112 protein-coding genes (2 of these 112 only partly in view) are annotated in these 112,079 nt (G+C 63.3%); 42 read left to right on the top strand and 70 right to left on the bottom strand.

The window, feature by feature from the left end:
• Positions 1–86, top strand: the 3' end of a protein-coding gene (locus EPJ54_RS12330; protein WP_135212007.1) for a hypothetical protein. Its footprint begins 511 nt before the window's first position; 86 of the gene's 597 nt are visible here — the last part of the coding sequence; its start codon lies off the left edge, out of view; it ends in the stop codon at positions 84–86.
• Positions 87–107: 21 nt separating this feature from the next.
• Here the strand turns inward: EPJ54_RS12330 and EPJ54_RS12325 are convergent, their stop codons facing one another.
• The 5 genes from EPJ54_RS12325 to EPJ54_RS12305 all read right to left on the bottom strand — a co-directional run bounded on the left by EPJ54_RS12325 (position 108) and on the right by EPJ54_RS12305 (position 5,296).
• Positions 108–479 (bottom strand): VOC family protein, encoded by a 372-nt coding sequence (locus EPJ54_RS12325; RefSeq protein ID WP_135212006.1) that lies wholly within the window; start codon positions 477–479, stop codon positions 108–110.
• A 346-nt stretch (positions 480–825) separates the two neighbouring features.
• Entirely contained in the window at positions 826–2,019 is a 1,194-nt protein-coding gene (sucC, locus tag EPJ54_RS12320) for an ADP-forming succinate--CoA ligase subunit beta (RefSeq protein WP_135212005.1), read from the bottom strand.
• Positions 2,020–2,048: 29 nt separating this feature from the next.
• A complete protein-coding gene (gene chrA, locus EPJ54_RS12315) occupies positions 2,049–3,356 on the bottom strand; it encodes a chromate transporter (RefSeq protein WP_135212004.1) in 1,308 nt (435 codons plus the stop codon).
• A 79-nt stretch (positions 3,357–3,435) separates the two neighbouring features.
• Positions 3,436–4,701 carry an MFS transporter gene (locus EPJ54_RS12310; protein ID WP_135212003.1) on the bottom strand — a complete coding sequence of 422 codons (1,266 nt, stop codon included), beginning with the start codon at positions 4,699–4,701 and terminating at the stop codon, positions 3,436–3,438.
• 58 nt (positions 4,702–4,759) lie between these two features.
• Positions 4,760–5,296, bottom strand: a complete 537-nt coding sequence (locus EPJ54_RS12305) for a DUF2306 domain-containing protein (RefSeq protein WP_239590899.1) — start codon at positions 5,294–5,296, stop codon at positions 4,760–4,762.
• Between the two features lie 161 nt (positions 5,297–5,457).
• On the opposite strand from EPJ54_RS12305, the gene EPJ54_RS12300 reads away from it, so the two are divergent.
• On the top strand, positions 5,458–6,180 hold the full coding sequence (locus tag EPJ54_RS12300; RefSeq protein ID WP_239590898.1) for a LytTR family DNA-binding domain-containing protein: 723 nt from the start codon (positions 5,458–5,460) through the stop codon (positions 6,178–6,180).
• Here EPJ54_RS12300 and EPJ54_RS12295 read toward each other — a convergent pair.
• The 3 genes from EPJ54_RS12295 to EPJ54_RS12285 are packed head-to-tail and all read right to left on the bottom strand — an operon-like array spanning position 6,149 to position 8,671.
• Positions 6,149–6,718, bottom strand: coding sequence for a GNAT family N-acetyltransferase (locus tag EPJ54_RS12295; protein ID WP_135212001.1), 570 nt, complete (start codon positions 6,716–6,718; stop codon positions 6,149–6,151). The genes EPJ54_RS12300 and EPJ54_RS12295 overlap by 32 nt on opposite strands.
• Entirely contained in the window at positions 6,715–7,182 is a 468-nt protein-coding gene (locus EPJ54_RS12290; RefSeq protein ID WP_135212000.1) for a DUF6265 family protein, read from the bottom strand. Before EPJ54_RS12290 ends, EPJ54_RS12295 begins: the two co-directional genes overlap by 4 nt.
• A 49-nt stretch (positions 7,183–7,231) precedes the next feature.
• A complete protein-coding gene (locus tag EPJ54_RS12285) occupies positions 7,232–8,671 on the bottom strand; it encodes a M28 family peptidase (RefSeq protein ID WP_135211999.1) in 1,440 nt (479 codons plus the stop codon).
• 82 nt (positions 8,672–8,753) lie between these two features.
• On the opposite strand from EPJ54_RS12285, the gene EPJ54_RS19865 reads away from it, so the two are divergent.
• On the top strand, positions 8,754–9,482 hold the full coding sequence (locus tag EPJ54_RS19865) for a 2OG-Fe(II) oxygenase (protein ID WP_167755703.1): 729 nt from the start codon (positions 8,754–8,756) through the stop codon (positions 9,480–9,482).
• Here EPJ54_RS19865 and EPJ54_RS12275 read toward each other — a convergent pair.
• The 3 genes from EPJ54_RS12275 to EPJ54_RS12265 all read right to left on the bottom strand — a co-directional run bounded on the left by EPJ54_RS12275 (position 9,479) and on the right by EPJ54_RS12265 (position 11,532).
• A complete protein-coding gene (locus EPJ54_RS12275; RefSeq protein WP_135211997.1) occupies positions 9,479–10,033 on the bottom strand; it encodes a GNAT family N-acetyltransferase in 555 nt (184 codons plus the stop codon). The two genes, EPJ54_RS19865 and EPJ54_RS12275, sit on opposite strands and share 4 nt — an antisense overlap.
• Before the next feature lie 74 nt (positions 10,034–10,107).
• The gene (mdh, locus tag EPJ54_RS12270) at positions 10,108–11,070 is read right to left on the bottom strand and encodes a malate dehydrogenase (RefSeq protein WP_135211996.1); all 963 of its coding nucleotides are present in this window, start codon (positions 11,068–11,070) and stop codon (positions 10,108–10,110) included.
• An 84-nt stretch (positions 11,071–11,154) separates the two neighbouring features.
• Positions 11,155–11,532, bottom strand: a complete 378-nt coding sequence (locus EPJ54_RS12265) for a VOC family protein (protein WP_135211995.1) — start codon at positions 11,530–11,532, stop codon at positions 11,155–11,157.
• A 72-nt stretch (positions 11,533–11,604) separates the two neighbouring features.
• Here EPJ54_RS12265 and EPJ54_RS12260 point away from each other — a divergent pair, with 72 nt between their 5' ends.
• Positions 11,605–12,384, top strand: a complete 780-nt coding sequence (locus EPJ54_RS12260; protein ID WP_135211994.1) for an AraC family transcriptional regulator — start codon at positions 11,605–11,607, stop codon at positions 12,382–12,384.
• Here the strand turns inward: EPJ54_RS12260 and EPJ54_RS12255 are convergent.
• The 16 genes from EPJ54_RS12255 to EPJ54_RS12180 form a co-directional block, all read right to left on the bottom strand.
• A complete protein-coding gene (locus EPJ54_RS12255; protein ID WP_135211993.1) occupies positions 12,381–13,052 on the bottom strand; it encodes a class I SAM-dependent methyltransferase in 672 nt (223 codons plus the stop codon). The two genes, EPJ54_RS12260 and EPJ54_RS12255, sit on opposite strands and share 4 nt — an antisense overlap.
• A gap of 129 nt (positions 13,053–13,181) precedes the next feature.
• On the bottom strand, positions 13,182–14,402 hold the full coding sequence (gene metK / locus EPJ54_RS12250) for a methionine adenosyltransferase (protein ID WP_135211992.1): 1,221 nt from the start codon (positions 14,400–14,402) through the stop codon (positions 13,182–13,184).
• Positions 14,403–14,489: 87 nt separating this feature from the next.
• Positions 14,490–14,903 carry a helix-turn-helix domain-containing protein gene (locus tag EPJ54_RS12245; protein WP_135211991.1) on the bottom strand — a complete coding sequence of 138 codons (414 nt, stop codon included), beginning with the start codon at positions 14,901–14,903 and terminating at the stop codon, positions 14,490–14,492.
• Positions 14,900–16,525 (bottom strand): apolipoprotein N-acyltransferase, encoded by a 1,626-nt coding sequence (lnt, locus tag EPJ54_RS12240; RefSeq protein WP_167755702.1) that lies wholly within the window; start codon positions 16,523–16,525, stop codon positions 14,900–14,902. Before lnt ends, EPJ54_RS12245 begins: the two co-directional genes overlap by 4 nt.
• Positions 16,526–16,595: 70 nt before the next feature.
• Positions 16,596–17,543 carry a hemolysin family protein gene (locus EPJ54_RS12235; RefSeq protein WP_135211989.1) on the bottom strand — a complete coding sequence of 316 codons (948 nt, stop codon included), beginning with the start codon at positions 17,541–17,543 and terminating at the stop codon, positions 16,596–16,598.
• A 30-nt stretch (positions 17,544–17,573) separates the two neighbouring features.
• Positions 17,574–18,026 carry an rRNA maturation RNase YbeY gene (gene ybeY, locus EPJ54_RS12230; RefSeq protein WP_135211988.1) on the bottom strand — a complete coding sequence of 151 codons (453 nt, stop codon included), beginning with the start codon at positions 18,024–18,026 and terminating at the stop codon, positions 17,574–17,576.
• Entirely contained in the window at positions 18,019–19,017 is a 999-nt protein-coding gene (locus EPJ54_RS12225; protein WP_135211987.1) for a PhoH family protein, read from the bottom strand. The genes ybeY and EPJ54_RS12225 overlap by 8 nt, the downstream gene beginning before the upstream one ends.
• Entirely contained in the window at positions 19,014–20,366 is a 1,353-nt protein-coding gene (gene miaB / locus EPJ54_RS12220) for a tRNA (N6-isopentenyl adenosine(37)-C2)-methylthiotransferase MiaB (protein ID WP_135211986.1), read from the bottom strand. The genes EPJ54_RS12225 and miaB overlap by 4 nt, the downstream gene beginning before the upstream one ends.
• 9 nt (positions 20,367–20,375) lie before the next feature.
• The gene (locus tag EPJ54_RS12215; RefSeq protein WP_135211985.1) at positions 20,376–20,810 is read right to left on the bottom strand and encodes a Fur family transcriptional regulator; all 435 of its coding nucleotides are present in this window, start codon (positions 20,808–20,810) and stop codon (positions 20,376–20,378) included.
• A gap of 60 nt (positions 20,811–20,870) precedes the next feature.
• Positions 20,871–21,320 (bottom strand): ribosomal protein S18-alanine N-acetyltransferase, encoded by a 450-nt coding sequence (rimI, locus tag EPJ54_RS12210; RefSeq protein WP_135211984.1) that lies wholly within the window; start codon positions 21,318–21,320, stop codon positions 20,871–20,873.
• The gene (gene tsaB, locus EPJ54_RS12205) at positions 21,317–21,907 is read right to left on the bottom strand and encodes a tRNA (adenosine(37)-N6)-threonylcarbamoyltransferase complex dimerization subunit type 1 TsaB (protein WP_167755701.1); all 591 of its coding nucleotides are present in this window, start codon (positions 21,905–21,907) and stop codon (positions 21,317–21,319) included. The genes rimI and tsaB overlap by 4 nt, the downstream gene beginning before the upstream one ends.
• A 19-nt stretch (positions 21,908–21,926) precedes the next feature.
• Positions 21,927–22,505, bottom strand: coding sequence for a NifU N-terminal domain-containing protein (locus EPJ54_RS20315; RefSeq protein ID WP_135211982.1), 579 nt, complete (start codon positions 22,503–22,505; stop codon positions 21,927–21,929).
• Between the two features lie 31 nt (positions 22,506–22,536).
• On the bottom strand, positions 22,537–23,055 hold the full coding sequence (locus tag EPJ54_RS12195; RefSeq protein WP_167755700.1) for a universal stress protein: 519 nt from the start codon (positions 23,053–23,055) through the stop codon (positions 22,537–22,539).
• 31 nt (positions 23,056–23,086) lie between these two features.
• Positions 23,087–24,121, bottom strand: coding sequence for a tryptophan--tRNA ligase (gene trpS, locus EPJ54_RS12190; RefSeq protein WP_135211980.1), 1,035 nt, complete (start codon positions 24,119–24,121; stop codon positions 23,087–23,089).
• Between the two features lie 112 nt (positions 24,122–24,233).
• On the bottom strand, positions 24,234–25,838 hold the full coding sequence (gene murJ, locus EPJ54_RS12185; RefSeq protein WP_135211979.1) for a murein biosynthesis integral membrane protein MurJ: 1,605 nt from the start codon (positions 25,836–25,838) through the stop codon (positions 24,234–24,236).
• Positions 25,839–25,865: 27 nt separating this feature from the next.
• Positions 25,866–28,685 (bottom strand): [protein-PII] uridylyltransferase, encoded by a 2,820-nt coding sequence (locus EPJ54_RS12180; RefSeq protein WP_135211978.1) that lies wholly within the window; start codon positions 28,683–28,685, stop codon positions 25,866–25,868.
• 167 nt (positions 28,686–28,852) lie between these two features.
• Here EPJ54_RS12180 and EPJ54_RS12175 point away from each other — a divergent pair, with 167 nt between their 5' ends.
• Entirely contained in the window at positions 28,853–29,209 is a 357-nt protein-coding gene (locus tag EPJ54_RS12175; RefSeq protein ID WP_135211977.1) for a hypothetical protein, read from the top strand.
• On the opposite strand, the gene mutS is transcribed toward EPJ54_RS12175, so the two are convergent.
• Positions 29,175–31,805, bottom strand: a complete 2,631-nt coding sequence (gene mutS, locus EPJ54_RS12170) for a DNA mismatch repair protein MutS (protein ID WP_135212118.1) — start codon at positions 31,803–31,805, stop codon at positions 29,175–29,177. The genes EPJ54_RS12175 and mutS overlap by 35 nt on opposite strands.
• 137 nt (positions 31,806–31,942) lie before the next feature.
• On the opposite strand from mutS, the gene EPJ54_RS12165 reads away from it, so the two are divergent.
• Positions 31,943–34,228, top strand: a complete 2,286-nt coding sequence (locus tag EPJ54_RS12165; protein ID WP_135211976.1) for an NADP-dependent malic enzyme — start codon at positions 31,943–31,945, stop codon at positions 34,226–34,228.
• Here the strand turns inward: EPJ54_RS12165 and EPJ54_RS12160 are convergent.
• The 6 genes from EPJ54_RS12160 to rsmI all read right to left on the bottom strand — a co-directional run bounded on the left by EPJ54_RS12160 (position 34,225) and on the right by rsmI (position 40,964).
• Positions 34,225–35,994 carry an AmpG family muropeptide MFS transporter gene (locus tag EPJ54_RS12160; protein ID WP_135211975.1) on the bottom strand — a complete coding sequence of 590 codons (1,770 nt, stop codon included), beginning with the start codon at positions 35,992–35,994 and terminating at the stop codon, positions 34,225–34,227. The two genes, EPJ54_RS12165 and EPJ54_RS12160, sit on opposite strands and share 4 nt — an antisense overlap.
• A gap of 18 nt (positions 35,995–36,012) precedes the next feature.
• On the bottom strand, positions 36,013–37,794 hold the full coding sequence (locus EPJ54_RS12155) for a response regulator (protein WP_135211974.1): 1,782 nt from the start codon (positions 37,792–37,794) through the stop codon (positions 36,013–36,015).
• A gap of 73 nt (positions 37,795–37,867) precedes the next feature.
• Positions 37,868–38,836, bottom strand: coding sequence for an ATP-binding protein (locus tag EPJ54_RS12150; RefSeq protein ID WP_420823041.1), 969 nt, complete (start codon positions 38,834–38,836; stop codon positions 37,868–37,870).
• A 168-nt stretch (positions 38,837–39,004) separates the two neighbouring features.
• Positions 39,005–39,670 carry a BON domain-containing protein gene (locus EPJ54_RS12145; RefSeq protein WP_167755699.1) on the bottom strand — a complete coding sequence of 222 codons (666 nt, stop codon included), beginning with the start codon at positions 39,668–39,670 and terminating at the stop codon, positions 39,005–39,007.
• A gap of 192 nt (positions 39,671–39,862) precedes the next feature.
• A complete protein-coding gene (locus EPJ54_RS19860) occupies positions 39,863–40,024 on the bottom strand; it encodes a YraN family protein (RefSeq protein WP_167755698.1) in 162 nt (53 codons plus the stop codon).
• A 37-nt stretch (positions 40,025–40,061) separates the two neighbouring features.
• Positions 40,062–40,964, bottom strand: coding sequence for a 16S rRNA (cytidine(1402)-2'-O)-methyltransferase (gene rsmI / locus EPJ54_RS12135; protein WP_135211971.1), 903 nt, complete (start codon positions 40,962–40,964; stop codon positions 40,062–40,064).
• Here rsmI and EPJ54_RS12130 point away from each other — a divergent pair.
• Positions 40,963–42,198, top strand: a complete 1,236-nt coding sequence (locus tag EPJ54_RS12130; protein ID WP_135211970.1) for a penicillin-binding protein activator — start codon at positions 40,963–40,965, stop codon at positions 42,196–42,198. The two genes, rsmI and EPJ54_RS12130, sit on opposite strands and share 2 nt — an antisense overlap.
• On the opposite strand, the gene hemW is transcribed toward EPJ54_RS12130, so the two are convergent.
• Positions 42,195–43,328, bottom strand: coding sequence for a radical SAM family heme chaperone HemW (gene hemW / locus EPJ54_RS12125; RefSeq protein ID WP_135211969.1), 1,134 nt, complete (start codon positions 43,326–43,328; stop codon positions 42,195–42,197). The genes EPJ54_RS12130 and hemW overlap by 4 nt on opposite strands.
• On the bottom strand, positions 43,325–43,918 hold the full coding sequence (gene rdgB / locus EPJ54_RS12120; protein ID WP_135211968.1) for an RdgB/HAM1 family non-canonical purine NTP pyrophosphatase: 594 nt from the start codon (positions 43,916–43,918) through the stop codon (positions 43,325–43,327). The genes hemW and rdgB overlap by 4 nt, the downstream gene beginning before the upstream one ends.
• Before the next feature lie 93 nt (positions 43,919–44,011).
• On the opposite strand from rdgB, the gene EPJ54_RS12115 reads away from it, so the two are divergent.
• Together EPJ54_RS12115 and EPJ54_RS12110 are read left to right on the top strand one after the other, a co-directional pair.
• The gene (locus EPJ54_RS12115; protein WP_135211967.1) at positions 44,012–44,614 is read left to right on the top strand and encodes a DUF2975 domain-containing protein; all 603 of its coding nucleotides are present in this window, start codon (positions 44,012–44,014) and stop codon (positions 44,612–44,614) included.
• On the top strand, positions 44,614–44,853 hold the full coding sequence (locus EPJ54_RS12110) for a helix-turn-helix domain-containing protein (RefSeq protein WP_135211966.1): 240 nt from the start codon (positions 44,614–44,616) through the stop codon (positions 44,851–44,853). Before EPJ54_RS12115 ends, EPJ54_RS12110 begins: the two co-directional genes overlap by 1 nt.
• On the opposite strand, the gene EPJ54_RS12105 is transcribed toward EPJ54_RS12110, so the two are convergent.
• Together EPJ54_RS12105 and rph are read right to left on the bottom strand one after the other, a co-directional pair.
• Complete coding sequence (locus EPJ54_RS12105; protein WP_135211965.1) at positions 44,850–45,314, bottom strand: hypothetical protein; 465 nt, start codon at positions 45,312–45,314, stop codon at positions 44,850–44,852. The genes EPJ54_RS12110 and EPJ54_RS12105 overlap by 4 nt on opposite strands.
• On the bottom strand, positions 45,311–46,024 hold the full coding sequence (rph, locus tag EPJ54_RS12100) for a ribonuclease PH (RefSeq protein WP_135211964.1): 714 nt from the start codon (positions 46,022–46,024) through the stop codon (positions 45,311–45,313). Before rph ends, EPJ54_RS12105 begins: the two co-directional genes overlap by 4 nt.
• Before the next feature lie 265 nt (positions 46,025–46,289).
• Between rph and EPJ54_RS12095 the strand changes: the two genes are divergently transcribed.
• Positions 46,290–47,480 carry an ATP-binding protein gene (locus tag EPJ54_RS12095; protein WP_135211963.1) on the top strand — a complete coding sequence of 397 codons (1,191 nt, stop codon included), beginning with the start codon at positions 46,290–46,292 and terminating at the stop codon, positions 47,478–47,480.
• On the opposite strand, the gene EPJ54_RS12090 is transcribed toward EPJ54_RS12095, so the two are convergent.
• Entirely contained in the window at positions 47,477–48,346 is an 870-nt protein-coding gene (locus tag EPJ54_RS12090) for a hypothetical protein (RefSeq protein WP_135211962.1), read from the bottom strand. The two genes, EPJ54_RS12095 and EPJ54_RS12090, sit on opposite strands and share 4 nt — an antisense overlap.
• Before the next feature lie 90 nt (positions 48,347–48,436).
• On the opposite strand from EPJ54_RS12090, the gene hrcA reads away from it, so the two are divergent.
• The 3 genes from hrcA (at position 48,437) to EPJ54_RS12075 (ending at position 52,393) form a co-directional block, all read left to right on the top strand.
• Positions 48,437–49,516 (top strand): heat-inducible transcriptional repressor HrcA, encoded by a 1,080-nt coding sequence (hrcA, locus tag EPJ54_RS12085; RefSeq protein WP_135211961.1) that lies wholly within the window; start codon positions 48,437–48,439, stop codon positions 49,514–49,516.
• Positions 49,517–49,528: 12 nt separating this feature from the next.
• Entirely contained in the window at positions 49,529–50,089 is a 561-nt protein-coding gene (gene grpE, locus EPJ54_RS12080) for a nucleotide exchange factor GrpE (protein ID WP_135211960.1), read from the top strand.
• A 129-nt stretch (positions 50,090–50,218) separates the two neighbouring features.
• Entirely contained in the window at positions 50,219–52,393 is a 2,175-nt protein-coding gene (locus EPJ54_RS12075) for a PPC domain-containing protein (protein WP_135211959.1), read from the top strand.
• A 73-nt stretch (positions 52,394–52,466) separates the two neighbouring features.
• Here EPJ54_RS12075 and EPJ54_RS12070 read toward each other — a convergent pair whose 3' ends face one another.
• Both EPJ54_RS12070 and EPJ54_RS12065 read right to left on the bottom strand, forming a co-directional pair.
• Positions 52,467–53,531 (bottom strand): aldo/keto reductase, encoded by a 1,065-nt coding sequence (locus tag EPJ54_RS12070; RefSeq protein ID WP_135211958.1) that lies wholly within the window; start codon positions 53,529–53,531, stop codon positions 52,467–52,469.
• Positions 53,532–53,735: 204 nt separating this feature from the next.
• Positions 53,736–54,611, bottom strand: a complete 876-nt coding sequence (locus EPJ54_RS12065) for a dienelactone hydrolase family protein (protein WP_135211957.1) — start codon at positions 54,609–54,611, stop codon at positions 53,736–53,738.
• Positions 54,612–54,705: 94 nt separating this feature from the next.
• Here EPJ54_RS12065 and EPJ54_RS12060 point away from each other — a divergent pair, with 94 nt between their 5' ends.
• Positions 54,706–56,067, top strand: a complete 1,362-nt coding sequence (locus EPJ54_RS12060) for a M48 family metallopeptidase (RefSeq protein WP_135211956.1) — start codon at positions 54,706–54,708, stop codon at positions 56,065–56,067.
• Here EPJ54_RS12060 and EPJ54_RS12055 read toward each other — a convergent pair.
• Positions 56,024–56,656: an alpha-ketoglutarate-dependent dioxygenase AlkB gene (locus EPJ54_RS12055; protein ID WP_135211955.1), complete on the bottom strand. Its 633-nt coding sequence runs from the start codon at positions 56,654–56,656 to the stop codon at positions 56,024–56,026. The genes EPJ54_RS12060 and EPJ54_RS12055 overlap by 44 nt on opposite strands.
• Before the next feature lie 307 nt (positions 56,657–56,963).
• On the opposite strand from EPJ54_RS12055, the gene dnaK reads away from it, so the two are divergent.
• From dnaK to nth, 5 genes are all read left to right on the top strand, one after another.
• Positions 56,964–58,871, top strand: coding sequence for a molecular chaperone DnaK (dnaK, locus tag EPJ54_RS12050; protein WP_135211954.1), 1,908 nt, complete (start codon positions 56,964–56,966; stop codon positions 58,869–58,871).
• Positions 58,872–58,912: 41 nt separating this feature from the next.
• Positions 58,913–60,076: a molecular chaperone DnaJ gene (gene dnaJ / locus EPJ54_RS12045; RefSeq protein ID WP_135211953.1), complete on the top strand. Its 1,164-nt coding sequence runs from the start codon at positions 58,913–58,915 to the stop codon at positions 60,074–60,076.
• Between the two features lie 800 nt (positions 60,077–60,876).
• Complete coding sequence (gene dapB, locus EPJ54_RS12040) at positions 60,877–61,683, top strand: 4-hydroxy-tetrahydrodipicolinate reductase (RefSeq protein WP_135211952.1); 807 nt, start codon at positions 60,877–60,879, stop codon at positions 61,681–61,683.
• Positions 61,684–61,686: 3 nt separating this feature from the next.
• On the top strand, positions 61,687–62,184 hold the full coding sequence (locus tag EPJ54_RS20055) for a DUF2244 domain-containing protein (protein ID WP_135211951.1): 498 nt from the start codon (positions 61,687–61,689) through the stop codon (positions 62,182–62,184).
• Positions 62,184–62,882 carry an endonuclease III gene (gene nth / locus EPJ54_RS12030; protein ID WP_239590895.1) on the top strand — a complete coding sequence of 233 codons (699 nt, stop codon included), beginning with the start codon at positions 62,184–62,186 and terminating at the stop codon, positions 62,880–62,882. Before EPJ54_RS20055 ends, nth begins: the two co-directional genes overlap by 1 nt.
• On the opposite strand, the gene EPJ54_RS12025 is transcribed toward nth, so the two are convergent.
• Together EPJ54_RS12025 and EPJ54_RS12020 are read right to left on the bottom strand one after the other, a co-directional pair.
• Entirely contained in the window at positions 62,807–63,691 is an 885-nt protein-coding gene (locus EPJ54_RS12025; RefSeq protein ID WP_135211949.1) for an ATP-grasp domain-containing protein, read from the bottom strand. The genes nth and EPJ54_RS12025 overlap by 76 nt on opposite strands.
• Complete coding sequence (locus EPJ54_RS12020; protein ID WP_135211948.1) at positions 63,691–64,086, bottom strand: hypothetical protein; 396 nt, start codon at positions 64,084–64,086, stop codon at positions 63,691–63,693. Before EPJ54_RS12020 ends, EPJ54_RS12025 begins: the two co-directional genes overlap by 1 nt.
• Before the next feature lie 94 nt (positions 64,087–64,180).
• Here EPJ54_RS12020 and EPJ54_RS12015 point away from each other — a divergent pair, with 94 nt between their 5' ends.
• The gene (locus tag EPJ54_RS12015; protein ID WP_135211947.1) at positions 64,181–65,179 is read left to right on the top strand and encodes an adenosine kinase; all 999 of its coding nucleotides are present in this window, start codon (positions 64,181–64,183) and stop codon (positions 65,177–65,179) included.
• On the opposite strand, the gene hslU is transcribed toward EPJ54_RS12015, so the two are convergent.
• The 6 genes from hslU to EPJ54_RS11985 all read right to left on the bottom strand — a co-directional run bounded on the left by hslU (position 65,176) and on the right by EPJ54_RS11985 (position 70,960).
• Positions 65,176–66,480 carry an ATP-dependent protease ATPase subunit HslU gene (gene hslU, locus EPJ54_RS12010; RefSeq protein WP_135211946.1) on the bottom strand — a complete coding sequence of 435 codons (1,305 nt, stop codon included), beginning with the start codon at positions 66,478–66,480 and terminating at the stop codon, positions 65,176–65,178. The two genes, EPJ54_RS12015 and hslU, sit on opposite strands and share 4 nt — an antisense overlap.
• Positions 66,481–66,528: 48 nt before the next feature.
• Positions 66,529–67,017 carry a redoxin family protein gene (locus tag EPJ54_RS12005; RefSeq protein ID WP_135211945.1) on the bottom strand — a complete coding sequence of 163 codons (489 nt, stop codon included), beginning with the start codon at positions 67,015–67,017 and terminating at the stop codon, positions 66,529–66,531.
• A 46-nt stretch (positions 67,018–67,063) separates the two neighbouring features.
• Positions 67,064–67,609, bottom strand: a complete 546-nt coding sequence (gene hslV / locus EPJ54_RS12000) for an ATP-dependent protease subunit HslV (protein ID WP_135211944.1) — start codon at positions 67,607–67,609, stop codon at positions 67,064–67,066.
• 31 nt (positions 67,610–67,640) lie between these two features.
• The gene (locus EPJ54_RS11995) at positions 67,641–69,740 is read right to left on the bottom strand and encodes a putative bifunctional diguanylate cyclase/phosphodiesterase (protein WP_135211943.1); all 2,100 of its coding nucleotides are present in this window, start codon (positions 69,738–69,740) and stop codon (positions 67,641–67,643) included.
• 102 nt (positions 69,741–69,842) lie between these two features.
• Positions 69,843–70,376 (bottom strand): Smr/MutS family protein, encoded by a 534-nt coding sequence (locus EPJ54_RS11990; protein ID WP_167755697.1) that lies wholly within the window; start codon positions 70,374–70,376, stop codon positions 69,843–69,845.
• Positions 70,373–70,960: a Tim44/TimA family putative adaptor protein gene (locus EPJ54_RS11985; RefSeq protein WP_239590894.1), complete on the bottom strand. Its 588-nt coding sequence runs from the start codon at positions 70,958–70,960 to the stop codon at positions 70,373–70,375. Before EPJ54_RS11985 ends, EPJ54_RS11990 begins: the two co-directional genes overlap by 4 nt.
• Before the next feature lie 156 nt (positions 70,961–71,116).
• On the opposite strand from EPJ54_RS11985, the gene secB reads away from it, so the two are divergent.
• Complete coding sequence (secB, locus tag EPJ54_RS11980; protein WP_135211940.1) at positions 71,117–71,647, top strand: protein-export chaperone SecB; 531 nt, start codon at positions 71,117–71,119, stop codon at positions 71,645–71,647.
• On the opposite strand, the gene dnaQ is transcribed toward secB, so the two are convergent.
• The 5 genes from dnaQ to EPJ54_RS11955 are packed head-to-tail and all read right to left on the bottom strand — an operon-like array spanning position 71,644 to position 75,228.
• Complete coding sequence (gene dnaQ, locus EPJ54_RS11975; RefSeq protein ID WP_135211939.1) at positions 71,644–72,387, bottom strand: DNA polymerase III subunit epsilon; 744 nt, start codon at positions 72,385–72,387, stop codon at positions 71,644–71,646. The two genes, secB and dnaQ, sit on opposite strands and share 4 nt — an antisense overlap.
• Positions 72,388–72,396: 9 nt before the next feature.
• Positions 72,397–72,990, bottom strand: coding sequence for a dephospho-CoA kinase (gene coaE, locus EPJ54_RS11970; protein ID WP_135211938.1), 594 nt, complete (start codon positions 72,988–72,990; stop codon positions 72,397–72,399).
• Complete coding sequence (gene aroE / locus EPJ54_RS11965) at positions 72,987–73,811, bottom strand: shikimate dehydrogenase (RefSeq protein WP_135211937.1); 825 nt, start codon at positions 73,809–73,811, stop codon at positions 72,987–72,989. The genes coaE and aroE overlap by 4 nt, the downstream gene beginning before the upstream one ends.
• Positions 73,808–74,398: a Maf family protein gene (locus EPJ54_RS11960; RefSeq protein WP_135211936.1), complete on the bottom strand. Its 591-nt coding sequence runs from the start codon at positions 74,396–74,398 to the stop codon at positions 73,808–73,810. The genes aroE and EPJ54_RS11960 overlap by 4 nt, the downstream gene beginning before the upstream one ends.
• Positions 74,395–75,228 (bottom strand): pyruvate, water dikinase regulatory protein, encoded by an 834-nt coding sequence (locus EPJ54_RS11955; RefSeq protein WP_135211935.1) that lies wholly within the window; start codon positions 75,226–75,228, stop codon positions 74,395–74,397. The genes EPJ54_RS11960 and EPJ54_RS11955 overlap by 4 nt, the downstream gene beginning before the upstream one ends.
• Positions 75,229–75,573: 345 nt before the next feature.
• Here EPJ54_RS11955 and hemE point away from each other — a divergent pair, with 345 nt between their 5' ends.
• The 5 genes from hemE to EPJ54_RS11930 all read left to right on the top strand — a co-directional run bounded on the left by hemE (position 75,574) and on the right by EPJ54_RS11930 (position 80,374).
• The gene (gene hemE, locus EPJ54_RS11950) at positions 75,574–76,611 is read left to right on the top strand and encodes a uroporphyrinogen decarboxylase (protein ID WP_135211934.1); all 1,038 of its coding nucleotides are present in this window, start codon (positions 75,574–75,576) and stop codon (positions 76,609–76,611) included.
• Between the two features lie 56 nt (positions 76,612–76,667).
• Complete coding sequence (gene hemH / locus EPJ54_RS11945) at positions 76,668–77,702, top strand: ferrochelatase (protein WP_135212116.1); 1,035 nt, start codon at positions 76,668–76,670, stop codon at positions 77,700–77,702.
• Entirely contained in the window at positions 77,703–78,173 is a 471-nt protein-coding gene (locus EPJ54_RS11940; RefSeq protein ID WP_239590891.1) for a CopD family protein, read from the top strand.
• Positions 78,174–78,363: 190 nt separating this feature from the next.
• Entirely contained in the window at positions 78,364–79,656 is a 1,293-nt protein-coding gene (gene rho, locus EPJ54_RS11935; protein ID WP_135211933.1) for a transcription termination factor Rho, read from the top strand.
• Positions 79,657–79,768: 112 nt separating this feature from the next.
• A complete protein-coding gene (locus EPJ54_RS11930) occupies positions 79,769–80,374 on the top strand; it encodes a glutathione S-transferase family protein (protein ID WP_135211932.1) in 606 nt (201 codons plus the stop codon).
• A 1-nt stretch (position 80,375) separates the two neighbouring features.
• On the opposite strand, the gene EPJ54_RS11925 is transcribed toward EPJ54_RS11930, so the two are convergent.
• From EPJ54_RS11925 to EPJ54_RS11915, 3 genes are read right to left on the bottom strand one after another with little or no spacing between them, the layout of a single operon-like run.
• On the bottom strand, positions 80,376–81,347 hold the full coding sequence (locus EPJ54_RS11925) for a quinone oxidoreductase family protein (RefSeq protein WP_135211931.1): 972 nt from the start codon (positions 81,345–81,347) through the stop codon (positions 80,376–80,378).
• A gap of 35 nt (positions 81,348–81,382) precedes the next feature.
• Positions 81,383–82,327: a glycerophosphodiester phosphodiesterase family protein gene (locus EPJ54_RS11920; protein ID WP_135211930.1), complete on the bottom strand. Its 945-nt coding sequence runs from the start codon at positions 82,325–82,327 to the stop codon at positions 81,383–81,385.
• Positions 82,324–83,016, bottom strand: a complete 693-nt coding sequence (locus tag EPJ54_RS11915) for a dienelactone hydrolase family protein (protein WP_135211929.1) — start codon at positions 83,014–83,016, stop codon at positions 82,324–82,326. The genes EPJ54_RS11920 and EPJ54_RS11915 overlap by 4 nt, the downstream gene beginning before the upstream one ends.
• Positions 83,017–83,098: 82 nt before the next feature.
• On the opposite strand from EPJ54_RS11915, the gene EPJ54_RS11910 reads away from it, so the two are divergent.
• The 7 genes from EPJ54_RS11910 to EPJ54_RS11880 all read left to right on the top strand — a co-directional run bounded on the left by EPJ54_RS11910 (position 83,099) and on the right by EPJ54_RS11880 (position 89,686).
• Entirely contained in the window at positions 83,099–83,350 is a 252-nt protein-coding gene (locus EPJ54_RS11910; protein WP_135211928.1) for a DUF6489 family protein, read from the top strand.
• Positions 83,351–83,371: 21 nt separating this feature from the next.
• The gene (gene mnmE / locus EPJ54_RS11905) at positions 83,372–84,691 is read left to right on the top strand and encodes a tRNA uridine-5-carboxymethylaminomethyl(34) synthesis GTPase MnmE (protein ID WP_135211927.1); all 1,320 of its coding nucleotides are present in this window, start codon (positions 83,372–83,374) and stop codon (positions 84,689–84,691) included.
• Positions 84,692–84,815: 124 nt separating this feature from the next.
• Complete coding sequence (gene mnmG, locus EPJ54_RS11900) at positions 84,816–86,687, top strand: tRNA uridine-5-carboxymethylaminomethyl(34) synthesis enzyme MnmG (protein WP_135211926.1); 1,872 nt, start codon at positions 84,816–84,818, stop codon at positions 86,685–86,687.
• Positions 86,684–87,034 carry a DUF3088 domain-containing protein gene (locus EPJ54_RS11895; RefSeq protein WP_239590890.1) on the top strand — a complete coding sequence of 117 codons (351 nt, stop codon included), beginning with the start codon at positions 86,684–86,686 and terminating at the stop codon, positions 87,032–87,034. Before mnmG ends, EPJ54_RS11895 begins: the two co-directional genes overlap by 4 nt.
• On the top strand, positions 87,031–87,678 hold the full coding sequence (gene rsmG, locus EPJ54_RS11890) for a 16S rRNA (guanine(527)-N(7))-methyltransferase RsmG (RefSeq protein ID WP_135211925.1): 648 nt from the start codon (positions 87,031–87,033) through the stop codon (positions 87,676–87,678). The genes EPJ54_RS11895 and rsmG overlap by 4 nt, the downstream gene beginning before the upstream one ends.
• A 24-nt stretch (positions 87,679–87,702) precedes the next feature.
• Positions 87,703–88,491 (top strand): ParA family protein, encoded by a 789-nt coding sequence (locus EPJ54_RS11885; RefSeq protein ID WP_135211924.1) that lies wholly within the window; start codon positions 87,703–87,705, stop codon positions 88,489–88,491.
• Positions 88,492–88,576: 85 nt separating this feature from the next.
• Positions 88,577–89,686, top strand: coding sequence for a ParB/RepB/Spo0J family partition protein (locus tag EPJ54_RS11880; RefSeq protein ID WP_135211923.1), 1,110 nt, complete (start codon positions 88,577–88,579; stop codon positions 89,684–89,686).
• A 133-nt stretch (positions 89,687–89,819) separates the two neighbouring features.
• Here EPJ54_RS11880 and EPJ54_RS19855 read toward each other — a convergent pair whose 3' ends face one another.
• Both EPJ54_RS19855 and EPJ54_RS11875 read right to left on the bottom strand, forming a co-directional pair.
• Positions 89,820–89,960: a hypothetical protein gene (locus tag EPJ54_RS19855; RefSeq protein ID WP_167755696.1), complete on the bottom strand. Its 141-nt coding sequence runs from the start codon at positions 89,958–89,960 to the stop codon at positions 89,820–89,822.
• A 223-nt stretch (positions 89,961–90,183) separates the two neighbouring features.
• Entirely contained in the window at positions 90,184–91,479 is a 1,296-nt protein-coding gene (locus EPJ54_RS11875) for a dicarboxylate/amino acid:cation symporter (protein ID WP_135211922.1), read from the bottom strand.
• 133 nt (positions 91,480–91,612) lie between these two features.
• Here EPJ54_RS11875 and EPJ54_RS11870 point away from each other — a divergent pair, with 133 nt between their 5' ends.
• A complete protein-coding gene (locus tag EPJ54_RS11870; RefSeq protein WP_135211921.1) occupies positions 91,613–93,733 on the top strand; it encodes a PQQ-dependent dehydrogenase, methanol/ethanol family in 2,121 nt (706 codons plus the stop codon).
• Positions 93,734–93,751: 18 nt separating this feature from the next.
• On the opposite strand, the gene EPJ54_RS11865 is transcribed toward EPJ54_RS11870, so the two are convergent.
• Both EPJ54_RS11865 and EPJ54_RS11860 read right to left on the bottom strand, forming a co-directional pair.
• Entirely contained in the window at positions 93,752–95,371 is a 1,620-nt protein-coding gene (locus EPJ54_RS11865) for a long-chain fatty acid--CoA ligase (RefSeq protein ID WP_135211920.1), read from the bottom strand.
• Between the two features lie 65 nt (positions 95,372–95,436).
• Entirely contained in the window at positions 95,437–96,768 is a 1,332-nt protein-coding gene (locus EPJ54_RS11860; protein ID WP_135211919.1) for a cytochrome P450, read from the bottom strand.
• A 112-nt stretch (positions 96,769–96,880) separates the two neighbouring features.
• On the opposite strand from EPJ54_RS11860, the gene EPJ54_RS11855 reads away from it, so the two are divergent.
• Complete coding sequence (locus EPJ54_RS11855) at positions 96,881–97,693, top strand: SDR family NAD(P)-dependent oxidoreductase (RefSeq protein WP_135211918.1); 813 nt, start codon at positions 96,881–96,883, stop codon at positions 97,691–97,693.
• 39 nt (positions 97,694–97,732) lie between these two features.
• Positions 97,733–98,527 carry an acyl-CoA thioesterase gene (locus EPJ54_RS11850; protein WP_135211917.1) on the top strand — a complete coding sequence of 265 codons (795 nt, stop codon included), beginning with the start codon at positions 97,733–97,735 and terminating at the stop codon, positions 98,525–98,527.
• Here EPJ54_RS11850 and EPJ54_RS11845 read toward each other — a convergent pair.
• Together EPJ54_RS11845 and EPJ54_RS11840 are read right to left on the bottom strand one after the other, a co-directional pair.
• The gene (locus tag EPJ54_RS11845) at positions 98,524–99,261 is read right to left on the bottom strand and encodes an MBL fold metallo-hydrolase (RefSeq protein WP_135211916.1); all 738 of its coding nucleotides are present in this window, start codon (positions 99,259–99,261) and stop codon (positions 98,524–98,526) included. The genes EPJ54_RS11850 and EPJ54_RS11845 overlap by 4 nt on opposite strands.
• A gap of 58 nt (positions 99,262–99,319) precedes the next feature.
• A complete protein-coding gene (locus EPJ54_RS11840) occupies positions 99,320–100,036 on the bottom strand; it encodes a TorF family putative porin (protein WP_135211915.1) in 717 nt (238 codons plus the stop codon).
• 554 nt (positions 100,037–100,590) lie between these two features.
• Here EPJ54_RS11840 and EPJ54_RS11835 point away from each other — a divergent pair.
• The 3 genes from EPJ54_RS11835 (at position 100,591) to EPJ54_RS11825 (ending at position 104,414) form a co-directional block, all read left to right on the top strand.
• On the top strand, positions 100,591–101,787 hold the full coding sequence (locus EPJ54_RS11835; RefSeq protein WP_167755694.1) for a serine hydrolase domain-containing protein: 1,197 nt from the start codon (positions 100,591–100,593) through the stop codon (positions 101,785–101,787).
• A gap of 122 nt (positions 101,788–101,909) precedes the next feature.
• Complete coding sequence (locus tag EPJ54_RS11830) at positions 101,910–103,505, top strand: ABC-F family ATP-binding cassette domain-containing protein (RefSeq protein ID WP_135211913.1); 1,596 nt, start codon at positions 101,910–101,912, stop codon at positions 103,503–103,505.
• A 132-nt stretch (positions 103,506–103,637) separates the two neighbouring features.
• The gene (locus EPJ54_RS11825; protein WP_135211912.1) at positions 103,638–104,414 is read left to right on the top strand and encodes a hypothetical protein; all 777 of its coding nucleotides are present in this window, start codon (positions 103,638–103,640) and stop codon (positions 104,412–104,414) included.
• Here the strand turns inward: EPJ54_RS11825 and EPJ54_RS11820 are convergent.
• From EPJ54_RS11820 to EPJ54_RS11800, 5 genes are all read right to left on the bottom strand, one after another.
• Entirely contained in the window at positions 104,411–105,145 is a 735-nt protein-coding gene (locus EPJ54_RS11820) for a cytochrome b/b6 domain-containing protein (protein WP_135211911.1), read from the bottom strand. The two genes, EPJ54_RS11825 and EPJ54_RS11820, sit on opposite strands and share 4 nt — an antisense overlap.
• 103 nt (positions 105,146–105,248) lie before the next feature.
• Entirely contained in the window at positions 105,249–106,274 is a 1,026-nt protein-coding gene (gene holA / locus EPJ54_RS11815) for a DNA polymerase III subunit delta (protein ID WP_135211910.1), read from the bottom strand.
• The gene (gene lptE / locus EPJ54_RS11810; RefSeq protein ID WP_135211909.1) at positions 106,271–106,768 is read right to left on the bottom strand and encodes an LPS assembly lipoprotein LptE; all 498 of its coding nucleotides are present in this window, start codon (positions 106,766–106,768) and stop codon (positions 106,271–106,273) included. Before lptE ends, holA begins: the two co-directional genes overlap by 4 nt.
• 19 nt (positions 106,769–106,787) lie before the next feature.
• Positions 106,788–109,424, bottom strand: coding sequence for a leucine--tRNA ligase (gene leuS / locus EPJ54_RS11805; protein ID WP_135211908.1), 2,637 nt, complete (start codon positions 109,422–109,424; stop codon positions 106,788–106,790).
• Positions 109,425–109,475: 51 nt separating this feature from the next.
• On the bottom strand, positions 109,476–109,994 hold the full coding sequence (locus tag EPJ54_RS11800; protein ID WP_239590889.1) for a DUF3576 domain-containing protein: 519 nt from the start codon (positions 109,992–109,994) through the stop codon (positions 109,476–109,478).
• 268 nt (positions 109,995–110,262) lie between these two features.
• Here EPJ54_RS11800 and EPJ54_RS11795 point away from each other — a divergent pair, with 268 nt between their 5' ends.
• Complete coding sequence (locus EPJ54_RS11795; RefSeq protein ID WP_135211907.1) at positions 110,263–110,721, top strand: NtrZ family periplasmic regulatory protein; 459 nt, start codon at positions 110,263–110,265, stop codon at positions 110,719–110,721.
• On the opposite strand, the gene EPJ54_RS11790 is transcribed toward EPJ54_RS11795, so the two are convergent.
• A complete protein-coding gene (locus EPJ54_RS11790) occupies positions 110,718–111,314 on the bottom strand; it encodes a thiamine phosphate synthase (protein WP_167755692.1) in 597 nt (198 codons plus the stop codon). The two genes, EPJ54_RS11795 and EPJ54_RS11790, sit on opposite strands and share 4 nt — an antisense overlap.
• Here EPJ54_RS11790 and EPJ54_RS11785 point away from each other — a divergent pair.
• Both EPJ54_RS11785 and EPJ54_RS11780 read left to right on the top strand, forming a co-directional pair.
• Entirely contained in the window at positions 111,313–111,987 is a 675-nt protein-coding gene (locus tag EPJ54_RS11785) for a YggS family pyridoxal phosphate-dependent enzyme (RefSeq protein WP_135211905.1), read from the top strand. The genes EPJ54_RS11790 and EPJ54_RS11785 overlap by 2 nt on opposite strands.
• 82 nt (positions 111,988–112,069) lie before the next feature.
• Positions 112,070–112,079: the start of a response regulator transcription factor gene (locus EPJ54_RS11780; protein WP_135211904.1), read on the top strand. The gene runs 680 nt beyond the window's last position; 10 of the gene's 690 nt are visible here — the first part of the coding sequence; its start codon is at positions 112,070–112,072; the stop codon falls past the right edge of the window.

Genomic DNA, 112,079 nt, shown 5'->3' with positions numbered 1-112,079 from the left:
TGCTCTATCTGGCCCCGCGCGAGCATTATTACGCACACCTGTTGCCGGACATCGAAGCCGCGTTCGCGAGCGCAACGCTGGCTTAACGCCAGCGCTGCGCACCGCGCTCAGCCCATGATGAAGGCGTTGAGCTTGTTGCCGTCCGGATCGCGGAAATAGGCAGCGTAGAAGCCGCCGTCGCCGCGCGGGCCGGGCTTGCCTTCGCAGGATCCGCCATTGGCGAGCGCGATGTCATAGACGCGCTGGATTTGCTCTTTGTCTTTGCACTCGAGCGCCACCATCACGCCGTTGCCGACGCTCGCGGCGTTGCCGTCGAACGGCTTTGTGAGACCGATGCCCGCGCCGCCGCCCGGCGTGCCCCAGGCAATTGCGCCCGGCCATTCCATCATGCGCCCTGTGCCAAGCTCCTTGGCGATCGCATCATAAAATTTCGCGCCGCGTTCGAGATCATTGGTGCCAAGCGTAACGTAACCGATCATGGCGTTTCTCCTCGTTGTTCGGGAACCATAGCACTCCGCGCGGTGGAACCAATTACGCGTCGATGAATTGACGCGCCATTCAAACGCGCGGCTCTGACCGAGTCAGGCGTACGAAGGCGAACCCGAGCAATGCACTGAGCGTCGGGACAAGAAACGACGCGACCGCGAAGGCGCCTGACGCACCTTGAAAGAAACCGAGGAAGGGCGGCGACAGCATAAAGAAGACACCGCCAATCAAAGGGGCGAAGCTCAATATCGCGCCCCACCCTCTCAGACGCTTGTCGCTGGCAATCAGCGCGCCAAGCGCCCCCGGCAGCAAAGCAGCGAGGGCGAGAAGCAACACAGATTAGCCCTTAACCGCCTTCACGATCTTCCGCGCCGCATCCTCCAGATCATCCGCGCTGATAACGTTCAGGCCGCTTTCGTTGATGATCTTCTTACCGAGTTCGACGTTGGTGCCTTCGAGGCGCACGACGAGCGGCACGGCGAGGCCGACTTCCTTCACCGCGGCAATCACGCCTTCGGCGATGACATCGCACTTCATGATGCCGCCGAAGATGTTGACCAGGATGCCCTTCACCTTCGGGTCTGCGGTGATGATCTTGAACGCCGCCGTCACTTTCTCTTTCGACGCGCCGCCGCCGACATCGAGGAAGTTGGCCGGCTCTGAACCGAACAGCTTGATGATGTCCATCGTCGCCATCGCCAGGCCCGCGCCATTGACCATGCAGCCAATGTCGCCATCGAGCGCGATGTAAGCGAGGTCGTACTTTGAGGCTTCGATTTCTTTTTCGTCCTCTTCGCCGAGGTCGCGCAGTTCAGCCCATTCAGGGTGACGGAAACCAGCGTTCGGATCAAAGCTCACCTTCGCATCGGCGCAAACGAGCTTGTTGTCTTCGGTGACGATGAGCGGGTTGATCTCGAGCATGCTCATGTCGCTCTTCACGAACGCATCGTAGAGCTTCGAGACCAGATCGGCGCATTGCGCGGCGAGATCGCCCGCGAGGCCGAGTGCGCCGGACACCTTGGCGGCATCCGCAGCGCTCGGGCCAGTCGTCGGATCGATCGGCACAGTGGTTATTTTGTCCGGCGTGTCGTGTGCGACTTCTTCGATGTTCATGCCGCCGGCTTCCGACGCGACGAACGCGACGCGGCCGGTTTCACGATCGACCAGCGCGGAGAGATAAAATTCCTTCGCGATCTTCATGCCTTCTTCGATGTAGATGCGCTTCACGACGCGGCCGGCTTCGCCCGTCTGCAGCGTCACCAGCGTGTTGCCGAGCATTTGCTGCGCGAAGAGGCCCACGTCTTCCGGCTTGAAGGCGATACGCACGCCGCCCTTCTCGCCCGCCGCCGCTTCCTTGAACTTGCCCTTACCGCGGCCGCCCGCGTGGATCTGGCTCTTTACCGCCCACACCGAACCGCCGAGCTTCGCGGCGGCGTCCACCGCCTCCTCAGCCGTGAAGGCCGGGAAGCCGCGCGGCACCGGCGCGCCAAAGCTCTTCAGGACGGCTTTGCCTTGGTATTCGTGGATGTTCATCGGGGCCCCTCGAAATGGTCGCCGCGTTCTTACAGGCCTATTTGCGCCGCCGCCAACCCCGCCAATGCGCATGCGGCGATCAATGCCAGCAGATTGGCCTTTAACCGGATCAGGGCCAATGTCGCGACCGCCGCCAGGGCGACCATCCACAGCCGAGCCGAGGCCAAATCGGGCAATTCGACCGGCCCTAGCGTCAGCTGCCGCTCGAAGAGCGCGTGGGCCGCGAAGAAGAGCGCCAGCTTGGCGATGACGCCGAGCACGGCGGCGGTAATCGCTGCGAGCGCGCCCGCAGCGCGGCGATTGTTCTCCAGCCTCTCAGCCGCCGGCGCGCCAGCGAAGATCCAGACAAACGATGGAGCGAAGGTGCACCAAAGCGCCATCGCCGCGCCCGCGAGCGCCAAGCCCCAACCGGCCGCGCTCCATCCCGCCATGAAGCCCACGAATTCGTTGACCAAGATCAGCGGGCCCGGCGTGGTTTCGGCGAGACCCAGGCCGTCAATCATCTGCGCCGTCGTCAGCCAGCCACGCGCCACCGCCTCCGCCGTGAGATACGCCAGCAACGCGTACGCGCCGCCAAAGGTGACGCAGGCGAGGATCGAGAACAGCGTCGCGACTTGGAACAACACATGCTCCGTGCCGAGCGTGAGCGCGACGAGCGCCGGGGGTGTGAGCCAGAGTGCGAACCAGAGCAGCGCGTGCTTCAGCGACTCTCCTCCCCCTTGCCAGGAGGAGTTGGAAGTGGGGGTATCAGCGCTGACGTTTGACGCATTGGCGCTCGCACCCCCTCCCTGCCCTCCCCGCAAGGGGGAGGGTAAGAGTGCGCCAACCAGCGCAGCGACGACGATCACCAAAGGAAACGGCGCGTTGAACAGCAGCGCCACAAACGCCGCGATCGCAATCCACAACGCCAGCGGCGTTTTCAGCGCGCGCTTGCCAACTTTGAACAAAGCCTCCGCCACCAACGCCACAACAGCGCATTTCACGCCATCGAACGCAGCGGCGACAAGCGTCTGCGTGCCGTATACGACGTAAAGCGCGCTCAGTCCCAACACGACGAACGCGCCCGGCAGCACAAACATCCAGCCCGCAATCAGCGCGCCCGCCCAACCTCGCAAGCGCCAGCCGACATAGGTCGCAAGCTGTTGCGCTTCCGGCCCCGGCAACAACATGCAGAACGCCAGCATGCGCTGGAAGCGCACGTCATCGATCCAGGCGTGCTCGTCCACGAACACGCGATGCATCAAAGCGATCTGTCCCGCCGGCCCGCCAAAGCCGAGACAGCCGATCTTCAGAGATTCACGAAACAGCGTCGAAAGGTTTGGCGCAGCGCCGGACATACCTCACCCCATAGAGCATCGCGCGATGCTTGGGCGAGGCGCCTGTCAGCGGGAGATCGCGCGTCCCGCGACGCGTTGCTTAGCTAGGTTTGTTGACACCTGCAATCGCGCCGCCCTCGGCGGGCGCGCTATCCTCGCCATACGCGATCTCACCAGCCGAAACCGAGGTGCCGAGCTGCGGCGCGAACTCTTCCTTGGTAGTGGATTGCTCGCGCGTCGTGCGCCGCCAGAACATCGCCGCGCACACGAAGGTCGCCGCAGCGCCCGCGAACCAGAAAATGCCCGCGACATCGAACCAATCGACCAACGGTCCCATGATCAGCGGCCCAAGCACCGAACCCGCCGCCCACACAAACAACAAACCCGCCGCCGATTGCGCTAAGCGCCCCGGCTCAGCGCGGTCGGCCATGTGCGCCACAGCGATACCGTAGAAGCTCAGCGCACCCGAGCCCCACACGAAGAACAACAACGCCGCCGACCAATGCAGCAATTGTCCACTCCAGATCGCGAGCGCGAATGCAGACGACGCGGCTATCACGGCAAGGCCTGCAATCACGAGCCGTCGATCGACGCGATCGGACAATCTGCCCGCCGGCCATTGCAGCAAGAGCGATCCCACGAACGCCGCCGAGTAAAACTCCGCCGCGGCGTTGTCGCCATAGTGCGCAGCGGCATAGAGCGGCGCGAGCGCCAGCACGCCGCCATTCACCAGCCCTGCCCCAAAGCTGCCGATTACGGCTGCAGGCGCGGTCGCGAATTGTTCGACCAAGGCCAAAGGTTGCGCCTTCGGCGGCGCGGGTTGTTCGGCGGCGGTGAAGCAAATCGGCAGCATCGAGAGTGCTGCAAGCGATGCGGCAATCATCCAAGGCTCAGGCGCATCAGCAGCGTAGTTGAACGCCAAGAACGGCCCGATCGCGAGCGCGCCCTTGGTGAGCACCATGTACACGCTCGTCACTTCGCCGCGCACGCGCGTGTCGATCGAGTGCGCGAGCCAACTTTCGATCACGGCAAACATCAAAGCGACCGAAACGCCTGCCGCCATGCGCGTGACGCCCCAGACCCAAATATCGGTGCTGAAATGCAGCGCCAGCGTCGACACCGCAAACACGGCGGCGCTACCGGCATAGACGCGGATGTGGCCGACGCGCGCGAGCATCTGCGTCGCGATCATCGCGCCCATCATGAAGCCGGCGGAATACGACGCCGCAATCAAGCCAAGCGCGGTGCGCGAATGGCCATCTTCCGCCACAGCGAGCGGAAGACGAACGCCCAGCAATCCCCCCGCCAATTGCAGGATTGTAACGGCGGCGATCAAAGCGGCGACGTTGCGCAGCAGGTTCGTCATTGGAACGCTGGCTACATAGGCCGGTTCGCGCCTGCGCGAAACTCACCAATCCGCGATGCTACCCGAAGAAAAACGCATAGAAGAACCGACCGGGAATAAACGTGAGCGCACCCGCAACAATCAGCCCGCCGACGAACATGCCGGTCATGGCGCGCTGGTGCGATTGCACCTTCCTATTGCGAATGGCGTAGATCGCCATCGGCAGGCCAATGATCGTCCAACCGCTCAGCAAATGAATGAACGACCACGTGTCGCCATTGATGCCGGTGATGAAGAGGCTCGACACAGCCGTCACCGCCATCGCGACCACCCAGGCCCAGCCCAGGGTTTTGTGAAAGCGGCTGCCCTTGGGCTGGAGCAAGATGATGGTTCCGATCGCGAGGGCAGAGAGCGCAGCCACGATGTGGACTTGAACCTTAAGCGGGAGCGCCGCCGCGAGCGCCCATTCCGGCGCGTGGGGTTGGAAGCCGACGTGCTGAAGGTACCTGGCCACATCGTTTCGCATCGGCCACATCGACACCACCACCGCAACGAGCAGCACAAGCCAACCAAGGTGTGGGCGGACGCGCTGGAATAGAGTTTGTTCTTGGGCCAAGGGTCGAAGCTCCGGTTTGGGTCTGCTAGAGCCCTGACCGAATCCTGGAGCCGTCGCACCCGAACATGCGCGAACCGACCGACCCCTTGCGTCAAACGCCGGCTCCCGCCGCTCACGCTTCGCCAAATGCGGCTGAAAATCCTGAGCCTTTGCATCGCACTTTGCGCAATGTCGGCATCGCGGCGGGCGCCGGGGTCTTTCTGGCGATCGTCGGGGCCCTGGGCATGGATCACCTGCCGCTGGCCACTCGCCTGCTCTATTGGGTGCCGCTCATGGTCGGCGGCAGCGGCGTCGCACACTTGATCACCTTGGCGATGGGTCGCTTCCCGCAGCTCTACGCGAACCCCTGGATATTCGGCGGCGTGCTGGTCGTGGTGCTCAGCCTGCCGATCACCCTGATCGTCTGGATCTACACCTCCCTACTTACCGGGCGGGACTTCGACTGGGAATTGATTCCGCAAATCTACGGCAGCGTTCTGGTGATCTGCATCGCCATGACCGCGATTATGATTCTCGTGAACTGGCCTGGGAAGGTCACGCACGCGCCGCCAGCGGGCGCCCCCGCACCAACCATCCGCTTCATGGAGCGCCTGCCCGCGAAGCTGAAGGGCGCCGCAATCTATGCGGTATCCTCAGAGGATCATTATTTGCGCCTGCACACCTCCAAGGGCAGCGATCTCATCCTGATGCGGTTGAGCGACGCGATCGGCGAGCTTGAAGGCCTAGAGGGCGCGCAGACGCATCGCTCTTGGTGGGTGGCGAAGGATGCCGTCGAGAGCAGCCGACGCGACGGCGACAAAATGGTCCTGACGCTCAAAGGTGGCGCCGAGGCGCCTGTCAGCCGCCCAAATATCAAGCCATTGCGCGAGGCTGGCTGGTTTTAGACCAGTCGGCGCGGGTGGTCTCCCAAATGTCATGCGGCATGCCGGCGTGCAACGTGCTGGCGCGAACACGCATGCCGAGCCGCTCGGCGAGTTTCTGCGACGGGGAGTTCGACGCGTGGATCAAACTGACGATGTGGTCCAACGGAAAATTCGCGAACACCCAATCGCCAGCGGCCCGCGCCGCCTCAAACGCGTAGCCCCTGCCCCAAAATTCTCGGCGCAGCCCCCAGCCGAGTTCGAAGCCAACCCAACATTCCGGCTGCCAGGCCCCGACGCGGCCGACGAATGCGCCGGTCGCCTTCTCTTCCACCGCAAACAAGCCGTAACCACGCAGCGCCCAATGCCCGACGAACAGCGCCATGTCGCGCCACGCCTCGGCGCGCGATTTCGCGCGCTGATCGCCGGTGAGAAACCGTGCGACTTCCGTATCCGCCATCATAGCCGCGAAGCCGCCGTCCAAATCCTCCTCGCACCAACCGCGCAGCACGAGACGTTCAGTCTCAAGACGCGGCACGTTGCGAAGATCATCGAATTTCATGTCCGTGCGCGCCTGAACCGCAAGACTTCCTCGCGTGGGCCGTCCGCATAGCGAATACGCAGTCGCATGACCATGTCGTCCGGGCCCTCGCGCTGAATGCTGAGGCTGGAAAAGACAAGTTCGTTTTCCGACGCCGAGACGGGCTCAAATGTCACCCAACGATCTTTCTCTTCCCAGCCCACAAAATCCGGATTGAAGTGCTTCACGCGCATCCGCACGCCGCCTTCGACCACATCGATCAACATGATTTCATAGAAGACCGGCGCGCCATCACGTACGAGCCGGAAATGGCCAACCATCTGCCCGCCGACGGGCGGCGACCAAACCTCTTCCAGCTCGCCGCCCAGTCCTTCGCCAACCCAGCGCCCCGTGAGCCAAGCGGCGTTGTCAATAGTCTGCGCATACGCCGCCGGGCTAGCCGCCAACGCCGCAGCGAACATCACGGTCTTCAAGAGCTTCAGCATTCTCTGCCCTCCTCTTGCCCATGACGCACGACCGCCGCCGATTTCGACATTACTCCTCCGCGCGGAACACCCAATCCGTGTCAGCCGCGAGATACGCAAAGATCGCCCAGGCGGCGACGTTTTGGCGAAGCGCTTCGGGATCGATCTTGTCGAGCGTGTCGTCGGCCGTGTGGTGATAGTCGAAATAGTCCAAACCATCCTGGCTCAAATCGACTACTGGCACACCCGCCGCACGCAACGCGCCCGTGTCGGCGCCGCCCGTCGCGGCATTGTCGCCCATATTGATCCCAAGCGGTGCGAGCTGGCGCTGGATCGCGCGACCATACGGCAACGCCGCATCGGCAAAGCGCGTGCGGAAACGATAGATTCGGCCCGCGCCGAAATCGCTCTCCGCGGCGACGATATGGTTTTCGTTCGCATGCATGCGGCCATACGCAGCGCCGCCATGCACGCCATTCTCTTCGGCGCCCGCCAGCAGAATGCGGATCGTGCGACGTGGACGGCGGGGCAAATCTTGAATCAAGCGCGCGGCGGCGGTGATGATTGCGACGCCGGCGCCGTCATCGATCGCGCCCTGCCCCAAATCCCAAGAATCCAAATGCGCCGCGAGCACAATGATTTCGTCCGGACGCTCACGGCCACGCACTTCGGCGATCACGTTGCCTGACGGCGCGTTGTCGCGAATATCGGCTTCGATGTTGAGATTCACGCGCGTGGGACCGCGCGCGATCAGACGCGCGAGTTGATCGGCGTCCGCCGGCGAGATCGCGGCGGCAGGCAATGACGCGCCTTCCGCTTGACGCGACGAGCCGCCCTGGTGCGCAAAGCGATGCGGATCGGTGCCGACCGAGCGAATAAGGCACGCCACCGCGCCTTTCGCTTGCGCCACTGGCGCGCAGCGCCCGCGCTTCGATACAGCCGCGCCATAGCCCGAGCCATCCTGCGTACGCGTCATGCGTTCATCGATGAACACGATGCGTCCGGCGATGGCGCTATTCGGCGCGGCTTCCAGCGCCGCCATGTCGGCAAAACGCACCACCTCAGCTTCGAGCCCGCCTTGCGGCGTCGATGGCGAACCACCCAATGCGGCCGTCACCATGTACTGACGCGTCGGCGAGACGATGAACGCTTCCTGGCGACGCGCGTGCCAGAACGGAATGGTGAAATCGTCCGTGCGCACGCCGGTGAAGCGGTTCGCGCGCAGCATAGCTTCGGCCCACACACGCGCGCGCGCTTCTTCCGGCGAACCCGCCAAGCGCGGTCCGACTTCGGTGACGAGGTCCTCGACGATCTCCCAAGCCAGATCGCTTTGCAGCGCGCGGTCGCGCAGGCGATCCACGTTGCGCTGCTGCTCAGCGCTGATCGGCGCCACCTCCGGCGACGGCGGCGGGTTTACCGCAACCGTGAATCCCGGCGCCGGCGTCTGCGCATACGCATTTGAGGCGAGCGCCAACACAAGACCCGACATCGCGGCAAGACAAATACGCATGACACCCCCTCTTCGCCCGCGTAGCGGATACTTCCCATTACACTGCCCGCTCTATAGAAAAGCGACAAACAGCACGCCAGGAATGATGCAGCTTAGGCTCAACCCCGCCCTCGATCCCGCGCATTACGCGAGCATCTTCCGCCAAGAGAAATGCGTGCAGGTTCCAAACCTGTTCGAAACGGCGGTGGCGAACGAAATCGAACGCGTGATCGCCAGCGTGCCGTGGCGGCTGATCTGCCAGGACGATTCCGGCCAGAACGTGCTGCTGAAGCCCGAAGAGCTCGCCTCGCTTACGCCGCAGGAAAAGCAATCGCTCGACGCCGGCATTCGCGAGCGCGCCGCGCAATCGATCGGCTACACTTATTTCATGTACCCCATGATCATGGCGCGCCTGCAAGCCTGGGATCCGGGTCACCCGATCCACGCACTGACCGATTTCTTGAACGCGCCTGAATTCCTCAACTTTGCGCGCGCGCTGATTTCCTATCCCAAGCTCACCAAGGTCGATGTGCACGCCTCGCTCTATGGGCCTGGGCATTATCTGACAACGCACAAGGACGACGATTCCGCCGTGCACGGCCGCGCCGCCTATACGATCGGCTTCTCACGCGACTGGCGCGCCGATTGGGGTGGTTTGCTCGTGTTTGTCGATGATGCCGGCGACATCCGCCGCGGCTTCATTCCGCGCTTCAATACGCTCACCGTGTTCGACGGCCAGCAAGCCCACACCGTCACCGCGATCTCGCAATTTACACCGAAGCCACGGCTTTCGATGGCGGGCTGGTTTCGCGACGACGCTGTTGGCGGCTAGCGCTTGCGCGCTTTCCAGGCCGCTTTGCTCTGGCCGTAGAGATCGACCTTGTGCATCTCAAATGGCGGCGCCAGCGCCACGCCTTCGCGTTGCACCGATGAGCCCAAACGCTTCGCCAGCGCGATCGACGGCGCGTTCTGCTTGTCGATGCAATGGATCACATTCTCCCAGCCAAGCTGATCGAACGCCCAATCGATGGCAGCGATCGCGCCCTCTTGCGCGAAGCCCTGCCCTGCCGCACTTCGCTTCACACCCCAACCGACTTCATCGCCCGGCCAGCCGCCTTCCTTGCCGCCCGGACGCCACGGGCCCAAGCGCCCGATCCATTCGCCGGTGTCGCGCCGCAACACCGAGAACATCGAATAGCCCAACAACGCCCACGCACCCGTCAGCGTCGCCATCACCCGCCACGCCCCATCGCGCGGCGTGACGCCGCCGATAAACCGCATCGTGTCCTCTTCGGAAGCCATCTCGGCAAAGCCATCAAAGTCGGCATGGACAGGCGGGCGAAGGATGAGGCGTTCGGTGGTGAGTGTGGGGCCAAGGCTCATGCATCGAGCCTAAACAAAACGCCGCCGCAAGCCAGAGACTTGCGACGGCGTTGGTTCAATCTTGCGATGATGTCTTAGCCGACCGACGGATCAATGCCCTTGCACGCATCGACCAGACCCTTCACGGCGTTCACCGAGTGATCGAACATGGCGCGCTCTTCGGCGCCCAGTTCAATCTCGATCACCTTCTCGACGCCGCCGGCGCCGATGATGCACGGCACGCCGACATACATATCGTTCAGGCCATACTCGCCCTTCAGATTCGCGGCGCACGGCAGCACGCGCTTCTTGTCGCGCAAATAGCTCTTCGCCATCACGATCGCGCTTTCAGCCGGCGCGTAGAAGGCCGAGCCGGTCTTCAACAGGCCGACGATTTCTGCGCCGCCGTCGCGCGTGCGCTGCACGATTTGGTCGAGCTTCTCTTGCGACGTCCAACCCATCTTCACGAGGTCCGGCAGCGGAATGCCGGCGACGGTGGAGTAACGCACCAGCGGCACCATCGTGTCGCCATGACCGCCGAGCACGAAGGCCGTCACGTCTTCGACGGAGACCTTGAACTCTTCGGCGAGGAAGTAACGGAAACGCGCCGAGTCCAACACGCCGGCCATGCCAACAACCTTGTTGTGCGGCAGCTTCGAGAATTGGCGCAGCGCCCACACCATAGCGTCGAGCGGGTTGGTGACGACGATCACGAATGCGTTCGGCGCGTGCTGCGCGATGCCCTCGCCCACGGCCTTCATGACTTTGAGATTGATGCCGAGAAGATCATCGCGGCTCATGCCGGGCTTCCGCGGCACGCCGGCGGTGACGATGCAGACATCGGCGCCGGCGATACCGGCATAATCGTTCACGCCCTTCAGCGCGCTATCCTTGCCGAACACCGGCGAAGCTTCGGCGATGTCCAGGCCCTTGCCCTGCGGCACGCCTTCGACCACGTCGAACAGCACGACATCGCCCAACTCTTCGCGCGCGGCGATGTGGGCCAACGTGCCCCCGATCATGCCTGAACCGATAAGGGCGATCTTTGCGCGAGCCATGTATGCGTCTCCGAGGTGTCGGGGGAGGAAAATCGGGCGTGGTCTAGACCCGGTTTTCCCCTGACGCAACGCGGCCTTTGCGCCTCAGCGCGCCGCCGGGTCGTACTGCATGGCGCCCATGATGTTGCCTTCGGTGTCCTCGAAGAAGAACAGCGTGCCGACACCCGCCAGAATGGTCCGCGGCATCACGATCTTGCCGCCCGCTTTCAGCACAGCCGCCTCGGCCGCCGCGCTGTCTTCCACCGCCAGCGTGCATTCAAGCCCGTGCATCGGCTTGCCGGGCACAATTTCGCGGCGCTGCTGCAAGCTTGCGAACATGCCGGCCGGGCCGCCGGCGCCCTGGATCATGTAGAAGCCCGGCGGCCCGTAGGCTTGGAAACCCCAACCGAAGGCCGCATCGTAAAATGCCTTCGCGCGATCGAGGTCGTCTGCGTTGATCGAGAAGTGGGCGACGTGGGCCACGAGGATCCTCCTGCTGCGGCTTCCACAATGCGAGACGACAGCCTTGGCGGTCTTGCGCTAAGCTGACATCCGATGTCTCGAACACGCCAATCGCCCATCTCGTTGGAACCGGACGGCACCATATGGGTCCGCTCGATGGCCGTGCGCTTCACCACGCCCTACGCGTCCGGCGAATTGAAGCATGATTGGAACAAGCTCTGTTACGCGTCGGCTGGCGTTTTACGTGTCGTCACACCAGATGGCGCCTGGGTCGCGCCACCGCATCGCGCTGTCTGGGTGCCTGCGGGAATCGCCCACCGCGAAGAGACCCGCGGCGGCGCTTCGGTGCGCAGCCTCTATCTGGCGAGCGCAATATGCGACGCCCTACCCTCCGAGTGCGCCGTCTTGAACGTGCCGCCGCTGTTGCGCGAACTCATTCTCGAGGTCGCAGAAACCAGCGTGCTAGACGCAGCGCAGCCAACGCAGAGACGATTGGCGGAAATCATCGTTGATCGTATTGCCTTGCTTGAGCCAAAGGCATCGCAAGTTCTGCCTATGCCGCGCGACCGGCGCGCGCTCCTGATCGTGCAACATCTGCAAAACGAACCAAGCAATGGCGAGTCGCTCTCAATCCTCGCGCGCCGGGCTGGCGCAAGCGTGCGCACAGCACAGCGTTTGTTCCTGAGTGAAACCGGCATGCCATTCGCGCAATGGCGCCAACGACTTCGTCTGCTGGTCGCGATGGAGCGCCTCGGCGCTGGGCTGAATGTGACGCAGACCGCGTTCGAAGTTGGCTATTCCAGCGTGAGCGCGTTCGTCTCCGCATTTCGTTGCGAGTTCGGCGTCACGCCGGGCCAATATTCCGAGAGCTAAAGTTTCACGCAGATCAGCAAACCGTCGCCAATATTGGTCATGGCGGCGTGGACGCGCGGATCGGATTTGGCTTTGACGGCTAGCGCCCGGAGCGCGCTCGTATCAGCGCTGGTGTCAGCCGGATCGGTGACGCGGCCGGACCAGAGCGCGTTGTCGAACAAGAGCGCGCCGCCTGGGCGCAGCAATTCGAGCCCCGCCTCGTAATAGTCCGCGTACCCCGTCTTGTCGGCGTCGATGAAGCCGAAATCATAGGCGCCGGCTTGCCCTTGGGCGATACGCACTTTTAGCGTTTCGGTCGCCGGCGCGATGACAAGCTCGATCACATCATCGACGTTCGCTTCGCGCCAATAATCACGCGCCTTGGTCGTCCATTCTTCGGAGACGTCGCACGCCAGAATGTGCGCCGCGCGGCCGTGCATCTCCTTCAGTGTGAGCGCCGTAGCCAGCGCGGAATAGCCGGTGAACACTCCGATCTCGAATGCGCGCTTCGCACTCATTAAGCGCGCGAGCACTTGCATGAACGCGCCCTGTTCGGCGCTGATCTGCATGCGCGCTTGCGTCATGCGCGCGGTCTCTTCGCGGCATCGTTTCAGCGCGGCGTGTTCTGGCGGATTTGCGCTCGCGAGGTAAGCGACGAGTTCAGGCGTGAGGCCGAGCGATGAGGACATCGCAAAAATCTAGCGAAGCCGCTCTCGTATGTCCCGCTTCTCCATCACGAAGTCGCGGGCGACAATCCATCCAAAGTCGGGCTTTTGTCCCGACTCTAGCGGTATCGGCTTTCCAGCCTTTTATCCGGCTTAAGCGAGGCGCTTCAGCTGATCGACCAGATCGTCACGTTCCCACGTGAAGCCGCCTTCATTGTCGGGCTGACGACCGAAATGGCCGTAGGCCGCCGTGCGCGCGTAGATCGGGCGATTGAGCTTCAAATGCGTGCGGATCGCGCGCGGCGTCGCCCCGCCGATCATTTCCGGCAGCGCTTTTTCAAGCTTGGCTGGATCGATCGTGTCCGCGCCGTGCAGATCGACATAGAAGCTCGTCGGCTGCGCCACGCCGATGGCGTAGCTGATTTGGATCGTACAGCGCTCGGCGAGACCAGCCGCCACCACGTTCTTCGCCAGATAGCGGCACGCGTACGCGGCCGAGCGGTCCACCTTCGTCGGATCCTTGCCCGAGAACGCGCCGCCGCCGTGCGGGCTCGCGCCGCCGTACGTGTCGACAATAATCTTGCGCCCCGTGAGGCCGCTATCGCCGTCCGGACCGCCGATTTCGAACTTGCCGGTCGGATTGATGTGCCACTTGGTCTTCCTGGTGATGAGACCAGCCGGGAAAACCGATTCCGCATAAGGGCGCACGATGTCGGCGAAGCGTTTCTGCGAGTACGTCGCCGCGCCAAGTTTCTTCGCGTGCTGGTGGCTGACAACGATGGCGACGACTTCAACGGGCTTGCCGTTTTCGTAGCGCAGCGTGACTTGGCTCTTCGCGTCCGGCTCAAGCTCTGGGCGCTCGCCCGAGTGACGCACTTCCGCGAGGCGCTTCAGGATGTTGTGCGAGTATTGAAGCGTCGCAGGCATCAGCTCAGGCGTTTCGCTGCAGGCGTAGCCAAACATGATGCCCTGGTCGCCGGCGCCCTCATCCTTCTTCGCCGACGAGTCGACGCCTTGAGCGATATGCGCGGACTGGCCGTGCAAATAGCAGGCGTACTTGGCCTTCTCCCAGTGGAAGCCCTTTTGCGCGTAGCCGATGTCCTTCACCGCGGCGCGGACTTTGGGCTGCAGGCTGGCGATAATCTCTTTGGTGAAGGCCTTGTTCTCGGCCTTGGACTTGCCAGGCTTGCCGGCTCGGACTTCGCCGGCCAAGATGATGCGGTTGGTGGTTACCATCGTCTCGCAGGCGACGCGGGCTTCGGGATCGGCTTCGATGAAGGCGTCCACCACCGTGTCGGAGATGCGGTCCGCGACCTTATCCGGGTGCCCTTCGGACACGCTTTCGCTCGTGAAGACGTAATTGCTGCGCGCCACGCGGTTTCTCCAGGCCCGGCTCAAAATGAGCGGCCCTCATAGGGGGTTGCCCCTTTCAAAGCAATTATTGGACCTTAAACCGCGCCTTTAGCCGCGCTTTCCGGTCTCGGCGGCTTCGTCGGCGAGCGCTTTAACCAATTCCACGACGCGGCGGCGGATCTTGAGGCTCTTGATCGAGGAAAAAAGCGACATGAGCTGCGCGCCTTCCGGCGTGGCCATGACGTCCTCAACGAATTCCTGACGGTCTTCGGCCACTCCGGCGCGGCCGCCGGCGAGGTTTTCGAAAAATCTTGCCGCGGGCATATCGAGCGAGGCGGCAATATCATACAGGCGGCTGGCCGCTATTCGATTGACGCCCTTCTCGTATTTTTGAACCTGCTGAAAGGTCACCCCAAGTAGTTCTGCGAGACGTTCCTGGCTCATGCCGATTTCAAGGCGACGAGTTCTGACGCGCTGACCAATTTTTCTATCGATCGCGTTCGCCGCGCGCTCGTCGTTCATGCCCTGAGCCCTTTGTTTTCTATGCGGCGAGGAAAAAACCTTAGCGCTGCGATGAGCGCAAGGAGCAATCCGAGCAAAATATTTCCCCAGTGCGCTAGTGTAGTTTCAACCAGCGCGGGAGGAATTTGCGCTTCTGCAAATCCACCGCGGCGCATTGTGCCGCTCACCTCGCGCCCATACGAGTCTATAATTGCGGATACGCCGCCGGCCGCGGCGCGGGCCATAGGCAGCCCCTCCTCGATCGCCCGATACCGCGCCATTGCGTAGTGTTGGTACGGTCCGGAGCCGCCGCCGAACCACGCGTCGTTCGTCACGCTGACGATCCAGCCGGGTCGATCCGCCCCGCGCGGCACCATTCCTGGGAAGATCGCCTCGTAGCAAATCAGCACCACCGCTGGTGGCGCCTCCGGCACCACCAGCCGAGTTGGCGGGGCTCCGGGATCGAAACCTGCGCCAATTCGCTGCAGCGGGGCGATGTTAAATCGACTGACCACGGACCAGAGAGGGATGAACTCTCCGAATGGCACTAGCCTGTTCTTGTCATAAGTCTGGCTAAGTCGGGCAACGCCGCTCACGCCGTCAATCACCGCCGCCGAGTTGTAGAACGCAACGCGATCAACCAGGGCTTCGCGGCGTGTTAGGCCGGTAATCAGCACCCGGTCGCCCATGCCGCGCCCGATCGCGTCCATGAAGTCCGGGTTCTCGAGCATGAAGAAGTTCAACGTCGGGATCGCTCCCTCGGGCCAGATAACGATCGAGGCGCGACTTTGTTCTGGGGGGCCACTCGCCTCCAGGTAGCGCTGCAACACGCGCCATTCCTGGTCCGGCCGCGCGACCCATTTCTCGCTCTGCGACAATCCGGAATCGGTTACGCGCACGATCGGCTGCGTTCCGGGCAGTTCAACCAGCGCGTGATCGAGCCGCTGCGCACCCCATCCCCAGCCCATACCGACGAGCAAAGCAGCAACAATGATCGGTGCGAACCGCAGGCCGGCGCTTCGGCCAGCGTCGCCGATCGCCGCCGGTGTCGCCGCAACCAAAAGCGTCAGCAGCGTCAGGCCATAAATGCCGAAGATCGATGCGAGTTGAGAAACCGGCTCGCCGGGCGTCCAGACGTAACCCGGCAACAACCACGGAAAGCCGCCGAACAAATGCCCGCGCAGCCATTCGCTCGCGAAAATGCTGACCGCGAACCATGGGATGCGCCGCGCATCAGACGTCCAGAATATCATCGCGAGCGCACAGCCCGCAGCCCAAAACAACGAGAGCCCCGCCGCCAGGCCGAGCGTCGCGGGAATACCCCAGATTGGACCCCATGCGCCGCTATCGACGTTGAAGGCCGACGCCACCCAGTAGAGACCAGTGGTCAAATGGCCGAGGCCAAAGAAGAAGCCGACGCCAAATGCGGACCACAGCTTGTTCTTGCGTTCAGCCACACCATCCAACAGCCAGACCAAGATTGTGATCGCGGCGACGAAGACGAGCGTTAGCTGAAACGGCGCATGGCCCAGCGTGGCGAGTGCGCCTACGGCTGTCGCGATGCCGCGACGTTGCCATGTGGAGCGGGCCGCCAACCATTCATGTATGCGGGAACTTGGCGCCGGCGTGTTCGAAGCAGTCAAACAATGGCTCCTGCGCGCAACCGAAGCGCGGCGCGCTGTTTGGAGCGCGATGCGTACGCCGCGTCAACTCTCAAGCGTCGTTTGGTATCTCTCCACCAGTGATCGCGCCAAGCTTTGTCACGCTGGCCTCTGGCGACCGCTTTACGCGGATGCGCTTCACGCGACGCGGATCGGAATCGATGATTTCGACGTCGAAGCCGGCTGGATGGTGCAGAATCTCGCCACGCTGCGGCAAACGCCCCGCAAGCACGACGGCTAGGCCGCCAACGGTGTCAAACTCATCTTCGTGATCCGGCATCGCCAGCGAGACGCCAAGTTTGGTTTCGAGCTGATCGATCGGCGCGCGGCCATCCACTTCGAACGCGCCGCCAGGACGCTCCACCACAAGTGCTGCGTCCTCGTCGTGTTCGTCTTCGATGGCCCCGACGATTTGCTCGACCAGATCTTCCATCGAGACGAGGCCGTCCGTGCCGCCATATTCATCGACGACAAGCGCCAAGTGGATACGGCTCGACTGCATCTTTAAGAACAGCGTCGCCAGCGTCATCGATTGCGGCACGTAGAGAATTTCTCGGCGAATGCGCGAGAGTGCGCGATCACTGAATTGCGCCTTCGCCTCCCCCGCCTCGTCCGGCGTCAGCAGCGAGAGCACGTCACGCACATGGATGAAGCCCTGCGGATCATCGAGCGTTTCGCCGTAGAGCGGCAGACGCGAGTGTTGGCTTTCGGAAAACACGCGCGCGGCTTCACCTAGCGTGGCGTTCGCTTCGATCGCGACAATTTCAGCGCGCGGGCGCATCACGTCGGCGACTTTGAGACGATCGAAGCGCGCAGCGCGCAGGATCATGTCCTTTTGCGCAAGCTCGATCTGCTCGCCGTTTTCTTCGCGCACGCGCAGCGCTTCTTCGACGGCCGCTGCGGACCCGAGCGTCTCGCGCGCAAACACGCGCGTTAGTTTCTGAAACAGGCTCGCGCGCCTTCGTGAGGAAGGCTCGGAATCGTCTGCTGTATCAACCATAATAAGTGCGTCGCACTCCTTTGGACCCCCTCACGCGTAGGGATCTTCTATCCCGATACTAGCAAGGATCGCGCGTTCGCGCGCCTCCATCGCCTCGGCGTCTGCATCATTCATATGATCAAAGCCCAGGAGGTGCAAAAAGCCATGCACGACAAGGTGCGCGGCGTGGCTTTCAAACCGTTTGCCCTGAAAATTGGCCTCTTCCACGACGGTTTCGGCCGCGAGCGCGATGTCGCCCAGGAAGCCTGGCTCACTTTGATTGGCCGGCGGAAACGACAAGACGTTGGTCGGGCCATCCTTGTCGCGGAATTGCTTGTTAAGGCTGGCGATCGTCGCATCGTCCCCCAGGAGCAGCGACACAGTCCCGCCGACCTCTTGCGCGGTGGCCGCCGCCGCCAGCGCTTTGGCGAGCGCGTCCTCGTGACCCTTCCACAAGGGTGAGCCGCCAATAATGTCCACTTCAAATGGGATGTCGTTAGCCACGGCTCGCCTCGTCACGGTCGTAGGCCTGCACGATGCGTGCGACGAGCCTGTGACGCACGACGTCCTGCGCGGCGAATTGGATGACTTCGACTGCCTCGATGTCTTTCAAAATCGAGATCGCATGAGCGAGGCCTGATTGATCCGGACGCACCAGATCGATCTGCGACGGATCGCCGGTGACGACCATGCGCGAGCCTTCGCCCAGACGAGTCAGCACCATCTTCATTTGCAGCACTGTCGAGTTCTGCGCTTCATCGACGATGACGAACGCATTTGAAAGCGTACGCCCGCGCATGAACGCAAGCGGCGCCACTTCGATCTGTTTGCGTTCGCGGCGGGCTTTCAGATCAAGTTCGCTCATCTGGCTGCGGAAAGCATCCCAGATTGGCTGCAAATACGGATCGACCTTCTCGGAGAGATCGCCCGGCAAATAGCCCAATTTCTCCCCTGCTTCGACAGCCGGGCGCGTGACGATAATGCGATCCACACGCTCTTGCTTCAGCGCTTCGACCGCAGCAGCGACGGCGAGGAATGTCTTGCCCGTGCCAGCCGGGCCAACACCGAAGATCAGATCGATGTTTTCGTCGCGCAGCGCTTCGACATAATGCACCTGACGCGGTGTGCGCAAAGTGAGGCCGCCGAGTTGCGGCAGCTTCATCGGCGTCGTGTCGGTGCTGGCGCCTTCAGAGAATGAGATCGCCGCAAACACATCGCCTTCGCGGATGCTCGCCTTGCGGCGCGCGAGCTCCGCCAGCGCGTCAATGATCCTCTGCACACGCTCGAGATCCACTTGCGTGCGCGCGCGTACGACCAAGCGATCGCCTTGTGCATCGAGTGTCACCGCATACGCCGGCGTGCCGCGCGGCGCGTTGGGATCGCGGAAGGCTTCTTGAATATGCGCAAGATGGCGGTGCAGCGGCCCGAACACGGCTTGCGCCACGCCCGCTTCACTCAGCGCAATCACGCGCTCCAGCTCGAGCGTACTACTCATGCCGTCGCCATTTCATGCCGCACGCCGCTGAGCGAACCTTGCGTCGCAGCGCTAATCCGCACGGCGACCGTTTCGCCTTTGCTGGCGCGCACATCATCAAAATGCACGCCTTGCAGATAGGGAGAGCGACCTTGCTTTTGTCCCGGCCGGCGGCCGTCGCCCGTCACCAGAATCGGCAGCACCCGGCCAATCTGCGCCTGATTGAATGCAAGCTGCTGCGCTGACAAAAGCTCAAGCAAGCGCGCCAAGCGCTCCGCCTTCGCCTCCTCGCTCACCTGCCCCATCATGCCCGCCGCCGGCGTGCCGGGACGCGGCGAATATTTGAACGAGAACGCCGAAGCGAAAGTCACGTCGCGCACCATTTGCATCGTCGCTTCGAATTCCTTCTCGGTCTCGCCCGGAAAGCCAACGATGAAATCGGTCGACAACGCAATGTCCGGGCGCACCTTGCGTAAGCGCGCAATGATGTCGCGATAGAACGCGCCATCGTGCTTCCGGTTCATGGCCTTCAGGATGCGATCGGAGCCCGACTGCACCGGCAGGTGCAGATACGGCATCAGTTTCTTCTCTTCGCCGTGCAGCGCGATCAGTTCGTCATCCATTTCGATCGGGTGCGAGGTCATGTAGCGTAGCCGTTCCACGCCATCGATCTCCGCCAAACGGCGCAGCAGATCAGAGAAGCCCGCGCCGCCATCGCCATGATAGGCGTTCACATTCTGCCCAAGCAGCGTGATCTCGCGCACGCCGCGATCGGCCAGCGCGCGCGCTTCGTGCAGCACATCGGCCAGCGGACGCGAATATTCCGCGCCGCGCGTGTAAGGCACGACGCAGAACGTACAGAATTTATCGCAGCCCTCTTGGATCGAGAGAAACGCGGTCACGCCATCGGGCGCACGCGCGGGCAACGCGTCGAATTTTTCCTGCGCGGTGAAATCCGCGGCCAAGCGCTCACCGGTTTTGCGGGCAACACGTGCGATCAGTTCCGGCAGCTTGTGATAAGCTTGCGGGCCGACGACGAGATCAACTTCCGGCGCGCGGCGCATGATCTCTTCGCCCTCGGCCTGGGCGACGCAGCCCGCGATCGTGATCGTCATGCCCCTACCCTCGGCCGCGCGGCGTTCCTTGTGCGCGCGCAGCCGGCCGATCTCTGAATAGACCTTATCGGTCGCCTTCTCGCGAATGTGGCACGTGTTGAGGATGACAAGATCGGCGTCGTCGGGACGTTCCGTCGTCGCGTAGCCGAGCGGCGAGAGCACGTCGCGCATGCGCTCGCTGTCGTACACGTTCATTTGGCAGCCATAGGTCTCGATAAAGAGACGCTTCAATTCAGGCCGCTTCTGCTCTGACATTAAACCTTCTCAGCTGGCCTTCTTGCCGGCCTTGCCCTTGTCGTCGAGCGGCACGCCATAAAGTTCGAGGCGATGGTCGACGAGCTTGTAACCCAAACGGCGCGCGATCTCTTGCTGCAGACGCTCGATCTCGGGATCGACGAATTCGATCACCTGGCCCGTCTTCATGTCGATCATGTGATCGTGGTGTTGATCGGGCACTTCCTCGTAGCGCGAGCGGCCATCGCGGAAATCGTGGCGTTCCAGAATGCCGCTCTCTTCGAAGAGGCGCACCGTGCGGTACACCGTGGCGATGGAGATGCCGGAATCGATCGCGGCCGCGCGGCGGTGCAATTCCTCGACATCGGGGTGATCGTGGCTCGACGAAATCACGCGCGCGATCACGCGGCGCTGTTCCGTCATGCGCATGCCCTTCTCGACGCAGAGTTTTTCGATCCGATCCATATTGTCCTCTCCGCGCCCAGGAATACCCCTTTGGGCGGTCTCATGTCCACCGAGGACAAGTCAAACGACGGGCCTTGGCAGCGTGCGGCGCATGACAATGGCGTCCACGGCGCCGCCCTCACCCGCATAATAGGCGGCGCGCCGGCCCGCCTCTTCGTAACCAAGTTTGGCATAGAGCGCGCGTGCGGCGTCGTTATCTTCGGCGACTTCAAGATGCATCGAAGCCGCGCCACGCACGAGCGCCGCCACGCCGGCGGAGGTCACAAGCGACGCGCCAACGCCTCTGCGCCGTGCTTCCGGGACCACCGCCACCGTTAAGATTTCCGCGTCACCGGCCGCCGCCCACGCCAAAACGAAGCCGCGCGGTTCGCTGTCGCGCGAAATAAGCGCAAAGACGGCAGGGTTTTCGAGAAGCTTGCTGATCTCGCTCGCGCTCCACGGCTTGTCGAATGCGCGCGCGTGTAATTCTGCGAGCAATTCGCAACCATCGAGGCCAGCCGCCTCGATCATGATGCGCTCGGCAAGGTCACGTGCGGCGCGCGCAGATAGGTTGGGTCCGACGGATAGCGCGCCGGATCGAGCGTCGACGCGCGCACTGCGAGCGCCGCCGCGTTCGCGGTGACGCCCGGACCTTTCAGCGCGAATGGTCGTCCACGCACAGCTTCGGCCAACAGCGATTCATGCTCACCGCGCTCGACGCCCTGCGGCGCGATCAAGGCTTCGCGGTTTTCATAGAGCGCAAGGTAAGACGCGCCGGGCGTTTCGATCAGCGCCGCGCGCAAACCGTCCTCGCCCTCCTCCAGCGCCAAAGCTTCGAGCGTGGAGACGCCGATGCACGGCTTGTCGATCGAGAGCGCCAAAGCGCGCGCGAAGGAGAGGCCGACGCGAACGCCGGTGAATGAGCCCGGCCCCGTCGTTACCGCCACACGATCGATCTGGTCGAAGGCCACGCCTGCCTGCGCTGCCGCTTCGCGCACCATCGGCGCCAAGCGCTCGGCCTGTCCACGATTCATCTGCTCGGAGACATGCGACAGCACCTCTCCATCGCGCGCGATCGCGACGGAGCACGCATCCAGCGCAGAATCGATGGCCAGCACAATCAAAGCTGGTCTCGCCTCAAACGACCTGTTCCACGGACAGCACTTCGGGCACGTAATGGCGGAGCATGTTCTCGATGCCCTGCTTCAGCGTCAGCGTCGAGGACGGGCAACCGGCGCAGGAGCCGCGCATATTGAGGCGGACGATGCCTTGCTCGTGATCCCACGAATGGAAGGTGATGTCGCCGCCATCGCGCGCCACCGCCGGGCGCACGCGCGCGTCGATGATCTCTTTCAGCTCTTTCACAATGTCGGCGGCTTCGCCTTCATAAATGATGTCGGCTTCGTCAGTCTCATCGACCGGCGCATTGGCGTCGCGCAACACCGCGCGACCGGACGTGAAGTGATCCATGATCGCGGCCAGAACGTGCGGCTTAAGATGCGGCCACTCGATCGCTTCGGCTTTGGTGATGGTGATGAAATCCGAGCCCAGATAGACGCGCTCGACGCCGTCGACATCGAACAACGCGGTCGCGAGCGGCGAGGCCAAAGCCGCGTCGGCATCGCCGAATTCGCGGCTGCCCTGCCCCAGCACATCCCGTCCGGGCAAGAACTTCAGCGTGCGCGGGTTCGGCGTGGATTCCGTCTGAATAAACATAGCGCCCAGGTGGGACTTTCAGGCCAAACGGTCAAGCGCTCGGTGGTTCGGTAGGATGCAAGGAGGCCGCCAAAGGCAGCGCCAGCTTGCGAATTTCTTCCCGCGATAACGCCCCCGGCACCACCAAAACAGGCACCGGTCGCGGGCCGAGCCCCGCCGTCTTGCCCAGCTGCGCCACCAATGGGCCAGGCCCACCCGGCCCTGCTGCCGACGCCAACACCACGAGCTGGATTGAGGAATCCTGCTCCAAGAGCTTGCGCAGTTCCGGCTTCAGATCGCCCTCACGCAACACCGGCTCAGCCGTAACGCCGCACTCGGCCCAGACTTCGGCGGCGAAACGCTGCGTCAGCGATTCCGCTGCGTCGTGCGCTTGGCGGCGCATTTCCTCGGTGATCGAGGCCCAGGGCGCGGGATCAGACGGCTCGATCACGCGCAGCATGACGAGCCGCCAGCCGGTGCTCTTGCAGAGCAGACCGGCATAGATCAGCGCGTCAGGAAATTCCTCGCTCTCGTCAGCGATGACCAGGCAGGCGAACGGCTTATCGCTCATGTTGAGATGGTCGCTCAAAGGGCGCGCAGCTTCAAGCGCGCCACAAGCCAACGACGTCGCGGACTTCGGCCATGATCGGCTGCGCCACGGCGCGCGCCTTCTCGGCGCCATCCTTCAGGATCGCATCAAGCGCGGCGGTATCAGCCGTGAGCCGACGCATCTCCGCCGCGATCGGCGAGAGCTTCGCCGCGAGCACTTCCGCCAGCGCCGGCTTGAACACGCCGAAGCCCTTGCCGCCATATTCGGCGAGCACATCCTCGACGCTGCGTTCCGTCACCGCCGCGAAAATGCCGACGAGATTTTCGACCTCAGCGCGGCCCGCGAGCCCCTCTTTGTTTTCAGGCACCGGTAGCGGATCGGTCGTCGCCTTCTTCACTTTTGAGAGGATCGCATCGGCATCATCAGTCAGATTGATGCGAGTCATGTCCGAAGGATCGGACTTCGACATCTTCTTCGAGCCATCGCGCAGGCTCATGATTCGCGCGCCTGGGCCTTGGATCAGCGGCTCGGGCAGCGGGAAAAAACCCGGCGCGTTGTGGTCGTTGTTGAATTTCTGCGCGATATCGCGCGAGAGTTCCAAGTGCTGCTTCTGGTCTTCGCCGACCGGCACGTGCGTCGCCTTGTAGAGCAGAATGTCCGCCGCTTGCAGCACCGGATAATCGAACAGACCCACGGACGAACGCTGCGCATCCTTGCCAGCCTTGTCCTTAAATTGGGTCATGCGCTCCAACCAGCCCATGCGCGCGACGCAATTCAACAACCACGCAAGCTCGGTGTGCTCGCGCACGGCGGATTGAATGAAGATGGTCGAGCGCTTGGGATCAACGCCGGCGGCGATGTAAGCGGCGGCGACTTCGCGGCAGCGGCTGGCGAGATTCTCCGGATCGGGGCCAGTCGTGATCGCGTGCAGATCGACGATGCAATAAATGCTCTCGTACTGATCCTGCAGGCGCACGAACTTTTGCAGCGCGCCGAGATAATTGCCGAGATGCAGGCCGTTGGTCGGCTGCATGCCAGAGAACACGCGTTGCGGGCCCTTGTAGTCGGGCTGGGCTGCGTCGGTCATGGGAAACTCCGGAACATGGGATCGGGCGCGCCAATAGGCGCGGAAAACTGCCTCAGGTGGTCAGGCCCGCCATCGCCAATGCATCGATCTCGTGTTCATGCGGCGCTCTTTATCAGCCGTCGAAGCCCGGCGGCAAGCCGCCTCCCCCACCCGCAGGCCCGCGCTCGCGCTTAAAGGCGGCGCGAACCTCGCCAATAGTTACCGCCCGCACCAGGAAGGCGACCACGAAATAGAACGTGCCACCCGCCAGAATCAGCAGACCGATCGATGCTTCCTTCGAGCCAAGCTGCGCCTCCAGCCAATCACGATTGGCATTGCCGAACCAGAGCACCGCAAACAGGATGGCCGAGGCCAGCACGATGCGGAGCAAGCGCCCGAACGCGGCCGGTGTCGGCCCGTATGCGCCCTGTTTCACCAAAGCGCGGATCATCAGCAGCACGTTGAGCCATGCCGCCGTTGATGTCGCGATCGCGAGGCCTGGGAAGCCTGCAACACCGATCGAGCGCAAGCCGAAGAAGAGCGCCGCGCCAAACACGACGTTCAAGATCATCGAGGTGATCGCATAGCGCATCGGCGCCCTGGTATCTTCGCGCGCGAAGAAGGCCGGCGCGTAAATCTTCGCCAGCACGAACGCCGGCACGCCCCAGCCATAATGGATCAGCGCCATCGCCGCGTTGTTGGCGTCCTGCACCGTGAAGGCGCCGCGCGAATACAGGCCTTCAAGCAGATAGCCAGGCATCGCCAAAATCGCGGCCGCCGCCGGCAGCGTGAACGCCATCGAGAGCGCCACCGCCTCATCGAGCGCGCCGCGCGCGCCCGGCGCATCGCCTTCCTGCACCAAGCGCGACAAGCGCGGCAGCATGGCCACGCCAACAGCAATGCCGATCAAGCCAAGCGGCAATTGATACAAGCGATCCGCCACATTGAGATAGGTGATCGCGCCTTGCTCGAACGAGGCGAGCGCCTGGCTGATCATCACATTGATCTGCAGCGCCCCGCCCGCGATCGCGCCCGGCACTGCCAACGCCACTAGGCGCTTCACACCCGGTGTCACGCGCGGAAACGGAAAGCGCGCTTTCATGCCCGCCCGCCGCGCGCCTGCCCACACCCAAATCGCTTGCAACACGCCCGAAACCGAAACGCCGATGATCGCGGCAAGTGCGGCGCGCTCCGGCGTGTCGTGGACAAGACCTACAGCGATCAATTGGCAAAGGTTGAACAAGATAGGCGCCGCGGCCGCCGCGAAGAATTTACCGCGCGCATTGAGCACGCCGGAGAACAACGTCGCCGCCGACATAGCGACGAGATAAGGCATTGCGATTTGCGTCAGCAGGTTCGCCAACGCCATCGCCTGGGGATCGTCCGCGTAGCCGGCGAAGAGCGCGCGGTTGATCCAGCCCATCGCCGCAATCGCGATCGCACTCAGCAAGCCAGTGACGAGCAACAGAATCGACAGCGCCTCAGCCGCGAGCTGATCCGCCGCCTCCTGCCCTTCGGCCGCGAGCGTCTTCGAATAGACCGGCACGAAGGCTTGGCTGAACGCGCCCTCGGCGAACAAGCGCCTGAACAAGTTTGGAAAGCGCAGCGCCGCGAAGAATGCGTCCGCCACCGGCCCCGCGCCGAGGGCCGCCGCCAACACCAAATCGCGCGCGAAACCAAACAGGCGCGACACCAGGGTCAAACCGCCAATGACAGCGGTGTTGCGAGCGAGACTCATGGATTCCCCAAGAAGCGGCGGGCGTGTTTAGCGCGCTGTCGAGGCTCGCGCCACAGCCAAAGGCGCACGCGCTGGGTCGGCAGGCGCCGCTGGCTCCGCCGCGCGCAAAACCTCCTCAAGTTTTGCGCGAACCGCCGCGATGCGGCGCGGATTCGTGATCTGCCCGCCGCCGCGCTCCTGCACATAGAACACGTCCGCCGCGCGCTCCCCGTAGGTGTCGATGTGTGCGCTGTTGATCGAGACGTCCGCCTCCGCGCAGACATGCGCAAGATCGGCCAGCAAGCCGAGCCGATCGCGGCCCGAGGCTTCGATCACCGTGGCGTTGCCTGTGAGATCATTGTCGATACGCACCCACGGCTCGATCGCGAAAGCTGCGTTGCGACGCGACGGCGGTTTCGCAGTCGGCGGTGCGTGGTCGGCGATCGCTGCGCGCGTGAGACGCGCAACGAGGCCGTCGAGCACGCCGTGCTCTTGCGCGCCGAACGGCTGGTGATCCGTGGTTTGGATCGAGAACACGTCGAACGCCGCGCCATCCTTGGTCGTGTGGACACGCGCGCCGGCGATGTCGGCGCCGCACGCGGAGATGGCTGCAGCCAAGCTCGCGAAAAGACCCGGCCTATCGCCCGCGTAGATCAGAACTTCGGTGACGCCTTGCACCGGGCGTACGCGCGTCGCCACATGCGGGATGGTTTTCTCGCGCCGCGCCTTCATCACTTCTTCGGCGTGCCAACTCTGCGCTTCTGCGTCATGGCTCAGCCAATAACCATCATCGACGACGTCGAGCCAGCCTTCGAGCACGCCAGCATCCGCACCAAGGTCAGAAAGAAGCCGTGTCTTCGCTTCGCCTGCGATTTCCGCCAAATGCTCGCGCACGCCCTGCTCATCCGAACGGCCGCCGTGCAGCGCAGCTTCCGTTAGGCGATAGAGATCGCGGAGAAGCTGGCCCTTCCAATCATTCCACACTGCCGGGCCTACGGCGCGGATATCCGAAACCGTCAGCACCAGCAGCAAACGCAAGCGCTCGACCGTGCCGACGATCTTCGCGAATTGCGCCACCGTGCGCGGATCGCCGATGTCGCGCTTCTGCGCCACGTCGCTCATGACGAGGTGATTGCCGACCAGCCAACCGACCAGATCAATCTCTTCCTGCGGCAACCCTAAGCGCTCGCAGGCGATGCGTGCGGACTTCTCGCCTTCGATCTGCTGGTCGCCTTCGCCCTTACCGGTGTCGTGCAACAACATCGCCAGATAGAGCGCGCGGCGATTGATGATTTTGGAGAAGATTTCCGTCGACAGTGGGTGCTGTTTGTTGTGATGCCCGTGTTCGATCTCAGACATCGCATCGACGGCCTGCAGAGTATGCTCGTCCACCGTGTAATGGTGATACATATTAAACTGCATCTGCGCGACGACGCGGCCAAATTCCGGCAGGAATTTCCCAAGCACGCCGGCTTCGTTCATCAAGCGCAAAGCCGCGCCCGGATGATGCTTCGATGCGGCGACAGCCAAGAACGCAGCGCGCGCATCCGCATCCTTGCGCCACGCGGGCGACAGAGAGCGCACACGCCGACTCGCTTCACCCAGCGCTTCGGGATGCACGTCGAGATCGCGTTTATCAGCGATCTCGAACAAGCGGATGAGGTTTGCCGGCTTCGCGAACACGTCCGCAGAATCTACATTCAGGCGCCCCGCCTCAACGTGAAAGCCCGGCTCGATCTGCGCAGGCGCCTTCTTTCCAGCCGGAAACAGACGCTGCATGCTCTTCGGCGCGTTCTTGGCGTTATCGGCCTCGAGCTTCGCGCACAGCACGCGCGTCAGCATGCCGACTTCTTTCGCCACCAAAAAATAGCGCTTCATAAAGCGCTCGACCGCCGTGTGATTGGCGCGCGCGCCATAGCCCAAGCGCTTGGCAAGCTCCGGCTGCAGATCGAATGTCAGCTTTTCTTCGCCGCGACCTGTGATGAAGTGCAGATGGCAACGCACGGTCCACAGGAACTCGGCTGCACGTCGGAAGGAATTGCGCTCTTCCACCGTGAACACGCCGTGATCCACATAATCGCGCGGCGTGGTGAAGCCGTAGCGGTGACGGGCGAGCCAGAAGAGCGTGTGCAGATCGCGCAGGCCGCCCTTCCCCTCCTTGATATTCGGCTCGACCATGTAGCGCGTGGCGCCGACGCGCTGGTGGCGCTCGTCCCGCTCTTTAAGCTTCGCGGCGATGAAGCCCGCCTGATCGCGATCGGCCACTTCCTTGCGAAAGCGCGTCTCGAGTTCCGCGGCGAGCGATTCATCCCCTGCGAGCCGGCGCGATTCCAAAATCGCGGTGCGAATGGTGTGATCCTCGCGCGCGAGCTTCAGGCACTCATCAACATTGCGTGAGGCGTGGCCGACTTTGAGGCCCATGTCCCACAGCATATAGAGCATGTATTCGGTCACGCTCTCGGCGTGCGGCGTGGTTTTGTAGGCGCGCAGGAACAAGAGATCGAGATCGGACGACGGCGCGAGTTCGCCGCGCCCATAGCCCCCGACCGCCATCACCGCGAAGCGCTCCCCCGCGGTCGGATTGCGGGCGCGGAAGATGTGCGTGGTCGTGTAATCGTAGAGCGCTGCGACCACTTCGTCGGCAACGGCGGCCAGCAAACGCGCGACGGCGAGGCCGTTTTCGCCCTCCTCCAGCCGCTCCTTGGCAATCATTCGCCCCCGAAACAACGCGCCGTGCAGCAACGCCCGCACACGCGGACGCGCAGCCTCGCCGCCCTCCGCTTGGTAGGCGGCGCTCAATTGCGCACGCAGGCGCAGACCATCGACGACGTGTTCGATGCGGGCAGGTTTCAGGCGGGCGACGGACATCTTATTTCAGTTTGGTCATTCCCTGCTGCTTCGTCACCTGGGAAAGCAGGCGCCCGTGCAGCAGGCGCCGCAGATGACTTCGCTGTAAATCACACAACGCAAACTTGCCTCAATCCGCGGGCACATCCAAAAGGGATGGGACGATCGTTCCGGGAGACATAAGCTCGATGCGCAGCAAAGGCGGCAAGACCATTCGGCTCAACCCGGTCGACGAGGACCATCAGGTGACCGATCACCCGGCCCGCGCGAATCTAGAAGCGCTGATGGATCAAAAGCTGTTCGCGCAGCGCATCCGCAGCGAACGCTCCGCAGCCTACTGGTTCGCCGCCTCGCTCTGGGGCGTTAGCGGCTTGGTGCTTGGCGCGATCCTGGGCGCCTACATGATGTTCATGGCAATGGATTCGGCGCTGCCATTGGCTTCCGAAGCCGTGACTCGCGGCATCGCCGTCGAGAACGCCCGTAACAGCGTAGATAACCGCGACCCGATCCTCAGCGATCCGGCGCGTCCGCAGCCGCAGCCTTGAGCCGGTAGAGAAGCTCAAGCGCTTCTTTTGGTGAGAGATTATCCGGGTTCACACCCGCCAGCGCCGCTTCCAATGGATGCGGCGCTGTTTCTTCCATGACCTGGGCAAACAGCGGCAAATCCTCAGCGATTTCAACGCGCGTCGTCCCGCCATTGGCTTCCAGCTTGCCCAACACCGCCCGCGCCCGCTCCACCGCGCTTTTGGGCAGGCCGGCAAGCTTCGCGACCTGGATTCCATAGGATCGATCCGCGGCGCCCGGCGCGACTTCGTGCAGGAAGACCAGATCGCCCTTCCATTCCTTGGCGCGCAAATGTGCGTTGGCCCCGGCGTCCAGCTTATCCGCCAGCCGCGTCAGCTCGTGATAGTGCGTCGCGAAGACAGCGCGGCAGCGATTGGCTTCGTGCAGGTGCTCGGCCACCGCCCAGGCGATGGCGAGGCCATCGAACGTCGCCGTGCCCCGGCCGATTTCGTCCAGCACGACCAGCGCGCGCGGACCGGCCTGGTTCAGGATGGCGGCGGTTTCCACCATCTCGGTCATGAAGGTTGAGCGCCCGCGCGAAAGATCGTCGGAGGCGCCGACGCGGGCGAACACCCGGTCAACCACCCCCAGCCGCAGCTTCCGCGCAGGCACGAAAGAACCAGCCTGGGCCAGCACGGCCAGCAGCGCGATCTGGCGAAGGTAGGTGCTCTTGCCCGCCATGTTCGGGCCGGTGACAACCACAAGACGCGGGCCAGAGCGGCCCTCCGCATCGAGCCGCGCATCGTTCGGCGTAAAGCCCTGCCCTTCGCGGCGCACACCCTGCTCCACGACCGGATGCCGCGCCGCATCCGCGAGCAACGCAATGCTCTCATCGATCTCTGGGCGCGTCGCCTGTGTTTCTTCCGCCCACTCGGCGAGCCCGGCCGCAACATCGAGCGCCGCCAACGCTTCGGCAGCAGCGCGAATCTCAGCTTCGTTCTCCGCCGCGCGCACCGCAAAATCTTTGAACAGCGAGAGCTCGCGCGCGAGCGACGCTTCGCCAGCGCGGGCGATCTTCGCGTCGAGCTCAGCAAGTTCAGCCGTGGTGAAGCGGATCGAGCCCGCATTGGTTTGGCGATGAATGAAGCGCGCATTGTGGGGCGGCGTCATCAAGGCTTCGGCTTGCTTCGTTGTCGCGTCGATATGGTAGCCCAGCACATTGTTGTGCTTCAGCTTCAAGCCGGTGATGCCGGTTTCTTCCGCATACTTGGCTTGCAGCGCCGCGATCACTTTACGGCTATCGTCCCGCAGCGCGCGTGTTTCATCGAGTGTCGCGTCATAGCCAGCGGCGATGAAGCCGCCATCGCGCGCGAGCAGCGGCAGCTCTGGCGCCAGCGCGCCATCCAAAGTCTGCGCCAAGCTCGCCGGCCCCGGATGCGACGACAAAGATAGCGCCGCACACGCATGCGCGATTTCGCTTGGAGCAGCATCGCTCAAGCCCATGCACCGCGCCGCCGCGCGATCGCCGGAGTGCAAACCATCGCGCAATTGCGCCAGATCACGCGGCCCGCCACGCCCGAGCGCCAGCCGCGTCAATGCACGCGCCAAATCGCCCGCCGCACGCAATTCCTCGCGCACACCGGCGCGGCGATGCGGTTCCGCGATGAAAAACTCCACAGCATCCAAACGCGCGCGGATCGCCGCCACATCCGTCAAAGGCCGCGAAATCCGCTCCGCCAGCAAACGCCCGCCGGCGGATGTCACCGTGCGATCGACACACGCCAGCAGCGAGCCATCCCTGCCCCCGCGCACGGAGCGCTCGATTTCCAGCGCCGCGCGCGTCGCCGCATCAATCGCCATGAAGGCGCGCTCGGCATTGCGGCGCGGCGGCGTCAAACGTGGCGCCGCACCCGCTTGCGTGAGTTCGATGTAATCGAGCAGCAGGCCCATCGCCGAAAGCTCGGGCGCGGTGAAATCGCCGAACGCATCCAGCGCCGCCACCTCGAACGCGGCTTTGATGCGCCGCTCCGCCGATTTCGCATCGGCCTTTACGGCAGGCCGCGTCGTCACGGTCGCGCCTGCGATCCGCGCCGCTTCCGCGACCAGAGCGCTATCAGCATCCACCACGAGCAATTCCGCCGGCGCGAGCGCGGCAAGTTCTTCCTCGACTTCGCTGGCTTTCAGCACACGCGCTTCAAACGCACCGGTCGAGACATCGGCCCAGGCGATGCCCGCCAGATCGCCCGCGAATGCCGCCGCCGCCAATCGGTTGGCGGTGCGCGCATCGAGCAGCCCCTCTTCTGTCAGCGTGCCGGGCGTGACGACGCGCACCACGCCACGCTGCACGATCGACTTGCCGCCGCGCTTCTTCGCTTCGGCCGGATCTTCCAGCTGCTCGCACACTGCGACCTTGAAGCCCGCACGGATCAGCTTGGAGAGATAATTCTCCGCCTGATGCCACGGCACGCCGGCCATCGGGATCGGTTCGCCGTCGTGATTACCGCGCTTCGTCAGCGTGATGCCGACAGCGCCCGCGGCCTTCACAGCGTCGTCAAAAAACAGCTCGTAGAAATCTCCCATGCGGAAGAACAGCAACGCGTCCGGATGATCTGCCTTCGCGGCAAGATATTGCGCCATGAACGGCGTCACGCGGACGGGCGGAGAGCTTGAGGAATCAGCCACGGGCCAGCTTTAGCCTCATGTCGCAGGGACTTCCAATTGACGGGGCAGACCCCCTGGTTAGGGTGCGGCCCTCTTCACGGAACTCCCCACCTATGCCCGACACGAAAAAGAGTTTTACCGACGCCGAGGCGTTGGATTTTCACCGCCTGCCGACACCCGGCAAAATCTCCATCGCACCGACCAAGCCGATGGCCACGCAGCGCGACCTGTCGCTCGCCTATTCGCCGGGCGTGGCCGTGCCGGTGAAGGCGATCGCCGAGGATGTGGATAAGGCGTATGATTACACTTCGAAGGGCAATCTGGTCGCCGTGATCTCGAACGGCACCGCGATCTTGGGTCTCGGCAATCTGGGCGCGATGGCCTCGAAGCCGGTGATGGAAGGCAAGAGCGTTCTCTTCAAGCGCTTCGCCGACGTGGACTCGATCGACATCGAAGTCACGACCCAGGACGTCGAAGAATTCATCACCACGGTCCGCAACATTGGCCCGACGTTCGGCGGCATCAACCTCGAAGACATCAAGGCGCCCGAGTGCTTCATCATCGAGAGCCGCCTGCGTGACGATCTCGATATTCCCGTTTTCCATGACGACCAGCACGGCACCGCTATCATCGCCGCCGCGGGCCTGCTCAACGCATGCGAACTGACCGGCCGCCGTCTCGAAGACATCAAAGTCGTCGTCAGCGGCGCGGGCGCGGCCGGCCTCTCCTGCATCGGCCTGATCAAGCAACTCGGCGTGCCGCACAACAACGTCATTGTCTGCGATCGCGAGGGCGTGGTCTATCGCGGCCGCGAGAAAGGCATGGACCAGTTCAAGTCTGTGCATGCGATCGACACCAAGCTCCGCACGCTTGCCGAAGCTTTGAAAGGCGCGGACGTGTTCATGGGGCTTTCCGCGGCCGGCGCGATGTCGAAGGACATGGTCAAGTCGATGGCGGCGAAGCCGATCATCTTTGCGATGGCCAATCCCGATCCGGAAATCACGCCCGAAGAAGTGCACGAAGTCCGCAAGGACGCGATCGTCGCAACGGGCCGTTCGGACTATCCGAACCAAGTCAACAACGTGCTGGGCTTTCCTTACATCTTCCGCGGCGCGCTCGACGTGCGCGCGCGCACGATCAACGAAGAGATGAAGGTCGCCGCCGCGCGCGCGCTCGCCGCGCTCGCCAAGCAGGACGTGCCGGATGAAGTCGCCGCCGCCTATCACGGCCGGCGTCCGAAATTCGGCCCCGACTACATCATCCCTACCCCGTTCGATCCGCGCCTGATCTCGGAAATCCCGCCCTATGTGGCGCAGGCGGCGATGGATTCTGGCGTCGCACGCAAGCCGATCACGGACATGGAGGCCTACAAGCATAGCTTGGCCCAACGCCTCGATCCGACAGCGGCGATGATCCAGCGCGTGCAAACCCTCGTGCGACGCTCGCCAAAATGCATCGTGTTCGCGGAAGGCGAAGAGCCCGCCGTGATCCGCGCCGCTTACGCGTTCCAAGAAAGCGGGCTTGGCCGCGCCGTTCTGATCGGTCGCGAAGAATTGGTCCGCGCGAACATGACGCAAGTCGGCGTGCCGGAGGGCGCGAAGCTCAACATCGTCAACGCACGCCTCTCTGAACACAATGCACTCTACGCCGACTATCTCTACAAGCGTTTGCAACGCTTCGGCCTGCTCTATCGCGACGTGCAGCGCCTAGTGAACCAAGACCGCAACGTGTTCGGCGCGTCGATGGTGGCGCTCGGTCACGCCGACGGCATGGTCACGGGCGTCACGCGCAATTTCGCTACTGCACTGGATGACGTGCTACGCGCCATCGACCCTGCGCGCGGCGAACGCGCAATGGGCATGTCGATCATCCTCTCGAAGGGCCGCACGCTCTTTGTGGCTGATACATCAGTCGCTGAGTTTCCGGGCGCGGAAGAGATGGCGCAGATCGTGCTGCAAGCCGCGAAAATGGCAAAGCAATTTGGCGTCACGCCGCGCGTGGCCCTCGTCTCGCACTCCACCTTCGGCAATCCGAAGATGGAGCGCTCCGAAAAAATCCGCGACGCTGTTTCGATATTGGATCGTCGTGAAGACGCTGACTTCGAATACGAAGGTGAGATGAGCGTCGACGTCGCGCTCAATCCGAACATGCGCGAACTCTACCCGTTCTCGCGCCTGTCGGAGCCGGCCAACGTGCTGGTGATGCCGGCGATCCACTCGGCCTCGATCTCAACAAGCTTGCTCGCCAGCGCCGGCGGCGCGACCGTTATCGGCCCAGTGCTGACCGGCCTTTCCAAGCCGATCCAGATCGCGCCGCTCGGCGCGACCGTGTCGGACATCGTCACCTTCGCCACCGTCGCCGCATTCCAGGCGGCCGAGCGCGAAGACGAAGCGGATTAAGCCGGCGCAGGCGCTTCCTGCTTCGCCTCTGCCGCAGGCGGCTGACGTCGCATTACAGCGACGGCGAACACGAAAGCGGCGATGCCGATCACGCCCGAGTAAATGAAGAACGTCATGTAACCCGCAGCGAATGCTTCCGCAGGCACGCCGCGCTCCTCCACGAGGTGCGCGAACGCTGCTGGGGAGATGTTCGTGAACCAGCTGCGCAACCACTCCGTTTCCCCCGCCGCCGCAGCAGCAGTCGCCCCTTCAACGATACGTCCGGAGATCGCTGCGAGGATTTTGCCCGGTAGCGCGTAGAGCGAAGAGAAAAGCGCGTATTGCGTCGCGGTGAAGCCAAGGCTGGTGAGGCTCGACATGTAAGCAATCAGCGCAGTGCCCGCGATGCCGGCCGAGACGTTGTCGATCGCAATGCACGCATAAAGCCCCGGCAGCCAAGGCCCGGTGAACACAAGCCCACTAAAAGCGATGTTCGAAAGCGGCTGCACGACGGCGCCGACAATCAGCGATCGCATCAAGCCAAAGCGCGCCACCATCCAGCCGCCGAGCCCGACGCCAATCATCGACATCACAACGCCGAACAATTTTCGCGCGCCGGCAATCTCGTCGAGAGTGAAGCCGACGTCTACGTAAAACGCCGTCATCAAATTCAGCACGAAATCGGCGATGCGATAGACGCAGATCATCGCCAGAATGAGCGCGCCCGTGCCGCGATAGCGCTTGAAGAAGTCCTCCAACGGCTCCTTCAGCGTGCCCGCAAAATATGCGCTCGGGCGAGATTTGAACATCGGATAGGTCGCGAACGCAACGACCGCCAGGCCGATTGCGACGCCAAACACTTGCCACACCGCACCCCACGGCTTGGCCGTCCACCATTCGGCGAAGCCAGGAGCAGCGCCCTCCATGCCGATCCACGGAAACATGAAGGTGATCGGTTCGGCTTTGCCCGAGAGACCCGCGCCGATGAAGCACGCGCCAAACACCAGCAAACCAACGCGCGCAACCCATTCCAGCGCTTCCGCCCAAATCGGCGTCGTCGCCGGCGGGAACGGCTTCGGCTCCAAGCTTTTTTCGCGCGGCGCCAGCAACACGCCGAGTACGCCCACACCCATCACGATGGCCATCGCGGAATAGGACGCCGTCCAACCGATGCGCGAGGCCATGAAGAGCGGTGCCGCCCCCGACACAACGATGGCGATCCGATAACCCCATTGATAGGCAGCGGCCATCGCGCCTTGCCGCTCAACGGTCGCGACTTCGATGCGCCATGCGTCGATCGCGATGTCCTGCGTCGCGCCAAACACCGCCGTCATCGCTGCGAAGATCGCGACAATGCCTATCAGATTCACATTCGGCGGCGGCTGCACCGCACCTTCAACACCGCCCGCAACAGCGGCCGAGACCGCCGGCATGTTCACGGCGATCGCCCAGATGCCGAAGATAACGCCAATCTGCGCCAGCAGCATCCATGACCGGCGCTTGCCGAGCATCTGATAGAGCCCAGGAATCTTCACGCGATCAACGATCGGCGCCCAAAGGAATTTGATCGCGTACGTGATCGTCACCAGGCTGAAGAGCGTAATGATATCGAGCGGTAAACCCGCTTGCCGCATCCATGCTGAAATCGTGTCGTAGAGTAGCAGGTTGGGCAGGCCCGCTGAGAAGCCCAACGCCAACATCACCAAAGTGCGATGCTCCAAGAACACGGCTAGCGCTTGCCACGTCGAGGGCTTGGCCGCCGCGGCGCCGGAATTCTGATCACTCATCTGCGGGTCTCCGCCGCCTTACTCGCCCGCGAACGTGGCGGGGTTCGGGCGGCCGGTAAAGCGTTCGGCGACGGCGAGCAGCCGCGTCGCGTCGATCGGCTTGGTGATGAAATCGTCCATGCCGGCCTGGAACGCCTGCACGCGCTCGGCCTCGCCCGCGTCCGCGGTGAGCGCCACGATCGGTGCGCGCGCCGACGGCCCCTGCCCGGCGCGGATACGCTGCGCTGCCTCCAGCCCATCGAGACGCGGCATGCGAATATCGAGCAGGATGAGATCGTACGCGTCAGCCGCCGCCGCTTCGACCGCCTCTTGGCCATCCTGCACGGCGGAGACGACGCAGCCCTCACGCGTCAGCAATGTGCGCGCAAGCAGGGCGTTGATCGGATTGTCCTCCGCAAGCAGCACGCGCAGGCCAGCCAGCGGCTGGCTTTGCTCGCGCTCTTTCTGTTCATCGCTCACGCCGCCGCCTAGCGCGAGTTCGATACGCTCGACCAGAGAGCGCCGACGCACCGGCTTCAGAATGTAGTGCTCAAGCCCCGCCGCGCGCGCTTGTTTGATCTCGTCGCGCTTCTCTTGTGCGCACACTGCGATCACCGCGCGCGCGCTGCGCTTAAGCGCATCGATGTGTTCAGCATCCGCGCCTTCGGTCCAATCGAAGAGCACGATGTCCGGCTGCTCGTGCGCTTCAACGGGTACACATCCCAACGACCCCGCCAGCGCGCGCAGTGCGTTCAGCAAAGTCGCCGATTGCGTCGCCACCGCGACGCGCACGCCGCCCAGATTTGGCGTCGCCGCGTAGGTCGCACTCTCGAACGGCAATTCCACCCAAAAGCTTGAGCCCGCGCCTGGTCGAGACGTGAGGCCCACCTCCCCGCCCATCGCGCGTGCCAAGCGCCGCACGATCGCCAAGCCAAGCCCTGTGCCGCCGTGGCGCCGCGCAACGCCCGCATCGGCCTGCGTGAATTCTTCGAAGATCAAAGCTTGTTTATCGGGCGGCACACCTGGCCCGGTGTCGCGTACGCTAAAGCGCAATCGATCATTGGGGCGGCGCGCAAGCTCGATCGTGACACCGCCCGTCTCGGTGAACTTCACCGCGTTGCCGGCAAGATTGAAGAGAATTTGGCGCAAGCGCCCTTCATCACCCACCACGCGCGACGGCGTTTCGCCACGCAGCGTGACCACGATTTCAAGCCCCTTCGCGTGCGCCTTGGGCGACAGCAATTCGGCGACGTCCTGCATGATCGCTTCAGGATCGAACGGCGCTGATTCGAGTGCGATGTGGCCGGCTTCGATGCGTGAGTAGTCGAGGATCTCGGTGATCAGATCGAGCAGATGCTCGCCCGATTGTTTGATCGCATCGACATAAGAGGCCGCGTTCGGCTCAAGCTTACCCAGTTCGAGCAAGCCGGCCATGCCGAGGATGCCGTTCAACGGCGTGCGCAATTCGTGCGTGAGCGTGGCGAACAATGTCGTCTTCGCGCGCAACGCATCTTCAGCGGCGGTGACGTGGCGTGTGATATCGCGCGCAGCGGCGAGGCGGGCGCCATCCGGCAAGATGCGCTCGACCCATTCGAAGTGGCGGCCATCCGGCGCTGGCGCGTCGAAGCGGCGTTCGCCGTTCTCGAAGGGCGGCGGGATCACCCTGCCCCAGGGCGCGCGGCGCGGGCCGACCCAGTGGCGGAACGTGTCTTTGAACGCCGGATTGGCGCGCACGAGTGCGCCGTCCGCCGCGAGGATCGCGACCGGATCAGGCAATGCGTCGAACGCATCAAAGGCTGAGGCCGTGGCGGGCCAGGACATGGACCGATCAAGCCCGCCGCTGGTTAAGAAACCTTGGCAAATCCCGGCTGCTCGGCGCCTGCCCACTGACGTTTCAGGCTGCCTCGGCCACGTGGATGCGTGGTACCGCATCCGAGCCGTCGAGATCGGCGATGGTGCGCGCGACTTTCAGCGTCCGGTGATAGGCGCGGGCTGAAAGAGCAAGCGATTCAGCGGCCTTCGCGAGCAAAGCTGCGCCTGGCGCATCGGGCGTGGCGATCTTCTCAAGCGAAGCCTGATCGAGCACCGCGTTGAGACCAGCACCAAGCGACGATTGCGCATCCCGCGCCCTCATCACGCGCGCGGCGGCTTCGGCGGCGCCTTCGGGCGGTGACGGCAGCGCCAGATCAGCCGCCGTCACCGGCGGGACGTCGAGTTGAATATCGATTCGATCAAGCAATGGGCCGGAGAGCTGCGCTTGGTAATCGATCGCGCACCTCGGACCGCGCCGGCATGCGCCAACACCAACGCCGCCTCCCCCGCAGCGACACGGGTTCATCGCCGCCGCGAGCAGGATGCGCGCCGGATACGTCACGTGATGGTTCGCGCGCGCGATCAGCACTTGTCCAGTTTCAAGCGGTTGTCGCAACGCATCGAGCGCTTGTTGTGAAAATTCGGGCAACTCATCCAAGAACAACACACCTTGATGCGCGAGGCTGATTTCGCCGGGTTTTGCGCGCAAGCCGCCGCCAACATGTGCGGCCATCGCCGCCGGCAACGCGCCCGGCGCGGAGGCAAGCGACCCGTCGAGGCCGACTTCGCAGAAGCATACCACGCCATCGAGCGCGTCATGCGGCAGCGCGCCGATCGCGGCCGGCGCGAGATTGACGATCAACCGGCCCGGCGGGATCGCCAGACCAATCGAAGCGAACGCCGCCCGCACGCGCTCGCGCGCCTCGGAGACGGTCTTGTCGCCAAGGCCGACCACAACGATGGCGGGCGTCCCGCCGGTCATTTGAACTTGAACTTCGATGCGCCGGGCTTCGAGCCCCTGAAACGCCACCGTGGTCGCTGTCGCGAAAATCTGGCTCACGCCCGTCCTTTATCCACAAGGCGGGCGTTCATTTGTACATGATGAGAACAAATGAGCAACTAAAAATGAACATCAGCGCTTCCCAGCGCAGACGTGGGTGGAGGTTACCCCCAGGCGCACGAGCGCGCCACGGAAATCCACGCGGAAAAGCCTAGAAAATTAGTAGTTGGAGCCAGCCAGATCCCGCTCGGCCGGGCGCTCGATCGGCGCTGCGCCCGTCGCGCTGTTTTGCGCGTAATACGGCACGGGCGGCGCGTTCACTTGCATAAACGAGACAACACGCTGCACGCCGCCGACGACGCTGGCGATCTCGGCCGCGCGGCGCAGCTCTTCTTCTGAACGCGCCGTGCCCATCAAGTACACATTGCCCTGGAAGGTCTCGATATTGACGTTGATCGCGCGCACGGCGCGGCTCGCGGTGAGGCGTGTGCGAATTTGCGCTGTGATGAATTCATCCTGCGCATTGCGCATCACACTCGAATGCGGCCCGACGAAAATCTCATTGTAGACGTTCTGAATGAGCGGCATCGAACGCGCGATCGTCTCGGCGGCTTGGCGATGTTCTTCCGTCGGCGTAACGCCGGAGAGCAGCAAATTGCCGTTCGCGACTTCGACATCCACTTCTTGGAAGGCGGCGCGATCAGCGGCCAGCAAGCGCATCTTCACTTGGTTGGACGCGTTGGCGTCATCGATACCCTGCCCGATCGTGCGGTCTTGCGCTGCGTAAACGCCAACACTTGCCGCGGTTCCAAGAGCGGCGGTGACGCAGCCGCTCGTAGCGGCGCAGGCCGCGAGCGCGGCTAAGGTGAGGACAGAGGTGCGCATCCGCGCAGTGTGCGCCTGGATCGTTTCGCGCCCCTTAACGGTATCGCTCGTCAAACCACGCCGCGCGTTCATGTTTGGGTAAGAAACTCGCGCCCACCACGACAACATCGAAGCGTATCGGCGCTTTTTGCAAACGCCACCGCCCAGCAAGCGTTTGCGCCGCGCCCGCAATCCGCTGCTGCGCCATCGGCGTCACCGCGAACATGCCAGCTCAAAGGTGGATCGCGCTTTGACCTCGACGATCACCAGCACACCGCCTTTCCAAGCCGCGACATCGACTTCGCCATGCGGCGTACGGCAGCCATGGCCCAAAATGCGATAGCCTTTGGCCATCAAAAGAACATCGCGATCCATTCCGCGCCGCGGCCGCGGCGCTCGGCCTTCTGCCGGCTCAAGCGCGATCCTTGAGTTCAAGCGCGCGCTGATACGCACGCTTGCGCGGCACGCCAAGATCGCGCGCCGCTTCCGCCGCCGCATCCTTTACGCCACGCGGCAGCGCCTTCAGTAAGAACGCATCCAACGCCTCTTCGCTCACCTCGCCTTTCGCATGCGGCGGTCCAATCACGACAACGATCTCGCCGCGCGGCCCGCCCGCTTCCGCGTAATGCGCGGCCAGCGCATCTAGCGTGTCACGCCGCGTTTCCTCGAACATCTTCGTGAGTTCGCGCGCCACAGCCGCCGAACGCGCGCCCAGCACTTCCACCATATCGGCCAACGATTCCGCTAAGCGCGGGCCTGACTCGTAGAGGATCAACGTCGCGTCGATGTCCGCCAGCTCGGTGAGCGTCGCTTTCCGCGCGCCCTGCTTATTCGGAAGAAATCCGGCGAACAGAAACCTATCGCTCGGCAAGCCCGACACAACGAGCGCCGCCAACGACGCCGACGCTCCCGGGATCGGAAACACGCGATGCCCCGCCTCTATCACCGCACGCGCCAGCTTGAAACCTGGATCGGAGACAAGCGGCGTGCCTGCGTCTGAAATCAGCGCCACGCTCTCCCCGCGCCCCAGCGCGTCGAGGATTTCCTCACGCGCCGCCTCAGCGTTGTGCTCATGGTACGCCGCCAACCGCGGCTTCAGCCCGTACGCGTCCATCAGCTTGCGGGCCACGCGGGTATCCTCGGCATAGACCCGGTTCACTCCGCCCAAAATGTCCAATGCCCGCAAGGTGATGTCGCGCAGGTTCCCGATTGGGGTGGCCACCACATAAAGGCCCGTTTCGGGAGGTGGACTGGATTCGCGGGCGCCGATACGGTCGCGCGCGATTTCATCGGGGTCTTGCGAAGGGTTGTTCATGGCTTCCGCCAAATCATCGGCGCTGTCGCGCGTTGCGCCAAGTCATTTGAAGCTCGGTGCGGCTTTGAGCCTGGCCGCTTTCATGACCGCGTGCGCCACAGCACCCACAGGCCCCACGCCGATGCCAGGCCCCGGCCCCTCGGTACCGCCCGGCACGGACGTCACCAGCCGAGACGGCGTCACCCCGCCCTTCATGCGCGGCCAACAAATCGTCCGCGTCGGCCTCTTGCTGCCCTTCTCGCTCCGCCCGCAGGACGCGTCGGCGCTCTATAATGCCGCCGAACTCGCGCTCTTCGATCACGGCAGCCCGAACACGCTGCTCATCCCGCGCGACGCCGGCGCCGATGAAGCGTCCGCCACCGCCGCCGCGCGCGCGCTGGTGAATGACGGCGCTGACATCATCATCGGCCCGGTGCTGCGCGAAGGCGTCGCCGGCGCCGGCAACGCCGCGCGCGCGGAGAACATTCCGGTGATCGGCTTCTCGTCGGATCGCACCGTCGCGGGCAACGGCATCTATCTCTTGAGCTTCCAACTCGAAGACGAAATCTCGCGCATCGTCTCGTATGCGTCTGAGCACAACATCCGCACCATCGCGCTGCTGGCGCCGTCGAACGAATACGGCCGCCGCGTGGAAAGCGCATTGCGCGCTGAAGCGCGTCTGCACGGCGTCACAATCACGTCGGCGCAACTTTATAGCCGCACTGATACGGAAGCCGCAGCGGCCGCCACCGCAATGGCGGCGACACTGCGGACAACGCCGACGCAAGGCATTCTCATCGCCGAAAGCGGCCAACCCTTGCGCTCCATCGCGACCGCACTCGTGCGCGGCGGCGTCGATCAACGCCAAGTGCGCTTCATGGGCACGAGCGTGTGGGCCGGTGAGGCGCAGCGCGAGCCGACGCTTGCGGGCGGCTGGTACGTCTCGCCAGACCTCAACTCGCGCGACGAATTCGAAGGCCGTTACCAGAACGTCTATGGCCAGGCGCCGACGCGCCTCGCCAGCTTGGGCTACGACGCGGTCGCGCTCGCGGCCCTGCTCTCACGCGACGCCGGCGCACGCGGTTTCAATCGCACCGCGATCGAAAACCCCGAAGGCTTCGCTGGCTCCGACGGCCTCTTCCGATTCCGCAATAACGGCGCGATCGAGCGTGGCTTGGCGATCATCGAGGTGCGCCAGAACGACGTCGCGGTGTTGGAAGCCGCGCCCCGCCGCTTCGCACGTCAAGGCAGCTAAGCCGCCAGCTCCGCCGCGATCGTATTCGCGACCAGACGACCGCGCGCCGTAAGACGCACGCGGTCGTTGTCATATTCGATCAGCCCCCGCTCGCTCAGCCAAGTCAGCGCCTCCGGATTGACCGGGCGGCCACGCAACGCCGCGATGCGCTGAAGCTCCGCGCCTTCGATTGTACGCACGCCCATCAGCAGCACTTCGTCCGCGTTTTCCTCGTTCGTAAGCGTCGACTCCTCGATCCAACCGACGCCATGCTCGCGCACTGCATCGATGTAGTCCGACACCCGCGCCTGTGCTTCGGTTGCGATCCGCGCGGCTGCGTGCGTGAAGCGCCCATGCGCGCCGGGGCCAACCCCAATCCAATCGGCGCTGCGCCAATAGAGCAGATTGTGCAGCGCGCGCGCGCTTTCGCTGCGCGCGTGGTTAGAGATCTCGTAGCCCGGAAAACCCGCCGCTTCGCACACCTCTTGCGTCAGCTCATAGAGGGTCGCCGCTTTCTCGTCGTCCGGCGGCACGATCTGGCCGCGATCCACGCGCCGCGCGAACGCCGTCTTCGGCTCGATCGTGAGCTGATAAAGCGACACATGCTCCACCGGCAATTCCAGCGCACGCGTGAGCTCTTCGCGCCATTCGGCCTCGCCCTGCCCTTCTCGTGCATAAATCAGATCGAGCGAGACGCGCCGCCCCGTCGCCGCCGCCACATCAATGGCGCGGCGCGACGCATGCGCATCGTGACGCCGGCCCAACGCCTTCAGCGCCGCATCATCGAACGCCTGCGCGCCAACGGAGAAGCGATTCACACCGGCAGCGGCCTGTTCCGCAAACAGCGCGTGATCTTCCGGGTTGGCTTCCAGCGTAATCTCGCAATCAGCGGCGAGCGTGTAGATGCGCGAGGCCGCATCAATCAGCTTGGCGATCTCGTGCCCGCGCAGCAGTGACGGCGTGCCGCCGCCTAAGAACAAGCTCACCGCTTCACGCCGCCCAAAACGCTGCGCATGCGCTTCCATGTCGGCGATGATCGCATCCAGCAAGGGCGCGTTTTCGGCGCCGCGCGCGCGATAGACGTTGAAATCGCAATACGGACAGATCGCGGCGCAATACGGCCAATGCACATAGATGCCGAAGGCGCTCATTTGAGACTTGCGAGCAATTTCTCGAACGCGCGCGCGCGATGCGTCATCGGCAATTTCTCGTCGTGGCTCATCTCGCCAAACGTGCGGTCCAAACCATTCGGCTGAAAGATTGGATCGTAGCCGAAGCCCTTCGTTCCACGCGGCGGCCACACGATCATTCCGCGCGCCTCGCCTTCGAAGGTCTCGACTGCTCCGTCGGGTTCGGCCATCGCCAACACGCAGACAAAGCGGGCGGAAAAATCGGTTGCGCCGCGCTTCTGCAATTCCTCGTGCACGCGTTGCATGGCGAAGCCGAAATCCTTGTTCGGCCCCGCCCAGCGCGCCGAATACACCCCCGGATCGCCGCCGATGCCGAAGACCTCAAGCCCCGAATCGTCTGCCAGCGCCGGCAAGCCGGACGCTTCCGCCGCCGCCCGCGCTTTCAACGCCGCATTGCCAACGAACGTCGTCTCCGTCTCTTCCGGCTCGGGCAGGCCCAAATCCCCTGCGGAAACCGCCTCCACACCCAGCGGGGCGAGCAGCGCGCCGATCTCGCGCACCTTTCCGGCATTGTGGCTGGCGACGACGAGACGACCGGAAAGATGGGGCATGAGCGACACTTGTTTGACCTGACCGCCCAGCGTCTATATCGTTTATCAATAAAGTCCGGCTAAGCTCCGGCGTTCGGCAGGATCAGACCATCTATGAAAGCCCTCGGCAAAGGCTCGATCGCCTCCATCGTTCAGGTGGGATTGCAGATCGCTTGGATCGTCCTTTGGGTGATGGCGGGCCTGCTGCTGGTGGGCGCCATCGCCTATGGCGTGATCCTCTTTTTGATCTCGAACGGCTCGATTGACCCCGCTTTGCTTGAGGGCGGCTCGGGCGCGGCGCGCGTGGGCGGCGGCTCGGGCGACTTCCATCTCACCTACGATCAACCCGGCGGCGGACGCTGGCCTGTCGTCGTCCCTGCTCTGCTGATCGGCGCGGTCGCGATCGCGGGTTCGCTGGTGATCGTCTGGCGGCTCAAACAATTGTTCGACAGCTTCTCGTCCGGCGAACCCTTCCGCCGCGAGAACGCCAACCATCTCCGCGTAATCTGGATCACGATGCTCGTCATCGAACTTTCACGTTATGCACTGATGGCGCTGACCGGCGTTTTGATCACGACCTTTGCGCCAGACGTGCACGGCGAGATCAGCATCTCCTTCGATTTCTCGAGCTGGCTCTCGATCCTTGTTCTGGTCGTCTTGGCCGAAGTCTTCCGCGAGGGCGCGCGCCTTAAGGAAGAACAGGAGCTGACGATCTGATGGCGATCCGCGTCACCCTCGACCGCATCCTGCTAGAACGCCGCATGTCGCTGACCGATCTCAGCGAGAAGGTTGGCGTGACGCTCGCGAACCTCTCGATCCTGAAGACCGGAAAAGCCAAGGCGATCCGCTTCTCGACGCTCAACGCGCTTTGCCGCGTGCTCGAATGCCAACCAGGCGAATTGCTGAGCTTTGAGCCGAGTGACACCGACATACTTGAAGAAGCAGACGCGGATTAAGCAATCAGCGCACCGACCTCGAGCCGATAGCCATCAAGCTCGGGATCGTCGAGTGCTGCGGCCGTGATGTAATCGGCCTCACCGAACAGCGCGAAATCTTGACCGCCCGCGTCGAACACATAGCCCACGTCCACGCGATACGGATTGGTCATCGTCAGCCGGCGCGGATGTTTGAGCGACGCGCCGATCAACCACGGCAGATCGATGTCCTCGTGCGTCCAATCGCGCGCGATCGCTTTGTATGTATCGGGCTCTTCGCTGCGCAAATGGCCGTAGGCGTGATCGAGCAACGCGGCTTCGCGGATGACAATGTCGGTCGCACCCTCAAATCCGATATCAATGTGAAACACCACGCCATTGGCGAAGAAAATCTCGATCGGATCGTCGCCCTCGAACGGCGCGTGCCCGACACGCGTGATCCGCGCAATCGGGCCCGCATCGATCAGCGCCTGCAAACTCACGCGATCGCCTGACGCTGCAATTCAAACAACTTGCCGCAACCAAGTTTCGCCAAGCGGATCAGTTCCGCGAACTCGTCATCGGTGAACGGGCGCTTTTCGCCGGTCGCTTGCACCTCGATCAAACGGCCGTCGCCGGCCATGACGAAATTACAATCGACCTCGGCGTTGGAATCTTCCGCGTAATCGATGTCGAGCACAGCCGCTGCCTCGAACACGCCGCACGAAATTGCCGCGACCTGACCAGTGATCGGGTTCTCTTTGATCACCTTTTCATCGACCAAATATTTGCACGCGCGCGCGAGCGCGACCCAAGCTCCGGTGATCGCCGCGGTGCGCGTACCGCCATCGGCTTGGATCACGTCGCAATCGAGCGTGATGGTGCGGTCGCCCAACGCTTTGAGATCGACCGCCGAACGCAGCGAGCGCCCGATCAGACGTTGGATCTCTTGCGTGCGCCCGCTCTGCTTGCCTTGCGCTGCTTCGCGGCGACCGCGTGTGTGCGTCGCGCGCGGTAGCATGCCGTATTCGCCCGTCACCCAGCCGCGGCCCTGGCCCTTCAGCCAGCCGGGGACGCCTTGCTCGACGCTCGCGGTGCAGAGCACGTGCGTCTGCCCGAACTTGGCCAAGCAGGAGCCCTCGGCGTAGCGGGACACCGCCGTTTCCAGGCTGATGTCTCGCAATTGGTCGCTGGCGCGGCCGGATGGGCGCATGGGAACTTTCTCCAGAATAGGCCTCTATCGGATTGTTTGGGCCAGTTAGGCCGCATCGACCTAACTTTCCTATAGAGCGCTATGAAAACGAAGGCCCGCCATTGGCCGAAAAGCGCCCCCAAGTCGACCCCCAGCGACCGCGGCGAGTCCAGGCGAGTCCATAGGCCATTTTGGACAAGTTTGGCCGACTCGGCCTAACTCCTTAACCCAATAGCACTCTATAGGATTGTTAGGCCACTCCCGCCTAACTCGACCAAACAATCATATGAAAGCCACCCACAATCCCTATAATCCCGGCGCCGGGGTCCCTCCCCCGGACCTCGCCGGCCGCGATGCGCTGATCGAGATGGCGCGTGTCGCCATCGTGCGCGCCAAGGCCGGCCGGCCCGCCAAGAGCGCCATCATGTTGGGGCTACGCGGCGTTGGCAAAACTGTGCTGCTCAACGCCTTCGAAGCCATCGCCGAAGAGCAAGGCTGCCAAACCGCCTTGCTCGAAATCGAGCCGACCATGCCGTTGGCGCAGCAGCTTGCGCCGCAACTTCAGCAAATCCTCTTCCGCCTCGACCGCATCAAAAAAGCTGGCGCCGACCTGCAGAAGGCGTTCGGCTCGCTCAAAGCTTTCGCTTCGATGTTCAAGGCGAGCGTCGGCGACGTCGATTTCAGTTTCACCGCCGGCCAAGCCACGGGCGACCTCACCATTGATCTCACTGATCTCTTCGTCGCCATCGCCGAAGCCGCAAAGAAGCGCGAGACCGCGATCATCCTGCTGATCGATGAAATCCAATATCTGCAGAAGAGCGATTTGGGCGCCCTCATCATGGCGCTGCACAAAATCTCGCAACGCCAATTGCCGCTGCTGCTGTTCGGCGGCGGCCTGCCGCAACTCGCCAAGCTTGCGGGCGATGCAAAATCTTATGCCGAGCGCCTGTTCGATTATCCGCCCATCGGCCCGCTTGACGACAAGGGCGCGCGCCTCGCTCTCACCGCCCCTGCCGAACGCGAAGGCGTGAAGTATGCGGCCGATGCGCTCGACTTCGTCGTCAAGCAAACCGGCGGCTATCCGTTCTTCCTGCAAGTTTGGGGTGCGCATTGTTGGGAGGTGGCGGCAAAATCGCCGATCACTCTGGCTGACGCCAAGCGCGCGAGCGAAACCGCGGTCGCGGCCCTCGACGAAGGCATTTTCAAAGTCCGCCTCGCGCGTCTCACCGATCGGCAAAAGACGTATGCGCGCGCGATGGCGGAGTTTGGCGCCGATCCTGTGCATTCATCAGAAATCGCCAACTTCATGGGCTTGAGCCTTAGCCAAGCCGCGCCCATCCGCGACGAACTCATCAAGAAGGGCATGGCCTATTCGCCCGAGCGCGGCCTGATCGGTTTCACCGTGCCGAAATTCGACGAATACATGCGCCGCGCGATGGACCCGATCACGCCACCCAAAGCGAAGAAGAAGGCCTAAGCGGCGCAGCGCAAGGTGAGCTGGCGCGTGCGTCGATCAACGCTGATCGACGCGCAACCCGCGCGCTCCAACGCCGCACGGCCCACCACGAGCGACGGCGGCGGCGCGTCCGTCTCCCCTGCCGCGACGATGGCGTCTTCTTCGAGCGCACCCAGCAGGGGCGCATTGGTGCGCGCAAACGCCGGCGCGAGCGTCAGTCCTTCGACCGTCAGCTCCGTTGTCACCGGCTGCATCATCGTGCTCAAGCCCAACACCATCGGCGTCTCCGCCAACTCGCCAGCCGCCGGGATCGCGCCCGCGCGATCGAACAGGCGCGCCGCCGAACGATTGAAAACGCTCGCCGGATTGGTCACGTCGAACATCACCAATAACGTCTCGCCGCCCACTTGCGCGCTCGCGCGCCACACATCCGCGTCCTCCAGCGCAAACCGGATTTCGCGCACCTGCGCCGGCTCCGCGCCAAGCGTGATGGTGATCACATCGTACGGCATCGCGCCCGGCCCAATCAGACCTTCGGCGACGTGGCTCGCCGGCGCTGGAAATATTCCCGCGAACGCCCGCGACGCGCGATCGCCGAAGGTGATGCGCGGCCGCGCGATGCGACCCCGGATAGTGTTGCCGCCTTCGATGCTCACGCCGAGCGCCGCAAACGGCAGCCGCCGCAACCCGATCCGCTCCGCGCCCGGCGTCGATACCGCCAGCATGTCCGGCACGCGGGTATCGACCTCCAGCCTGACGTCGCGGCGGTTGATCTGCGCCTCCACCACAGGCGGCCCATTCCGAGCGTCCAAAGTGACGACGGTCTGCGCCATGACCGGTGCGGCAAAACAAAGAGCAGCGATAAAGCCGAAAAATCCCAAACGCATGGGCGGCGTTCCTCCCGGCGGAACACGGCGATTTCAAGTCCCGCCCTTGCCCGCTTGCGCGATCGCGCTTGTTCGCTACCTAGAGGCGCGATGGCGCAACCCCCCGCCCCCGACCTCACCTCGCTCGACGCCCGAGCGCGGGAGATTTTCCGAGAGATCGTCGAGTCCTATCTGACGACCGGCGAACCCGTCGGCTCGCGCACGCTCTCCAAGCTCGGCAACGTCGGCCTTTCCGCAGCCTCGATCCGCAACACGATGGCCGACCTTGCCGGTCTCGGCCTGCTCGATGCGCCACACGCGATGGCTGGCCGTCGCCCCACCCAAGCGGGCCTGCGTTTCTTCGTCGATAGTCTCCTACAACTCGGCGACCTGCCGCCGGATGAGAAGCGCGAGATCGACGGGCGCATCGGCCAGGCCGGCGCGAACCCGCAGGACGTGTTGGGCGCCGCCTCCGAATTGCTCTCCGGTCTTGCCGGCGGCGCGGGCCTCGTCGTGACCCCAGAGCGCGACGCGCCGGTGCGCCACGCCGAGATCGTCGGCATCGGCCCCGGCCAAGCGCTGTTGGTGCTCGTGTTTGAAGACAATCAGGTCGAGAACCGCATCATCAACACGCCGCCCGACCTCCCCTCCGGGGCATTGGTCGAAGCCGCGAATTATCTGAATGCCCGCTTCAAAGGCAAAACTCTGAGCGAAGCGCGCGTCGAGGCGGCAGAAGCTTTGGCGCGCGACCGCGCCGCTTTGGACCAAGCCGCGGCCAAGCTCGTGGAGAAAGGTCTGGTCGAATGGTCCGGCGAAGATCCAACGCTCGGCCGTTCGCTAATCGTGCGTGGGCGCGGCAATCTGCTTCAAGACCAGCAAGCCGTGGCCGACCTGGAGCGCGCGCGGCGGCTGTTCGACGACCTGGAAAAAACTCGCGAACTGATCCAAGTGCTCGACCTCGCCAAGGCTGGCGAGGCGGTGCGTGTCTTTATCGGCTCGGAAAACTCCCTGTTTTCATTATCGGGATCGAGTTTGATCGTCGCCCCCTATATGAACGCCGAACGGAAGGTCGTGGGCGCCCTGGGCGTCATCGGCCCCACCCGACTGAATTATGCCCGGGTGATCCCCGTGGTGGACTACACGGCTCGCGTCGTCGGCAGATTGCTCGACGCCCGCGGGTCGGATCGCTGAACGAGGAATGGAATGACGGACGAAAGCAACGCAGAGCAACCGCAATCCGAAGCCGCCGAAACGCAAACGCCGGACATCGAGACGTTGCAGGCCGAGCTGAACAAAGCGCGCGATGACATGCTCCGCGCGTTGGCCGAAGCGGAAAACACCCGCCGCCGCGCCGAGCGCCAGGTCGCGGACGCGCGCGCTTACGCCATCGATCGCTTCGCCGGCGACCTGCTGCCGATCGCCGACACGCTCTCGCGCGCCCTGCTCGCGGCCCCGCGTGACGACGCCGACGATAGCGTGCGCAATCTCATCACCGGCGTTGAGCTCACCGAGCGCTCTTTGCTTGACGTCTTCGCCAAGCATGGCCTGAAGCGCGTTGGCGAAAAGGGCGAGACCTTCAACCCGAACCTGCACCAAGCCGTGGCGCAAGCGCCGTCCGAATATCCATCGGGCGTCGTCGCCGAAGTGATGCAATCGGGCTTCGTGCTGGGCGATCGCACGTTGCGCGCCGCCATGGTGCTGGTCTCGACAGGCCCCGCCGCGGGGGCGCAGGCGCCCAGCGGAACCATCGACATTAAGGTCTGAGCTATGCGGCGCGCACGCGCCGCCATGCGAGGTTGCTCGGGATTAGTCGCGGTTCCGACTAGATTCGCCTTTACTCCCCTCATTGCCGATTGTTAACCATACGGCGTCCAATTTAAGGGGAGTTCAGACATGCGCGGAAAACTTTTATTCGGCGCGGCCACCGCCGCGCTCCTGCTTGCCATGCCTGCAGCCGCGCAAGACGTTGACCAGCCGGGCGACGCGAGCACGCAAGCGCGCATCAGTGTCGGCACCACGGACGGCGCGATCTCCCCTGCTGGCGATACAGACTGGTATCGTCTGCGCGTCGAAGAAGGCCAGCGCTACACGATCGCGCTCGACGCGAATTCCGAGTCGGAAGTCGACGCTATCGATCCGGTGCTCACGATCTACAACGAGGCCGGCGAACAGGTCGCCTACAATGACGACAGCAACGGCTCGCTGAATTCGCAGGTCGCGTACAATGCGAGCGCAGCGGGCGACGTGTTTGTCGAAGCGCGCGCGTTCAACGAAGCCTCGACGGGCGCTTATCGCTTCACCATTAGCGCCGCCGCGATCCCGCCGGACGATGCTGGAAACGACGCGAACACGCGCGCCACCGCCGCAACCGGCCGCGATATCAACGGCACGATCGAATATGAAGGCGATTCCGATTGGTATCGCCTCAACGTGCGCACCGGCCAACGCTACCGCATCGCGCTCAATACCAATGCCGGCGCCGAAACGCCGCTCGGCGACCCCTACCTCCGCTTGGTCGACAGCGAAGGCACAGAACTGAACGCGAGCGACGACAGCGAAGGCAGTCTGAATTCGCTGCTCGAATACACGCCGCAAGCCAACGGCACGGTCTATGTCGTCGCCAGCGCCTACGCCGACGCCTATCAGGGCGGCTACACACTGCGCGTCGATTCAGAACGCGCGCCGACCGACGGCACCAGCGCCAATCGCAACACGCGCGGCCGCTTGAGCTTGGGCCAACCTTTGAACGCGTCGCTCGACTTTGCCGGCGACAGCGATTGGTACAGGATACGCCTCACCGAGGGTCAATCGTACCGCTTCCGCTTGAACAGCGGCGAAGGCGACAACGCGCTCGGCGATCCGCTGATCAAGCTCATTGGCCCAGACGGCGTCGAGCTCGCGATGGACGATGACGGCGGCGGCAATCTGAATTCGTATCTTGAATTCATGGCGCCAACGACCGGCAATTATTTCGTCGAAGCGCGCGGCTTTATGGACGATGCGGTTGGCGCGTACACGCTGATCGCCAGCGAAGGTGAAATCCCGGCCGACGCCACGACAGACGTCTCGCTCAGCGCCGAAGGCGATTATCGCGAAGGCGTGCTGGCGCCCGCCGGCGACAAGGATTGGTATCGTCTTGAACTGGCGGAAGGCCAAAGCGTACGCATCGGCCTGACCTCGGCCGAGAGCGCCGACCCCCTCCCCGATCCGTACCTCATCCTCTACGGCGCGGATGGTGCTGAGCTCACACGCGACGACGATAGCGGCGACGGCCTCAATGCTTGGCTGGAATACACCGCCACGAGCGCCGGCCCGGTGTTCGTTGAAGCGCGCGGCTTCGGTGAAGACGCCGCCGGTCGCTATGTCATCAGCCTGAACGCGGGCGAAGTCGGCGACAACGCGGAGATGGCGGAATATCTCGCCGCCAACAGCGAGGGTCGCGTTAGCCTCATCGGCAGCGAGGGCGATGTGGATTGGTTCGCCGTCGACCTCGTCGAAGGCCGCCCCTACCGCTTCTATGTCGATGGCTACGAGCCGGGCCCGCTTGCCGATCCCCTCCTCACACTGCTCGATGAGAACGGCCAACAACTCGCGCAGGATGACGACGGCGGCGCTGGCTTGAACTCGTATCTCAGCTTCACGTCAGTCACAGGCGGTCGCTACTACCTCGCCGTGTCTGGTTACGCGGGCGTCCAAGGTCGCTATTTCATCCGCGCGATCGACACCGAAGTGCCGGGCGGCGTCAATTCTGACGAATATTTGGACGGCGCTGGCGACGATCGCATCAATCGCATCGAAATCCCTGGGGATGTCGATTCCTACCATGTCGAACTCGAAGCAGGCGTGCGTTACACGATCGACGTGCGCGGCCATGGCGACAGCCCGCTCGGCGATGCGTTCCTCACGGTGCTCGACGCCAATGGCGAGCGCGTTGCGTCGGACGATGACGCCGGTTCTGGTATGGATGCGCGCTTGCGGTTCACGCCGCTGACGGGCGGCTCATACATCCTTCAGGCGAGCGGCCTTGGCGGCTCGACCGGCGGGTATCAAATTCAGATCGCGCGTTAACAGGACCTGGGGTCCGGGGGACGCACGCGATGGCGGCGGCGCTGGCAAGAGCGCCGCCGCTTTTCTCTGCGCCTTAGCTCAGGCCGGCCAGACGTTCCGCGCCCTGACGTTCCAGCATCCAGCCCGGATATTCCGGCTTCAGCTTCGACACCTCATCCAGCCGCGCGAGGTCATCGCTCGACAGCTCAACCCGCGTTGCAGCCAGATTGTCGGCGAGTTGCTCTTCGTTCTTGGCGCCGATGATCACGCTTGTGACGTGTGTTTGGTGCAAGAGCCACGCGAGCGCGATTTGCGCGACCGACACGCCGCGCGCGTCGCCGAGCTGCTTCATCACATCGATAATGTCGTAGGCCTTGTCCTTGTCGACCGGCGGGAAATCGAACGCCGTGCGGCGCGCATCGTTCGGGCCGGCATTGTCGCGCGTGAATTTGCCGGAGAGGAAGCCGCCCGCGAGCGGGCTCCAAGGCAAGATTGCCAGCTCTTCGCTTTGCGCGAGCGGTACGACTTCGCGCTCCAGGTCTCGGCCTGCGATCGAATAATACATTTGCAGCGATTCAAATCGCGCCAGGCCGTTGCGCTCTGAAACGCCCAGCGCCTTGGCGATCTGCCACGCCGCGAAATTGCAGAGCCCGATATAACGCGCCCTCCCCGAGGCCACGACTTCATCTAGCGCTTCCAATGTTTCCTCGATCGGCGTCGCCGGATCGAAGGCATGCACCTGGTAGAGATCGATATAATCGAGTTGCAGTCGCTCCAAGCTCGCATCGATCGCTTCGAAGATGTGCTTGCGGCCCAAGCCCCAGAGATTGGCGTTTTTCGCGCGCCGTTGCGCCTCGGGCGTATCCGCGCCGCCATACGCGCCCATCCGGCCGAACACTTTTGTTGCGATCACCAATTCGTCGCGCGGCAAATCCTTGATCGCCTCGCCCAACACGGTTTCGGACAAGCCGTTGGAATAGATGTCCGCCGTGTCGATGAAGGTGACGCCCCGATCGAACGCCGCTTTCGTCAGCTTCGTGCAGGTTTCCTGCTCCAACGCGCCGATGACCTTCCAAAAGCCGTCGCCGCCAAACGTCATGGTGCCGAGGCAAATTTCAGATACGGCGAGGCCTGTGCGGCCGAGTTTGCGATAACGCATGCGCAGTCTCCTAGGCCGAACGGCCCATTGCGAGTGATGACAATACAGAAACGGCCAGAGTCCGCGCGATCGCAACGGCGCGCGCGACAGGCGCGGGCGTCAGCATTGGATGGAGCGATACAGAGGTCGAAAAAATCGCGCCGGGGATGCGGCGCGATTTCTCTTATCTAACACGCAAATGCGTTTTTGGCAATTGACGGACGTCTAGCCGACGCCATTCGCGCGGAACCACGCAAGGCAACGCGCCCACCCATCCGCCGCCGCTTCCGCATTGTAGCTCTCGCGATAATCAGCGTGAAAGCCATGCTGCACGCCGGGATAGACGATGATCTGCGAGCTCGACGGATTGTCCGCCGCTTGCAACGAAGCGCGCATCTGCTCAACGCTTTCCAACGGAATGCCGTTGTCGTTCTCCGCATAGAGACCAAGCACCGGCGTGTGCAGCGTGCCGCCAATATCATACGGCCACGGGCGGTCTTCATCCGCGCCCCAACGCCCCGCCGCCGGCTTCACGACGCGGCCATACCAAGCCACGCCCGCTTTGATGTCAGGGAAGCGCGCGGACGCCATCCACACGACGGTGCCGCCCCAGCAAAAGCCGGTGATGCCGATCGCATTGCGCGCGAAGCTCTGCGCCTTGAGCCAATTGATCGCGCCTTCCGTGTCGGCCATGACCTGCTCGTGATTGGCCGTGCCGACGATGGCGAGGATTTGTTGGAAGTCCGTCATCGGCGCGGGATCGCCGGCGCGATCGAAATAGTCCGGCGCGATCGCGACGTATCCTTCGCGCGCGAAACGACGGCAAACATCCTTGATGTAATCGTGGATGCCGAAAATCTCATTCACGACGATCACGCACGGGTGGCGCCCGCGCCCGGCCGGGCGCGCCACATAAGCCGGCAAGCTGTAACCGCCCGCGCCAGTGATATGCACATCTTCGACGATCAACTCGTCACTCGGCGTCGTCACAGGCGAGGCGCACGACGACACCGCGGCCGTCGCGTAACCCGCAAAGAACAAGGACGCCGCCATCGAACGGCGCGTCGGCGGCAAATTACCTTCCGGCGTGTCTAGACGCATAAATCTCTCCCTCGGTCGCGCCCGTCGCGCATCCCCTTGCGGAGATACATGGTTCGGGTTCAGGCTCGCGGCCAGAGGAATTTGGGGGACATCAATGCGCGCACTTGGATTTGCTGCGTTCGCGGCGGCATTCGCACTTGCGGGATCGGCCTGGGCGGCAACTCCCCTGCCCTTCGATCCCGAGCTCGCGACCCACGCCTGGCTCAATACGCTCGGCCCGGAGGCCACCGCGCGCTCGAACTCATATTTCGAGGGCGGCTATCTTATCGACTTCGCCGGCACAGCGCTCTCGATCCTGATCGCGGGCGGATTGCTTGTACTCGGCTGGGCGCGCGGCGTGCGCGAGTGGCTCGAGAAAACCGTGAAATGGTTTCCGCTCGTGGCCCTTGGCGTCGCGTTCGTGGTCAATCTGATCTCGACGATCGTGAGCTTCCCTTTCACCTATTACGTGGGCTTCGTGCGCGAGCACGAATACGGGCTCTCGACGCAGACCTTCGGCGAATGGTTCGGCGAGCAGATGATCGGCGCCGGCATCGGCCTGCTGATCGGCTCGATCTTTCTCGCCATTCTCTACATCATCATTCGCGCCGCGCGAAACACGTGGTGGATTTGGGGCTCTGTTGTTTCGATCGTTTTCGCAGCACTCATGGTGATGGTGGCCCCGGTGTTCATTTCGCCGCTCTTCAACACCTACACGGAAATGGAGCAAGGCGAGCTGCGCGACAGCATCATCGCAATGGCGCAGGCCAACGGCGTGCCCGCCGACAACGTCTATGTCTATGACCGCTCGCGCCAAACCAATTCGATCAGCGCCAACGTCTCAGGCATGTTCGGCACCACGCGCATTTCGCTCGCCGATACATTGATCGAACGCGGCAGCCCGGAAGCCGTGCGCGCCGTGATGGGCCACGAGATCGGCCATTATGTGCTCGGTCACCTCTATTCGATCATGGCCATGATGATCGGACTGATCGTGATCACGTTCGCGACCGTGCAATACGGATTCCGCGCCCTCGCGAAGAACGAGCGTTGGGGCATTCGCGATATTTCCGATCCCGCAGGCTTGCCGCTCTTCCTGTTGATTATCGCGCTCACCGGCCTCGTCACCACGCCGCTTCAGCGCAACATCACGTACTTCCACGAGCAACAGGCCGACATGTTCGGGCTCAACGTGGCGCGCGAACCAGATGGCTTCGCCGAAGCGGCGGTGCTGCTCTCCGAATATCGCAAGATGGAGCCGAGCGCGGTCGAGGAATGGTTCTTCTACGATCACCCGTCAGGCTGGAATCGCGTGCACAATGCGATGGTGTGGAAGGCGCACGAAATCCAAGCGGGACGCTTGGCGCCCTCCCCGGGCGGGCCGCCGGAAGGTTGGGTTCCTGACTTTGTGCGGGATCGCGAAGCCGCCGCTGCTACGCCGGCTGCGGAACCGTCACCCGCCGCACCGTCAAATTGATCCGCCCCCCTTTCGGGATGAGCCGCGACGTGCCGTTCATGATGCGATCGACGCCATGATACGCACGTCGCGCAGCGCCGCCGAGCAAGCACACATCGCCTGACGCTAGGCGCACACTGCGCGTCGGATCGGAGCGCAGCGCGCCGCCGATGCGAAACAGCGCCGTGTCACCCAGCGAGATCGACAGCACCGGCGCGTCCCACGCCTGTTCATCGCTATCGACATGTAGCCCCATGCGCGCGTCGCCTTCGTAATAGTTCACAAGGCACGCTTCGGGCAGCGCGTCGTACGCCGAATATTTCGCCCAAAGCTCCAGCACCTTCTCCGGCATGTCGGGCCAGGGCTTGCCTGTTTCGGGATGCGTTTCCTGGTAGCGATAGCCCCGCTCTTTGTCGGTCACCCAACCGAGCGACCCAAAATTGGTCATCCGTACGCGCATCGGCAGACCCGATTTCGGCATGCGCGGAATGTAGAGCGGCCCTGCCCGAAGGCGCTGAAACACCGCGTCGCGCAACGCTTCCTGCTCGACCCGATCCAAAAGGCCGGGCCAGAGGCGGAAACCATCAAGGTCGGAGGCGGGGCGGGTCATGCTGTTTACCGGGGCTCCTGCCCCTATCTAGCTATTCGGTTTCTTTTTTGTTCCCCTCAAACCTTGAGCAGGATCGAGCGGCGGCGGCCTTAGCCCTATTTCCCTGCGGCGAATGCGGATAGTCGCTCCCGAAACTCTTGCACCATGTGGGCGATACACCACATGAACCGGGAAACGAACGACCTAAAGCTTGAGGGGGCGATGGGTCGGTCAATCGGAACTGAGAAGACACAGGACGCGCGCTTCGGGGACGCCTATTTGGGTCCGTGAAACGAAGCCACGCTGCTGAAAGGAATGAGGAAGAGAGATGGGTAAAGTAATCGGGATCGACTTGGGCACGACGAATTCGTGCGTGGCCGTGATGGAAGGTTCCACGCCCAAGGTGATCGTGAACGCCGAAGGCGCCAACACCACCCCGTCCGTGGTGGCGTTTGCTGAGAGCGGCGAGCGTCTGATCGGCATTCAGGCCGCGCGCCAAGCCATCACCAACCCGACCCACACCTATTACGCCGTGAAGCGCCTGATCGGCCGCTCTTACGACGACCCGATTTCCAAGAAGGACGCGGAGCTCGTCCCATACAAGATCGTCAAAGGCCCGAACGGCGACGCCTGGATCGAAGGCCGCGACAAGCAATACGCGCCGTCCGAAATCTCCGCCTTCGTGCTGCAGAAGATGAAGCAGACGGCCGAGGATTATCTCGGTGAGCCGGTGACGCAGGCCGTCATCACGGTGCCCGCCTATTTCAACGACGCGCAACGCCAAGCCACCAAGGACGCCGGCCGCATCGCCGGTCTCGAAGTGCTGCGCATCATTAACGAGCCGACGGCGGCCGCCCTCGCCTACGGCTTGGACAAGACCACCGAATCCAAAACCATCGCCGTGTACGACCTCGGCGGCGGCACGTTCGACGTCTCGATCTTGGAGATCGGCGACGGCGTGTTCGAAGTTCGCTCCACCAACGGCGACACCTTCCTCGGCGGTGAAGACTTCGACATTCGCATCCTGAATTACCTCGCGGACGAGTTCAAAAAGCAGAACGGCGTCGACCTGCGCCAAGACAAGCTCGCGCTGCAACGCCTCAAGGAAGTGGCCGAGCAAGCGAAGAAAGAGCTGTCGAGCCGCACCGAGTTCGATGTCTCCGTGCCGTTCATCAGCATGGATTCGAACCGCAATCCGCTCCACCTCAACATGAAGATCACGCGCGCCAAGTATGAGAGCTTGGTCGAGGATCTCGTGCAACGCACGCTCGGCCCCTGCAAGGCCGCGCTGAAAGACGCTGGCCTCACCGCCAACGACATCAAGGAAGTCGTGCTCGTCGGCGGCATGACGCGCATGCCGAAGATCCAGCAGATCGTGAAGGAATTCTTCGGTCGCGAACCGCACAAGGGCGTCAACCCGGATGAAGTCGTGGCCGTGGGCGCCGCGATCCAAGCCGGCGTGTTGCAAGGCGACGTGAAGAACGTCGTGCTGCTCGACGTCACCCCGCTCTCGCTCGGCATCGAAACGCTCGGCGGCGTGTTCACGCGCCTGATCGAACGCAACACCACGATCCCGACCAAGAAGAGCCAAATCTTCTCGACCGCCGAAGATAACCAGCAGGCCGTGACCATCCGTGTCTTCCAAGGCGAGCGCGAAATGGCGGCGGACAACCGCGCGCTCGGCCAGTTCGACCTGGTCGGCATCCCCCCTGCTCCGCGCGGCCTGCCGCAAGTCGAAGTCACGTTCGACATCGACGCCAACGGCATCGTCTCGGTCAGCGCCAAGGATAAGGCGACCAACAAAGAACAAAGCATGCGCATCCAGCCGTCGGGCGGTCTGTCCGAAAGCGACATCCAGCGCATGGTCAAGGAAGCCGAAGAGCACGCGGGCGAAGACAAGTCGCGCCGTGAACTCGCGGAAGCCAAGAACCAAGGCGAGGCCCTGGTCCACGCCACCGAAAAGCAGCTGCAAGAAAACGGCGACAAGATCCCGGCCGGCGACAAGACCGCGATCGAGAACGCAATCGCCGCACTCAAGACCTCGCTCGAAAGCGACAACACCAGCGACATCGCCGCCAAGACGCAAGCTTTGGTACAAGCGTCGATGAAGATCGGTGAAGCGCTCTATGGCGGCGCGGGCCCCGGCGGCGAAGGCCCGGGCGCTGGCGGCGCGCAAAACGAAGACGGCGTTGTCGACGCCGACTTCGAAGAAGTCGACGGCAAGAAGAACTCGTAAGGGTCGGGGCCGAACATGATCGTGCGTGCAGGTAAAATCGTATGACCGCCGCTACTCGCGATTATTACGAAATCCTCGGCGTTGCGCGGGACGCGGATGCGGCGACGATCAAGTCGGCCTTCCGCAAGCTCGCGATGAAATTGCACCCGGACCAAAATCCGGGCTGCAAGGTCTCCGAGGACAAGTTCAAGGAAATCGGCGAGGCGTATTCCGTCCTCTCCGATCCTGAGAAGCGCGCCCAATACGATCGTTTCGGCAAAACCTTCGATGTCGGCGGTGGTCCAGGCTTCGGCCCGGGCGCCGCCGGCTTCAACGACTTCTCCGACATCTTCAACGAGATCTTCGGCGGCGGCTTCGAGGACATGTTCGCGCGCGGCGGCGGCGGACGTGGGCCCCGCAACGGCCCCGAACGCGGCGCGGACCTGCGCTACGACGTCGAGATCACGCTCGAACAAGCCTTCAAAGGTATGGAGCGCGAAATCGTCGTGCCGCGCGCGCAAGCTTGCGAACCCTGCGCCGGCACAGGCTCCGAAGGCAAAGCCCCGCTCGAGACCTGCCGTACCTGCAACGGCGCCGGCCAAGTGCGCGCCAGCCAAGGCATGTTCCGCATCGTGCGCACCTGCCCTGCTTGCCACGGTCGCGGCCAAGCCATCAAAACACCGTGCAAATCCTGCGGCGGCCGCGGCCTCACGCAGAAGGAGCGCACGCTCTCGGTCAAAATCCCGGCCGGCGTTGAAGACGGCACACGCATCCGCCTCTCCGGCGAAGGCGATTCAGGTCTACGCAACGGCCCGCCCGGCGATCTCTATCTCTTCCTCTCGGTGAAGCCGCATTCGCTGTTCGAGCGCGACGGCGCCGATCTCTATTGCCGCGCGCCCGCGCCGATGTGCAAAGCCGCCCTCGGCGGCGAGATGGAAATCCCCACCATCGAAGGCGAGCGCACCAAGATCACCATTCCCGCCGGCGCCCAAACCGGCCGCCGCTTCCGCATCAAAGGCAAAGGCATGACGCATCTGCGCTCGAAAGAGCGCGGCGATCTGCATGTCGAATTGCTGGTGGAAACGCCGGTGAATCTGAGCGCCAAGCAACGCAAGCTGCTCGAAGAATTCGCCAAGGATTGCGGCGAAGAAGCCCACCCGCAAACCCAAGGCTTCTTCGACACCGTCAAAAAATTCTTCGACAACGGCGACCCGCTGGTGCGCTGACGCACGCTCTCGCCGCCGCCGTCAGATGGTTTGCGCTTACCCGGACTCGTTCATTTGCGGATGGGCTTATCCGTATAGGCGCGCAACACCTCGGCGCGCCGTTGCTCCGGCGACATATGCTTGGTTTTTTCCAGCCGCCGCTTGCCCTCAGCCGATAGCCGCAAGCCGCAAGCCCTCAACCTCCGCCATCGCCGCGTAGGCCTCCGCCCCGCCAGCAAAATCAAGCGCCGCGCAAAAATCTATCCGCCCCCGCCCAACCCGCGCGATACTGCGCCCATCGTTCGCGCCGGAGAGCAGGCGGCGCCCAGTTCAGCCAGCGCGCGGGCGATGTGATCGAGCGTGAAGCGCGTTGTGCTTCTGCGCCTTCCGTCAGCTTCAAGGCGGGTGTCCGCGCCGAACCAGGGCGTTCGCCGGATATGCGGAGACAGTGTTTCCCAAGCGATCGCGCGATGCAGGCAAAGCCGCTTCGCGTGAAAGTTGGACGGCGCAATGCAAGCGAGTTGAGGCCCGCTGATAACGGCGGGAGGAAGAACCGGGATCATAGCGAACTCAATGACCCGCACGCCGTCGGCGATCCGTCTTTCTGGTGTGAAAGAACGCCCGCAGCGGAGCCGACGCAAATCAGATCACGGGACGCGGTGAAACCGCGTTTTTCGCGCCGTGCACGCGGCGCATCTTCTGACGCGATTTCACCGCGTCCCGGCTCTCCACGGAGAGCTTCAATTTCCGGCGTCCGCGCCCGCAAGGATGGCGCACGTCTTGGCCTTGCCGGTTCGGATTTCGCGGTCCATGAGGGAGCCATGACGCTTTCTATCGCTATCGCAGGCGCGGCTGGCCGCATGGGCCGCGCTTTGATCCGCGCCGCTTGCGCGGACTCGCGCTTCACTGTCGCCGGCGGCACTGAACGCAGCGAGGGCCAATTCCTCGGCGCCGATCTCGGCGCGCTCGCTGGCATCTCGCCGCTCTTCATGATGACGACCGAGGTCGCCGACCACGCCGCCGAGAATGCGCAAGTCTGGATCGATTTCACCACGCCAGCCGCGACGCTCGACGCACTGACCGCTTTGAAGAACACATCGACGCGCGCCGCCATCGTCGGCACCACCGGTTTTACGGCCGCCGAGGAAGCGCAGCTCGCCGAGCACGCCAAGCGCATCGCCATCGTGCGCTCCGGCAATTTCAGCTTGGGCGTGAATTTGCTCGCCGCCCTCGTTGAACAAGCCGCGCAGAAGCTCGGGCCAGGTTGGGACATCGAAATCACCGAGGCGCATCATCGCCGCAAGGTCGACGCGCCATCCGGCACCGCCCTCCTCCTCGGCGAAGCCGCCGCGAAAGGCCGCAACACGCCGCTGAAAGATTTGCGCCTGGCGCCGTACGACGGCGTCACCGGCGAGCGCCCCGAAGGTCAGATCGGTTTCTCCGTCATTCGCGGCGGCGGCATTGTCGGCGAGCATGACGTGCGCTTCATCGCCGAGCGCGAAATCGTCACGCTCTCGCATCACGCGATGGATCGCGCCGTGTTCGCCGATGGCGCCCTCGCCGCCGCCCTCTGGGTCGCCGATAAACCGCCGGGGCTTTATTCGATGCGCGACGTGCTCGGGCTCTAGACGATGCAGCCACGCTGGGAACGCACGCCGGACGCGCCGTTCTTCGACGGCCCGCTCTATATGGACGCTGTGCTGCGCCCACACCGCAGCCTCAGCGCCAAAGCCTTTCGCGCCATGCTGATCGCCGTGCTCGCGATCAACCTGATTGGCGCGATCGTGTTCATCGCCAACGGCGCCTATCCCGTCGCCGGCTTTCTCGGCCTCGACGTGTTGGCGCTCTATCTGGCGTTCCGCTGGAATTATCGCGCAGCCCAAGCCGCCGAATATGTCCGCATCGGCCCCGGCCGCGTGCATGTCGCCGCTGTCGATAAGAATGGCGTCGCCACGCATTGGCAGCTCAATCCGGTATGGGCGAAGGTCACCCGCGACGGCCCCGGCGTTCTGATCCGCGACAGCGAAGGCCAAATGCGCCTCGGCGCGTTCCTCTCGCCCAAGGAGTGCGAAAGCTTCGCCGTAGCGCTCGACGCCGCTTTGCATCGCGCGAGGCGCGGCGGAATCTAATGGCCAAGCGTCTCACCAAAGCCAAGGCCGAAGAGCTCTACGCGCGCTTGGCCGAGATACGCCCCGATCCGCGCACGGAATTGGAATACACGAATGCGTACACCCTGCTCGTCGCCGTCGTGCTTTCCGCGCAAGCGACGGACAAAGGCGTCAACCGCGCCACGGCGCCGATGTTCAAGATCGCGGATACGCCCGCGAAGATGCTGAAGCTCGGCGAAGACGGTGTCGCGAGCTACATCAAGACGATCGGTCTTTGGCGTAACAAAGCCAAGAACGTCATCGCCCTCTCGCAGGCGCTGATCGACCATCACGACGGCGAGGTGCCGCGCGATCGCGAAGCCCTGGAAGCCCTACCCGGTGTCGGTCGCAAGACCGCGAACGTGGTGCTGATGGAAGTTTTTGGGGAAGGCACAATCGCCGTCGATACGCACGTGTTTCGCGTCGGCAACCGCACCGGTCTGAGCGATGGCAAAACGCCAAATGAGGTTGAAGCTCAGCTCATGCGCATCACGCCACAAAAGTTTATCCACGGGGCGCATCACTGGCTTATTCTGCATGGGCGCTACACCTGCATCGCCCGCAAGCCCGAATGCCCACGCTGCGTCATCGCCGATATCTGTCTTTATAAGGACAAGACCCGCGCGATCGCATCGACGAAAAAGCCCGCGCCTTCGGGTGCGAAATCCAAGAAGAGATAAGGCTCGATCGCCTCGATCTCGATCACACGCCACTTGCCGTCATCGCCCAGCACCAGGTCGATGCGCACATAAAGGAGATCTTTCGGCGCATGCGCCCGCGCCGATTCCGCCGCCGCCATCGCGCCAGACGGCGCGGCTTCGGCGAGGAACGCTGTCTTTCCGGGAATGCTGGCCAGCCAATCGCCCTTGTTGGGCACTTTTCGGATCGCATGCGAAAAGGCGCCGCCAAACCAGAAGAGCGAGCGCTCCCCTTCTGTTTCGATCGATTGCAGATAAGGCTGCACCATCGCTTCCGATTGCGGCCCGTCGATCAGGTCAGCTTCGCTCCACGCATTGCGCTTCAAGCGAATGGTCCGCACCGAGCCCGCGCCGACCTGAGGTTTGATCACGATCTCGGCGGCGTCGAGGGCATCAAACGCCTGCGCCACCGCGCGCGCATCGATTTGATCGAGCCACACCGTCTCGATCGCGGCGGCGCCAAGTTCACGGAGATACGTCTTCCGCGCATTCCAGCGCACCACGGCCGGCGAATTAAACACGCGCAATCCCGCGCGCTCATGCGCTTCGATCGTCGCGATGAATTCGTCTGCGCGGCCGGTATAGTCCCAGCAGGTGCGGATGATCGCGGCGTCGTACCCGCGCTTTGGCAGTTCGGGATCGTCCCAATACTCGATGATGAACTCGATGCCGCGCTTTTTGCCTTCAGCGACAATCAGCTCGTGGCTGACTAATTCCGCTTCCGGCAATTGTCCCGGCCCAAGCGGCGCACCGCGATAGGAGCGTCCGTTGAGATACGCGATCTTCGCCATCACGAACGCCGGCGCGCGTCGGCCTCGCTGGCGCATTGGTCAAGACTGGGCGCCGCCTCGCCCGCGCGCCGCGCGCTCGGATACGATTGCGCCAGGCGCATCGCATTGCGCGAGTCCGCCGCGAATAGAAGGAGGAGCGCGCAATTGTTGTACCGATAGGTCAGCGCCGCACCCGCGCCGTCCTGACGCTCGATGTCGGCCGGGCCAAAGGCGCGCACGATCTCGGCCTGCGTCGGCGCATCGGCGCGGCCAGCAGCGTTGAGCATCTGCGCCAAGCGCGATGTTACGGGCGCCGCGGGTGCAGCCGGGCCGCTTGGTTGCGGGGCCGAATTGGGTGTTGTGGCGGCGCATGCCGCCAGAAACATCAAAGCAATAAGCGAAGCAGCAATTCTCATGGGGCGCGAACATGCCCTGCAAGCTCGCCCGCCGCAATGCTGGACAGCGCCGCGCATGCAGGCTTAAAGGCCTTAACTCTCAAAGGATTTTTGAATGTCCAGCTCGACCTATGACGTCGTCGCCGTCGGTAACGCGATCATCGACGTGATCGCCCAAGTTTCCGATGCGTTCCTGGCTGAGGAGAACATCGCCAAAGACGCCATGAGCCTGATCGACGAAGCGCGCGCTGACCATCTGACCGCGCGTTTCACAAATGCGACGGTTGCGGCCGGCGGTTCGGCGGCGAACACCATGACCGGCATCGCCAGCTTCGGCGGCAAAACCGGCTATATCGGCAAGGTCGCCGATGATGATTTGGGCAGCCAGTTCACGCGCGAATTTCGTGCCGCCGGCGTTGCATTCGACACCCCACCGCGCGCCGGCACGCCGGCCACGGCGCGCTCGCTCATCGCGGTGACGCCGGACGGCCATCGTTCGATGAACACCTATCTCGGCGCCTCCACGCTGCTCAACGCGGACGACATCGACGCTGGCCTCATCACGGCCGGCAAGATCCTGTTCCTCGAGGGCTATCTCTTCGATCGCGACGAAGCGAAGACGGCGTTCGTTCGCGCGGCCGAGATCGCGAAATCAGCGCAGCGCCAAGTCGCGCTGACGCTCTCAGACAAATTCTGCGTCGATCGCCACCGCGACAGCTTCCGTCATCTCGTCGCCGGCCACGTGGATATCCTATTCGCGAACGAGTCGGAGATTCTCTCGCTCTATGAATGCGACGATCTCGGCACAGCGATCGAAACGGCGCGCAAAGTCTGCCCGATCGTCGCCGTTACTCGATCGTCGACCGGCTCACTGATCGTGACCAACAAGGACACGATCGAGGTGAAGGCTTTCCCCGTCGCCGACGTTGTCGACACGACAGGCGCGGGCGATCAATACGCGGCGGGCTTCCTGTTCGGCTACGCACACCAGCGGCCGCTACCGGAATGCGGCGCCCTCGCCTCGCTCGCGGCGGCGGAAGTGATTTCGCACATGGGCCCGCGCCCGGAGCAGAACCTCCGCGCGCTGGCGCTCAAAAGCGGCTTTCGCGTTTAGAGAATGAAGCGGCTGAGATCGGCGTTCTTTGCTAGGTCGCCGACATGCTTGCGCACATAATCGGCGTCGATCCGCAGCGTCTCGCCGCTGCGATCCGGTGCGGAATAACTGACCTCGTCGAGCAAGCGTTCCATCACGGTTTGCAAGCGACGGGCGCCGATATTCTCGACCGTGGAATTCACGTCCGCCGCGATCTCGGCAATGGCCTCGACGGCTTCATCAGTGAAATCGAGCGTGACGTTCTCCGTCTTCAGCAGCGCCTTGTATTGCGTGACGAGGCTCGCTTCCGGCTCTGTAAGAATGCGGCGGAAGTCTTCGCGGGTGAGCGCCTTCAACTCCACGCGGATCGGCAAGCGACCCTGCAATTCGGGCAGCAAATCGGACGGCTTGGCCACGTGGAACGCGCCGGAGGCCACAAAAAGAATGTGATCCGTCTTCACCGGACCGTGCTTGGTATTGACGATCGTGCCTTCGATCAACGGCAGCAGATCGCGCTGCACACCTTCGCGACTGACGTCGCCGCCGCCCGCGCGCTCCGAACGCGACGCGATCTTGTCGATCTCATCAAGGAACACGATGCCATCTTCGGCGGTCAGCGCGAGGGCTTCTTTGATCAGCGCGTCTTGATCGACGAGCTTGTCACTCTCTTCGCGCACCAGTGGTTCGTAGGCTTCATCGACCGTCATCCGCACGTGCTTCGTCCGTTTGCCGAACGCCTTGCCGAAAATGTCGCCGATGTTAACGACGCCGACGCCCTGCTGGCCTGGGATATCGAGATTGCCGAGCGGCGAAGCGTTGTCCTCGACCTCGATCTCAACCGCAGAACCGCCAAGCTCGGAGTTGCGCAGCTTTTTGCGAAACGATTCACGCGTGGCCGCACTCGCGCCCTGCCCCACTAGAGCATCGAGCACGCGCTCCTCGGCGGCGGCTTCGGCGCGTGCTCGCACTTCGCGACGGCGGCGCTCGCGCGCCATGTTGAGCGCGACTTCGACCAGATCGCGCACGATCTGTTCGACGTCGCGGCCGACATAGCCGACCTCGGTGAACTTCGTGGCTTCGACTTTAAGAAACGGGGCCCCGGCGAGCTTGGCTAGGCGCCGCGCGATCTCCGTTTTGCCGACCCCCGTCGGCCCGATCATCAGAATATTTTTGGGCGTGACCTCTTCGCGGAGGTCTTCCGGCAATTGCTTACGGCGCCAACGGTTGCGCAGCGCGATGGCGACGGCGCGTTTCGCGTCACCCTGGCCCACAATGTAGCGATCGAGTTCGGAGACGATTTCGCGCGGAGAGAAGTGTGTCATTGCCACTCACTTAAGGGGCCATCCGCCGGACGTGAAGGGCGCTCAGCCCTAGTCGATCAAAACGTCGCGCGCGCGGGTGCAGTCCACATTGTTGATCTTGGCCTCGACATTGAGGCGCCGCACGATGCCATTATCTGTCGCCAGCAGATAACGCGCTGAGGTCTCGCCCAGCATGAGGTCAGGTGCAGAGACCGTCACGCCAAGCGCGCGCGCCAAGGTGAGATTGCCGTCGGAAAGAAAAGTCATCACACCCGCTGGATCGACCTCCGCGGCCCACGCGGCCACAGCCCAGGGGCTATTGGGCACAACGCACGCGATCAGATCGTACCCTGCAGCGCGAAGCCGGCCGGCGTTTTCCAAGATGTCGGGGATGTGGCGGCAGGTGCACACGGGCGTGAAGGCGCCCGGAACGCCCGCGATCACGGCGCGGCGGCCGGCGATCAGCTCATGCAGCTCGACCGTGTACATGGCGCCGTCGATCATGCGGCCCAGCAAAGCTTGCGGAACTCGTTCGCCGACGGATACGCGCGGTGTCATATACTCATAAAGCGCGGCAGCGCTTACCAGTCGGCTAATGGCACTGCTAAGCCTCTAGCGTTTCAACCGTCAGTTTACCGTTGGTATAGACGCAGATGTCGGCTGCGATCGCCATCGCTTCTCGGGCGATCGCCTCAGCGTCGCTCACATGCGGGTACAGCGCACGCGCGGCCGCCAGCGCAAAATTGCCACCTGAGCCGACGGCCACAACGGCGTGTTCGGGATCGAGCACATCCCCTGCTCCGGTGACGAGGAAGGTCTCTTTGCGATCGGCGACGATCAGCATGGCGTCGAGCCGGCGCAGCGCGCGATCCGTGCGCCAGTCCTTCGCGAGCTCCACGCAGGCCCGGCCAAGCTGCGTCGGGAAACGCTCGAGTTTTTGCTCAAGCCGCTCGAACAACGCGAAGGCGTCCGCCGTAGCGCCGGCGAACCCTACGATCACCGAGCCGCCGGCAAGCTGGCGCACCTTGCGCGCGTTGCCTTTAAGAATAGTCGGTCCCGCCGAGACTTGGCCATCGCCGGCGATCACGACTTTGTTGCCTTTGCGCACGCACACAATCGTCGTGCCGTGCCATTGTTCTGGTTTGCTCATGCGCCTGATGTGGCGAACCGGGCGCGCGCGATCAAGCCGCGTCTTCGGCCGTCACGTCCTCGCCAGCTTGGCGGCGCAGCATTTCGGCGAATTCCGGCGCGGGCACGGCCGCGCCATAGAGGAACCCTTGGACCCAATGGCAGCCGCGCGCGGCCATGAAATCCACGTCTTCGCGGCGCTCAACGCCCTCGGCGACGACCTCCATGTCAAGCGTGCGGGCCAAAGCCAAGATCATCTCGATGATGGCGCCGGCCTGCGCGTCGCCGCGCTCCAGCTGACGCACGAATTGCTGGTCGATCTTGATAACGTCGAACGGCAGCTTCGAAAGCGCCGCAAGGCTTGAGTGGCCGCAGCCAAAATCGTCGATCGCTAGGCGCACGCCGGCCTCGCGCAGCGGCTGGATGATGCGAAGCGCGCGATCGGGATCATCCATCACCATCGATTCCGTGATCTCTAGCTCGAGATTGCTCGGCGCGAGGCCTGCATGCTGCACGACACGCAACACGTTCTCGGCAAAGCGCTCCGTCTTGAACTGCAGCGCCGACACATTGACCGCGACCTTCGTTGGCAAGCCAGCACGCGCCCATGACGCAGCCTTCCAGCACGCTTCGCGCAAGATTGCGTCTGACAATGGGCTGATCAACCCGCTCTCCTCCGCAACCGGAATGAATCGACCGGGGCTGATGATGGTGCGGTCGGGCCTGATCCAGCGCGCCAACGCTTCGCAGGCTTCAATCTTGCCGGTCGCCAGATTTATCTTAGGTTGGAAATAGGCGCGGAATTCATTGCGCTCCAACGCCCCGCGCATTTCACGCTCCAACGTAATGCGAGCGACCGCCTCGCGATCCAGCGATTGCGTATAGAGCTTCATGCGGGCGGGCGCATTTTGCGCAGCGCCGAGCGCCATACGGGCGTGGCGGATGACGCCGTCCGCGTCCGCACCATCTCGCGGCGCCATCGCGACACCGGAGCACGCACCCAGCGTCAGCTTGTGGCCGCGCCACTCGAACGGCTGGTTGAGGCCCGCCGTGAGATGCTGCGCAAAACGAGCGGCGTCCGCTTGAGATAGCCCAGGCGCGAACACCCCAAATTCTGACACCCCTAAGCGTGCGCAACTTGCCCGCTCTTTGCGGCGCATCACAATGCGCTCGACTGTCCGCGCGCTTGACGTAAGTCGCTCTGCGACCGTGCGTATGAAGTCGCGCGCGGCCAGCGGGTCGAGTGTCTGTGTCAGCTTTGGAAGGCGCTGCAGATCTATGACGATCGCAGCGCCCATCGCGTCTTTACCTTGTTGCAGAACGAAGAAATCAATGTCGCGCGCGAACCGATCTTGGTTCGGCAGACGTGTTATAGGATCGACAAAGGCAATTTCTTCGATCTGCCGCATGGACAGGTCGAGGCGCGCCATCATGTCGTTGAAAGCGTTCGCAAGCGTCTCGAACTCGTCCCCCGTGCGAATTGAGATTTTTTCTGCTTGACCTCGCTCGCCGACTTGTTTGGCGAACTTGGCTAGTTCGTCCAAGGGCGCAACCGCGCGGCGCACGAATGCGTTCGTCAACGGAATCGCCGCGAGCAACAAGCAAGCCAAGATCAGTAAGAAAGGGGCAAGCGCTGGTACGACATCGAAAGTGTAAGCGCCCGGCTCCCAGATGCGTACGACAGCGCCGATTGTTTCGCTGTCATGCTTGATGGGCGACGCGACCATCAGGCTGCCGTCTTGCGCGCGCGCGACGTTGGTACGACCTGAACGCATTGCATCGAGCGCGCCCTGTCGCATGCGCGCCTCGTCGCGCGCGTCGCCACTGCTGTCTTGCGCAATCACCGCGCCCGAGGCGTCGCGAAAGGAAAGCGCCCGCACTTCGGCGCGATCGCTGGCGCCCGAGATCATGCGCTCTAGGATCGCAACGCGATTGCCAGTCAGAAGGGTGTCAGAGCGCGCGGCGAGATGCTCGGTGAGGCTCGTGGCGATCACGACCTCCTGGCGGCGGCCCTCGCTGTAGGCGCCAGCCAAAAGGATGCTCACGGAGAGCAACGCGGTCACAGCAATGACGGCCACGGTGAACAGCACCGCGCGCGCCGCAAGCCCGTGCTTGCGGCCAGGCATGACGAAAGATGACAGGCCTTGCGCCATACCCACTCCAAACGCGCGTTCGCGCGCACGAGAGATTTGGCTGGATTGGTTATAATGCGCTGAAGATGCTGCGATTTTCGGTAAACACGGCGGTCAGCAAGCTTAAGATTGCGTTTCGCGGGCGCGCTTGATGAACACGTAGAAGGCGCCGGCGCCGCCATGTGAGCGATGTGCGGGCGCGTAGCCTGTGGTGAGTGGTCGTAGATCACGTTCGGCGAGCCACTCGGGTAAACGTCGCTTAAGCACGCCCTCCCCGCCGCGACCAGCGCCGGTGATGACAATCACGACACTATCGCCGCGCGCTTGCGCGACTTGAAGAAACCGCGCCAACGCGTTGCGCCCAGAATCTTGCGTGTGGCCGTGCAGGTCGAGTGAGCCGCCGATCTCAAGTTTGCCACGGCGAACGCGCTTCTCGGTGTCGCGGCGCGGAAGTGGCGACGCGACTTTAGGCGCGTTGCGTGCCGGCGCCGGTTCAACCAGCGGCCTTTTCTCAGTTCGCTTCGCGACACTCTTTAATGACGGCGCCGGTTCTTCAATGTCCTCGGCAGGTAGCGCACGACGCGTCTTCAAGCTCGCGGCGACGCGGCGCCACAGCTTCTTTTCGTCAGTGCTGAGTTCGCGCTTGCTTTTGCTCACGCCGCCTGGACGCGTGAGAGGAGCCAATTCGGGTCGCCCGAACGCACATTGCGCTCAAACGTCCAGCGCTCACGCGCATCTCGGATACCATGCGCGCCTTCGGCCAATTCCGCTTCGAATTTTACGATTACGCGTGCGGTATCGCCCTGAAGTTCGGCTTCAGCAATCTCAGCAGACTTCAAGCGCACCAACTCGGGCACCGCTTCGTTCGTCTGCGCGCGACGCTCAATAGCGGCAGCATATGAGTCAAAAACGCGCGGCGTCAGCAAGCCACGCAAGGTGTCGCGATCACCCTTGGCGAAAGCGCTGACGATCATCTCGTAGGCCGCCTTAGACCCAGCAACGAAATGGCCGACATCGAAATTGGGATCGGCGCGCAGGATCGCCATGAGCCCCTCGCCCGCAGGGCCAGTGGGCGCTGGCTGCGTGAGCGGCGTTTGCGCCTGCTCACGCGGCATATGGCCTTGCGCCGGCGCAGGCGTCGGTTCAGCCGGACGCTCGGAGCCCGTGCGTTTGCCCAGCGTCGAATAGAGCCGGAACAGCACGAAGCCCGCGACAAACGCGAGGATCAGAATCTCAATCATGCCTTGGTCCAAAACCCGATGCTCCCTGGGCGCCGCTTCTCTGCGCGAAATTAAGATAATGCCAACAGGCGCTTTCTTCCAGCGCGGTTGCGTTGCTGTAGCCCTTGCCTATGTTAGCGCCCGATTTCCAAGCTTTTCCTTGCCGAGAGTTGGCGCATGAACCCGCAAAACGCGCCGGAAGGCCCCTTGCCTCCAGCCGATTCCCCTCATCTGCGCGTCCTGTCCCAATATGTGAAGGAACTTTCATTCCGCAATGCGATGGCCGCTGCGGCATCTCAGGCCTACGACGTGCAGCCCACGATCGATATGGGCGTCGAGGTCAAGTCTCGCCCGATGGGCGAACGAAACGAGGCCGTTGAGGTCGATCTCTGCATCAATGTCCAGGCGCGCCGCCAAGACGCGATCATGTTCTCGGTCGATCTCGTCTATTCGGGCTTGTTTCAATTCATGAATGTGCGGGCCGACGACGTGGAGCCGCTGATCTGGATCGAGTGCCCGCGCCTGCTATTCCCATTCGGCCGGCAGATCCTGGCCGAGATCACCCGCGAAGGCGGCTACCCGCCCCTGCTGATCAATCCGATCGATTTCACACCGCTCTATTGGTCTGAACTGCGCGAGCGCCAGGAGCGCGCGGCGGCTGCAGAAGGTCTGCCTCCGCAAGCGGCGGCCGGCGGCGCGGGCTTCTAACTTCCGGTCTTCAACCAGATGGCTTTGTCGCCAAGTTTGGCGACGAACGCCGCATGCGCTTCGGCCTCTTCGGTGCTGCCCCGAGCGCCGAGCGGAACAGGCCGCTGCGCCCGCCGCACCAATTCGATTGGCATTTGGTTTGCCGCGTCCGACATCGTCGTCTCTTCGGTCTCGAACACCAAGCGTTGTTCGCGCCCGCCTTTGAGGTGGAGGTACACCTCGGCGAGGATGCGCGAGTCGACGAGCGCGCCGTGACCGCCCGGCCCTTTGCGCGAGGCGAGATCGAAGCCGTAGCGATCCAATTGGAAGCGCCGCGCCAACGCGTCGAGCGAGCATGAGGCGCCGGGGAATTTCTTGCGCGCAATCGCCAGCGTGTCGACGAAGCGCTCGGTTTCCAGCTCGGCCATTTTCAGGCGACGCAGCTCGGCATTGATAAAGCCGCGGTCGAACGAAGCGTTGTGCGCGACCAGCGGCGCATCGCCGACGAACTCAATGAAGTCCGCCACGATCTCTCCGAAGCGCTTTTGCGTTTTCAGAAAGTCGCCGCGCAGACCGTGCACGCGCACGACTTCTTCGGGCACATCGCGATCTGGATTGATGTACGCGTGAAACTCGCGGCCGGTGCGCTCAAGATTGAACACCTCGACGCAGCCGATTTCCACGATGCGGTCGCGTTGCTTTTCGTCGGCATGGTCCGGGAAAACGCCGGTCGTTTCCGTGTCAAACAGGATTTCGCGCATGAATCCGGGCTAAATCTGTTCGCGCAGCGCGTCCAGTACGCCCCTGACTTGGGATCGCGTGGTCTCGAAATCAGCACCCGTATCAATGACAAAATCGGCCCGAGCGCGCTTTTCCGCATCCGGCATTTGCCGCGCCAGGATAGCCTCGAACTTTTCCGGACTCATGCCAGGCCGCGCCAACACACGGGTGCGCTGCACATCGGCGGGCGCCGAGACCACGACTGTCTTGTCCACATACTTGGCGCCGTTGCCCTCAAACAGGAGCGGAATGTCCAGGATCACGACGGCTGCGCCAGCCTCGCGATTGTCCTGCAAGAATTGCATTTGTGCGGCGCGGACCAGCGGATGGACGATGGCTTCAAGCTGCTTGATCGCAGCTTCGTTGCCGACGACACGCTTGGACAGCGCTTCACGATCGATGGCGCCGTCTTTCGTGACGCCGGGAAAGGCGGCTTCCACGGGCGCAACCGCCGCGCCGCCCGGCGCATACAACGCATGCACGGCCGCGTCCGAGTCAAAGCCCGGTGCGCCCTCCTCCGCAAACATTTTCGCGACGGTCGATTTGCCCATGCCAATCGAGCCGGTGAGGCCGACAATGATCATGCGCCGAGCGCCGCGAGCAGGCGCTCCCGCGCCTTCTTCGTATCTGGTTTCACGCCGAACCAAAGCTCGAACGCACGCGCGCCTTGGTGGATCAGCATGCCGAGACCGTCCATCGCGACGAGACCGCGGGCGCGTGCGGCGCGCAAAAATTCTGTTTCGAGCGGCTTATATACAATGTCAGACACGATCGCATTCGCACGGCAAAACTGCATCGGCCAGGCGTGCGAGTCTTGGCCGGTCATGCCAAGCGTTGTGGTTTGCACAATGAGATCCGCCGCCCCGAAGCCGCGCTCCAGATCTTCCCAGCGCAACACGCGGCCGTTCGGCACGGCGCTCGCCGCGGCTTCCGCGCGCGCAAGCGTGCGGTTGGCGAAATGCACGGTGTCCGCATAGGCCGACAGCGCTTTGCCAACGCCCAGCCCTGCCCCGCCAGCGCCTATAATGAGGACGCGGCTCACGCGGCCGCGCCAATCCGGCGCGGTTTCGGTGAGCGAATCGATGAAGCCAACGCCGTCCGTGTTGAAAGCGGACAGCGTGCCGTCTTCTTCCCAACGCAACGTATTGGCGACCTCGGATTCACTGCGATCAGCGGCGCGCGCGGCCGCTTCCTTGTGTGGGACGGTGACGTTAAGCCCCATGAAACCGAGCGCCTTCATCGATCGGATGACACTCGTCGCGTCTTCGCTCTTGAGCGGCAGCGCGGTGTAAACGGCGTCCAATCCATGATCAGCGATCCAGCCATTGTGCATTACCGGCGACAGCGAATGCCGCACCGGATCGCCGATCACAGCGAGAAGTTTCGTGGACGCGGTGACGTTCATTTCGCCACCACGCCATGCTCGCGCAAGAATTGAAGCAACGGCAGCAGCGGCAGTCCAAGCACAGAGAAATAGTCGCCGTCGACACGGTCGAAGAGTTGCGCGCCCAAGCCCTCAAGCTGATAGGCGCCGACGGATTTAAGCGCTTCCTCGCCAACGCGCGCCAGATAATCATCAATGAACGCATCCGAGAACGGTCGCATGCGCAGCCGCGGCGTTTCGATGTGGCGCCATATAATGGAGCCTTCGCGCGCAACGACAGCAGCGCACAGAAGTTCATGCGTTTTGCCACGCATACGCATTAGGTGCGAACGCGCTTCGGCGATGTCCTTCGGCTTGTCGAGCGTTTCGCCATCGATCGCGAGCATCTGGTCCGCGCCAATAATGAAGCCAGACCGTTTCCGTGAAACAGCGAGCGCCTTCAGTTCAGCCAACGCATCGGCTTGTTCGCGGGGTTTCAGACCTTCGGCGCGGAGGCTGGCCTTGGCCCCCTCCTCATCGACACGCGCAACCTCAACCTCAAACTCGAGGCCAGCGGCGGCGAGCACTTGACGGCGTATAGCGCTGCCGGAGGCGAGCACGAGACTCATTCTTCTCTATGCTCCGCCAGCAGATTGAGCACGGCTGCGGCCGTTTCTTCGATCGAACGGCGCGAAACGTCGATCGTCGGCCACCCTTCCCGCTCGAACAATTTTTGTGCTTCCATCACTTCGCGACGCACATCCTCTTCATCTGTGTAAGAGCCCGCGCGGGTTTCCTTCATCGCAGCGAGACGATTACGGCGAATGCCGATAAGACGATCTGCGGAAATGAGGAGGCCCACGACCAGCGGTCGATCTGGCCTGAACAATTCTTCCGGCAGCGGCACACCCGGCACCATCGGCACGTTCGCCGCCTTCACTCCACGGTGGGCAAGATAGACGCTTGTCGGTGTCTTTGAGGTGCGGCTCACGCCCACAAGAATGACGTCGGCATCCATTAACTCGACAGCTTGCTGCCCGTCGTCGTGGTACATGGCGAAATCCAGCGCATCGATGCGCTTGAAGTATTCCGCGTTGAGCTTCCTGGCGGCGCCGACGCGATGGTTCAGTTCAAGCCCGAGGTACCGGGAGGTGACATCGAGCACCGGATCGAGCACCGCGACGCAGGGCATCTCCATCTCCGCACAGGCCTTTTCGAGCAGCGCGCGATGTTCAAGATTCGATAGCGTGAACATAACGACGCCGGGCGCATCTGAGATTTCCTGGATCACCCGCTCCAGCTGCCGCACAGAGCGCACCAGGAAATAGGAGTGTTCCACGGGCATGATATTGTCGAACTGCGCGCAGGTGGCGCGCATGACTCCCGCCAGCGTCTCACCGGTCGAGTCCGACACGAGGTGGACATTGAAATAGATGGCGAGGCGGTCACGGGTGGGCATGGGCAGCCCTCATATCAGGCGTCGCGCCAATGTGGACAAGTTGTTGATTACAGGGCCAGCAAAGCCGGTGAAGAGAACGAACAGCCCACCCTGCCCCGGATTCACTTCTCCTCATGCGCGATTCCTCCCAGGGCTCTCCACAATGCGACATCGTGGGAAAAAAGGAATCGTCGGGGGTACTCGACAGGGCCAAGTAATTCGGCGTTAACGATAATTCGTCTGGCGCCGGGACGGACAAGTATGTGGACAGCATGTGGAGATCGAAATTCTCCCGGTTTGCGTATCCCCACAACAACGAGTCATCTCTAATCAGATTTCTAAGTTTATTTAGTTTGGAAGAAGGTCATGGCCGATCGGGAAAGCATTCCCGCTCTCTTGCGCGTCTTGAAGGGAGAGAGGCTAGACCCTCCTCCGATTTGGATCATGCGGCAGGCAGGGCGCTATCTCCCGGAATATCGGGAGCTTCGAACGCGGGCGAAGAACTTTCTCGATTTCTGCTATTCCCCTGCCCTGGCGACGGAAGCGGTGATGCAGCCCCTGCGGCGTTTCCCGCTCGACGCCGCGATCCTGTTCTCGGACATTCTGGTGATCCCGGACGCTTTGGGCCGGGCAGTCTCGTTCGTGGAGGGCGAAGGACCGCGGCTGAAGCCTTTGGTCGACGAAGAGACTTGGCGCTTCGATGATCCGGAGCGCGCGCTGCAACGGCTTTCGCCCGTCTATGAAGCCGTGGAACGGATCAAGGGCGCGATCCCGAAGGATATCGCGCTGATCGGGTTCTGCGGCGGTCCGTGGACGGTCGCCACCTACATGCTTCAAGGAAAAGGCGGCGAAAAGGATCGCTCGCGTCGGGCTGTGTTCGAGCGACCCGAGGATGTTGAGGCGCTCTTGGATGTGCTCGTGGAAATGAGCGCCCAGCATTTGGCCAAGCAAGTGCAAGCTGGCGCCGATTGCGTGCAGATTTTCGAGAGCTGGTCCGAGGGCCTCTCCCCCCTCATGTTCCAGCAGGTCATTATCGGCCCGACGCGAAAGCTCGTGCAGCGGCTGCGTGTGCTTGGCGTCACCGTGCCGATCATCGGTTTTCCGCGTGGAGCTGGCGCGCAGCTGGAAGCCTACGCCAACGAAACGGGCGTCAACGCACTCGGCGTGGATACGCAAACGCCGGCGGATTTCGCTTTCAAGGTCGCGCCGGATGGCATGGCGCTGCAGGGTAATCTCGATCCGCAAGCGATTGTCGCTGGTGGCGAAGCCTTGGAACGCGCTGCGCGTGACGTGCTGATCGCGTTTAAGAGCGCGCCGCATATCTTCAATCTCGGCCACGGCATTACGCCGGAAGCGACGCCCGAAAACCTCGCACACTTGGTGCGCGTGGTAAAAGGCCAATGAGCGCAATTCCGCTCGAAGATGACCAGGCGCCGGAGCAAGGCCCACGGCTGCGTGCGATGTCGTCTCGGCGCGTCGCGATCATCCTGTTCAATCTTGGCGGACCTGACAAACAAGAGTCGGTGCGCCCGTTCCTATTCAACTTGTTCAACGACAAAGCGATCATCAGTGCGCCACAGCCAGTGCGTTTCCTGATCGCCCAATTGATTTCACGCACGCGCGAAAGATTGGCCAAAGCGAATTACGCGTTGATGGGCGGCGGTTCGCCGATCTTGCCGGAAACTGTGAAACAGGCCGATGCGCTTGAAACGGCAATGGCCAAGCGCGTGAACAACGTCACGTTCAAGTGCTTCCCAGCGATGCGCTATTGGAAGCCGTTCACGAAGGGTGCCGCGCAAGCCGCCGAAGCTTGGGGCGCAACCGATGCGATTCTACTGCCGCTCTATCCGCAATTCTCGACCACAACCGCGGGCTCATCGCTGAAGGAATGGCGGCGCCATAGCGACCTGCCCTGCTCCACGATCTGTTGTTATCCAGCTGGCGAGGCCTTCGCAGAAGCGCACGCGGACGCGATCTTGAAGACGTGGCGTGAAGCGGGTTCACCTGCGAAGCCGCGTGTTCTCTTCTCGGCGCACGGCTTGCCACAGCGTGTGATAGACGCCGGCGATCCCTACCAATGGCAGGTCGAGCAAAGCGTCGCCGCGGTGAAGAAGCTGCTGCCGGCAGATTGGGAGACCCGCGTCTGCTACCAATCGCGCGTCGGTCCGCTGAAGTGGATTGGCCCCTCCACAGAAGAGGAAATCCACGCCGCCGGCAAAGACGGCGCGGGCGTGATCGTCTCCCCGATCGCTTTCGTCTCCGAGCACGTCGAGACGCTGGTCGAACTCGATATTGAGTACGCGCAACTGGCCAAGAGCCTGAACCTGCCATTCTATTTGCGGGCGCCAGCGCCTGGGGCCGCCCCGCGTTTCATTGACGCGCTGGCCCATGTGGTTGAGCGCGCCCTTGCCTGTCCGGGCAAAATGCAGTCAGAGAACGGCGGTCGGCTCTGCCCGGCGGCATGGGGCCAGTGCCCCCAGGGGAACACGCGGTAAATGGATCACGTGATTGGCTACGACCTCGCCCGAGGTCTCCACATCATCGCCGTGATCGCCTGGATCGCGGGCCTGCTGATGCTGCCGCGCTTCTACGCCTACATCACCTCCTCCCAGCCTGGCGGCGAGTTGGAGGCGGCCATGCTGAAGGCCGCCCGCAGCCTGCGCCTGATCATTCTGACCCCCAGCATGATCCTGGCCTGGGCGTTCGGCCTCTTTCTGTTCGCGACCTACATCTCCGGCGATTGGACCCGACCGATCCCGGAAGTGATCGCCACGGTGCCGCATTGGTTCTGGGGCAAGCTTATTTTGGTCCTGGGCTTGAGTGGCTATCACGGCTTCCTATCTGCGGAGGGTCGCCGCATCGCCCAAGGCCAGCGGCGGCGTTCCGAGAAGTTCTGGCGGCTCATGAGCGAGATCCCGTTCCTCGTGGCCATCGCCGCTGTGCTGCTGGCGACACTCGAACCCTGAACCTGCGATCCGCCGTTAAGCTCGGCTTGACGCTCCCGGCGCTATGTGGTGTCCATTCTTGCGAAGCGCGCTTTCCCAAAGCGCGTGTGCGACGGCGGCGCCGCAAATCTCCAAACCGCCGGAATCTCTTTCCACCTGATGGCCCTGCCCGCGCGAACCTGCGCCCGCAGTCCGTCTCCCTGAGAAAACTATGACTGAAGAACAAGCACTCGAAGGGCTCACCTCGCTCACGCTGCAGGAGCTCAAGCGCAAGCCGGCCGCCGAATTGTTGGCCTTGGCGGAATCCCTTGAGATCGAGGGCGCCAACACGCTGCGCATGCAAGACATGCAGGCCGCGATCCTGAAGCACGTCGCCGACCGCGGCGTCGAGATCGGCGGCGCCGGCGTCATCGAAATTTTGTCGGACGGCTTCGGTTTCCTGCGCTCGCCGCAATCGAACTACCTGCCTGGCCCTGACGACATTTATGTGTCGCCACAACAGATACGTAAGTTTGGTCTGCGCACCGGCGATACGGTCGAAGGCCAGATCAAAGCGCCGAAAGACGGCGAGCGTTATTTCGCGCTGACTAAAGTCAACTCGATCAATTTCGAAGACCCGGACAAAGTCCGCCACAAAGTCCACTTCGACAATCTGACGCCGCTCTACCCGACTGAGCGTCTGAAGATGGAAATCGAAGATCCGACACTGAAGGACAAGACCGGCCGCATCATCGACATCGTCGCGCCGATCGGCAAAGGCCAGCGCTCGCTGATCGTCGCGCAGCCGCGGACGGGTAAGACCGTCATCATGCAGAATATCGCCAAGGCGATTGAGAAGAACCACCCGGAAGTTTATCTGATCGTTCTGCTGATCGACGAACGCCCGGAAGAAGTCACCGACATGCAGCGCACGGTGAAGGGCGAGGTCGTGTCCTCGACCTTCGACGAAAAGGCGGAGCGTCACGTCGCTGTCGCTGAAATGGTGATCGAGAAGGCCAAGCGCCTCGCCGAGCACGGCAAGGACGTCGTCATCCTACTCGACTCCATCACCCGCCTCGGCCGCGCCTACAACGCGACCGTGCCCTCCTCCGGCAAGGTGCTGACGGGCGGTGTGGACGCGAACGCATTGCAGCGTCCGAAGCGCTTCTTCGGCGCGGCGCGCAACCTTGAAGAAGGCGGCTCGCTCACCATCCTCGCCACCGCGCTGATCGACACCGGCTCGCGCATGGACGAAGTCATCTTCGAAGAGTTCAAGGGCACGGGTAACAGCGAACTCCAACTCGACCGCAAAGTCGCGGACCGCCGCATCTTCCCGGCCATCGATGTGCTCAAGTCCGGCACGCGGAAGGACGAACTCATCACGCCGAAGGAGCACCTGCAGAAGATGTACGTTCTGCGCCGCATCCTCTCGCCGATGGGCACGCAGGACGCGATCGAGTTCCTGCTCGACAAGCTGAAGAGCTCGAAGAACAACGACGACTTCTTCCAGTCGATGAACACGTAACCGCTCGTAGAAATGCGATGGTTCGACCAAGAGGCGCGGCGCAAGTCGCGCCTCTTTCGTTGCCGGCTGGTCGCCGTAAGTGCTATTCCCTCGTCAAACGAGGGAGACGGCCATGCTCAAAATCTACCATTCCCAAGGTGCGCGTTCGTTGCGCGTGCTGTGGCTGTGCGAAGAGATGGGCGTGCCATACGAGACGGCGGAAGCCTCCTTCTTCAAACCCAGCGACGAATTCAAATCGGCGAACCCGTTGAAAACGGTGCCGGCGATGCAAGACGGCGACGTCAGCATGATCGAGTCCGTGGCGATGATGATCTACATCATGGCCAAGTACGGCCCGACCGATCTCGAGGTGAAGCCGCACGAAGAGGGCTATGCGGACTATCTGCAGTACATGCTCTTCGGCGAAGCGGGCATGGCGGCTTACGGCAACCCGCTCGTCGCCACGCGCTACATGGCGCCCGACGATCAGAAGAAGAATTGGACTGTCGACTATCTCAAGGGCGCGATCGCCAAGCGGCTTGCGTTCACGGCCGAGCGCCTGGGCGGCAAATCTTATGTCGCCGCCAATCGCTTCACCGCGGCCGACATCTCCGTCGCCTATGTGATCAGCGTCGCCAAGTTCGCCGGCATCGATGACGTGGTGCCCCCAGCGATCCAGACCTATTACGAGAACCTCGCGCAACGCCCCGCTTTCCAGCGCGCCGCGGCGGTGAAGTAATCTAGGGCACGAGCACCAAGCTGCCGGTCGTCTTCCGCGCTTCCAGATCACGGTGCGCTTGCACAGCGTCCGCCAAGGCGTAGCGCGTTGGCGGCGCGATCTTCACGGCGCCCAATCCAATCACCTCGAAGAGATCGGCTGCCGTCTCATCGAGATCAGCGACGCTCGCGGTGTAGTGATTGAGTGTTGGGCGGGTCAGGAAGAGCGAGCCCTTTTGCGCGAGCAAGAGTGGGCTGAATTCCGGCGCGGGGCCCGATGCGTTGCCGTAGCTCACCATCATGCCGAGCGGGCGCAGACTATCGATCGACGCCATGAACGTGTCTTTGCCAACGCCGTCATAGACGACATGCGCGCCCTCGCCGTTCGTGATTTCGCCCACGCGCTTTGCGATGTCGTCGCGCGCTTGCACGATCACATGATCGGCGCCGAGCGCTGTTGCGATCTCTGCTTTCGCATCGCTGCCGACGACAGCAATCACGATCGCGCCGAGATGCTTTGCCCATTGCACGGCGATCTGACCAACGCCGCCAGCGGCCGCGTGGATCACAACAACATCGCCGCGTTTCACGCGAAACGTCTTGCGCAAAAGATAACGCGCAGTCATGCCCTTCAACATTGCGGACGCAGCGACGTCGAACGAAATCGCCTGCGGCACATGCACTGCGCGCGTTTCCAGGAGCGTGTGCGTTTCAGCATAAGCGCCAACAGGCGCAGTGCCGCTCGCAACGCGATCGCCGATTTGGAATCGCGTGACCCTCTCACCGATCGCTTCGACAACACCAGCGAATTCTTGGCCAATGCCGGTGGGCATCGGCAATTTGTACAACCCGCCGCGATGGTACGTGTCGATGAAGTTCACGCCGATCGCGTGAATGCGCACGCGGATCTCGTTCGGTTTCAGCGCGGGTTCTTCAACATCAACGAGCCGCATCACATCCGGCCCGCCGACCTCTTCAACGCGAATGGCTTTCATCGATCGCTCTCCAACATCTCGCGTTGATATGGGGATCAGTTCGTCGTCGCGCACTGCATAGCGGCGAGACCATCCACACCGTCGTTCGTGTCCAAATCGCGAGAGGCCTCAATCGGCCGGTCCGTCGCGATGAGTTGCAGCCCTGTCTCGGCGAACGCCGCGTATTGATCCTGGCCTTCCCGCTCAAAGCGACCGTCCCACGAGCGCTCCGGATTGCCGAGCGTGCCGAACATCGCCTCGACGCCGCGCTGCGCCAGCGCGATGTTGAGCGCGGAGTTCGGCTCCTCCGTGCCCGTCCACGCCAGCACCTTGTTGAGATCGACGCCGCGTCGCTCCAGCGTGTCGAGATCGCGCGCGTCATCGATAGAGACCGAAAGCATCAATTCGGGCGCCAGATTGTGGACGCGTACGGCGGCGTCATCGCTATAGGTGATGAACACGACGCGATCCTCTGCGCCGGCGGCGCGCACCTCAGCGACTACGTCTTCGTAGGAGACGCCCCGCTTCACATCGAGCTCAAGGATTGCACGCCCGTCGGCCCAATCCAAAGCTTCGCGAAGTGTCGGCACGCGTGCGTCAAGCGGTTGGCCGTTCTCATCCTCGAGCTGGAGTGCTTGGATTTCCGCGAGCGTGTGATCGCGTACGAGGCCCGTACCCGTTGTCGTGCGATCAAGATCGTCGTCATGCATCAGCACCAAGACGTTGTCGCGCGTGCGGGCGATGTCGATCTCCAGCAGAGCGGGCGCTTGGCGCACAATGTTCTCGAACGTCGGGATCGCGTTCTCGGCAAAGCCGGGCGATGGCCCGCCGCGATGCGCAGCGACGATGGTGCGGCCGCTGTCGCGCAAGCAATCGAAGAAGGCGCCGATGTCGGCCGGCGCCAGAGCCTCAACGGCTGAGGGGGTAACGTCGGTCGCGGGGCTCGTCGGCGCATCGCACGCCGCAAGCGCCAGCGCGCCAATCAACAGGAGCCGCTTCATACGAGGCGCGCCTTGAAGAACGCGATGGTGCGATCGTCGGCGGTCTTGGCGTCGGCCGCATCGTAATTCTTGCCGCCTTCGCGTGTGAAGGCGTGATCGCGCTCCGGGTAATCATGCAGCGTGACGTGGCTGTTGGCGCTCAGGCCATCCTTCATCTGCTTCTGCGCCGGCGGCGGCACGAAGCCGTCCTTGCCGGCGATGTGCAGCATCAGCGGCTGACGGATGTTCTCCGCTTCGCCGAGGAAGTTCGGAATGTTGACGCCGTAATAGCCGACGCTGGCGTCGGCGTCCGTGCGCGTGGACGTCAGGTACGCCAGCAGGCCGCCCAGGCAATAGCCAACAGCGCCCACTTTGCCGCCATCCACCAGACCGCGTGCGTGATCGATCGTGGCCTGGATGTCTTTGACGCCGGTCTCGATATCGAACCGCTTCATCAGATCCATTGCCTTGGCCCATTCGGCTTCGGACTGGTCGGTGATGTCGACGTCTTTCTCGAGCCGCCAGAACAGGTCCGGCGCGATCGCCAGGAAGCCCTGGGACGCCAGCCAGTCGGCCTTGCCGCGCATCACGGCGTTCACGCCGAAGATCTCCTGGATCGCCACCACGGCGGCTTTGGGCGCTGCTGCGGGCTTAGCCAAATAGGCGCGGAAGACGCCGTCAGGGCCTGCGATCTGTACCCATTCACCCATGCCTTGATCTCCATCCTGTCTTGGGGCTTCGCCAGGCGTTATAGACGCTCACAGCGACAAACGCGCGAGAGGAATTGGGGCCATGAAGTTCACCGTCAATGTCGAATGCTCGCCGGAGGAAGCGCGCCGCTTCATGGGCCTGCCGGACGTCACGCCGATCAACGAAAAGCTCGTCGAAGAGATGGGCAAGCGCATGGAGAAAAATCTCCAGATGATGAGCGGCGAAGCGATGATGAATTCGTGGATGAGCGTCGGCACGCAAGCGCAAGACGCGTTCGTGAAGCTGATGACGAGCGGCGTCAGCGGCGCTGCTGCTTCACGTGAAAAGCCCTAATCGCGCCTTAGAGAATTTCACATGAAACGCGACACGATCGTCGCGCTCGCAACGGGCGCTGGGCGCGCAGGCGTAGCGATCGTGCGTATCTCTGGTCCGCATGCGCGCGATGTGTTGAGCGCGATAACAGCGCGCGAAATTCCGTCACCACGCATTGCTGCGAGACGCGCATTTTTCGCGCCAAATACGCGTGTTTCGATCGATGATGGTCTCGCGGTTTTTTTCGAAGGCCCTGCGAGCTTCACTGGCGAAGACGTTGTCGAGCTGCACGTGCATGGCGGCGTTGCAGTGATCGCTGCGATCATCGACGCGTGTCTTGTACAAACCGGAGTCCGCATCGCCGAGCCTGGCGAATTCACGCGTCGCGCGTTTGAAAACGGCAAGCTCGATTTGGCGGAAGCGGAGGGCTTGGCTGATCTGGTTGACGCCGAGACCGAGGGCCAGCGTCGACAGGCTTTACGCCAAGTGCGCGGTGTGTTGAGCGCTGTCTATGAGGGCTGGCGCACGCGGTTGATCGAGGCGGCGGCCTTGATCGAAGCGGAGATCGATTTCCCGGATGAGGACTTGCCGGGCGCGCTGGCGCAGCGGGCGGGTCCGATCCTAGGAGCTCTGGCTGCTGACATGGGCCGGCGCCTCGATGACGGCCATCGCGGCGAGCGCGTCCGCGACGGCTTCCGCATCGCCATCATCGGCCCGCCCAATGCCGGCAAGTCGAGCCTGCTGAATGCGCTGGCCCAGCGCGAGGCGGCGATCGTCTCGGACATTCCCGGCACGACCCGCGACGTGGTCGAGGTCCGCCTGGTGTTGGCGGGCTATCCGGTCTGGATCGCCGATACGGCGGGGCTACGCGAGGCTGCAGACGCGATCGAGGCCGAAGGCGTGCGCCGGGCGCTGGCGCGGGCGGAGGAGGCCGATCTGCGGATCGCCGTGGTCGAGACGGGGGCGGGTATCCCTGCCGAGGTGCAGGCGGCGCTCCAGCCGGACGACATTCTCGTGCGCTCCAAGGCCGATAAATACCCGGCGCATGGCTCCGGCGAAATGCTGGAGGTGTCGGTCAAAACCGGAATCGGCCTGCATTTGCTTGAAAGCCGGATCAACGCCCATGTCGCCGAAGCGCTGGATCGAGAAGAGGCCCCGGTCCTGACCCGCGCTCGGCATCGGCGCTTGGTGGAGGAGGCGCTGGCCGCCCTGCGCCGTGCGGTCCCGGCTTTGGATGCCGGGCCGGAGCTAGCGGCTGAAGACGTCCGGGCTGCCGCCCACGCCATTGGCCGGCTCACCGGGCGGATCGACGTTGAGGATCTGCTGGGCGAGATCTTTTCGAGCTTCTGCATCGGCAAGTAGGCCGCCCCGACCCCGGGGGTTCCACGCGAAACAGGTTTCCGGGCCTTTAGGGCGTTCCATGTGAAACGATCCAGGATTGGAGCCTCGCGCGCAGCCCCCATTTGCGCTATGAGACGCGCCCTCCATGACCCACGGAAACACCAGCCTCGACGTCATCGTCATCGGCGGCGGCCATGCCGGCTGCGAGGCCGCGGCGGCGTCCGCGCGCCTGGGCGCGCGCACGCTGCTCCTGACGCATAAGCTCGAAACCATCGGGGAAATGAGCTGCAACCCGGCCATTGGCGGTCTGGGCAAGGGGCATCTCGTCCGCGAGATCGATGCGCTTGATGGGGTGATGGGCCGGGTGGCCGACGCCGCCGGCATCCAGTTCCGGCTGCTCAATCGCTCCAAGGGCCCGGCCGTTCGCGGCCCCCGCGCCCAGTCCGACCGCAAGCTCTATCGCCAAGCCATGCAGGCAGCGCTGGCGGCGCAGGAGGGGCTCTCGATCGTGGCTGCGGCCGCCGAGGACTTGGTCGTCCAAGGTGGCGTCGTGGCGGGCGTGACGACCGCCGATGGACAAACCTTCGCTGCCTCCCGTGTCGTGCTGACCACTGGCACCTTTCTGAAGGGCGTCATCCATATTGGCGACAAGCGCATCCCGGCGGGCCGGCATGGCGAGGCCCCGGCGATTGGGTTGTCGGACCGGCTCTACGCGACGGGGTTCGCGATGGGGCGGTTGAAGACCGGCACGCCGGCGCGGCTGCAATCCAGCTCGATCGATTGGGCCTCGCTGGAGAAGCAGTTCGCTGACAACGAGCCGTCACCGTTCTCGTTCCTAACCGACAAGATCACCAACCCGCAGGTCGCGTGCGGCGTCACCTACACGACCGCCGAGACCCACAAGCTTATCGAGCAATCGCTGTCGAAGAGCGCGGTCTATTCGGGCGCGATCAGCGGGCGGGGGCCGCGCTATTGCCCGTCGATCGAGGACAAGGTCGTCCGCTTCGCCGACAAGTCCGCGCACCAAATCTTCCTCGAACCCGAGGGGCTCGACGACGACACGGTCTATCCCAACGGCATCAGCACATCGCTGCCGGAAGACGTGCAGGAGCAATTCATCCGCACGATCCCTGGGCTCGAGAATGTCGTCATCAAACGCCACGCCTACGCGATCGAGTACGATTACGTCGATCCGCGCGAGCTGATGCCGACGCTGGAGACGAAGCGCATCGCGGGGCTCTATCTCGCCGGCCAGATCAACGGCACGACCGGCTACGAAGAAGCCGCAGCGCAGGGCTTGATCGCAGGCCTCAATGCGGCGCGCGCCGCAGGCGGGGGCGCGCCGTTCGAGGTGACGCGCGCCGAAGGCTATATCGGCGTGATGATCGATGACCTCGTCACGCGCGGTGTCACCGAGCCGTATCGCATGTTCACGTCGCGCGCCGAGTATCGCTTGTCGCTGCGCGCCGACAATGCCGATCAAAGGCTCACGCCGAAAGGCATTGAGCTAGGCTGTGTGGGCGCGGAGCGGACGCGTGTTTTCGCCGGCAAAATGCGGGAAATCGAAGCGGCGCGCGCATTGGCGAAAACGCTGCAGCTGACACCGGCGCAAGCGCAGACACACGATCTGAAGGTCAACCAAGACGGCGTGCGCCGCGATGTGTTGGCGCTGCTTGCGTATCCCTCGATCGACTATGCGCAGCTCGCCGCGATCTGGCCGGAGCTGAATTCGCTGTCGCGCCAAGCGCGCGAGCAGCTTGAAATCGACGCGATGTATTCGGGCTATCTCGAACGCCAGGCGCTCGACGTCGAAGCCTTCAAGCGCGACCAAGATCTGCGCCTCGATCCTGCGCTCGACTATGCGAGTGTCGGCGGCTTGTCGAACGAAGTGCGGGAGAAGCTGACGCGCGCCAAGCCTGTCACGCTCGGCCAGGCGTCGCGCATCGAAGGCGTCACGCCGGGCGCGCTCACGGCATTGCTGGCGCATGTGAAGCGCGAACAGAGGAAGCGGGCATGAGCTTGAAGCGAGACACGCTCTTCATCCTGCGCGCGCCGTTTGAGGATGCGGCGATGGAGGGGACGTGGTTCTGCACCGCGTGCGCGACGATGGAGGGTGCGTTGCTGGCCAACCCGCATTGGGCTGCACGCATCGACGTAAAGCGCATGCCGCACCCGCGGCCGCGCCACGACATCATCGTGCTGATCGGCGAAGAGAACCAATCCATGCCGGTGCTCGTGCTGGCCGATGGTTCGACGCCGCCGGAAGACGCCAAAGTGTTCGAGGGCCGCTATTTCCTCGATGAGCCCAAGCCCATTACACGCTATTTGGCCGCCACGTATGGCGGAGCAGGGCCGCATCCGTGAGCTATGGACTGGCTGAGTTCACGCGCGATCTTGGGCTGCCCGTTTCACAAGAAACAGCTCAACGGCTGGAAACCTTTCGCCGGCTGCTCGCCGAGTGGAACGAGCACACCAATCTGGTCGGGCCGAAAGAGCTTGATCTCTTCTGGTCGCGCCACGCGCTGGATAGCGCCCAGCTGCTCCGCATCGCCCCGCCGGAGGCTAAGCGCTGGATTGACCTGGGCTCGGGCGCTGGTTTCCCGGCGCTCGTCCTGGCCTGCTTCCTGGCCGAGCGTGAGGGCGCGGTGGTCCACATGGTGGAATCCATCGGCAAGAAGGCCCGGTTCCTGAATGAGGTAATCCAAGCCGCAGGTCTGCCGGGGCAGATGTTCAACCTCCGGATCGAGGATTTCGGCGCCGGGTCCGGACGGTATGATGTGGTGACGGCCCGCGCCCTCGCGCCCTTGAACCGACTCATCCCCTATGCGAAGCCGATTCTCGATCGCGGCGCGCAAGGTCTCTTCCATAAAGGCGCTGACCTAGACGCCGAGATGGCCGCCGCGAACGACGCTCTAAGTGGTGGGGCGTACCAGGCAGATGTGCTGGAAAGCCTTAGCGATCCGCGCGGCCGCATTGTTCGTGTCACGAAGGCGTCCGCGCGTTCCTAAGGCTCCGAGAAGGAGTGGTGGGACATGCGCGCTTTGGCGATCGCCAACCAGAAGGGCGGGGTGGGTAAGACAACCACCGCCATCAATCTCGGCACCGCTTTGGCGGCGGCGGGCAAGAGCGTGTTGATCTTCGACACCGACCCGCAAGGCAACGCCTCGACCGGTATCGACATCCATCCTGAAGACCGCAAGATCACGTCCTATGACGTGCTCGTGGGCAATCACACTTTGTCGAAGGCGATCATGCCGACGAAGGTGCCGAGCCTTTATATCGCGCCAGGTGACGCGAACCTGTCGGGCGTCGAAACTGAATTGATGGCGGGCGGTCGCGCGCAATTTCGTTTGCGCGATGCGGTCGCGCAATTCCGCGCGGAATCGCAGCTCAATATCGATTACATGCTGATCGATTGTCCGCCGTCACTGAACGTGTTGACGGTGAATGCGCTGACAGCCGCCGATGCTGTGCTGGTGCCGCTACAAGCGGAATACTTCGCGCTCGAAGGTCTCGCGCAATTGGTGGCGACTATCAACGCGGTGAAGGCCAATCTCAACACTACGCTCGAGATCCAAGGTGTGGTGCTGACAATGTACGATAAGCGCACCACGCTGAGCGAGCAGGTGGCCAATGAAGTGCGCACGCACTTCCCGGACAAAGTCTATGAAACGGTGATCCCGCGGAACGTGCGGATCAGCGAGGCGCCGAGCCACGGGCTACCGGCGATCATCTACGATCAGAACGCTTCGGGTAGCAAAGCGTACATCCAGCTTGCCAAAGAACTGATCGAACGGGAGCGCAATCTACAGGCGGCGTAGATTTCGGTGGGAAATTTTTACCCGTAGGTAAGACCTGCCTAGCGAAAATTTAAGCATACCGAATCGGGTCGGGTAGGAGCAGGGCATGAGCGATTTAAGACCACGGGGGCTGGGGCGCGGGCTGTCAGCATTGCTGGGCGAGCCTGTCCGTACCGAGCCGCCGGCCGCTCAGCCGACGCCCGTGAACTCCTGGGCCCAGCCGCAAGCCGAACCGCCGCGCGCGCCGATCGAGCCGCCGCGCAATGTGTTCGAGCTGCCGATCGCCGCGAACAATCCGCCGCAACCTGCGCCGGCCCCTGCTGCGCCGAGGTCTGTGTTCGGCGAACCGGCCGCCCCGCCAGCTGTTCCTGTTGCGCCTGCCGCACCCGCTTCGGCCCCGCCCCAGGCCGCCGCAGGGGAGGCCGGCCCGCGCACGATCTCGATCGACCTGGTGCAACGCAACCCGCAACAGCCGCGTAAGCACTTCGACGAAGCCGACCTGACCGAGCTGTCGAATTCGATTCGCACGCACGGCGTGCTGCAACCGATCCTCGTGCGCCCGATCGCCGATGGCCGGTTTGAGATTGTCGCCGGTGAACGTCGTTGGCGCGCTGCGCAACGCGCCGGACTGCACACGATCCCCGCGGTGGTGCGCGACCTCAACGAAGTTGAAGTCGTCGAAATCGCGATCGTCGAGAACGTCCAGCGGACCGACCTGAACCCTATCGAAGAAGCGCAGGGCTTTCAGGCTCTGATCGATCGGTTTGGCCGCACGCAGGAAGAGATCGCCGAAGCCGTCGGCAAGTCGCGGCCTCATATCGCGAACATGCTGCGCCTGCTGAAGCTGCCGGACGACCTGCAAGAGATGGTGCGCGACGGTCGCCTCAGCTCCGGCCATGCCCGAGCGATCCTGACCGCGCCCGATCCGCGTGGCCTCGCGCAACGCGTGCTGAGCGAAGGGCTGAACGTCCGCGAAGTCGAGCGCCTTGCCCAGCAAGCCAAGGATGAAAAGCATGGGCCCCGTGCTGGCGCGGCTGCGCCGGTGGCTCTTGCCGAGAAGAGCGCCGATACGCGCGCGCTGGAGCAGAGCTTGTCGAATGCACTCGGCCTTGAGGTGACGATCACCGACAAGGGCGGCGCCGGCGAACTGAAGGTCAGCTACAAAACGCTCGAGCAATTGGACGACGTCATGCGTCGTCTGCGCGGCGGCTTCTGAGCTTCGGGAGGAAGCCCGGCCCGGCACAGGGCAGGGCGGATGCAAATCGTGAAACGTCGAAGGGCGCGGTGTTGGCCACCGCGCCCTTCTTCTTGAACCTCGCCAAGTTCATCGCAGGGAGCTTTGCGATGACTTATGCGATCTGGTTCAGCGTGCTCATCGCGAAGGGCGCTGCGGCCATGAAGGCGAAGAGCAAAGCGTAAAACTTGGCGACGGCCGGCTTGGCGGCGGTGTCGAAGCTGGCGGCGGCGGCTTGGGCGGCTTGCGGATGCATGATGTTTTCCCTCGGCTTTGTATTGCGGCTTAGGCGACGATCTGAGCGGCTTGGTTCAGCGTCGCGTAGGCGAACGGCGCGAACGTCAAAGCGGCGATGATCAGGCTGTAGAACTTGGCGGTCATTGGTCTTGCTCCCGGAAGCCCATCGCTTCCATGAGCAAGACCCTATGCTCGTCTGATCTGAGCCGCCGTGACTCGCGTCACATCAAACCACCTTTGACCTAGATCGTCGGTTCGGGGTCTTTCTCGCCGCGTGAAACAACCGTCGCGACCACGAGATCGCCGGTCACGTTGAGCGTGGTGCGACACATATCGAGGAAGCGGTCGACGCCGAGGATGAGGCCGATGCCCTCGGGCGGAATGCCGACCATCACCAGGATCATCGCGATCACGGGCAACGAGCCTGCTGGCACGCCGGCCGTGCCGATACCGCCGAGGATGCAGACCAGCATGACGATGACCTGCTGGCTGATCGAAAGCTCGATGCCGAAGAATTGCGCTAGGAAGAGCACCGTGACGCCCTCGAACAACGCCGTGCCGTTCTGATTGGCGGTGGCCCCAACAGTCAGCACGAAGCGCGCGATCCGGCGCGGCAAACTGAGCTCGGTCTCCGCGGCGCGCATCGAGACGGGGAGGGTGGCGTTGGACGATGCAGTGGAGAAGGCCACCACGATCGGTTCGCGCACGTCGCTGAAGAATTTAAGCGGATTGCGACCCGCGAGCAGCCAGATGCAGAGTGGATAGACGACGAACATGTGGATCGCCATCGCGCCGACAGCGACGCCCACGAACGCAGCCAATCGGATTAGCAAATCCCAACCGAACAATGCCGCCAGATTGAACATCAAGCAGGCAATGGCGATCGGCGCGAGTTTGATGACGATGTTGATGAGCTTCATCATCACTTCGAAAATGCCCGCGATGGTCAGCTGCAGCTGATCCGTCGCCGGCGAACGCACCAGCACCAGGCCGATCCCGAACAGCAGCGCAAACACCATCACCGGCAAAACGAGATTGGCGCTCGCAGCTGCGAAGACGTTTTGCGGAATGAGATCGAGGAAGAATTGACCGAGCTGCACGCTTTCGGGCGCGTTCTCGACAATGCCGGCCGCACCCTCCGCGCCCTGCGCCAGGAGTTGTTGTGCAAGTGCGGGATCGACGCCGTCGCCCGGTCGCAGCGCATTGACCATGCCCAAGCCGATCAACACCGCGATGGTCGAGATCACGACCGTCATCAGCAGCGTCTTCCAGCCCACGCGGCCGAGCGCGCTCAAATCGCCCATTTCCGCAACGCCAACCACGAGCGCGCTGAACAAAAGCGGCAGCACGAGCATGAACAGCAAGCGCAGGAAGATCTGCCCAAGCGGCCCGGTGACATTGCTCGTCAGCCAAACCACCCACGGCTCCTCGCCGCCGATATTCATGTTTACCCAAAGACCAGCGCCGAGGCCGATCGCAAAGCCCAGCAGCATCAGCACATGGAGCGGGATGCCGCCCTTTTTTGTCGCCTCGGTCATCGCAATCCCCGCAAATTCTTGTCCTCGTGGCTAGCGACGTAAGCGGAGGGGATCAAGCGCACTGTGAGTTCCGTGAGCTAGACACGTCATCCGCCGAGGCGTTGAATGCTCCAAAACACAAGAGGGAGCGGTCATGAGACGAATGGCGGTGGCGTTTGCCACAGGTGTCGCTTTGGCTTTGGTTGCTTGCGGGCCTTCGGGGCCCGCCGCGGTGAGCGAAGCGCGGATCGTCGGCGCCGATAGCGAGCCCGGCAATTGGATGAGCCACGGCCGCACCTATTCCGAAGATCGCTTCTCGCCGCTCACCGACATCAACGCGGGGAATGTGAGCCAACTTGGCTTGGCCTGGACCTACGAGATGCGCATGCCGCGCGGCGCCGAAGCGACGCCGATCGTGGTCGATGGAATCATGTACGTCACCTCCGCGTGGAGCATTGTCTATGCGCTCAACGCCGCGACAGGGGAGGAGCTTTGGGTATTTGATCCCGAGGTGCCGCATGAGCGTGGCGCCTCGGCCTGTTGCGATGTTGGCAATCGCGGCGTCGCGGTGTGGAACGGCAAAGTTTATGTCGGCACACTCGACGGTCGCTTGATTGCGCTGAACGCGCGTGATGGATCGAAGGCCTGGGAAGTCGTCACCGTCGATCAGTCGCGCCCCTACACCATCACGGGCGCGCCACGCGCCGCGCGCGGCCTCATTTATATCGGCAACGGCGGCGCGGAGTTTGGTGTACGCGGTTATGTGAGCGCCTATGACGCCGAGAGCGGCGATCTGCGCTGGCGCTTTTATACCACGCCCAATCCGACCGAGGCCGACAACGCGGCATCTGACTCTGTACGCGACACCGCGCTCGCCACGTGGAATCCGACGGCCGGCGCATGGCTTGAAAGCGGCGGCGGCGGGACGGCGTGGGATGCGCTGGTCTATGACAACGAAACCGACACGCTCTGGATCGGCGTCGGCAACGGCTCGCCGTGGAATCGCGACATTCGCTCGCCGAACATCGAAGGCCGCAACAACGACAACCTCTTCCTCTCCTCCGTCGTTGGCGTCGATCCCGACACCGGTGAATACAAGTGCCATTACCAAGAGACTCCAGGGGAGACGTGGGACTACACCGCGACCCAGCCGATCATTCTGAGTACGCTGCAGATCGCCGGCCAAGAGCGGCGCGTGCTGATGCACGCGCCGAAGAACGGCTTCTTCTATGTCATCGATCGCGACGATTGCGGACTCATCTCCGCCGGCTCGATCGCGACCCAAACGTGGGCAAGCGGTGTCGATATGAGCACCGGCCGTCCGATAGAGAATGCCGAAGCGCGCTACGCGTCAGGCACTGCGATCGTGCTGCCGTCGCCATTCGGTGCGCACAATTGGCATCCGATGTCGATGTCGCGCGACACGGGCCTCGTTTACATTCCGGTCCAAGAGCTGGCGCAGGACTACACCGCCGACCCGGCGTTCGTGTATCGCCCTGGCCGCTGGAACACCGGCACGGTGCACGCAGCCTTGCCGACGGATCGCGCCACCCGCGCGGCGATCCGCAACACGATGAACGGCTTCTTGCTCGCGTGGGACCCGGTCAATCAACGCGAAGCCTGGCGTGTGCCGCTCGGCACGCCGTGGAATGGCGGCACGTTGGCGACGGCCGGCAACCTCGTTTTCCAAGGCACGCTCAACGGCCGCTTCCGCGCCTACAACGCGCGCACCGGCGATCAGCTTTGGGATTACGATAACCAAGCCGCGACCATGGGCGGGCCGATCACGTACGAAGTTGACGGCGTGCAATATGTCGCCTCGCTCGCCAGCTACGGCACGCTTTGGTTCTTGCCGGTCGGCTTCGGCATCGCCGATCCGCCGAGCGAGCCGGTGAATGCGCGCGTGAACGTGTTCCGTATTGGCGGCACGGCGACATTACCGACGCGCGAATTGGTGCGTCTGCCAATGGAGCGCCCGCCAACTTTACGCGTCTCGCAAGCAACGATCGCGCGCGGCTCCGCCGCGTACGGCGCCTTCTGCGGCGTCTGTCACGGTTCGGGTGCGACTTCGGGCGGCGTGTTGCCTGATCTGCGACGCGCGCCATCGCTGCAAGACGCGAATGTGTGGCGCGACACCGTGCACGGCGCCCGCGCCGCCAACGGCATGCCGGACTTCACACAATGGGTCAGCGTCAGCGACGCCGAAGCCATCCGCGCCTATGTCGCGAGTGAAGCGCAGGTGCTTTACGCGGAAGAGCGGGCGCGGCCGAACTAACGCGCACGCCTACGCCGGTCAGCGCATCAGCTGATCGGCGTAGCGTTGGCGCAGGACTTTCTTGTTGATCTTGCCGGTCGCGGTGAGCGGGATCGTGTCGAACAGAATGGCGTCCGGCGTCCACCATTTGACGATGCGTGGCGCCAAATAAGCGCGCACATCGTTCTCGCTCACGTTCGCGCCCGCGTGGGTTTCGAGCACCAGGATTGGCCGCTCCTCCCATTTGGGGTGGGGGACGCCAACGACGGCGGCGATGCGCACGCCGGGGCAGGCGACCGCGACATTCTCCAAATCGATTGACGAAATCCATTCGCCGCCAGATTTGATCACGTCCTTCTTGCGGTCGGTGATGCGCATGTAGCCGAAGGCATCGAGTGTGGCGATGTCGCCGGTGTCGAACCAGCCATCGGCGTCGGCGACGTCTTTTTCTCCGCGATAATAACGCTGGATCGTCCACGGCCCGCGCACCATGAGCGCGCCGGAGGTTTCGCCGTCGTGCGGGGCTTCCGCGCCGTCGTCGCCGACGATCTTCAGCTCGATGCCGAATTGCAATCGGCCCTGGCGCGTCCAGATCGCCTCATCGAGCTTCTCTTCGCCGAGTGCGGCGAGCGCGGGCGTCGGAGTTGCGATGACGCCGAGCGGCGCGGTTTCGGTCATGCCCCAAATCTGCAGCACGCGGACGCCGTAATCTTTCTTGAAGGTCTCGGCCATTGCGCGAGGCACGGCCGAGCCGCCGATGACGACGCGCTGCAGCTTGCCGGGCGTTTCGCCGGTTTGTTTCAAATGCGCGAGATACATGGTCCAGATCGTCGGCACGCCGCCGGAGAACGTCACGCCTTCGTTGACGATCAATTCCTGCAAGCTCGCGCCATCCATGCGGTCGCATGGCATCACTAATTTGCAGCCATTAATCGGCGCCGCGAACGGCAGACCCCACGCCGACGCGTGAAACAAGGAAGAGCAGGGCATGACGACGTCGAATGCGTCAAAGCCGAATGCGCTGTTCAGCCCCGACGCCATCGCATGGAGCACGATGCCCCGATGCGAGTAGAGCACGCCCTTCGGATCGCCGGTCGTCCCTGACGTGTAGCAGAGCATCGCGCCGGCGTTCTCATCGATACTGGGCCAAGCGAAGCCATCGTCTTCGGCGGCGAGCAAGTCTTCATAGCAAAGTGCGCTGATCGCGCCCGCTTCGTGCGTGCTCTTTTCGCTCAACATGACGAACGTCTTCACCGTCCTCATGCCGGGCCGCAACCGCTCAACGAGGGCAAGGAAACTCTTATCGAAGAGCAGAACCTCCGCCTCGGCGTGGTTCAGAATGTATTCGATCTGCTCGTCGAAGAGGCGCGGGTTGACCGTGTTGAGCACGGCGCCGAGGCCGGGCGCGGCGTAGAAGAGTTCGAAGTGCCGATGCGTGTTCCAGGCAAGCGTCGCGACACGATCGCCAGATTTCACGCCCAAGCGCTGTAGCGCCTTAGCCGCGCGCTCAGCGCGGTTGAGCGCGTCGCGATATGTGAGACGTATCATTGGCTCTTCGATGAGCCTTGAAACAATCTCCACGCCGCCATGCGCGGTCGCGGCGAATTTGAGGATGTCGATGATCTGCAGCGCTTTCGGCTGCATCAGGCCAGGGATCATAGGTCGGTGCTCCGCGCGCAATGTGCTCCATCGCGCGCGGGCCGCCAAGGGAGGAGGGCGGGCGCTCAGCCGCCCAGGCGCACACCCAGTCGCGAAATCGCGTGCACGAAATTGTTCGGCGCGATGTCAATGTCGCCAGTCCAAGTCGCACTTGGATAGCGACCTAGGATTTGGCGATAAGCCTCCTCAAGCTGAATTTGTGCGACCCGTTTGCCGAGACAGACGTGCGGGCCGTAGCCAAAGGCGATGTGCTTGTCGGCATTTGCGCGCTCGACATTCAGCGTGTCGGGGTTGTCGAACATGGACGGATCGCGATTGGCGGCGCCGTAATACATCAGCACCTTCTCGCCCTCGGCGATCTCTTGGCCGGCGATCTCCGTGTCCCGCGCGGCGGTGCGGCGCATATAGATCACGGGGCTGACCATGCGGATGAATTCGTTGGCCGCATTGACCATGAGGTGCGGCTGGCTCGCGAGCTTGGCGCGCTGATCTGGAAATTCGGTGAGCAGGCGCATCGCGCCTGAGAGTGTGTTGCGCGTGGTGTCGTTGCCGGCGAACACGATGAGCAGCCAGGAGCCGTCGAGGTATTCGTCGGCCAGCAACTCGCCGTCGAGCTTGGCGTTGGCGATGGCGGTCAACAAATCCTCGCGTGGTTCGGCGCGGCGCTTCTCCAGAATGTCTCGGCCATACGCGAACATCTCTTCGACGTTTGTGTTGAAGGCGCCGATGAAGCTCAGCAGGTCAGGGGAGAGCTGAAGCGTGCCGACGCGCTGCTGCATGGCAAGATCTTGTGCGCGCTCGAGATAGTGCATCCATTCGAGGAATTTCGGCCGATCCGGCTCCGGCACGCCGAGCAATTCGCATAACGTATAGAGCGGCAAGCGCGCGGAGAAATGCTCGACCATGTCGATGTCTTCGGCCGCGTGCGGAGCCATTGCGTCGAGCAGGTTGGTGACCTCCTGCGCGATGCGGCCTTTCAGCTTGTCCAAATATTTCGGCGTGAAGAACGCCATGTGCTCGCGGCGCAATTCGAGGTGCCACGGCGCGTCCATGTTGATCATGGCGTCGAGCGAAGCGCGCGTGAGCAGGGGATGGCCCTGCTCCGGCTTTGGCGTGCCCATCAGAATGCCGCCGCGTTGCGACGAGAAGGTTTGCGGGTCCGCGTTGACCTTCATCACATCGGCATAACGCGTAACGGCCCAGAAGCCTGCGCCACTAATGGGCTCATCTACCCACGCGACGGGCGCATGCTCACGCAGCTCGCGATAGAGCGCATAAGGCTGGCCCTTGGCATAGACATGCAGATCGGTAAGCGCGGACGCGTCAATCGCGCTCTGGCGCGGCGCGAAGTTCGGGCCGGGCCTGCCTTCGACGGCTGTCTGAGAGATCAATTGCATCGGGCGCTCCACGCATCTTTGGATGCGAACCTAGGCCGCTGTGCGTCACGTGCAAGCGTGGACGCCGCGTCAACTTTGGCGTTACATGCGCGCAAAGATGGAGAGGACCGCGATGTTCGAAGGCAAGATCTGGTGGATCACGGGCGCGTCGTCCGGCATCGGTGCGGCATTAGCGGAAGCGCTGGCCGCCAAAGGTGCGCGCCTGATCTTGTCGGGACGTAATGAAGCGGCGCTGCGCGACGTGGCGGCGCGTGTTGGCGGCGAGAGCTTGATCCTGCCGTTCGAGGCGACGGATTTCGCGCGCGTGCCGGATGTTGTGAAACAAGCTTGGGCGTGGCGCGGTCGTGTGGATGGCCTCGTCAACAATGCCGGCATCTCGCAGCGTTCGCTCGCGGTCGATACGGCCTTCGAAGTGTACGAGCGCATCATCGGCGTCGATCTCATGGCGCCGATCCGGCTGACGCAGGAATTGTTGCCGCTTTTAGTGGGCGCGGGCGGCGGACATCTGGTGGCCATCTCCAGCGTCGCCGGCATTGTCGGGGCGCCGCTGCGCGCAGCCTATAGTGCGGCGAAGGCCGGCATCATCGGCTATCATGACAGCGTGCGCGCGGAGACGACGCATCAGGGCATGAAGGTGCTCGTTGTCGCGCCGGGCTCGGTGCAGACCAACGTCTCGAAGAACGCGCTCGATGGTAAAGCGCGGACGCGCGGTTTCAGCGACACAGCGATCGACAATGGGATGCCGGCGGACGTCGCGGCCAACACGATTGTGGCCGCGCTGGAAAATGGGACGCGCGAGCTTATCCTTGCGGAAGGAATGGAGGCGATGGGCGCAGCACTTCGGCGCAGCAATCCCGATCAATTGTTCGATGTGATGGCGAAGCTGATTGCCGACGGGTACGCCAAGAAGCTCGGCGCGGAGTGACGCTTTGCTTTGCGCGCCCCGGGCGCCTATCAAGAACCTATGAGCTCGCTTGCTGAAGTTGTCGCCGCGCTGGCCCCGGAAGGGGAGAGCTTCGTGATTGATGCGCCTGAAGCGTGGGCGCAAGGGCGCACGCTCTATGGCGGCATGACGGCCGCGCTCGCTTACGAAGCACTGAAGCGCACGCATGGCGAGCTGCCCCCGCTCCGCTCCTCGCAATTCACATTCGTGGGCCCGGCCTCTGGGCGTTTGCGTTTCACATCGCCGTTGCTGCGGCGCGGGCGCTCGTCGGCGATCTTCGCCAGCGAATGCGTGAACGACGACGGTGCGGTTGCGCGCGCAGTGTTCGTGTTCGGCGGCGCGCGCGAGAGCAAGGTGGCGCACGATTATCTGACAGCGCCGGACGTCGCGCGGCCCGAAACGCTGAAGTCGTTCCGCAAAGAGGGCGAGGGCGCGCGTCCAGGGTTCTGGAATAATTTCGAGACGCGGCTCGCATCGGGCGGTCGCCTCTTGGAGATCGATGCACCCCGCCCGGAATTTGCAGTGTGGACGCGCTTCCTCAATGCCGGCGCGGCCGATCCGAACACGGCCCTGCTCGCCCTGGCCGATTGCTTGCCGCCAGCAGCGATGGTGCATTTCCCGCAGCCTGGCCCGATCAGCACGATGACATGGACGGTCGACGTGATGGCGCCGCCGGAGCGTCTCGACGCATGGCATTTGCTCTGGGCGTCAAGCGAGCAGGCGGGCGAGGGCTATTCGATGCAAGCGATGACACTGTGGGACGGCGCGGGCAAGCCGCTCGCCGTCGGCCGCCAAGCCGTGGCCATCTTCGTTTAGGTGTAGCGCTTCGACGTGCGTTGCTCGCCGATGTCGGTGTCCACCTTCTCGGCGCCCGCATAGCCGGTGATGTGATCGGCGACGAACGGATTGGTTTGGCGCTCGCGGCCGAATGTCGAGGTCGGCCCGTGGCCGGGCACGAACGCCATGTCGTCACCCAGCGGCCAGAGTTTTTGCGTGATCGAGTCGATCAGCTGCTGGTGATTGCCCCGCGGAAAATCGGTGCGCCCGATCGAGCCTTGGAACAAGACGTCGCCAACGAACGCAATCCGCGCGTCACGATTGTGGATCACGACATGGCCCGGCGTGTGCCCCGGCGTATGTGAAACATCGAAATTCACGCCTTCAAACTCGAGCACTTCGCCGTCTTCGAAATAGCGATCCGGCGTCACGTTGCGCAGGCCAGGCACGCCATAGCGTGTCGCGGCATCTTCAATCTGATCGAGCCAGAATTGATCCGCCGCGTGCGGGCCTTCGACGGCGACCCCCAAACGCTCGCGTAATTCATCCGCCGCGCCAGCGTGATCGACATGGCCGTGTGTCAACCAGATGCGTGTGAGCTTGAGGCCAAAATGGTTGAGCGCGCCGATCAGCTTTTCGATATCGCCGCCCGGATCGACGAAGGCCGCGTTCTTGGTCTCTTCGTTCCAGATCAGCGAGCAATTCTGCTGCAGCGGCGTCACCGGGATGATGCGGATTTGCAGCTTCGGCTGCTGGGGCTGAGCGTCGGTCATGGCATTTAGGTGTCGGCTTTAGCCGAGAGGCGCAAGCGCTGACGCTGCGAAAAGCGCGTTAGAATGCCCGGCCAATCGAGAACACGATTGTGCTCTCATAGCTGTCCGGGCCGTAGGTATAGGTCTCGATGTCGGAGCCGGCGTCGATGTCGTTGTCGTGGTAGCGCAGATCGAGGCTGAAACCAGAGAATTCATACACCGCGCCAACGTGCCAAGTGGCGTATTCGTCCTGATCGGCGGCGCCGAACGGCCCGTCTGGGTCTTCGATGCTTTGTGAGCCGAAGGCGCCGGAGAGCGTGAGGGCGTCGGTCGCGGCGTAGGCGGCGCTGATTTCGATGTAAGCGGCCTCGCCGGTCTCGCCATAATTGTCCGGCGCGAAATAGACGGCTGGGCGCAGGGAGAGCTTGTCGATCGGCGAGAAACTCGCGGCGGTCGAAAGCTCAATGTAATCGAACTCCGCGGCCTCGTCGTCGGCGCCCGGATAGAAATAGCCGGTGATGGCAAAGTCCCAGGTGATGGGGCCAGTTGTCGGTGTGACGCCTGCGTAGAGATCAAGCTCGACGCCATCGGTGACGTTCGACGCCCACGTGCCGGCATAGAAGAGATCGTTGTGCACCCAATCGAAGCCGCCTTGGATCGCGGGCGAACCGTCGGTGAGCGAAACGCCGCGAAACACGTAATCGCTGACAACGCTTACATTGGCGGTGAAGTCGCCCGCTTCCGCCACGCCAGCCGGCGTCAGCAATGCAAGCGTCGCTAAGCCCAATCGCTTCATGTTCGCGTCCCTCGATACCGCAGGAAGCTTGGCTGATTGGGTGAACAAGGGATTAAATCGAAACGTCCTACAAAAAATAACGAAGGCCGCCGAGGGGGAGCATCCTCGACGGCCTTCTTTGGCTCGCTCGTATGGTCGCGGGGAGCTACGCGACGATTTGAGCGGCTTGGCTGAGTGTGGCCATCGCCATCGGTGCGAACACGGCGCAAGCGGCGATCAGGGCGTAGAACTTGGTCATTGGGTTGTTCTCGAATTTGGGTTGGGCGGGGCCGATCAGGCGACGATAAGCGCTGCTTGGTTCAACGTGGCGAAAGCCATCGGGGCAAACACTGTGCAGGCGGCGATCAGGGCGTAAAACTTGGTCATTGGCTTTGCTCCTCAGGTCTCGAAGCGGCGTCGCTTCGATGAACAGAACCTACCTGCGCCCCACTCTTGGCGATGTGACCTCAGTCACGCCCGGCTCACCGGAGGCGATCGCTTGACTTGGGCCTGATCCCGGAACAACGGTTTGGCGCGGTTGAACGGGGGAAGGCTTGAACGGCGGTGGCGTAAGCGTGACACGCCGGCGCGTGGGCGCCGGGATCGCCGCCGTCGCCGTGACGGCGTGCGGCGCGCCGTTGGTCCAACAACAAGTCACCAACCAGGCGCCGCGCAGGCCGGTTGCGCCGCCACCCGCCCCGCCGGCGCAGCTCACCGAATTGGAGCTCACGCGCCTGCGCGAAATCACCGGCTCGCCGGCTCTGGCCGCAGCCGTCCAGGCCGAGTCCGGACCTGTGATCGGATGGGTGTCGGGCGTTCGCCGTCGCGGCGCCGATGATCCGGTGACCATTGCCGATCAATGGCATCTGGGTTCGATCACCAAATCCATGACGGCCACCTTGGTTGCGCGTTGTGTTGAAGCCGGTCTGATCGATTGGCTCGATACGATTGAAAACGTGTTGGGCGAATTCGTGCCGGAGGTGCGCGAGGAGTATCGTGGCGCCAATTTCCTTCATCTGCTCTCGCACCGTGCTGGCCTGCAAACCGATGTGATGGACGTCGGCATGCTAGGTTTGCCGCTGAGAGAGGAGGACGCGCGAGAAAGTCGCCGTGTGGTGGCGCGTTACGCGTTGCGTCAGGAGCCCGCCGGTCCGCGCGAAACCGCGTTCGAATATTCGCAGAGCGGTTACGTGATCGCGGCGGCGATGCTGGAGGCGAAACTCGGCGCGCCGTGGGAAGAGTTGATGCGCGCGCACGTGTTCACGCCGCTGGGCATGCAATCGGCCGGCTTTGGTCCACCCGGTTTGAGCGAGCAGGGCGCGCCGCAACCGGTCGGCCATGCGTCTTGGTTCACCCAAAGCATCACGCCGCACCCGCCCGGCGAGGGCATTGCCGATATCCCGAGCGCATGGGCGCCGGCGGGGTCAACGCACGCGTCGCTGCCGGACCTCATCGCCTATCTCAATGCGCACCGCGACAAAGCGGATTTCTTGAAGCGCGAGACGTGGGATTTGATGCACACGCCGCCCTTCGGCGGCGATTACGCGCTCGGTTGGTACCTCCGCAACGGCGGCCTTTGGCACAACGGCACCAATTCCATGTGGTACGCTGAAGTTTTGGTCGATCCTGTCGCGAAGAAATCCGCGGCGGCGGCATGCAATGATGGGCGGATGGAAACCGTGACGCCGATCGTGCACGCAGCGCTCATGAGCGCGGTGCGGCAAGACGAAATGAGCGTCGAACACGCGCGGGTCGTGCAGACGGCCGGTTAGCGCCTCTTGATGCGCACGCCAATCCGACTATCTTGAGCGCTCAGCATTGAAGGACGCGCGCACGTGAACATCGCCTGACAGCCAAACCCTTTGTCGGATTGCCTGCGGGAAATGTGCGTCTCATGTCGTCTATTGTTGTTTCCAAGCTCGCCTGGGCGTTGCCCGATGGCCGGCCTCTTTTCTCCGATCTTGATCTAACTTTCGGCGCTGAGCGCGCTGGTCTCGTCGGCCGCAACGGCGTCGGCAAGACTACGCTCTTGAAGATCGTCGCCGGCCAGCTTGCGCCGCGCAGCGGCTGCGTCAGCGTGAACGGGCGGATCGCGGTATTGCGTCAGTGTGTGCAAGTCGGCCCGGATGAAACCATCGCTGATCTTTTCGGCGTGCGCGATGCGCTGGCCTTGCTTGCGCGTGCGGAGCGGGGCGAGGCGAACGCCGATGATCTCACGCATGCGGATTGGACGCTCGAAGCGCGGTTGGCAGCGGCGCTGGCGCCATTGGGCTTGAACGCAGGAGCCGAAACGAAGCTCGCAAGGCTTTCCGGCGGCCAACGCACACGCGCAGCGTTGGCCGCGCTTGTGTTCGCGGAGCCCGATTTTCTCATCTTGGATGAGCCGACCAACAATCTCGACCGCGAAGGCCGTGCCGCTGTCATTGACCTTCTGGCCGAATGGCGAGCGGGCGCGATCGTTGTCAGCCATGATCGCGAATTACTCGATACGATGGATGCGATCGTGGAAATGACCTCCCTCGGCGCCACGCGCTACGGTGGGAATTGGAGCGCCTATCGCGCGCGCAAAGCGCTTGAGCTTGCCGCCGCGCAGCATGATTTGGCGGACGCGGAGAAGCGCGTGGTCGATCTCGCACGCACCGCGCAGGCCGCGATCGAACGTAAGGCGCGCAAGGACAGCGCTGGCAAACGCAAAGCTCTGCGCGGCGACATTCCGAAGATCATGCTCGGCGGCATGAAGGAGAATGCCGAGAACACCGGCGCTGAGCACGCGCGTCTCGTGGAAAAGCGACGTGAGCAGGCGGCGGCGGACGTCACCGCCGCGCGCGAGCGGATCGAGGTGCTACAACCGTTTGCGGTGACGCTTGCGCCGACAGGCTTGGCTGCGAGCAAGCAGGTGCTGCGCCTCAGCGATGTGACAGCGGGTTATGAGATCGGCGCGCCGATTATTCAGAACCTCTCGCTGGAGATCGTTGGGCCGGAGCGTGTGGCGGTGACGGGCCCGAACGGCTCGGGCAAGTCGACGCTGCTGGCGCTCGTCACCGGCGCGCTCGCGCCGTGGGCGGGCGAAGTGCGCGTCATGGCGCCTTGGGCGATGCTCGATCAGCGCGTCAGCATGCTCGATCCGGCGCTCTCCATCCGGGACAATTTCTTGGCGCTCAATCCGGGCGCGGACGAGAATGCGTGCCGCGCAGCGCTCGCGCGTTTCATGTTCCGCGCGGATGCGGCGTTGCAGATCGTTGGCACCTTGAGCGGCGGGCAGATGTTGCGGGCGGGGTTGGCGTGTGTGCTCGGCGGGCAGGCGCCGCCGCAATTGCTCGTTCTCGACGAGCCGACCAATCACCTCGACATCGATTCCATCGAAGCCGTGGAAGCGGGCGTGCGCGCTCATGACGGGGCGCTGCTGATTGTCAGTCACGATGAAACCTTCTTGGAAGCTTTAGGCGTCACGCGGCGGCTGGAAATGTTGTCAGGCGTGGGGAACGGTTAGCTTGGATTGACGTTCATCAGGGGCGCGCACTTTCACCCCCCGCCCTGCGCGCACCTTTAGAAAGCGGCCCTCCACCGGGGGCCGCTTTCGCGCTTTCAGCATCCGTGACATCGATAGCGCCGGAGGCGCGCGATGGCGGACGAGGGCTTTGAGGGCGAGATCGTGTTGGAGGAGCCGGTGAATGTCGGCGCGCCTGAAGATGCGGCGCGCCTCTCCACGCAATTCGCGCGCTATCCCGGTTGCCAGCAATTGATCCTGTGGCTGCCGCAACCCGGCCGGCCGAACTACGGCGAGTTGCGCATCATCGGCCCCGACGGCGTGGCCATCGTGCAGGCGCCCGTCTCATCACACCTCAATGGCAGCATTCAAATTCTCACCGACACGTATCCGTGGCCGCCGGGGGCCTACCGCGTGGAGATTGATCACGTCGATGGCTGGCGACACGAATTGCGTATGGAGAAGCTTGAGGAAGGCGTAGCCGCGCCAAAGCCACCCGCGCCGCCTGCGCAAGAGGAAAAGCCGAGTGATGCCGAGCGCATCTACCGCGATGGCTTTGGCAATGTGATTCCGAATCCGGATTTGGAGGTGCGGGCGCGGGCGATGGAGACTATCGTCGCCAAATTCATGCGGCGCTTGGAGTTCGAAGGTAACGCGCGCGCGGGCGTTATCATATACGTTGAGGGCGAGCGGCGCATCCGCTTCTCACACGAGATGTGCACCGGCCGTGTTAAATTCAGCATCGATCTGCCGCGCCCGCAACATTGGGAAGCGCAGACGGGCGCGCCGCTCGCTGACCGTGACGACATCGTGGATTTCGTCGCGCGTGAAACAAGACGGACGCAGGCGAGCTCGTGGGACTACGAGATCCACGAAGACCGCGTCGATTTCGTGGATCCGCGCCACCCCTAATGATCATCGTCGCCAAGAAGTGAGCGCTCATGTTCGCCGTCCTCTTGCTCGAAACCCGCGCCGTCGCCTGTTGTTGGCGTGGGCTGAGCCGCAAGTGCAAATGTGGTCGTAGCCGCGAAAACTAGGGCTGCGATCAGCGCAGAGGGGTGTGCTGCTGGAGCGTCCTCACCGGGTTCATCCGCACGACGTCGCTTTGCGCCGGAGATCATAGCTGGAACGAGCCGGTCGCGGCTGAGCCAGGATTCAATGGCGACGCCGATCAGGTGAAGCACCACGAAGGCTTGCAGAACACGAAATAAGGCTTCGTGCGCTTCGGCCATGTTCAAACCGCCCATGCCCACAAACGGCCCGGCCATCTCATCCCCGCCGCTGAACAGTCCGGTGATCACCATAGCCGTCACAAGTGCGAGCAGCGCAAACACGGCGAGTCCGCCCAGGGGATTGTGTCCGAGGTGCCGTTTGGGCTGGTCGCGGAAAAGGTCGCCGAGGTGCTCGATAATGGTTCGGGGACCCGCAACAAAGTCGCGGAAGCGCGCACGCTCGTTGCCGACGAAGCCCCAAATAACGCGAAAGACAATGAGGCCAGCAATCGCCTCGCCCGCGTATCGATGCAGCGTTGCCGCGCCGCCTTCCTCGCCGCCGCTGAACCACGCCACCATCAGCAAGATGACGAGCGCCCAATGGAAAACGCGCGTGGGCAAATCCCAGACGCGAACAAGTCTTTCTTGCATGATCGTCTCCTCAAGTTGGCTCAAGGAGGTTTTGCGCCGCGCGACCTGACGTCTCGCCGTTAGCGCGTGTCAGCGTTGCATCAGGTGCAATCGCTTTTCAGCTTTAATTGCCAACGAGTTTCGCCACGCCGCGATAAGCGTCCGCCGCGATCAATTCTTGCGGCGCGCCTGCGGTCTTGCTGCGCAATTCCGCCGTCCAGAGCATGTCATACGCGGCGTTGAGCTTCTTCGCTGTCCAGAGCCGCGCTTGCGCGGCGACCGCGTCGCGTTCTTTCCAGAACACAGGCGGGCGTAGCTTGGCGATCGCATCTGTCGGGCTCATGCCTTGATCGATCAGCGCGCGCGCTTCGCGCAATTGGTGCAGCCGCCGCAACAGGGCGCGCAGCGCCGAGACGCCGGAGAGCGCGTCGATGCGCGCCAGCGATTCCACCGCCTGCGCCACGCGGCCCTGAGCCGCCGCCAGGGAAGCCGCGTCGAGCGCGCTTTCGGCTTCGCTCGCCATCAGAGCTTCGAGGTCCTCGACACTGAGCTTGCGGCCAAGATTGTGGGCATAGAGTGCAAGCTTCTCGACTTCTCGCCGCGCCAGGCCCCGATCGGGCGGCAGGCTGCCGAGGAACGTCTCCTCGGCGTCGCGATCGAACTCGATTTTCAGCTCTTTCGCGAGCGCCTTGGCGTATTGTGCGCGCTCGGCTTCGGTCTCTTCGTAGAAAGCGATAACAGCGCCATTTTTCGCCGCGCCAAATTCTTTCACCAGCGTCGCCGTCGAACCGAGGTCCCCAGCCTCAACGATCAGATAGCCGCACGGCGCGCCGCTCTCGATTGTCCTCAGCGCATCGAGGATGGCGTCGTCGCTGCCTTTGCCGCTGGCGCGCACCCATACGATGGTCGGGCCGCCCAGCAGGGATTGCGCGGACAATGCGTCGGCGAGCTTGGCGCTGTCCTTTTTGAGATCGTCATCGCCGAGCTTGGTGATCGCGTAGGGGTCATCGGATTTTCCAAGCGCCCAGGCGGCGAGTGTCTGGGCCGCTTCGTGCACGAAGCTCTCGTTGGGGCCGTAGAGCAGAACAGCGCCGACGGCCTTGTCGGGTTTGTCGAGGAAGCGCCGGATCGAGGCGCCGGCGATTTTCACCGCGCCGCGCTCTCAGAGCGCGCTTGCGCCATGCGCAGCGCGAGTTCGGACCGGAAGCGTTGCGCCATCGTCTCAGCGGCGCGATCGCGTGCATCGTCTTGTGCTGCAATTTCGCCGAAGGCCGCGGTCGGGATGTCGTAATTCGCCGTCGTCACGACCGAGCCGCGCATCACGCGGCCTTGGCCGGAGGGCGGCGTCAGAACGTAATTGGCGGTGAGGCGAAGCTCGGCGCGCGTCGCGGATTCGTCGCGACGAATGCCAAGCTGGGTCACGTTCTCCACCAGATTGATCTCAAGGCTCATCGGCGGCGAACCGTCATTCTCGACCTGAAGAATGCGCGACAATTCCGTGCGCAGCGTGTGGCCGGCGCGGCCTTCGATCTCGCCGACCTGCACGGGGCCGATAGCGTTGCCGCCGCCGGCAGGCGCATACATCGGCTGGAAGCCGCAGGCCGCGAGCAGCAGAAGCGAAAGGCTGGCCATCCATACGCGCATCAGAATTCTCCGCCCGCGATCAGTTCGCGACGATATTGACGATCCTATCGGTCACCACAATCACCTTGCGAACGGTAACGCCCTCCAGGAAGGGCTTCACCGCCTCGTGTTGCAGCGCAAGCTCACGCACGTCGGCCTCGGCGGCGCCCTTGGGCGCTTCGATCTCCGCACGTTTCTTGCCGTTCACCTGGATCGGCAGTGTCACGCTGGTGCGCGCCGCCAGTTCCGGGTCCGCGACGGGCCAGGGCGCTGTCGCGGCAAAGCCCAGGAAGCCCAGCTTCTCCCAGCACTCTTCCGCCAGGTGCGGCATGAAGGGTGAGATCAGCTGCGCCAGGATGCGCAATGCTTCGCCGCGCGCGAACACGCTGCCGCCGTCCTCGCTCTTCAGCTTGGCGATGGCGTTGACGAGCTCGTAGCTGCGCGCGACTGCGACGTTGAAGCGGAAGTTCTCGATGTCATCGGTCACGCTCTGGATGGCGCGGTGTGCGAGCTGGCGCAGCGCGTACGCTTCCGGCTCCATCGCCGGCGCAGCTTCGCTAGGTTTGGGCGCTGGGTTGCCGTGGCCGTCGACCAATGTCCAAACGCGCTGCACGAAATTCCACGCGCCTTTGACGCCGGACGCCGTCCATTCCACATCGCGCTCAGGCGGCGAGTCGGAAAGCACAAACCAACGCGCAACGTCGGCGCCAAAGTCCTGAATGAACGCGTCGAGATCGACGACGTTCTTTTTGGATTTCGACATCTTCTCAATCGCGCCGACATTAACGGGGGCGCCCGTTTTCAGTTCGATGCGCTTGCCGTCTTTGACGTCTGTGTCTTCCGGCAAAAGCCACGCACCCGACGCCGATTTGTACGTCTCGTGCACGACCATGCCTTGGGTGAACAGGCTGGCGAACGGTTCGCCGTCGCTGACGTCATCGAGGAAGCCGCAATCGCGCATCGCGCGCGTAAAGAAGCGCGAATAGAGCAGGTGGAGAACCGCGTGCTCGATGCCGCCGACATATTGATCAACGGGCAGCCAATACGAGGCGAGCTTTTTGTCGAACGGCGCTTCGGTGTTCGTGGGATCGGTGAAACGCGCGAAATACCAGCTCGAATCCACGAACGTGTCGAGCGTGTCGGTTTCGCGCTGCGCCGCGCCGCCGCAACTCGGGCATTTCACGTGCTTCCACGTCGGATGCCGGTCCAGCGGATTGCCCGGCTTGTCCTTGTCGAAGGTGACATCCTCCGGCAGTTGCACCGGCAGATCTTTTTCTGGCACGGGCACAACGCCGCACTTGGCGCAATGGATCGCCGGGATCGGGCAGCCCCAATAACGCTGCCGCGATACGCCCCAATCGCGCAGGCGATATTGCGTCGTCGCTTCGCCCTTGCCGAGCTTCACCAATTCTTCGATCGCGCGATTGATTGCGTCGCGCGTGGAGAGGCCATCGAGGAAGTGCGAATTGTAGATCACGCCGTCGTCAGTGTAGGCGTCCTTGGTCACCGCATATGTCGCTGCGTCCTGACCTGGCGGCAATACGACCGGCTTGAACGGCAGTTTGTATTTGTTAGCGAAGTCGAGGTCGCGTTGATCGCCGGCGGGTGAGCCGAAGATCGCGCCCGTGCCGTATGAGGAGAGCACAAAGTTCGCCGCCCACACCGGCAATTCCCAGCTCGGATCGAACGGGTGCTTCACGCGCACGCCAAGATCGACGCCCTTTTTCTCGGCCTTTTCGATGTCGGCTTCGCTGGTGCCGAGCGCTGCACATTCCGCGACAAACGCCGCCACATCGGGGCGATGTTCGGCGATGGCTTTTGTCAGCGGATGATCGGGCGCGAGCGCGAGGAAGCTCGCACCGAACAACGTGTCCGGCCGCGTGGTGTAAACTTCGATCGGGTCGCGCGCGTGGTTCGGTTCGCCCGCGGGAGACGTGGGCAAGAAATCTGGCGCGGACGCGATGTCCCACCAAATCTTCGCGCCTTGGCTTTTGCCGATCCAGTTCGACTGCATCAGCCGAACTTTGTCCGGCCACTTATTCAGCTTGGTCAGCGCGTCGAGCAGATCGTCGGCATAGGCGGTGACGCGGAACACCCATTGTTCGAGCTCCCGCGTCTCGACCGTAGCGCCCGAGCGCCAACCTTTGCCGTCGACCACTTGTTCATTGGCGAGCACGGTCATGTCGACCGGGTCCCAATTCACTTTCTGCTTCTTGCGATAGACGAGGTCGTTCTTCCAGAACGCCAAGAACATCGCTTGCTGGTGCTTGTAATAGGCGGGATCGCACGTCGCGATTTCGCGTGACCAATCGATCGCCAAGCCCAGCAGTTTCAGCTGTTCGCGCATCGCGGCGATGTTGTCGTAGGTCCAGCCCTTGGGGTGGATGCCGCGCTCCATCGCGGCATTTTCCGCCGGCAAGCCGAACGCATCCCAACCCATCGGGTGCAGCACATTGTAGCCGTTCGCACGCCGGAAGCGCGCGATCACATCGCCCATTGTGTAATTACGCGAATGGCCGACATGGATGCGTCCCGACGGATAGGGAAACATCTCAAGCACGTAGGCTTTTTTCTTGCCCTGGGCTTCGGCGGGCGTGAGCGCGCGATCGATCCCGGACGCAGCCCAACGCTCACGCCATTTCGGCTCGACTTCGCGGTGATTGTACCTAGACGACATGCCTACGCCCCTTAGAGGAGCGCCTTAAGTCCGGCAATGGCGCGCAACGTCTTACTGCGGCAATTGGCCGAGACGGAGTTGGCGCGCGCGCGTCAGGATCGCGTTCTCGATCTGGATTTCCGTGGCCGGATCGACCGTCGCATCAACCCACGCGCCGCTTTGCTGCTGCTGGCGGAAGATCGAGACGTTGAGCGCGTCGGCGCGCAGGCGCGTGTCGAGGATGTACACGGTCGCCTTGAAGCGCTCGTTCGGCGTCGTCGGGTCCGAATACCAATCGGTGATGATGACGCCGCCGAACGGATCGGCCGACGCGAGCGGCATGAAGTTCAGCGTGTCGAGCGAAGCGCGCCACAGGAACGAGTTCACGCCGATGCCGGCTTGGCTGGCGCTGCTGTCATTGTTGCCGCCGCCGAAGATCGAAACGCCTCCGCGATCGCGGTTATCGTCCGCGCGCGATTGGCCCGCCGGGGCGTCGTCACCGCGGAACATGGAGCAGGCCGAAAGCGCGAGGGCGGCGACCATGAAAAGTGCGCCCTTAATTAACGTGCGCCCAGCCTGCGACATCAGCATTCCCTCCGCAATTCGGTATGGCCGCATCGTCCCCCGACGCAGCGCGAGCGCCCATATAACACGGGCCCCATGGAGAGCCAGGGGTCCACTGCGAACCCGGCGATGTTGTGGCGAGGGCTCGCCTGACTGGTTAACCTGTGGGGAACTTGGGCGCTTTGGCCTCGTTCTTGACGAAATATTCGCAGGACCTGTGTCCTAAAGTTCACTGCGCTCGGCGATCGATTCGGTTATATTGATTTGGTAGAGCGTCTTCGCTGTGGGGTTTGACGTGTTTAAGGGGTCTGCATTCGTGATCGCGGGGGCCGCCGTTTTGGCGACGACCGGCGTCGCGCACGCGCAAGACCGCCCGGTCGCGGCGCCCGTCACAGTATCGGAATCCACGGCAAACCGCGCCGCGGTGCCCTGGTACCAGCGTTTCACCACCTCAAACGGGGTAACGGAAAACATTACCGGCGATGCCGAGAATGACCGTGCGCTCGCGCCGACCTGGACCATGAACCAACGTTGGGGCGTCACCCTGGACGTGCGCGAAGCGCAGCGCGTTGAGCGCCTGGCCGAAAGCCGGGGCGACCAAACGTCCGTCGGCGCCTTCTACCAATTCACGCCGAGCGTCCGCGTCGGCGGCGAAGTCAGCGTCGAGACCTCTCCGGCGCTGAGCCCGGTCGCGCGTCCAGCCGAAGAAGAGCCGCGGGCTGGCGTGCGCCTCGAATCGGCGTTCCGCTTCTAGGCGGCGAACGCATCCACAGCAGCTAGCCCCGCAAACCCGCGTCCACTCAGCGTGCGCGCGTTTTTTGAATCTATGCCGCCTAAAGCGATAACCGGCAGCCGGGCCGCGCGCGCCATCTGGCTCGCATGGAAAAGGCCAAGCGGAGCATTGCCCGAAGAGCTGCGCGTCTCGAACACCGGCGCCAGCACGCAGGCGCTGGCGCCAAATGAGGCCGCGCGCGCCAGTGCTTCGGCGGAATGTGCGGATGCTGTCTCCAGGGAGAGCGCATAATCGCGGTGTTTCGGCAGCAATCGCTCGGGCCAATGCACGCCATGCGCGCGGACGCGGCGGGCAAGCGCCGCATCGCCAGACACAAGCAAAATGAGCCCACGCGAACGACAAAGCGTCCCAAGCCCACGCGCGATTTCTTCGCGCTCTTCCACGCCAAAGTGCCGATAAACGACGGCCGTGCCGCGCGGCAGGCGCTTGGTGATCGCGATCGGATCAGGCGTACGCAGCGGGTCAGTGAAGAAATACAGCGCCGGAACGCCCGTAGCGCCGACCTCGGTGTTGAGCCGCCGCGCTTGCGCCGCTAGTGCGTGTATCGAGCCCATGGACCTCATCACCGAAATCGCCGCCAACCGCGCCGCCATTCTAGCGCGCATCGCCGACGCTGCGCGCGCCGCCAAGCGTGCGCCGGCTGATGTGGCGCTTGTGGCCGTATCCAAACTACAGCCGGACGAGCGCGTCGAGGCCATGCTCGCAACAGGGCAACGGCTCTATGGTGAGAACCGCGTGCAGGAGGCGCAAGCGCGCTGGACCGAGCGCCGCGCGCGTTTCTCCGATCTGAAACTCCGCCTGATCGGCCCGCTGCAATCCAATAAGGCCGAGGATGCCGTCGCCCTGTTCGATGCGATCGACAGCCTGGATCGCGCAAAGCTCGCCAAGGCCTTGGCCGACGCAGTTCAGAAGCTGGGCCGCTGCCCGGAGCTGTTGGTGCAGGTGAACACGGGCGAAGAGCCGCAAAAGGCCGGCGTGGCCCCGGCCGAGGCCGATGGCTTCATCAAAGCGGTGCGGAAGGAATACGGCCTGCCGGTCGCTGGCCTCATGTGCATCCCGCCGGTGGATGAGGAGCCGGCCATGCATTTCGCGCTGCTGGCGAAGATCGCCGCCCGCAATGGCCTGCCCACCCTAAGCATGGGCATGAGCGAAGATTTCGAGACCGCCATCCGCTTTGGCGCGACCCAGGTCCGCGTGGGCTCGGCACTGTTCGGAAATAGGGCCTAAAGCGCGAGCGCGATTGCAAAAGCGTGAAAGGACATGGTCATAAGCATCAGGTTAGGCTTTAAGCCTGCACCCTGGACGGCCGATGTCACGCG

The organism is Vitreimonas flagellata (assembly GCF_004634425.1).
GTDB classification, from domain to species: Bacteria; Pseudomonadota; Alphaproteobacteria; order Caulobacterales; family Aquidulcibacteraceae; genus Vitreimonas; species Vitreimonas flagellata.
Note: the sequence above shows the minus strand (reverse complement) of the source record. Positions and strands in the feature narration are given on the sequence as shown.

Bases quoted from the DNA above. Each gene is read 5' to 3' on its own strand.
- EPJ54_RS12325 (WP_135212006.1), bottom strand. From the start codon at position 479: ATGATCGGTTACGTTACGCTTGGCACCAATGATCTCGAACGCGGCGCG.
- sucC (WP_135212005.1), bottom strand. From the start codon at position 2,019: ATGAACATCCACGAATACCAAGGCAAAGCCGTCCTGAAGAGCTTTGGC.
- chrA (WP_135212004.1), bottom strand. From the start codon at position 3,356: ATGTCCGGCGCTGCGCCAAACCTTTCGACGCTGTTTCGTGAATCTCTG.
- EPJ54_RS12310 (WP_135212003.1), bottom strand. From the start codon at position 4,701: ATGACGAACCTGCTGCGCAACGTCGCCGCTTTGATCGCCGCCGTTACA.
- EPJ54_RS12295 (WP_135212001.1), bottom strand. From the start codon at position 6,718: ATGAAATTCGATGATCTTCGCAACGTGCCGCGTCTTGAGACTGAACGT.
- EPJ54_RS12290 (WP_135212000.1), bottom strand. From the start codon at position 7,182: ATGCTGAAGCTCTTGAAGACCGTGATGTTCGCTGCGGCGTTGGCGGCT.
- EPJ54_RS12285 (WP_135211999.1), bottom strand. From the start codon at position 8,671: ATGCGTATTTGTCTTGCCGCGATGTCGGGTCTTGTGTTGGCGCTCGCC.
- EPJ54_RS19865 (WP_167755703.1), top strand. From the start codon at position 8,754: ATGATGCAGCTTAGGCTCAACCCCGCCCTCGATCCCGCGCATTACGCG.
- EPJ54_RS12275 (WP_135211997.1), bottom strand. From the start codon at position 10,033: ATGAGCCTTGGCCCCACACTCACCACCGAACGCCTCATCCTTCGCCCG.
- mdh (WP_135211996.1), bottom strand. From the start codon at position 11,070: ATGGCTCGCGCAAAGATCGCCCTTATCGGTTCAGGCATGATCGGGGGC.
- EPJ54_RS12260 (WP_135211994.1), top strand. From the start codon at position 11,605: ATGTCTCGAACACGCCAATCGCCCATCTCGTTGGAACCGGACGGCACC.
- EPJ54_RS12255 (WP_135211993.1), bottom strand. From the start codon at position 13,052: ATGTCCTCATCGCTCGGCCTCACGCCTGAACTCGTCGCTTACCTCGCG.
- EPJ54_RS12245 (WP_135211991.1), bottom strand. From the start codon at position 14,903: ATGAACGACGAGCGCGCGGCGAACGCGATCGATAGAAAAATTGGTCAG.
- EPJ54_RS12235 (WP_135211989.1), bottom strand. From the start codon at position 17,543: ATGGTTGATACAGCAGACGATTCCGAGCCTTCCTCACGAAGGCGCGCG.
- EPJ54_RS12225 (WP_135211987.1), bottom strand. From the start codon at position 19,017: ATGAGTAGTACGCTCGAGCTGGAGCGCGTGATTGCGCTGAGTGAAGCG.
- miaB (WP_135211986.1), bottom strand. From the start codon at position 20,366: ATGTCAGAGCAGAAGCGGCCTGAATTGAAGCGTCTCTTTATCGAGACC.
- EPJ54_RS12215 (WP_135211985.1), bottom strand. From the start codon at position 20,810: ATGGATCGGATCGAAAAACTCTGCGTCGAGAAGGGCATGCGCATGACG.
- rimI (WP_135211984.1), bottom strand. From the start codon at position 21,320: ATGATCGAGGCGGCTGGCCTCGATGGTTGCGAATTGCTCGCAGAATTA.
- EPJ54_RS20315 (WP_135211982.1), bottom strand. From the start codon at position 22,505: ATGTTTATTCAGACGGAATCCACGCCGAACCCGCGCACGCTGAAGTTC.
- EPJ54_RS12195 (WP_167755700.1), bottom strand. From the start codon at position 23,055: ATGAGCGATAAGCCGTTCGCCTGCCTGGTCATCGCTGACGAGAGCGAG.
- trpS (WP_135211980.1), bottom strand. From the start codon at position 24,121: ATGACCGACGCAGCCCAGCCCGACTACAAGGGCCCGCAACGCGTGTTC.
- murJ (WP_135211979.1), bottom strand. From the start codon at position 25,838: ATGAGTCTCGCTCGCAACACCGCTGTCATTGGCGGTTTGACCCTGGTG.
- EPJ54_RS12180 (WP_135211978.1), bottom strand. From the start codon at position 28,685: ATGTCCGTCGCCCGCCTGAAACCTGCCCGCATCGAACACGTCGTCGAT.
- EPJ54_RS12175 (WP_135211977.1), top strand. From the start codon at position 28,853: ATGCGCAGCAAAGGCGGCAAGACCATTCGGCTCAACCCGGTCGACGAG.
- mutS (WP_135212118.1), bottom strand. From the start codon at position 31,805: ATGGCGCAATATCTTGCCGCGAAGGCAGATCATCCGGACGCGTTGCTG.
- EPJ54_RS12165 (WP_135211976.1), top strand. From the start codon at position 31,943: ATGCCCGACACGAAAAAGAGTTTTACCGACGCCGAGGCGTTGGATTTT.
- EPJ54_RS12160 (WP_135211975.1), bottom strand. From the start codon at position 35,994: ATGAGTGATCAGAATTCCGGCGCCGCGGCGGCCAAGCCCTCGACGTGG.
- EPJ54_RS12155 (WP_135211974.1), bottom strand. From the start codon at position 37,794: ATGTCCTGGCCCGCCACGGCCTCAGCCTTTGATGCGTTCGACGCATTG.
- EPJ54_RS12145 (WP_167755699.1), bottom strand. From the start codon at position 39,670: ATGCGCACCTCTGTCCTCACCTTAGCCGCGCTCGCGGCCTGCGCCGCT.
- EPJ54_RS19860 (WP_167755698.1), bottom strand. From the start codon at position 40,024: ATGGATCGCGATGTTCTTTTGATGGCCAAAGGCTATCGCATTTTGGGC.
- EPJ54_RS12130 (WP_135211970.1), top strand. From the start codon at position 40,963: ATGGCTTCCGCCAAATCATCGGCGCTGTCGCGCGTTGCGCCAAGTCAT.
- rsmI (WP_135211971.1), bottom strand. From the start codon at position 40,964: ATGAACAACCCTTCGCAAGACCCCGATGAAATCGCGCGCGACCGTATC.
- hemW (WP_135211969.1), bottom strand. From the start codon at position 43,328: ATGAGCGCCTTCGGCATCTATGTGCATTGGCCGTATTGCGCCGCGATC.
- rdgB (WP_135211968.1), bottom strand. From the start codon at position 43,918: ATGCCCCATCTTTCCGGTCGTCTCGTCGTCGCCAGCCACAATGCCGGA.
- EPJ54_RS12115 (WP_135211967.1), top strand. From the start codon at position 44,012: ATGAAAGCCCTCGGCAAAGGCTCGATCGCCTCCATCGTTCAGGTGGGA.
- EPJ54_RS12110 (WP_135211966.1), top strand. From the start codon at position 44,614: ATGGCGATCCGCGTCACCCTCGACCGCATCCTGCTAGAACGCCGCATG.
- rph (WP_135211964.1), bottom strand. From the start codon at position 46,024: ATGCGCCCATCCGGCCGCGCCAGCGACCAATTGCGAGACATCAGCCTG.
- EPJ54_RS12095 (WP_135211963.1), top strand. From the start codon at position 46,290: ATGAAAGCCACCCACAATCCCTATAATCCCGGCGCCGGGGTCCCTCCC.
- EPJ54_RS12090 (WP_135211962.1), bottom strand. From the start codon at position 48,346: ATGCGTTTGGGATTTTTCGGCTTTATCGCTGCTCTTTGTTTTGCCGCA.
- hrcA (WP_135211961.1), top strand. From the start codon at position 48,437: ATGGCGCAACCCCCCGCCCCCGACCTCACCTCGCTCGACGCCCGAGCG.
- grpE (WP_135211960.1), top strand. From the start codon at position 49,529: ATGACGGACGAAAGCAACGCAGAGCAACCGCAATCCGAAGCCGCCGAA.
- EPJ54_RS12075 (WP_135211959.1), top strand. From the start codon at position 50,219: ATGCGCGGAAAACTTTTATTCGGCGCGGCCACCGCCGCGCTCCTGCTT.
- EPJ54_RS12070 (WP_135211958.1), bottom strand. From the start codon at position 53,531: ATGCGTTATCGCAAACTCGGCCGCACAGGCCTCGCCGTATCTGAAATT.
- EPJ54_RS12065 (WP_135211957.1), bottom strand. From the start codon at position 54,611: ATGCGTCTAGACACGCCGGAAGGTAATTTGCCGCCGACGCGCCGTTCG.
- EPJ54_RS12060 (WP_135211956.1), top strand. From the start codon at position 54,706: ATGCGCGCACTTGGATTTGCTGCGTTCGCGGCGGCATTCGCACTTGCG.
- EPJ54_RS12055 (WP_135211955.1), bottom strand. From the start codon at position 56,656: ATGACCCGCCCCGCCTCCGACCTTGATGGTTTCCGCCTCTGGCCCGGC.
- dnaK (WP_135211954.1), top strand. From the start codon at position 56,964: ATGGGTAAAGTAATCGGGATCGACTTGGGCACGACGAATTCGTGCGTG.
- dnaJ (WP_135211953.1), top strand. From the start codon at position 58,913: ATGACCGCCGCTACTCGCGATTATTACGAAATCCTCGGCGTTGCGCGG.
- dapB (WP_135211952.1), top strand. From the start codon at position 60,877: ATGACGCTTTCTATCGCTATCGCAGGCGCGGCTGGCCGCATGGGCCGC.
- EPJ54_RS20055 (WP_135211951.1), top strand. From the start codon at position 61,687: ATGCAGCCACGCTGGGAACGCACGCCGGACGCGCCGTTCTTCGACGGC.
- nth (WP_239590895.1), top strand. From the start codon at position 62,184: ATGGCCAAGCGTCTCACCAAAGCCAAGGCCGAAGAGCTCTACGCGCGC.
- EPJ54_RS12025 (WP_135211949.1), bottom strand. From the start codon at position 63,691: ATGGCGAAGATCGCGTATCTCAACGGACGCTCCTATCGCGGTGCGCCG.
- EPJ54_RS12020 (WP_135211948.1), bottom strand. From the start codon at position 64,086: ATGAGAATTGCTGCTTCGCTTATTGCTTTGATGTTTCTGGCGGCATGC.
- EPJ54_RS12015 (WP_135211947.1), top strand. From the start codon at position 64,181: ATGTCCAGCTCGACCTATGACGTCGTCGCCGTCGGTAACGCGATCATC.
- hslU (WP_135211946.1), bottom strand. From the start codon at position 66,480: ATGACACACTTCTCTCCGCGCGAAATCGTCTCCGAACTCGATCGCTAC.
- EPJ54_RS12005 (WP_135211945.1), bottom strand. From the start codon at position 67,017: ATGACACCGCGCGTATCCGTCGGCGAACGAGTTCCGCAAGCTTTGCTG.
- hslV (WP_135211944.1), bottom strand. From the start codon at position 67,609: ATGAGCAAACCAGAACAATGGCACGGCACGACGATTGTGTGCGTGCGC.
- EPJ54_RS11995 (WP_135211943.1), bottom strand. From the start codon at position 69,740: ATGGCGCAAGGCCTGTCATCTTTCGTCATGCCTGGCCGCAAGCACGGG.
- EPJ54_RS11985 (WP_239590894.1), bottom strand. From the start codon at position 70,960: ATGATTGAGATTCTGATCCTCGCGTTTGTCGCGGGCTTCGTGCTGTTC.
- secB (WP_135211940.1), top strand. From the start codon at position 71,117: ATGAACCCGCAAAACGCGCCGGAAGGCCCCTTGCCTCCAGCCGATTCC.
- dnaQ (WP_135211939.1), bottom strand. From the start codon at position 72,387: ATGCGCGAAATCCTGTTTGACACGGAAACGACCGGCGTTTTCCCGGAC.
- coaE (WP_135211938.1), bottom strand. From the start codon at position 72,990: ATGATCATTGTCGGCCTCACCGGCTCGATTGGCATGGGCAAATCGACC.
- aroE (WP_135211937.1), bottom strand. From the start codon at position 73,811: ATGAACGTCACCGCGTCCACGAAACTTCTCGCTGTGATCGGCGATCCG.
- EPJ54_RS11960 (WP_135211936.1), bottom strand. From the start codon at position 74,398: ATGAGTCTCGTGCTCGCCTCCGGCAGCGCTATACGCCGTCAAGTGCTC.
- EPJ54_RS11955 (WP_135211935.1), bottom strand. From the start codon at position 75,228: ATGCCCACCCGTGACCGCCTCGCCATCTATTTCAATGTCCACCTCGTG.
- hemE (WP_135211934.1), top strand. From the start codon at position 75,574: ATGGCCGATCGGGAAAGCATTCCCGCTCTCTTGCGCGTCTTGAAGGGA.
- hemH (WP_135212116.1), top strand. From the start codon at position 76,668: ATGTCGTCTCGGCGCGTCGCGATCATCCTGTTCAATCTTGGCGGACCT.
- EPJ54_RS11940 (WP_239590891.1), top strand. From the start codon at position 77,703: ATGGATCACGTGATTGGCTACGACCTCGCCCGAGGTCTCCACATCATC.
- rho (WP_135211933.1), top strand. From the start codon at position 78,364: ATGACTGAAGAACAAGCACTCGAAGGGCTCACCTCGCTCACGCTGCAG.
- EPJ54_RS11930 (WP_135211932.1), top strand. From the start codon at position 79,769: ATGCTCAAAATCTACCATTCCCAAGGTGCGCGTTCGTTGCGCGTGCTG.
- EPJ54_RS11925 (WP_135211931.1), bottom strand. From the start codon at position 81,347: ATGAAAGCCATTCGCGTTGAAGAGGTCGGCGGGCCGGATGTGATGCGG.
- EPJ54_RS11920 (WP_135211930.1), bottom strand. From the start codon at position 82,327: ATGAAGCGGCTCCTGTTGATTGGCGCGCTGGCGCTTGCGGCGTGCGAT.
- EPJ54_RS11915 (WP_135211929.1), bottom strand. From the start codon at position 83,016: ATGGGTGAATGGGTACAGATCGCAGGCCCTGACGGCGTCTTCCGCGCC.
- EPJ54_RS11910 (WP_135211928.1), top strand. From the start codon at position 83,099: ATGAAGTTCACCGTCAATGTCGAATGCTCGCCGGAGGAAGCGCGCCGC.
- mnmE (WP_135211927.1), top strand. From the start codon at position 83,372: ATGAAACGCGACACGATCGTCGCGCTCGCAACGGGCGCTGGGCGCGCA.
- mnmG (WP_135211926.1), top strand. From the start codon at position 84,816: ATGACCCACGGAAACACCAGCCTCGACGTCATCGTCATCGGCGGCGGC.
- EPJ54_RS11895 (WP_239590890.1), top strand. From the start codon at position 86,684: ATGAGCTTGAAGCGAGACACGCTCTTCATCCTGCGCGCGCCGTTTGAG.
- EPJ54_RS11885 (WP_135211924.1), top strand. From the start codon at position 87,703: ATGCGCGCTTTGGCGATCGCCAACCAGAAGGGCGGGGTGGGTAAGACA.
- EPJ54_RS11880 (WP_135211923.1), top strand. From the start codon at position 88,577: ATGAGCGATTTAAGACCACGGGGGCTGGGGCGCGGGCTGTCAGCATTG.
- EPJ54_RS19855 (WP_167755696.1), bottom strand. From the start codon at position 89,960: ATGCATCCGCAAGCCGCCCAAGCCGCCGCCGCCAGCTTCGACACCGCC.
- EPJ54_RS11875 (WP_135211922.1), bottom strand. From the start codon at position 91,479: ATGACCGAGGCGACAAAAAAGGGCGGCATCCCGCTCCATGTGCTGATG.
- EPJ54_RS11870 (WP_135211921.1), top strand. From the start codon at position 91,613: ATGAGACGAATGGCGGTGGCGTTTGCCACAGGTGTCGCTTTGGCTTTG.
- EPJ54_RS11865 (WP_135211920.1), bottom strand. From the start codon at position 95,371: ATGATCCCTGGCCTGATGCAGCCGAAAGCGCTGCAGATCATCGACATC.
- EPJ54_RS11860 (WP_135211919.1), bottom strand. From the start codon at position 96,768: ATGCAATTGATCTCTCAGACAGCCGTCGAAGGCAGGCCCGGCCCGAAC.
- EPJ54_RS11855 (WP_135211918.1), top strand. From the start codon at position 96,881: ATGTTCGAAGGCAAGATCTGGTGGATCACGGGCGCGTCGTCCGGCATC.
- EPJ54_RS11850 (WP_135211917.1), top strand. From the start codon at position 97,733: ATGAGCTCGCTTGCTGAAGTTGTCGCCGCGCTGGCCCCGGAAGGGGAG.
- EPJ54_RS11845 (WP_135211916.1), bottom strand. From the start codon at position 99,261: ATGACCGACGCTCAGCCCCAGCAGCCGAAGCTGCAAATCCGCATCATC.
- EPJ54_RS11840 (WP_135211915.1), bottom strand. From the start codon at position 100,036: ATGAAGCGATTGGGCTTAGCGACGCTTGCATTGCTGACGCCGGCTGGC.
- EPJ54_RS11830 (WP_135211913.1), top strand. From the start codon at position 101,910: ATGTCGTCTATTGTTGTTTCCAAGCTCGCCTGGGCGTTGCCCGATGGC.
- EPJ54_RS11825 (WP_135211912.1), top strand. From the start codon at position 103,638: ATGGCGGACGAGGGCTTTGAGGGCGAGATCGTGTTGGAGGAGCCGGTG.
- EPJ54_RS11820 (WP_135211911.1), bottom strand. From the start codon at position 105,145: ATGCAAGAAAGACTTGTTCGCGTCTGGGATTTGCCCACGCGCGTTTTC.
- lptE (WP_135211909.1), bottom strand. From the start codon at position 106,768: ATGCGCGTATGGATGGCCAGCCTTTCGCTTCTGCTGCTCGCGGCCTGC.
- leuS (WP_135211908.1), bottom strand. From the start codon at position 109,424: ATGTCGTCTAGGTACAATCACCGCGAAGTCGAGCCGAAATGGCGTGAG.
- EPJ54_RS11800 (WP_239590889.1), bottom strand. From the start codon at position 109,994: ATGCTGATGTCGCAGGCTGGGCGCACGTTAATTAAGGGCGCACTTTTC.
- EPJ54_RS11785 (WP_135211905.1), top strand. From the start codon at position 111,313: ATGGACCTCATCACCGAAATCGCCGCCAACCGCGCCGCCATTCTAGCG.
- EPJ54_RS11790 (WP_167755692.1), bottom strand. From the start codon at position 111,314: ATGGGCTCGATACACGCACTAGCGGCGCAAGCGCGGCGGCTCAACACC.